At 70.3% G+C, this 110286-nt stretch carries 115 protein-coding genes and 2 tRNA genes (2 of these 117 only partly in view); 58 read left to right on the top strand and 59 right to left on the bottom strand.

What is annotated here, in order from left to right:
* From GN153_RS15280 to GN153_RS15270, 3 genes are all read left to right on the top strand, one after another.
* Window positions 1–764, top strand: partial view of an amidase gene (locus tag GN153_RS15280; RefSeq protein WP_159904315.1) — the 3' portion only. Its footprint begins 682 nt before the window's first position; only the last 764 of its 1446 coding nucleotides appear in the window; the start codon falls outside the window, past its left edge; it ends in the stop codon at window positions 762–764.
* A gap of 42 nt (window positions 765–806) precedes the next feature.
* Window positions 807–2120 (top strand): M28 family metallopeptidase, encoded by a 1314-nt coding sequence (locus tag GN153_RS15275; RefSeq protein ID WP_159904313.1) that lies wholly within the window; start codon window positions 807–809, stop codon window positions 2118–2120.
* Between the two features lie 61 nt (window positions 2121–2181).
* Complete coding sequence (locus GN153_RS15270; RefSeq protein WP_159904311.1) at window positions 2182–2451, top strand: hypothetical protein; 270 nt, start codon at window positions 2182–2184, stop codon at window positions 2449–2451.
* Here GN153_RS15270 and GN153_RS15265 read toward each other — a convergent pair whose 3' ends face one another.
* The 3 genes from GN153_RS15265 to gpmI form a co-directional block, all read right to left on the bottom strand.
* A complete protein-coding gene (locus tag GN153_RS15265; RefSeq protein WP_394350944.1) occupies window positions 2452–4341 on the bottom strand; it encodes a S9 family peptidase in 1890 nt (629 codons plus the stop codon). It lies immediately after the preceding gene.
* A gap of 82 nt (window positions 4342–4423) precedes the next feature.
* Window positions 4424–5278, bottom strand: coding sequence for a tRNA pseudouridine(38-40) synthase TruA (gene truA / locus GN153_RS15260; protein WP_159904307.1), 855 nt, complete (start codon window positions 5276–5278; stop codon window positions 4424–4426).
* A gap of 5 nt (window positions 5279–5283) precedes the next feature.
* The gene (gene gpmI / locus GN153_RS15255; RefSeq protein ID WP_159904305.1) at window positions 5284–6831 is read right to left on the bottom strand and encodes a 2,3-bisphosphoglycerate-independent phosphoglycerate mutase; all 1548 of its coding nucleotides are present in this window, start codon (window positions 6829–6831) and stop codon (window positions 5284–5286) included.
* Window positions 6832–7277: 446 nt separating this feature from the next.
* Between gpmI and GN153_RS15250 the strand changes: the two genes are divergently transcribed.
* Both GN153_RS15250 and GN153_RS15245 read left to right on the top strand, forming a co-directional pair.
* Window positions 7278–8465 carry a CaiB/BaiF CoA transferase family protein gene (locus tag GN153_RS15250; RefSeq protein WP_159904303.1) on the top strand — a complete coding sequence of 396 codons (1188 nt, stop codon included), beginning with the start codon at window positions 7278–7280 and terminating at the stop codon, window positions 8463–8465.
* Complete coding sequence (locus GN153_RS15245) at window positions 8462–9700, top strand: MFS transporter (protein ID WP_159904301.1); 1239 nt, start codon at window positions 8462–8464, stop codon at window positions 9698–9700. The genes GN153_RS15250 and GN153_RS15245 overlap by 4 nt, the downstream gene beginning before the upstream one ends.
* A 19-nt stretch (window positions 9701–9719) precedes the next feature.
* Here the strand turns inward: GN153_RS15245 and GN153_RS15240 are convergent, their stop codons facing one another.
* Complete coding sequence (locus GN153_RS15240) at window positions 9720–10220, bottom strand: gamma carbonic anhydrase family protein (protein ID WP_159904299.1); 501 nt, start codon at window positions 10218–10220, stop codon at window positions 9720–9722.
* A 118-nt stretch (window positions 10221–10338) separates the two neighbouring features.
* Between GN153_RS15240 and GN153_RS15235 the strand changes: the two genes are divergently transcribed.
* Window positions 10339–11580, top strand: coding sequence for a Zn-dependent hydrolase (locus GN153_RS15235; protein ID WP_159904297.1), 1242 nt, complete (start codon window positions 10339–10341; stop codon window positions 11578–11580).
* A 24-nt stretch (window positions 11581–11604) separates the two neighbouring features.
* Here GN153_RS15235 and GN153_RS15230 read toward each other — a convergent pair whose 3' ends face one another.
* From GN153_RS15230 to GN153_RS15220, 3 genes are all read right to left on the bottom strand, one after another.
* The gene (locus GN153_RS15230) at window positions 11605–12000 is read right to left on the bottom strand and encodes a PIN domain-containing protein (RefSeq protein WP_159904295.1); all 396 of its coding nucleotides are present in this window, start codon (window positions 11998–12000) and stop codon (window positions 11605–11607) included.
* Window positions 11997–12242 (bottom strand): antitoxin VapB family protein, encoded by a 246-nt coding sequence (locus GN153_RS15225; protein WP_159904293.1) that lies wholly within the window; start codon window positions 12240–12242, stop codon window positions 11997–11999. The genes GN153_RS15230 and GN153_RS15225 overlap by 4 nt, the downstream gene beginning before the upstream one ends.
* A gap of 96 nt (window positions 12243–12338) precedes the next feature.
* Window positions 12339–13085: an alpha/beta fold hydrolase gene (locus GN153_RS15220; protein ID WP_159904291.1), complete on the bottom strand. Its 747-nt coding sequence runs from the start codon at window positions 13083–13085 to the stop codon at window positions 12339–12341.
* Window positions 13086–13307: 222 nt separating this feature from the next.
* Between GN153_RS15220 and GN153_RS15215 the strand changes: the two genes are divergently transcribed.
* Both GN153_RS15215 and GN153_RS15210 read left to right on the top strand, forming a co-directional pair.
* Window positions 13308–13961 carry a TetR/AcrR family transcriptional regulator gene (locus tag GN153_RS15215; RefSeq protein WP_159904289.1) on the top strand — a complete coding sequence of 218 codons (654 nt, stop codon included), beginning with the start codon at window positions 13308–13310 and terminating at the stop codon, window positions 13959–13961.
* A complete protein-coding gene (locus tag GN153_RS15210; protein ID WP_159904287.1) occupies window positions 13958–15481 on the top strand; it encodes an MATE family efflux transporter in 1524 nt (507 codons plus the stop codon). The genes GN153_RS15215 and GN153_RS15210 overlap by 4 nt, the downstream gene beginning before the upstream one ends.
* Before the next feature lie 31 nt (window positions 15482–15512).
* Here the strand turns inward: GN153_RS15210 and GN153_RS15205 are convergent, their stop codons facing one another.
* The 5 genes from GN153_RS15205 to GN153_RS15185 all read right to left on the bottom strand — a co-directional run bounded on the left by GN153_RS15205 (window position 15513) and on the right by GN153_RS15185 (window position 20429).
* Window positions 15513–17051, bottom strand: coding sequence for a (R)-citramalate synthase (locus GN153_RS15205; protein WP_159904285.1), 1539 nt, complete (start codon window positions 17049–17051; stop codon window positions 15513–15515).
* 121 nt (window positions 17052–17172) lie between these two features.
* Entirely contained in the window at window positions 17173–18273 is a 1101-nt protein-coding gene (locus GN153_RS15200) for a hypothetical protein (protein ID WP_159904283.1), read from the bottom strand.
* A 107-nt stretch (window positions 18274–18380) separates the two neighbouring features.
* The gene (locus GN153_RS15195; protein ID WP_159904281.1) at window positions 18381–18794 is read right to left on the bottom strand and encodes a DUF192 domain-containing protein; all 414 of its coding nucleotides are present in this window, start codon (window positions 18792–18794) and stop codon (window positions 18381–18383) included.
* Between the two features lie 57 nt (window positions 18795–18851).
* Window positions 18852–19640 carry an enoyl-CoA hydratase/isomerase family protein gene (locus GN153_RS15190; RefSeq protein WP_159904279.1) on the bottom strand — a complete coding sequence of 263 codons (789 nt, stop codon included), beginning with the start codon at window positions 19638–19640 and terminating at the stop codon, window positions 18852–18854.
* Window positions 19641–20429, bottom strand: a complete 789-nt coding sequence (locus GN153_RS15185) for an enoyl-CoA hydratase/isomerase family protein (protein ID WP_159904277.1) — start codon at window positions 20427–20429, stop codon at window positions 19641–19643. It abuts the gene before it with no gap.
* A gap of 395 nt (window positions 20430–20824) precedes the next feature.
* Here GN153_RS15185 and GN153_RS15180 point away from each other — a divergent pair, with 395 nt between their 5' ends.
* Window positions 20825–21448: a DUF7097 family protein gene (locus GN153_RS15180; RefSeq protein ID WP_159904275.1), complete on the top strand. Its 624-nt coding sequence runs from the start codon at window positions 20825–20827 to the stop codon at window positions 21446–21448.
* 1 nt (window position 21449) lies between these two features.
* On the opposite strand, the gene GN153_RS15175 is transcribed toward GN153_RS15180, so the two are convergent.
* Window positions 21450–22415, bottom strand: coding sequence for an ornithine cyclodeaminase family protein (locus GN153_RS15175; RefSeq protein WP_159904274.1), 966 nt, complete (start codon window positions 22413–22415; stop codon window positions 21450–21452).
* A 57-nt stretch (window positions 22416–22472) separates the two neighbouring features.
* Here GN153_RS15175 and ggt point away from each other — a divergent pair, with 57 nt between their 5' ends.
* Window positions 22473–24116, top strand: coding sequence for a gamma-glutamyltransferase (gene ggt, locus GN153_RS15170; protein WP_159904273.1), 1644 nt, complete (start codon window positions 22473–22475; stop codon window positions 24114–24116).
* A 45-nt stretch (window positions 24117–24161) separates the two neighbouring features.
* Here the strand turns inward: ggt and GN153_RS15165 are convergent, their stop codons facing one another.
* Together GN153_RS15165 and GN153_RS15160 are read right to left on the bottom strand one after the other, a co-directional pair.
* Complete coding sequence (locus tag GN153_RS15165; protein ID WP_159904272.1) at window positions 24162–24677, bottom strand: GNAT family N-acetyltransferase; 516 nt, start codon at window positions 24675–24677, stop codon at window positions 24162–24164.
* Window positions 24678–24743: 66 nt separating this feature from the next.
* The gene (locus GN153_RS15160) at window positions 24744–26216 is read right to left on the bottom strand and encodes a CoA-acylating methylmalonate-semialdehyde dehydrogenase (protein ID WP_159904271.1); all 1473 of its coding nucleotides are present in this window, start codon (window positions 26214–26216) and stop codon (window positions 24744–24746) included.
* Window positions 26217–26396: 180 nt separating this feature from the next.
* On the opposite strand from GN153_RS15160, the gene GN153_RS15155 reads away from it, so the two are divergent.
* From GN153_RS15155 to GN153_RS15145, 3 genes are all read left to right on the top strand, one after another.
* Window positions 26397–27626, top strand: a complete 1230-nt coding sequence (locus tag GN153_RS15155) for an iron-containing alcohol dehydrogenase (RefSeq protein WP_159904270.1) — start codon at window positions 26397–26399, stop codon at window positions 27624–27626.
* Between the two features lie 91 nt (window positions 27627–27717).
* Entirely contained in the window at window positions 27718–28266 is a 549-nt protein-coding gene (locus tag GN153_RS15150) for a GMP synthase subunit A (RefSeq protein WP_159904269.1), read from the top strand.
* A 49-nt stretch (window positions 28267–28315) separates the two neighbouring features.
* Window positions 28316–30184: a DUF2070 family protein gene (locus GN153_RS15145; protein ID WP_159904268.1), complete on the top strand. Its 1869-nt coding sequence runs from the start codon at window positions 28316–28318 to the stop codon at window positions 30182–30184.
* Between the two features lie 20 nt (window positions 30185–30204).
* Here GN153_RS15145 and GN153_RS15140 read toward each other — a convergent pair whose 3' ends face one another.
* Both GN153_RS15140 and GN153_RS15135 read right to left on the bottom strand, forming a co-directional pair.
* Window positions 30205–30777, bottom strand: a complete 573-nt coding sequence (locus tag GN153_RS15140) for a DJ-1/PfpI family protein (RefSeq protein WP_159905049.1) — start codon at window positions 30775–30777, stop codon at window positions 30205–30207.
* A gap of 151 nt (window positions 30778–30928) precedes the next feature.
* Window positions 30929–31013, bottom strand: a tRNA-Ser gene (locus GN153_RS15135).
* Between the two features lie 203 nt (window positions 31014–31216).
* On the opposite strand from GN153_RS15135, the gene GN153_RS15130 reads away from it, so the two are divergent.
* Window positions 31217–31357: a hypothetical protein gene (locus tag GN153_RS15130; RefSeq protein WP_159904267.1), complete on the top strand. Its 141-nt coding sequence runs from the start codon at window positions 31217–31219 to the stop codon at window positions 31355–31357.
* On the opposite strand, the gene GN153_RS15125 is transcribed toward GN153_RS15130, so the two are convergent.
* Together GN153_RS15125 and GN153_RS15120 are read right to left on the bottom strand one after the other, a co-directional pair.
* Window positions 31358–32890, bottom strand: a complete 1533-nt coding sequence (locus tag GN153_RS15125) for a hydantoinase B/oxoprolinase family protein (protein WP_159904266.1) — start codon at window positions 32888–32890, stop codon at window positions 31358–31360.
* Window positions 32887–34872, bottom strand: coding sequence for a hydantoinase/oxoprolinase family protein (locus tag GN153_RS15120; RefSeq protein WP_159904264.1), 1986 nt, complete (start codon window positions 34870–34872; stop codon window positions 32887–32889). Before GN153_RS15120 ends, GN153_RS15125 begins: the two co-directional genes overlap by 4 nt.
* Window positions 34873–34961: 89 nt before the next feature.
* On the opposite strand from GN153_RS15120, the gene GN153_RS15115 reads away from it, so the two are divergent.
* From GN153_RS15115 to mtnA, 3 genes are all read left to right on the top strand, one after another.
* Window positions 34962–35594, top strand: coding sequence for a class II aldolase/adducin family protein (locus tag GN153_RS15115; RefSeq protein ID WP_159904262.1), 633 nt, complete (start codon window positions 34962–34964; stop codon window positions 35592–35594).
* A gap of 96 nt (window positions 35595–35690) precedes the next feature.
* On the top strand, window positions 35691–35909 hold the full coding sequence (locus GN153_RS15110; protein WP_159904260.1) for a hypothetical protein: 219 nt from the start codon (window positions 35691–35693) through the stop codon (window positions 35907–35909).
* 60 nt (window positions 35910–35969) lie between these two features.
* Window positions 35970–37034, top strand: a complete 1065-nt coding sequence (gene mtnA / locus GN153_RS15105) for an S-methyl-5-thioribose-1-phosphate isomerase (RefSeq protein WP_159904258.1) — start codon at window positions 35970–35972, stop codon at window positions 37032–37034.
* Window positions 37035–37122: 88 nt separating this feature from the next.
* On the opposite strand, the gene GN153_RS15100 is transcribed toward mtnA, so the two are convergent.
* Window positions 37123–37980, bottom strand: coding sequence for a hypothetical protein (locus GN153_RS15100; RefSeq protein ID WP_159904256.1), 858 nt, complete (start codon window positions 37978–37980; stop codon window positions 37123–37125).
* 104 nt (window positions 37981–38084) lie between these two features.
* On the opposite strand from GN153_RS15100, the gene GN153_RS15095 reads away from it, so the two are divergent.
* The 3 genes from GN153_RS15095 (at window position 38085) to GN153_RS15085 (ending at window position 39457) form a co-directional block, all read left to right on the top strand.
* A complete protein-coding gene (locus GN153_RS15095; RefSeq protein ID WP_159904254.1) occupies window positions 38085–38474 on the top strand; it encodes a CopG family ribbon-helix-helix protein in 390 nt (129 codons plus the stop codon).
* Between the two features lie 213 nt (window positions 38475–38687).
* Window positions 38688–39005: a toxin-antitoxin system TumE family protein gene (locus tag GN153_RS15090; protein ID WP_159904252.1), complete on the top strand. Its 318-nt coding sequence runs from the start codon at window positions 38688–38690 to the stop codon at window positions 39003–39005.
* A gap of 35 nt (window positions 39006–39040) precedes the next feature.
* The gene (locus GN153_RS15085) at window positions 39041–39457 is read left to right on the top strand and encodes an HVO_A0114 family putative DNA-binding protein (RefSeq protein ID WP_159904250.1); all 417 of its coding nucleotides are present in this window, start codon (window positions 39041–39043) and stop codon (window positions 39455–39457) included.
* Window positions 39458–39477: 20 nt separating this feature from the next.
* Here the strand turns inward: GN153_RS15085 and GN153_RS15080 are convergent, their stop codons facing one another.
* The 8 genes from GN153_RS15080 to GN153_RS15045 all read right to left on the bottom strand — a co-directional run bounded on the left by GN153_RS15080 (window position 39478) and on the right by GN153_RS15045 (window position 45869).
* Complete coding sequence (locus GN153_RS15080) at window positions 39478–40713, bottom strand: MFS transporter (protein WP_159904248.1); 1236 nt, start codon at window positions 40711–40713, stop codon at window positions 39478–39480.
* 76 nt (window positions 40714–40789) lie between these two features.
* Window positions 40790–41665: an energy-coupling factor ABC transporter ATP-binding protein gene (locus GN153_RS15075; RefSeq protein ID WP_159904246.1), complete on the bottom strand. Its 876-nt coding sequence runs from the start codon at window positions 41663–41665 to the stop codon at window positions 40790–40792.
* Window positions 41662–42474 (bottom strand): energy-coupling factor transporter transmembrane component T family protein, encoded by an 813-nt coding sequence (locus GN153_RS15070; protein WP_159904244.1) that lies wholly within the window; start codon window positions 42472–42474, stop codon window positions 41662–41664. Before GN153_RS15070 ends, GN153_RS15075 begins: the two co-directional genes overlap by 4 nt.
* 1 nt (window position 42475) lies before the next feature.
* Window positions 42476–42796, bottom strand: a complete 321-nt coding sequence (locus tag GN153_RS15065) for a cobalamin transport operon protein (protein WP_159904242.1) — start codon at window positions 42794–42796, stop codon at window positions 42476–42478.
* Window positions 42796–43476, bottom strand: a complete 681-nt coding sequence (locus tag GN153_RS15060; protein WP_159904239.1) for an energy-coupling factor ABC transporter permease — start codon at window positions 43474–43476, stop codon at window positions 42796–42798. Before GN153_RS15060 ends, GN153_RS15065 begins: the two co-directional genes overlap by 1 nt.
* A gap of 339 nt (window positions 43477–43815) precedes the next feature.
* Window positions 43816–44607: an enoyl-CoA hydratase/isomerase family protein gene (locus GN153_RS15055; protein WP_159904237.1), complete on the bottom strand. Its 792-nt coding sequence runs from the start codon at window positions 44605–44607 to the stop codon at window positions 43816–43818.
* A 94-nt stretch (window positions 44608–44701) separates the two neighbouring features.
* The gene (locus GN153_RS15050; RefSeq protein ID WP_159904235.1) at window positions 44702–45037 is read right to left on the bottom strand and encodes a VOC family protein; all 336 of its coding nucleotides are present in this window, start codon (window positions 45035–45037) and stop codon (window positions 44702–44704) included.
* A gap of 43 nt (window positions 45038–45080) precedes the next feature.
* A complete protein-coding gene (locus tag GN153_RS15045) occupies window positions 45081–45869 on the bottom strand; it encodes an FkbM family methyltransferase (protein ID WP_159904233.1) in 789 nt (262 codons plus the stop codon).
* Between the two features lie 76 nt (window positions 45870–45945).
* Between GN153_RS15045 and GN153_RS15040 the strand changes: the two genes are divergently transcribed.
* Together GN153_RS15040 and GN153_RS15035 are read left to right on the top strand one after the other, a co-directional pair.
* Window positions 45946–46713: a DUF7001 family protein gene (locus GN153_RS15040; RefSeq protein WP_159904231.1), complete on the top strand. Its 768-nt coding sequence runs from the start codon at window positions 45946–45948 to the stop codon at window positions 46711–46713.
* A gap of 100 nt (window positions 46714–46813) precedes the next feature.
* Entirely contained in the window at window positions 46814–47479 is a 666-nt protein-coding gene (locus tag GN153_RS15035; RefSeq protein ID WP_159904229.1) for an enoyl-CoA hydratase/isomerase family protein, read from the top strand.
* Here the strand turns inward: GN153_RS15035 and GN153_RS15030 are convergent.
* The 4 genes from GN153_RS15030 to GN153_RS15015 are packed head-to-tail and all read right to left on the bottom strand — an operon-like array spanning window position 47476 to window position 50366.
* Window positions 47476–48144 (bottom strand): class I SAM-dependent methyltransferase, encoded by a 669-nt coding sequence (locus GN153_RS15030; protein ID WP_159904227.1) that lies wholly within the window; start codon window positions 48142–48144, stop codon window positions 47476–47478. The genes GN153_RS15035 and GN153_RS15030 overlap by 4 nt on opposite strands.
* A 3-nt stretch (window positions 48145–48147) precedes the next feature.
* Window positions 48148–49041, bottom strand: coding sequence for a thiamine-phosphate synthase family protein (locus GN153_RS15025; protein WP_159904225.1), 894 nt, complete (start codon window positions 49039–49041; stop codon window positions 48148–48150).
* A 58-nt stretch (window positions 49042–49099) separates the two neighbouring features.
* Window positions 49100–49687, bottom strand: a complete 588-nt coding sequence (gene dcd / locus GN153_RS15020) for a dCTP deaminase (protein WP_159904223.1) — start codon at window positions 49685–49687, stop codon at window positions 49100–49102.
* Window positions 49688–49724: 37 nt separating this feature from the next.
* Window positions 49725–50366: a YIP1 family protein gene (locus GN153_RS15015; RefSeq protein WP_159904222.1), complete on the bottom strand. Its 642-nt coding sequence runs from the start codon at window positions 50364–50366 to the stop codon at window positions 49725–49727.
* 98 nt (window positions 50367–50464) lie between these two features.
* Between GN153_RS15015 and pth2 the strand changes: the two genes are divergently transcribed.
* From pth2 to GN153_RS14985, 6 genes are all read left to right on the top strand, one after another.
* Window positions 50465–50803: a peptidyl-tRNA hydrolase Pth2 gene (pth2, locus tag GN153_RS15010; RefSeq protein ID WP_159904221.1), complete on the top strand. Its 339-nt coding sequence runs from the start codon at window positions 50465–50467 to the stop codon at window positions 50801–50803.
* A gap of 67 nt (window positions 50804–50870) precedes the next feature.
* On the top strand, window positions 50871–51599 hold the full coding sequence (gene psmA / locus GN153_RS15005; protein ID WP_159904220.1) for an archaeal proteasome endopeptidase complex subunit alpha: 729 nt from the start codon (window positions 50871–50873) through the stop codon (window positions 51597–51599).
* Entirely contained in the window at window positions 51599–52279 is a 681-nt protein-coding gene (gene psmB / locus GN153_RS15000) for an archaeal proteasome endopeptidase complex subunit beta (RefSeq protein WP_159904219.1), read from the top strand. Before psmA ends, psmB begins: the two co-directional genes overlap by 1 nt.
* A gap of 106 nt (window positions 52280–52385) precedes the next feature.
* A complete protein-coding gene (locus GN153_RS14995) occupies window positions 52386–52586 on the top strand; it encodes a hypothetical protein (RefSeq protein WP_159904218.1) in 201 nt (66 codons plus the stop codon).
* A gap of 210 nt (window positions 52587–52796) precedes the next feature.
* Window positions 52797–54005 (top strand): acyl-CoA dehydrogenase family protein, encoded by a 1209-nt coding sequence (locus GN153_RS14990; RefSeq protein WP_159904217.1) that lies wholly within the window; start codon window positions 52797–52799, stop codon window positions 54003–54005.
* Window positions 54002–55138 (top strand): acyl-CoA dehydrogenase family protein, encoded by a 1137-nt coding sequence (locus GN153_RS14985; RefSeq protein ID WP_159904216.1) that lies wholly within the window; start codon window positions 54002–54004, stop codon window positions 55136–55138. The genes GN153_RS14990 and GN153_RS14985 overlap by 4 nt, the downstream gene beginning before the upstream one ends.
* A gap of 511 nt (window positions 55139–55649) precedes the next feature.
* Here GN153_RS14985 and GN153_RS14980 read toward each other — a convergent pair.
* The gene (locus tag GN153_RS14980) at window positions 55650–57161 is read right to left on the bottom strand and encodes a class I adenylate-forming enzyme family protein (protein WP_159904214.1); all 1512 of its coding nucleotides are present in this window, start codon (window positions 57159–57161) and stop codon (window positions 55650–55652) included.
* Between the two features lie 600 nt (window positions 57162–57761).
* On the opposite strand from GN153_RS14980, the gene GN153_RS14975 reads away from it, so the two are divergent.
* From GN153_RS14975 to GN153_RS14930, 10 genes are all read left to right on the top strand, one after another.
* Window positions 57762–58895: an acyl-CoA dehydrogenase family protein gene (locus tag GN153_RS14975; RefSeq protein WP_159904213.1), complete on the top strand. Its 1134-nt coding sequence runs from the start codon at window positions 57762–57764 to the stop codon at window positions 58893–58895.
* A 474-nt stretch (window positions 58896–59369) separates the two neighbouring features.
* A complete protein-coding gene (locus GN153_RS14970; protein WP_159904212.1) occupies window positions 59370–60377 on the top strand; it encodes an NAD-dependent epimerase/dehydratase family protein in 1008 nt (335 codons plus the stop codon).
* Between the two features lie 82 nt (window positions 60378–60459).
* Window positions 60460–61230: an SDR family NAD(P)-dependent oxidoreductase gene (locus GN153_RS14965; protein ID WP_159904211.1), complete on the top strand. Its 771-nt coding sequence runs from the start codon at window positions 60460–60462 to the stop codon at window positions 61228–61230.
* Between the two features lie 49 nt (window positions 61231–61279).
* Window positions 61280–61702 carry a nucleoside 2-deoxyribosyltransferase gene (locus GN153_RS14960; RefSeq protein WP_159904210.1) on the top strand — a complete coding sequence of 141 codons (423 nt, stop codon included), beginning with the start codon at window positions 61280–61282 and terminating at the stop codon, window positions 61700–61702.
* 94 nt (window positions 61703–61796) lie between these two features.
* Complete coding sequence (locus GN153_RS14955) at window positions 61797–63371, top strand: class I adenylate-forming enzyme family protein (RefSeq protein WP_159904209.1); 1575 nt, start codon at window positions 61797–61799, stop codon at window positions 63369–63371.
* Between the two features lie 43 nt (window positions 63372–63414).
* Window positions 63415–64110 (top strand): SDR family NAD(P)-dependent oxidoreductase, encoded by a 696-nt coding sequence (locus GN153_RS14950; protein ID WP_159904208.1) that lies wholly within the window; start codon window positions 63415–63417, stop codon window positions 64108–64110.
* An 83-nt stretch (window positions 64111–64193) separates the two neighbouring features.
* Complete coding sequence (locus tag GN153_RS14945) at window positions 64194–64928, top strand: enoyl-CoA hydratase/isomerase family protein (protein ID WP_159904207.1); 735 nt, start codon at window positions 64194–64196, stop codon at window positions 64926–64928.
* 70 nt (window positions 64929–64998) lie between these two features.
* A complete protein-coding gene (locus GN153_RS14940) occupies window positions 64999–65532 on the top strand; it encodes a GNAT family N-acetyltransferase (protein WP_159904206.1) in 534 nt (177 codons plus the stop codon).
* A gap of 202 nt (window positions 65533–65734) precedes the next feature.
* Complete coding sequence (locus tag GN153_RS14935; protein WP_201287927.1) at window positions 65735–66442, top strand: hypothetical protein; 708 nt, start codon at window positions 65735–65737, stop codon at window positions 66440–66442.
* Complete coding sequence (locus GN153_RS14930; protein ID WP_159904202.1) at window positions 66442–67614, top strand: inorganic phosphate transporter; 1173 nt, start codon at window positions 66442–66444, stop codon at window positions 67612–67614. The genes GN153_RS14935 and GN153_RS14930 overlap by 1 nt, the downstream gene beginning before the upstream one ends.
* A 4-nt stretch (window positions 67615–67618) precedes the next feature.
* On the opposite strand, the gene GN153_RS14925 is transcribed toward GN153_RS14930, so the two are convergent.
* Window positions 67619–68548, bottom strand: a complete 930-nt coding sequence (locus GN153_RS14925) for a hypothetical protein (protein ID WP_159904200.1) — start codon at window positions 68546–68548, stop codon at window positions 67619–67621.
* Window positions 68549–68977: 429 nt separating this feature from the next.
* On the opposite strand from GN153_RS14925, the gene GN153_RS14920 reads away from it, so the two are divergent.
* The 4 genes from GN153_RS14920 (at window position 68978) to GN153_RS14905 (ending at window position 71896) form a co-directional block, all read left to right on the top strand.
* Window positions 68978–70390, top strand: a complete 1413-nt coding sequence (locus GN153_RS14920) for a TrkA family potassium uptake protein (protein ID WP_368372797.1) — start codon at window positions 68978–68980, stop codon at window positions 70388–70390.
* A 182-nt stretch (window positions 70391–70572) separates the two neighbouring features.
* A complete protein-coding gene (locus GN153_RS14915; protein WP_159904198.1) occupies window positions 70573–70752 on the top strand; it encodes a DUF5786 family protein in 180 nt (59 codons plus the stop codon).
* Window positions 70749–71303 (top strand): endonuclease dU, encoded by a 555-nt coding sequence (locus tag GN153_RS14910; protein ID WP_159904196.1) that lies wholly within the window; start codon window positions 70749–70751, stop codon window positions 71301–71303. The genes GN153_RS14915 and GN153_RS14910 overlap by 4 nt, the downstream gene beginning before the upstream one ends.
* 23 nt (window positions 71304–71326) lie before the next feature.
* Window positions 71327–71896 carry a uracil-DNA glycosylase gene (locus GN153_RS14905; protein WP_159904194.1) on the top strand — a complete coding sequence of 190 codons (570 nt, stop codon included), beginning with the start codon at window positions 71327–71329 and terminating at the stop codon, window positions 71894–71896.
* On the opposite strand, the gene phnE is transcribed toward GN153_RS14905, so the two are convergent.
* From phnE to GN153_RS14890, 3 genes are read right to left on the bottom strand one after another with little or no spacing between them, the layout of a single operon-like run.
* Window positions 71893–72897 (bottom strand): phosphonate ABC transporter, permease protein PhnE, encoded by a 1005-nt coding sequence (gene phnE / locus GN153_RS14900; RefSeq protein ID WP_159904192.1) that lies wholly within the window; start codon window positions 72895–72897, stop codon window positions 71893–71895. The two genes, GN153_RS14905 and phnE, sit on opposite strands and share 4 nt — an antisense overlap.
* Window positions 72894–73778, bottom strand: coding sequence for a phosphonate ABC transporter ATP-binding protein (locus GN153_RS14895; protein ID WP_159904190.1), 885 nt, complete (start codon window positions 73776–73778; stop codon window positions 72894–72896). Before GN153_RS14895 ends, phnE begins: the two co-directional genes overlap by 4 nt.
* Before the next feature lie 30 nt (window positions 73779–73808).
* A complete protein-coding gene (locus GN153_RS14890) occupies window positions 73809–74891 on the bottom strand; it encodes a phosphate/phosphite/phosphonate ABC transporter substrate-binding protein (protein WP_159904188.1) in 1083 nt (360 codons plus the stop codon).
* A 220-nt stretch (window positions 74892–75111) separates the two neighbouring features.
* Between GN153_RS14890 and hisH the strand changes: the two genes are divergently transcribed.
* Together hisH and phaC are read left to right on the top strand one after the other, a co-directional pair.
* Entirely contained in the window at window positions 75112–75744 is a 633-nt protein-coding gene (hisH, locus tag GN153_RS14885; protein WP_159904186.1) for an imidazole glycerol phosphate synthase subunit HisH, read from the top strand.
* A gap of 140 nt (window positions 75745–75884) precedes the next feature.
* A complete protein-coding gene (gene phaC / locus GN153_RS14880; RefSeq protein WP_159904184.1) occupies window positions 75885–77306 on the top strand; it encodes a class III poly(R)-hydroxyalkanoic acid synthase subunit PhaC in 1422 nt (473 codons plus the stop codon).
* A gap of 22 nt (window positions 77307–77328) precedes the next feature.
* Here the strand turns inward: phaC and lpdA are convergent, their stop codons facing one another.
* On the bottom strand, window positions 77329–78729 hold the full coding sequence (gene lpdA, locus GN153_RS14875; protein ID WP_159904182.1) for a dihydrolipoyl dehydrogenase: 1401 nt from the start codon (window positions 78727–78729) through the stop codon (window positions 77329–77331).
* Window positions 78730–78795: 66 nt separating this feature from the next.
* Window positions 78796–79752: a succinylglutamate desuccinylase/aspartoacylase family protein gene (locus GN153_RS14870; RefSeq protein ID WP_159904180.1), complete on the bottom strand. Its 957-nt coding sequence runs from the start codon at window positions 79750–79752 to the stop codon at window positions 78796–78798.
* 140 nt (window positions 79753–79892) lie between these two features.
* On the opposite strand from GN153_RS14870, the gene GN153_RS14865 reads away from it, so the two are divergent.
* A complete protein-coding gene (locus tag GN153_RS14865; protein ID WP_159904178.1) occupies window positions 79893–80150 on the top strand; it encodes a DUF7536 family protein in 258 nt (85 codons plus the stop codon).
* Between the two features lie 61 nt (window positions 80151–80211).
* On the opposite strand, the gene GN153_RS14860 is transcribed toward GN153_RS14865, so the two are convergent.
* The gene (locus GN153_RS14860; RefSeq protein ID WP_159904176.1) at window positions 80212–81414 is read right to left on the bottom strand and encodes a potassium channel family protein; all 1203 of its coding nucleotides are present in this window, start codon (window positions 81412–81414) and stop codon (window positions 80212–80214) included.
* 176 nt (window positions 81415–81590) lie between these two features.
* On the opposite strand from GN153_RS14860, the gene citZ reads away from it, so the two are divergent.
* Window positions 81591–82742 (top strand): citrate synthase, encoded by a 1152-nt coding sequence (citZ, locus tag GN153_RS14855; protein ID WP_159904174.1) that lies wholly within the window; start codon window positions 81591–81593, stop codon window positions 82740–82742.
* Between the two features lie 47 nt (window positions 82743–82789).
* Here citZ and GN153_RS14850 read toward each other — a convergent pair whose 3' ends face one another.
* Complete coding sequence (locus GN153_RS14850) at window positions 82790–83248, bottom strand: DUF7529 family protein (protein WP_159904172.1); 459 nt, start codon at window positions 83246–83248, stop codon at window positions 82790–82792.
* Window positions 83249–83550: 302 nt separating this feature from the next.
* Between GN153_RS14850 and ilvA the strand changes: the two genes are divergently transcribed.
* Complete coding sequence (gene ilvA / locus GN153_RS14845; RefSeq protein ID WP_159904170.1) at window positions 83551–84762, top strand: threonine ammonia-lyase; 1212 nt, start codon at window positions 83551–83553, stop codon at window positions 84760–84762.
* A gap of 78 nt (window positions 84763–84840) precedes the next feature.
* Here ilvA and GN153_RS14840 read toward each other — a convergent pair whose 3' ends face one another.
* Window positions 84841–85314, bottom strand: coding sequence for a hypothetical protein (locus GN153_RS14840; RefSeq protein ID WP_159904168.1), 474 nt, complete (start codon window positions 85312–85314; stop codon window positions 84841–84843).
* 98 nt (window positions 85315–85412) lie between these two features.
* Between GN153_RS14840 and GN153_RS14835 the strand changes: the two genes are divergently transcribed.
* Window positions 85413–85835, top strand: a complete 423-nt coding sequence (locus GN153_RS14835) for an HIT family protein (RefSeq protein ID WP_159904166.1) — start codon at window positions 85413–85415, stop codon at window positions 85833–85835.
* A 40-nt stretch (window positions 85836–85875) separates the two neighbouring features.
* Entirely contained in the window at window positions 85876–86613 is a 738-nt protein-coding gene (locus tag GN153_RS14830) for a MinD/ParA family ATP-binding protein (RefSeq protein ID WP_159904164.1), read from the top strand.
* Window positions 86614–86692: 79 nt separating this feature from the next.
* Here the strand turns inward: GN153_RS14830 and GN153_RS14825 are convergent, their stop codons facing one another.
* Window positions 86693–87439 carry an SIMPL domain-containing protein gene (locus GN153_RS14825; protein ID WP_159904162.1) on the bottom strand — a complete coding sequence of 249 codons (747 nt, stop codon included), beginning with the start codon at window positions 87437–87439 and terminating at the stop codon, window positions 86693–86695.
* 68 nt (window positions 87440–87507) lie between these two features.
* Entirely contained in the window at window positions 87508–88002 is a 495-nt protein-coding gene (locus tag GN153_RS14820) for a DUF7858 family protein (RefSeq protein WP_159904160.1), read from the bottom strand.
* A gap of 174 nt (window positions 88003–88176) precedes the next feature.
* Here GN153_RS14820 and GN153_RS14815 point away from each other — a divergent pair, with 174 nt between their 5' ends.
* Window positions 88177–89043 carry a transcription initiation factor IIB gene (locus tag GN153_RS14815; RefSeq protein ID WP_159904158.1) on the top strand — a complete coding sequence of 289 codons (867 nt, stop codon included), beginning with the start codon at window positions 88177–88179 and terminating at the stop codon, window positions 89041–89043.
* On the opposite strand, the gene GN153_RS14810 is transcribed toward GN153_RS14815, so the two are convergent.
* The 6 genes from GN153_RS14810 to GN153_RS14785 all read right to left on the bottom strand — a co-directional run bounded on the left by GN153_RS14810 (window position 89019) and on the right by GN153_RS14785 (window position 94130).
* A complete protein-coding gene (locus GN153_RS14810; protein ID WP_159904156.1) occupies window positions 89019–89702 on the bottom strand; it encodes a nucleotide-binding protein in 684 nt (227 codons plus the stop codon). The genes GN153_RS14815 and GN153_RS14810 overlap by 25 nt on opposite strands.
* Entirely contained in the window at window positions 89699–90427 is a 729-nt protein-coding gene (locus GN153_RS14805; RefSeq protein WP_159904154.1) for a DUF7857 domain-containing protein, read from the bottom strand. Before GN153_RS14805 ends, GN153_RS14810 begins: the two co-directional genes overlap by 4 nt.
* Before the next feature lie 16 nt (window positions 90428–90443).
* Window positions 90444–91295 carry a DUF7856 family protein gene (locus GN153_RS14800; protein WP_159904152.1) on the bottom strand — a complete coding sequence of 284 codons (852 nt, stop codon included), beginning with the start codon at window positions 91293–91295 and terminating at the stop codon, window positions 90444–90446.
* Window positions 91292–91630, bottom strand: a complete 339-nt coding sequence (locus GN153_RS14795) for a DUF7855 family protein (protein WP_159904150.1) — start codon at window positions 91628–91630, stop codon at window positions 91292–91294. Before GN153_RS14795 ends, GN153_RS14800 begins: the two co-directional genes overlap by 4 nt.
* A gap of 101 nt (window positions 91631–91731) precedes the next feature.
* The gene (locus GN153_RS14790; RefSeq protein ID WP_159904148.1) at window positions 91732–92034 is read right to left on the bottom strand and encodes a DUF7854 family protein; all 303 of its coding nucleotides are present in this window, start codon (window positions 92032–92034) and stop codon (window positions 91732–91734) included.
* Window positions 92034–94130: a minichromosome maintenance protein MCM gene (locus GN153_RS14785; protein WP_159904146.1), complete on the bottom strand. Its 2097-nt coding sequence runs from the start codon at window positions 94128–94130 to the stop codon at window positions 92034–92036. Before GN153_RS14785 ends, GN153_RS14790 begins: the two co-directional genes overlap by 1 nt.
* A 519-nt stretch (window positions 94131–94649) precedes the next feature.
* Here GN153_RS14785 and GN153_RS14780 point away from each other — a divergent pair.
* From GN153_RS14780 to GN153_RS14760, 5 genes are all read left to right on the top strand, one after another.
* On the top strand, window positions 94650–96095 hold the full coding sequence (locus GN153_RS14780; RefSeq protein WP_159904144.1) for an ABC transporter substrate-binding protein: 1446 nt from the start codon (window positions 94650–94652) through the stop codon (window positions 96093–96095).
* A gap of 175 nt (window positions 96096–96270) precedes the next feature.
* On the top strand, window positions 96271–97725 hold the full coding sequence (locus tag GN153_RS14775) for an ABC transporter substrate-binding protein (RefSeq protein ID WP_159904142.1): 1455 nt from the start codon (window positions 96271–96273) through the stop codon (window positions 97723–97725).
* 212 nt (window positions 97726–97937) lie between these two features.
* On the top strand, window positions 97938–98897 hold the full coding sequence (locus tag GN153_RS14770) for a carbohydrate ABC transporter permease (RefSeq protein ID WP_159904140.1): 960 nt from the start codon (window positions 97938–97940) through the stop codon (window positions 98895–98897).
* On the top strand, window positions 98894–99775 hold the full coding sequence (locus GN153_RS14765) for a carbohydrate ABC transporter permease (RefSeq protein ID WP_159904138.1): 882 nt from the start codon (window positions 98894–98896) through the stop codon (window positions 99773–99775). Before GN153_RS14770 ends, GN153_RS14765 begins: the two co-directional genes overlap by 4 nt.
* A gap of 49 nt (window positions 99776–99824) precedes the next feature.
* Window positions 99825–100922, top strand: coding sequence for an ABC transporter ATP-binding protein (locus tag GN153_RS14760; protein WP_159904136.1), 1098 nt, complete (start codon window positions 99825–99827; stop codon window positions 100920–100922).
* A gap of 95 nt (window positions 100923–101017) precedes the next feature.
* On the opposite strand, the gene GN153_RS14755 is transcribed toward GN153_RS14760, so the two are convergent.
* From GN153_RS14755 to GN153_RS14745, 3 genes are all read right to left on the bottom strand, one after another.
* Entirely contained in the window at window positions 101018–101590 is a 573-nt protein-coding gene (locus tag GN153_RS14755) for an RDD family protein (protein WP_159904134.1), read from the bottom strand.
* 103 nt (window positions 101591–101693) lie between these two features.
* The gene (locus GN153_RS14750; RefSeq protein WP_159904132.1) at window positions 101694–101966 is read right to left on the bottom strand and encodes a hypothetical protein; all 273 of its coding nucleotides are present in this window, start codon (window positions 101964–101966) and stop codon (window positions 101694–101696) included.
* Window positions 101967–102118: 152 nt separating this feature from the next.
* Window positions 102119–102191, bottom strand: a tRNA-Pro gene (locus tag GN153_RS14745).
* A gap of 86 nt (window positions 102192–102277) precedes the next feature.
* Between GN153_RS14745 and GN153_RS14740 the strand changes: the two genes are divergently transcribed.
* Window positions 102278–103402, top strand: coding sequence for an AI-2E family transporter (locus tag GN153_RS14740; RefSeq protein ID WP_159904130.1), 1125 nt, complete (start codon window positions 102278–102280; stop codon window positions 103400–103402).
* Here GN153_RS14740 and GN153_RS14735 read toward each other — a convergent pair.
* On the bottom strand, window positions 103399–104226 hold the full coding sequence (locus GN153_RS14735) for a sulfurtransferase (protein ID WP_159904128.1): 828 nt from the start codon (window positions 104224–104226) through the stop codon (window positions 103399–103401). The genes GN153_RS14740 and GN153_RS14735 overlap by 4 nt on opposite strands.
* Window positions 104227–104489: 263 nt before the next feature.
* Here GN153_RS14735 and GN153_RS14730 point away from each other — a divergent pair, with 263 nt between their 5' ends.
* Window positions 104490–105359, top strand: a complete 870-nt coding sequence (locus GN153_RS14730; protein WP_159904126.1) for a sulfurtransferase — start codon at window positions 104490–104492, stop codon at window positions 105357–105359.
* 86 nt (window positions 105360–105445) lie between these two features.
* Here the strand turns inward: GN153_RS14730 and GN153_RS14725 are convergent, their stop codons facing one another.
* Window positions 105446–106537: a glutamate-cysteine ligase family protein gene (locus GN153_RS14725; protein ID WP_159904124.1), complete on the bottom strand. Its 1092-nt coding sequence runs from the start codon at window positions 106535–106537 to the stop codon at window positions 105446–105448.
* A gap of 274 nt (window positions 106538–106811) precedes the next feature.
* Between GN153_RS14725 and GN153_RS14720 the strand changes: the two genes are divergently transcribed.
* Entirely contained in the window at window positions 106812–107399 is a 588-nt protein-coding gene (locus GN153_RS14720; RefSeq protein ID WP_159904122.1) for a rubrerythrin family protein, read from the top strand.
* Between the two features lie 32 nt (window positions 107400–107431).
* Here GN153_RS14720 and GN153_RS14715 read toward each other — a convergent pair whose 3' ends face one another.
* The 4 genes from GN153_RS14715 to GN153_RS14700 form a co-directional block, all read right to left on the bottom strand.
* The gene (locus GN153_RS14715; protein ID WP_159904120.1) at window positions 107432–108217 is read right to left on the bottom strand and encodes an SDR family oxidoreductase; all 786 of its coding nucleotides are present in this window, start codon (window positions 108215–108217) and stop codon (window positions 107432–107434) included.
* Between the two features lie 105 nt (window positions 108218–108322).
* Complete coding sequence (locus tag GN153_RS14710; RefSeq protein ID WP_159904118.1) at window positions 108323–108778, bottom strand: TRAM domain-containing protein; 456 nt, start codon at window positions 108776–108778, stop codon at window positions 108323–108325.
* An 88-nt stretch (window positions 108779–108866) separates the two neighbouring features.
* A complete protein-coding gene (gene npdG, locus GN153_RS14705; protein ID WP_159904116.1) occupies window positions 108867–109529 on the bottom strand; it encodes an NADPH-dependent F420 reductase in 663 nt (220 codons plus the stop codon).
* A 46-nt stretch (window positions 109530–109575) separates the two neighbouring features.
* Window positions 109576–110286 carry the 3' portion of an MFS transporter gene (locus GN153_RS14700; protein ID WP_236544829.1) on the bottom strand. Its footprint extends 615 nt past the window's final position, so only the last 711 of its 1326 coding nucleotides appear in the window; its start codon lies beyond the right edge, outside the window — the gene reads right to left on this strand; it ends in the stop codon at window positions 109576–109578.

Raw genomic sequence — 110286 nt, 5'->3', positions numbered from 1 at the left:
CCGCACTCATGCTCGACGTCGTGGCCGGCCCCCACCCCGAGGACCCCTTTACACATCCCGACGAGGGGGTCGACTACCGCGGGGCGGTCGACAGGCCGGTCGACGACCTCGACGTCGCGTACAGCCCCGACCTGGGGGTCTTCCCGGTCGAACCCGCCGTCAGGGAGACTGTCGCCGACGCCTGCGGCGCCCTCGAGGCTTCGGGGGCGACCGTCCACGAGGTCGACGTGGAGTACGGCCGCGCCCGCGAGGAAATCGCGGACGCCTGGCGGACCTACTTCCAGACGCTGATGGCCGGCGTCGCGCTCCAGGTCGAGGAGGTCCACGGCGTCGACCTGCTGGACCGGGACGAGGTCGACCCGCTGTTCGTCCGCATCGTCGAGGCCGGCCGGGAGTACGCCGTCACCGACCGCCAGCGCGCCGACGTCGTCCGGACCGACGTCTACGACGCGATTCAGGATATCTTCGCCGAGTACGACCTCCTCGTGACGCCGACGCTCGGCGTGCTCCCCTTCGAGACGACCGAGCGCGGCCCGACGGAGGTCGACGGCGAACCCGCCGACCCCTACCTCGACTGGATCCTCTCGTGGGTGTTCAACATGACCGACCATCCGGCGGCGTCAGTCCCCGCGGGCTTCGTCGACGAGCTGCCGGTCGGCCTCCAGGTCGTCGGCCCCCGCCTGGGCGACGAGCGGGTGCTCGCGGCCAGCGCCGCCATCGAGCGCCACCGGCCCTGGGCCGACCGGTACCCCGGGCTGGCGTAGGCGGATGCCAGGCTTTTCGGTATTCCCGGCCCTGCGGAGCGCATGGACGACGCCACACTCGGGTGCGCCTGGCGCGACGACGCCCCCTGGGAGCTGCTGACCGACCTCGCCGCGATGGACCGCTTCGGCGGCCACCCCGGCGAGCGCCGCGCCGCCGAGCGGGTCCGGGCGGCGCTCGACGCCGCCGGCCTCGACGCCCGGGTCGACCCCTTCGAGATGCAGCGCTGGACCCGCGGGGGGACGACACTCTCGGTCGGAACCGACCCGGCCCGTTCCTTCGAGGCGGTCGCGCTGCCGTACTCGCCGCCGGCGGACGTGACCGCGCCGCTGGCGGATGCGGGGTACGGAACCCCCGCAGACTGCGAGGGGCTGGAGGGAGCGGTCGCCATCGTCAGCACCGCGACCCCGCCCGAGGCCGACCGGCACGTCCACCGCATGGAGAAGTGCGGCCACGCCGCCGACGCGGGGGCGCGGGCGGTCGTCTTCGCGAGCGACCGGCCCGGTCAGCTCCCGCCGACCGGGGCGCTCCGGTTCGGCGAGGAGGCCGACACGCCGGCGGTCGGCGTCTCCCACGAGACCGGCGAGTGGCTCCGGCGGTACGCCGACCGCGGGGCCGAAGCGGACCTCTCCGTCGAGGCCTCGACCGACGACGGCGAGAGTCAGAACGTCCGCGCGGCGCTGGGCCCCGACACCGACGAGGCGGTGCTCCTGCTGGCCCACTACGACACCCACGACGTCGGCGAAGGGGCGCTCGACAACGGCTGTGGCGTGGCGACGATGGTCGGGGCGGTCCGCGCGCTCGCCGACGCCGACCTCGACTGCCGGGTCGAGGTCGCCGCCACGGGCTGTGAGGAGGTCGGCCTGCTCGGCGCGGAAGCGCTCGCCGGGTCGGTCGACACCGACCGGCTGCGCGCGGTCGTCAACGTCGACGGCGCCGGCCGGTTCCGTGACCTCCGGGCGCTGGTCCACGGGAGCGACGACCTCGGGGAAACCGTCGAGGGGGTCGCCGCCGGAGTCCCGGACCCGGTCGCCGTCGAGGAGCAGCCCCACCCCTACAGCGACCACTGGCCGTTCCTCCGGCAGGGCGTCCCGGCGCTCCAGCTACACAGCAGCCGCCCAAGCGAGGACGGCGTCTGGGAGCGGGGCTGGACCCACACCCGGGCGGACACGCTGGACAAGGCCGACCCCCGGACGGTCCGGACCCACGCCGCCCTCGCCGCGCTGCTCGTCGAGCGCGTCGCGGGCGGGTCCTTCGAAGGCGTCGATCCCGTGAGGCTCCGCGGGCGGCTGCGCGAGGCGGGCGCCGAGCCCGGGATGCGCGCCGCCGGCGTCTGGCCGGAGGGCTGGGCCGAGTAGCCAGTCGCAGCGCCGCCACTGCTCCGCCAGCTATTTACTCGCGTCGCTGTGTCTCACGTCCGTGCCCTCGAGTGCCCTCCAGCGGACGGTCAGACGGGTCGGTGCCACCCTGACCGTCCTGCTCGCGTTCGCGGTGCTGTACCTCGACCGGCTCGTCAGCGACTACGACAACCCCGTCGTCCCGGATTTCGTCGCGATACTGTTCACGTGGACGGTCGCGCTGGTCGCGTTCGGCTACCTGACGGTGAGTCTGCTCGCCGGCGCCGCCCGCTGGTTCGAACCCACCGACGGCGAGACCACGAGTAGCGAGAGTCAGAACACCGGGGAGTAGTCAGTCGTCGGCCTCGGCGACCCTGGGGGTTCCGACCCGCCGTTGCAGGAAGTCGTCGAGCAGGCGGAACATCCGCAGCTTCTGTTCCTGGTCGGAGGAGGCGTGGCCCTCCTCGCCGAGTTCGCGGTACTCGAAGTCGCCGTCCTCGCCTTCCCGGTATCCGAGTTCCTCCAGCCGTTCCCGGAAGATGCGGGCCTGGGAGACGGGCACCCGGCGGTCGTTGACGCCGTGGACCATCAACAGCGGCGCCGCGAGGTTGTCGGCGTGGGTAACCGGCGAGCGCTCCTCGTAGAGGTCGGGGTGCTCCTCGGGCGTCCCGAGGTACTTCTCCATCAGCTCCGTCCGGTAGTGGGGCATCGTGTTCTCGAACTGGTCCGCGAGGTCGGTCAGCCCGATCCACGCCACGCCGGCGTCGTAGAGGTCGGGATACTGGACGAGCTGCCAGTACGCCGAGTAGCCACCGTAGGAGCCGCCGAAGACGGCGACGCGGTCCCCGTCGAGCCAGTCGTACTCCCCGAGGACGTGCTCGGCGGCGGCCGCCACGTCGCCCTGCTCGGCGCCGCCCCAGTCCTCGTCAAGCGCGCGGACGAACTCGCGTCCCCGTCCCGTCGACCCGCGGTAGTTCACCTGCAGCACCGAGAAGCCCCGCGCGGCGAGCACCTGGGTGTAGAGGTCAAAGCGCATCTCGTCGCGGGCCCGCGGGCCGCCGTGGGGGTTCACGACGAGCGGCGAGGGTCGCTCCCCGGAGTCATAGAGGAGGGCGCCGACCTCCAGCTCCTCGTAGGGGTCGTGCCCGACGGCCGCCTGCCGGGTCCCGGGCACGCCGTCGGAGGTGACAGTGAAGTACTCGGCGTCCGCGAAGTCGTCGGGCTCGAAGGGGCCGTACTCCGGCTCAAGGAGCGTCTCGGTCTCGTCGGACCTCAGGTCGTAGGCCAGGAGCGTCGGCCGGGTCGTCGGCGTCGTGTGGGTCAGGAGGACCCGGTCCGCGCCGAGGACGCTCTCGCCGGCCATCCCGAACTCCGCGACGCCCTCGGGGAGGTCGAACTCCCGACTCTCGCCGGTTTTCAGGTCGTAGACGACGGGGACGGTCAGCGCGTCGCGGGTCCGGGTGCCGACCACGCGGTCCCCGTCGGGCATGAACGCCTCGGGGGTCTCCTCGTACTCGCCGTCGCCGAGCCACCGGACAGACTCGCTCTCGAGGTCGTAGACCCCGATCCGCCCGAGGTCCGGGCTGTTGTCCGCGAGGAGGAGCCGGTCGCCCTCGGGGGACCAGTCGACGGGGCTGGTCTCCGCACCGAGGTCGCCGACGTCGAGGACGCGGGCGTTCGAGCCGTCGGCGTCGGCTACGTAGGTGTCGCGGTTGTCGAAGTCGTCGGTCTCGTTGGTCGCGTAGGCGACCCGGTCGCCCTCCGGCGAGAGCACGGCAGCCCATACCGCGCGTTCGTAGTCGGTGATCTTGGCGGTCTCGCCGCCGAGTTCGTGTCGGAAGAGGTTGAGCTGGCCGTCCCGATTCGAGCCCAGCAGCAGCGCGTCTTCGGCGGTGTCCACGACGTACGTCTGACCCTCCATCTCGACGACCGGCTCGACGCCCCCGTCGCGGTCGACGGCGTAGACGTCGTTTTGCTCGTCGCCGGCCTCGTCGAGGTGGAAGTACACCCGGTCGCCGCCCTCGTCCCAGTCGACGTGCCAGCGGGCGTTGCGGGGTACCTCGCCGTCGCTCCACTGCCCGAGTTCGCCCGTCTCGACGTCCAGCACGTGGAGCTCGTTGCGGCCCGTGATGTCGTAGTACAGCGCGACCTCGTCCCCGTCCGGCGAGGCGGTCGCGTGGACCATCGTCGGGAGGCTCGCGAGTTCCTCGAGTACGTCATCAACGTCGTCCATATCCCACATGTCGCTCGCATAACGGTTGAAGCTTTCCAGATACGTCGGAGCGGGGGCTGCTGCCGGGAGCGGGTCGTACTCTGCGGAGAGGTCACTCCGGCAGCGAGCTACCGATCGTCGCACTCACCCGCGCCAGCGTCGCCCCCTCCACGCGACGGGCCTCGAACCACTCCCGGGCCTCCGACAGCACGCGATTGTTTCCCTCGAAGGAAACAGAGTACGACACCTCCGTCAGCACGAGCGGCTCCGCGGGTGCGGGCGGCACGCCCTCCGGCCCAGACAGCGGCTCCGGGGAGAGGACCCGCTCCAGGCGGTCCCCGGAGGGCGTCCCGCGCCCGAATTCGGCGACCAGCGAGACGACCCGGCGGACGAGCTGGCGGGGAAAGCCACTCGCCCGGAGCCGCAGACGGAGGAATTCGCCCTCGCGCTCGAGGTCCGTCTCCAGGTCCCGGACGGTTCCCTCGTCGTCGGGCGTGAGGTTGTGGAAGTCGTGTTCGCCGGCGAGTTCCGCCAGCGTCCCGCGGGCGCGGGCGTCGTCGACCTCATCTGCGGGTGCGTGGAGGTGGTAGGTGTACGCCCGGCTCGTGGCGTCGTGGGTAGCGTGAAAGTCCGCGGGCGCCGCGGCGTCGGCCCAGACCCACACGTCCGCGGGCAGTTCGCTCGTGAACGCGGCGGGTGACAGCCACGCCGGGGCGTCGAAGGCCACGGTCTGTGCGAGCGCCGACACCCCGGCGTCGGTCCGGCCGGCCGCCGCCCACCCCGGTGGTGTTCCGTCTCCCGGGCAAACATCGAGCGCCCGGAGCGCATCGAGCAGCGCGTCCTCGACGGTCGGCACGTCCGGCTGGCGCTGGAAGCCGTGGTAGGCCCGGCCGTCGTAGGCGACGCGGTAGGCCCGTCTGTCGGTTTCGTCGCCGTCGTCGCGGCGCCGGCCGGTGGACTCCCCCACGGCACTCACTCCAGCAGCGACTCGCCGGTCATCGCCGGCGGCTTCGCGATCCCCAGCAGTTCCAGTACTGTGGGCGCGACATCCGCGAGCGTCCCGCCCTCGCGGATGCGGCGGCCGCCCGAGGTCCCGTCGGGAGCCAGGTAGACGACGGGGACGGGGTTCGTGGTGTGGGCGGTGTGTGGCGCTTCCGGGGTGCCCATCTCGTCGGCGTTGCCGTGGTCGGCCGTCACGATGACGTGTGCGCCGGCGGCCTGCATCGCGTCGACCAGCCGCGCCAGCTGCGCGTCGACGGCCTCGACGGCGGCGACCGCGGCCTCGAAGTCGCCGGTGTGGCCGACCATGTCGGCGTTGGCGTAGTTGATTATAGCGGCGTCGGGGTCCTCGCGCCCGATGACGTCGATAGCGGTGTCGGTCACCTCCGGCGCGCTCATCTCCGGCTGCCGGTCGTAGGTCGGGACGTCCGGACTCGCGACGATCCGCCGGACCTCGCCGGGGAACTCGACCTCCCGTCCCCCGTTCAGAAAGTAGGTGACGTGGGCGTACTTCTCGGTCTCGGCGAGCCGGAGCTGGCTGCGGCCGGCCTCGGCGAGCACCTCGCCCAGCGTGTCCTCGGGCGCGTTCGGCGGGAAGGCGACGGGGAGGTCGAAGGTCCGGTCGTACTCGGTCATCGTCACCAGCGCCACCGGGGGCGGGTCGGTCGGGAGCTCCCAGTCGGGCTCGATGTCCGCGAGCATCCGGGTGAGCTGGCGGGCCCGGTCGGCCCGGAAGTTGCAGAACACCGCGCCGTCGCCCTCGACGAGCGCGGGGCCGCTCTCCACGACTGTGGGCTCGACGAACTCGTCGGTCTCCCCGCGGTCGTAGGCGGCTTCGACGGCCGCCACGGCCGAGGGTGCCGCGTGGTCGGCCTCGCGGTCGACGACAGCCCGGTAGGCGCGGCCCGTGCGCTCCCAGTTCTCGTCTCTGTCCATCGCGTAGTACCGCCCCGTGACCGTCGCGACCCTCCCGCCCGCATCCTCGACGTGGCGCTCCAGGTCAGCGAGGAAGTCGACGCCGCTTTTCGGTGCAGTGTCCCGGCCGTCGGTGAAGGCGTGGACGACCGGTTCGAGGCCGGCGTCGCTCACCAGGTCGACCAGCGCGTGGACGTGGTCCTGGTAGGAGTGGACCCCGCCGTCGCTTATCAGCCCGAGGAGGTGGACCCGGCCGCCGCTGTCGGTCGCGTACTCGATGACCTCCCGGATGGCCGGGTTCTCGTCCAGCGGCGGGTCGCCCGCCTCCGTCTCGCCGCCCCCCTCGCGCCACACCCGGATGGCGTCCGTGACCCGGGCGGACTCCTGTGTGACGACGCGGCCGGCGCCGATCGTGAGGTGACCGACCTCGCTGTTGCCCATCTGTCCCTCGGGGAGTCCGACCCGGCGGCCATGCGTTTCGAGCGTGCCGTATGCTCCCTGCTCGCGGTAGCGGTCCATCGTGGGCGTGTCGGCGGCCGCCACCGCGTCCCGTTCGGGGTCGGGGTTCAGCCCCCACCCGTCCAGAATGACCAGCCCGACGTCCATACTCCACTCTCGCGGTCGGGGCCTACGACGCTTTCGAAACGCCGCGCTCTGAGTGACTTCGTGCGGTCCGGTTCAGTGGAACGGTTACGAACGAAAGGTGCAGAAAGCCCCTGCCCGCTCGGCGGCTGCGACTCGCTGCGCTCCTCGTTTCACTGCGGTGCTTGCGTCGTCTCGCTCGCCGATCGGGCAGCCCCTTTCAGTCCCACCCGGGGCCACATACCTCCCCAACCGATTCGTTCCCTCCCTACGGTCGGTCACTCATCCCTCGCACGCCGGCTGTCGCGGCAGCGCCGCCGCGACAGCGCGCGCCACATCCGTTTAGCCGTCTGCCTGTGCGGCGAGACTGCACCTTTCGGGGCTCTCGACCCCGACGTTCCGAGCCCGACTCAGACACTGCATCCACGCGCGTCGGAACCGTTTTGTGGGGGACGGGCGCATCCCGGCGCATGCAACCGTTCACCGACGTGGACGTCCTCGACCTGACACAGTCCATCGCCGGCCCGGCCTGCACGCAGCGGCTGGCCACGCTGGGCGCCAACGTCGTCAAGGTCGAACCGCCGGGCGGCGACGCCTTCCGGGACCTCATCGGCGGGTCGATGTTCGCCACGTTCAACACCGACGGCAAGCGCAGCCTCGCAGTCGACCTCAAAAGCGACGAGGGTCAGGAGCTCGTCCAGGAGCTTGCCCACAGCGCCGACGTCGTCGTCGAGTCCTTCCGGCCCGGCGTCACCGAGAAGTTCGGAATCGACTACGAGTCCGTCAAAGAGCACAACCCGGAGGTGGTCTACACCTCCGTCACCGGCTTCGGCCAGGACGGCCCCTACGCCGACTTCCCGGCCTACGACCCCGTGATCCAGGCGATGAGCGGGCTGATGTCCGTCATCGGCTACCCCGACCGCCCACCCGTCCGGATCGGCGCGAGCGTCATCGACTGCGCGACCGGCGCCAACGCCGCGTTCATGACCTCAGCGGCGTTGCACGAGGCCGCGCGCACCGGCGAGGGGGCCCACGTCGACATCTCGCTGTTCGACGTCGCCGCGGGCTGGATGGGCTACTGGGCCGCCAAGTACGCCGAGACCGGCGAGGTGGCCACCCGCCACGGCACCTCCTTCGGCGGCCTCTCGCCAAACGACATCTACCACGCCGCCGGCGACGAACCGTTCTATCTCTGTGCGGTCAACGACATGCTCTGGGAGCGGACCGCCCGGGCCATCGACCGCGAGGACCTGCTGGAAGACCCGCGCTTCGAGACCAACGCGAAACGCGACGACCACGGCGACGCACTGCGGGAGGAACTGGAGGCGACCTTCCGGGAGTACGAGCGCGACGACCTGGTCGACCTGCTGACCGAGGCGGGCGTGCCCGCGGGCCCGCGCCGGGACGTCGCCGAGCTGGTCGACGAGGACCCCCACGTCGAGGCCCGCGAGATGCTCGTCGACGTCTACAACCTCGAGACCGACGAGCCCGCACGGGCGGTCCGCCTTCCCGTCCGGACGACCGAGTGGGTCCCCGAGTTCGAGGGCCAAACACCAGAGCTCGGCGAGCACACCCGGGAGGTGCTCCGGGAGCGGGGCTACACCGAAGCGGAAGTCGAGGCGCTGGTCGAGGCGGGCGCGGTCGTCGCCGACGAGTGAGCCGGACCCCGGCTGCCGACGGACCGACGGCCCGGCTCCGCTCGCGGCTCGGCGGTCCCTGGGACGTCGTCCTCGGGCTCGGAGTGTTGATCGCCGCGGTCAACGCCTACTACATCGTCCCGGCGGGCGTGCTCCCCGTCATCCGCGAGCAGCTCGCGCTCGGCCCCGCGACCGCGGGCCTGCTCGTCAGCGTCATGTTCGGCGCACAGATGCTGCTGGGCGTGCCCGTGGGCATGCTGATCGACCGGGTCGACAACCGCCGGGCGGTCGTCGCCGCCACGCTCGCCATCCTCGCCCTCTACGCCTGGAGCTGGCGGGCGGCCGCGGACGGTAACTTCTGGACGCTGATGCTCTCGCGGGGGCTCGCCGCCCCCGTCACGGCGGCCATCTGGACGGCCGGCGTGAACATCATCGGCCGGGCGTTCGACCCCGCGCGACAGGCCACCGCCGTCGGCGTCTTCAGCGGCGGCCCCGCGGCCGGGTTCGCGGTCGGCCTGCTCACCGGCCCCCTCGTCGCCGAGCGCTTCGGCTGGGCGGCCATCTTCGCGGTCTACGCGGCCCCGGCGGCGGTCGGCTGCGCCCTGTTCTGGGTCACCAGCCGCCGGCTCGATATCTCCGTCGAGGACACCGCGACCGCCCGGCTGGCCGACTTCCGGGAGCTGTTCACCACGGCCACCGTCTGGACGGTCGCGCTGGTCGCCTTCGTCGGCTTCTCGCTGTACGCCTTCGTCACCAGCTGGGTCCCGACCTACCTCTCGGAGGTCGTCGGCGTCTCGCTGGCGGAGGGCGGGCTACTCGCGGCCTTCTTCCCGGCAGTCGGCGCGGTCGCGCGGGCAGGTAGCGGCGCGGTCTCCGACCGGCTGTTCGGCCACCGCCGCCGGCCGGTCGTCCTGCTCGCCTTCGCCGTCTCGGCCCCGGCAGTCTTCGTGGTCGTCCTCGCCGACACGGTCGCGGTTCTCCTGCTCGCCCTGCTGGTGGCCGGCCTCTTTCTCCAGCTCGGCCTCGGCCTGGCGTACCCGCTGGCCCGCGAGACCGCCGACCCCGCCGTCGCCGCCACGGGGGTCGCCTTTACTACCAGTATGGCCACCTTCGGCGGCTTCGTCGCGCCGCCGGTCGGCGGCCTCCTCATCGCGAGGGCGGGCTACTCCGTCGCGTTCGGCGCGGCGCTGGCGCTCGGACTCGCGGGGGCGGCGCTGGCGTTTTTCGTCCCCGAGCCCGACCTGGGCGGGAGCTGACTGCGACCGCTCTCTTCGTTCAATCCAGGCGCTCGGACGTCTCCTCGTAGCGCTTCGCGAGTTCGGCGTAGTGCTCGGCCGACTCCGCTCCCGGCGGGTCCTCCAGTTCGGTCTTGACGGTGGCGGGCGCACCGGTGACCAGCGTCTCCGGCGGAACGTCGGTCCCCTCGGTGACGACCGCGCCCGCGCCGACGACGGCACGCTCGCCGATGTGGGCGTCGTTCAGGACGACGGCGTTCATCCCCACCAGCGCCCCCTCGGCGACGTAGGCGGCGTGGACGATGGCGCTGTGGCCGACGGTGACGTCCGGGCCGAGCTCGCCGCCCTCGTGCATGACGGCGTTGTCCTGGAGGTTCGACCCCTCGCCGACGACGACCCGGCCGGCGTCCCCGCGGATGGTGGCGTTGGGCCAGACGCTCGCATCCTCCTCGACCACGACGTCGCCAGCGACGTACGCCGCCTCGTGGACGTGGGCCGACTCCGCGACCTGCGGTTCCGTTCCCTCGAAGCTCCGTATCACGTCCCCGTACTGCAGGAGCCGGGGCTTGAATCTACCCCTGCCAGCCGTCGTGCGCGCGGCGCCGTCCGCTCCCCCGGTGCGCACCAATCTCTTTGTGGGTGGCCACTGGACGGGAGCCATGGACTTCGCCATCGACCGCGAGCGGCTCGTCGATACCATGCGGGAGCAAGCGGAGATCGGCGCCACCGACGGCGGCGGCCTCCACCGCCTGGCGCTCTCCGAGGACGACCGCCGGGCCCGGGACTGGTTCGTCGAACAACTCGAGGAGCTCGGCCTCGACGTCCGCGTCGACGAGTTCGGCAATACCTTCGGCTACCGCGAGGGGTCAGACCCCGACGCCGGAACGGTCCTGCTCGGCTCCCACCTGGACTCCCAACCGTACGGCGGTATCTACGACGGCGCGCTGGGCGTCGTGGCCGCCCTGGAGTTCGTCCGCGAACTCGAGGACCGCGGGGTCGAGACCGCCCACCCGGTCGAGGTGGTCAACTGGACCAACGAGGAGGGGTCGCGCTTCCAGCCCGCGATGCAGGGGTCGGGGGTGTGGGTCAGCGACCACGACATCGAGGAGGAGTACGCCAAGACCGACAGCGAGGGCGCAGTGCTAGAGGAGGAACTGGAACGGGTCGGGTACAGGGGCGAGGTACCCGCAGAGCCACAGCGGGAGTACGAGGCTTACCTCGAACTCCACATCGAGCAGGGCCCCTACCTCGAGTCGGCCGGCGCGGACGTCGGCGTCGTCACCGGCATCGTCGGCTTCTCGTGGGGCGCAGTCACCTTCGAGGGGGAGGCCGACCACGCGGGGCCGACGCCGATGCACACCCGGTCGGACGCGCTGGTGGCCGCCAGCGACTTCGTGACCGGCGTCCGCCGGGTGCCGGGTGCGCTCGGCGAGCGGACCGTCGCCACCGTCGGCTCGGTCGACCTCGCGCCGGACTCGATCAACGTGATCCCCGAGGAGGTGACGGTCACCTGGGACCTCCGGGACCCCGACGACGCCACTATCGACGAGGGGCGCCAGCGCGTGCTGGCGGAGGCCGACGCGGCCGCCGCCCGCGAGGGCGTCGACTGGAGCTTCGAGGACCGGATGCGCGCCTCGCCCGTCGAGTTCGCCGACGGGTGTGTCGACGCGGTCCAGAACGCGGCGGACGCGGGCGGCTACGACAGCCTCCGGATGGTCAGCGGCGCCGGCCACGACGCCACCCACATGACAGCGGTCATGGACACGGGGATGGTCTTCGCCGTCTCCGAGGACGGCACGAGCCACAACGAGGACGAGTACACCAGTCGGGACGATTGCTACAGCGCCGCGGACACCTACGCGAAGGCGGCCTACCGGCTGGCGAGCGACGAGGGAGCGTAGTAAACCCGTCCGGGAGACGCCTGCTCAGTACTCTTCGACGTCGACGACCTTCTTCGTCTCCTCGTGGGTGAGGTCCCCGTCGGCGGAGACGACCGGCGCGTCCAGCTCGCGTCCGACGGCCGCGACGAGCGCGTCGAGACCGTCCAGGTACGGACCGTCCGGCCCGACCTCGTCCGCGACCGCACCCGCCGTCACTGCCGTCCGCTCGTCTACCGCGTACGTCTCCCCCCACGAGAGGGCGGCACGGGCGCCTGCGACATCGCCGTTCGGGAGAGTACCCTCGCCGACGAGTACCTCGGCGTAGGCCGGGACCGGCATCACCCAGCGCTCGTCTTCGGCCCCGTGCGCTTCGTAGAACTCTCGTGTCGCTTCGACGCCGTCCAGGTAGTCGATGAGATACGTCGCGTCGAGGACTCTCATGTGTCCCCTGCCCGCTCCCGCATCCGCTCTTTCCGCTGCTCTTTCGCCGTCCGGCGCCCCTCGCGGACCCGCTCGGCGTCCTCGTCGGACCACCGGCCGAACCCGTCGTGGAAGTCGCCGCCGCGCTCCTCGTCGAGAACCCGCTCCAGAACGTCGTTGTAGCTCTCCCCCTCCCGCCGGAGGCGGTCGAGCTCCCGCTTTACGCGGTTGCTGACCCGGATCTGCTCGTTTGCGGTCCCCATTACTGTGTCAACGTTGGCGTTGACGTGGTTTAGTCGTTGGGTAAGGGGCGGGGTAGACGGCAGAACCGGACGCTCCAAGGCTCGCGCCGGGCGGTCTCACCCGAGGTGGTCGTCGAGGAAGGATTCGACGGCGCTGTTGAACGCCTCGGGCTGCTCGAAGTACGCGGAGTGGCCGGCGTTCTCGATGACCGCCGTCTCGGCCCCGAGCCGGTCGCCCACGGCCTCGATCGCCGGCGCCGGCATGAACTCGTCGGCCTCGCCCGCCACGACCAGGGTGGGGATGTCGGCGTCGACGACCGTCCCGGCGTCGAGCGGCAGCTCGTCAAGCGGCGGTCGCGTCTCCTCCCAGGAGGGCGGTTTGTCGCGGTTCAGCCCGTCGATGGAGTCGGCGAGAAACGCCGCTTCGGGCGTGAGCGGGTCGACTTCGGGTGTCTCCCCCCGGGCCATGAGCTGCTCGTGACGTTCGGGAGCGATGAGCCCGCCGGGCGTCGCCGAGAGGACCAGCGCGCTCACCCGCCCGGGATACTGGGTGGCGAAGGAGCCGACCGTCCACCCACCCATCGAGTGGCCGACCAGAGCCGTCTCCTCGACCCCGAGGTGGTCCAGCAGGGCGGCGAGGTCGTCGGGAAAAGCCCTGACGCCGGCCCCGGCGGTGTCGACCGAGAGCCCGAACCGGCGCTGGTCGGGGACGACACACCGGTACTCGTCCCGGAACGTGGGCACCTGCTGGTACCACGACAGGTGGTTCGCGCTGAATCCGTGGACGAAGGTCACGGGTGGCCCGCTGCCGACATCCTGGTAGTAGTAGTCGATACCGCCCTCGCCGATGGTCGCTCGCTCCATCACCCGCGTGTGTCGCCACGCGCCCGGTTATAGCTGTCCCCGGTCGGTGGACCCGCCCGGACGCCGCTGGTCCGGCGCGCGTATTACGTTGTGAGATATCGTGTGACGGTCGCCGGTGCCGGCCGGTCGCGACCAGGGGAAGCCGGGCCGCGAGCGCGCCTCCCCTCCGGCGCCACGGGGAGTTCAGAAGACTCTTACTGACTGGTCAGTTAATAGGGATAGATGACCGACGAGGACGCCGACCCGGTGATGGAGGCGACCTACCGCGCCCTCTGCAGCCACGGGTACGCCTCGCTGACGATGCAGGACATCGCCGACGAGACCGACCTCTCCAAGGCTGCCCTCCACTACCACTACGACAGCAAACACGACCTGCTGGTCTCCTTTCTCGATTACCTCTACGCGGAGTTCACCGGCCGGGTGCGCGACCCCGGGGGCGACGGCCCGGCAGAGCGACTGGAGGCGTTCATCGACGACGTGCTCGTGCCGCCGGAACCGGACGAGGACGAGCGGGTGGCCTTCGGCACCGCCATGCTGGAGCTGAAGGCCCAGGCGCCCTACGACGAGGACGTCCGCGAGCGCATGGAGCGGTTCGACCGCTTTCTCCACGAACAGGCGCGCGCACTCGTCGCCGACGGCATCGCAGCCGGCGAGTTCCGCGCGGTCGACCCGGACGACACGGCCCGCTTTCTGGTGACCGCCCTGGACGGCGCCGGCACCAAGCGGGTGTCGGTCGGCCGGGACACCGACTGCACCCGGCGGATGCTCCACTCCTACGTCGAGACGTACCTGATGGCCGGCGAGGGAACCGACGGCGTGACGGCGAGCGGCGACGGTGACAGCGAGGCGGAGCCCCCGAGGGAGGTCACCGAATGAGCGGGCGGGCCCGGGCGCTGCTCGGCCGCGCCAGGCGGCGGGTGGGCTCGCTGTTCAAGAGCCAGGAGGAGCTCGACCTGACCGGCGGCCCCATCGGCAAGTCGCTGTTCTTTCTCTCCCTGCCGATCGTCATCACGAACCTCCTGCAGGTGGCGTACAACCTCGCCGACACGTTCTGGCTGGGTCAGTACAGCACGGAGGCGCTCGCGGCTGTCAGCCTGGGCTTCCCGCTGGTCTTCCTCTTCATCTCGATGGGGATGGGGCTGACCATCGCAGGGAGCGTCCTGGTCGCCCAGCACACCGGCGCCGAGGAGACCCGCGAGGCGCAGTACGCCGCCTCGCAGACGGTGGTGTTCTCGCTCATCGCCGCGACGCTGCTCGGCGCCGTCGGCTTCTACTTCGTCCGGGACCTGCTCGGCCTCTTCGCCGCCGAGCCGGTCGTGACGGGGCTGGCCGGCGACTACCTCGCCGTGATCACGCTCGGGCTCCCCTTCATGTTCGGCTTCTTCGTGTTCATCTCGCTGATGCGCGGGGCCGGGGACACGGTCACGCCGATGGTCGTCATGCTCGGCACAGTCGTCCTCAACATCGCGCTCGACCCCTTCCTCATCTTCGGGTGGGGGCCGTTCCCCCGGCTGGGCGTCGAGGGCGCGGCGGTCGCGACCGTCTTCGCCCGCGGGCTGGCGATGGTCGTCGGCATGGCGATCATGCTCCGGGGCTACCGGGGGATCCGGGTCCGGGTGGCCGACCTCCGGCCCGACCTCACCTACGCCCGCAAGCTGGTCCGGATCGGCGTCCCCGCCTCCATCGAGAACACCGGCCGGGCGGTCTCGGTCAACGCCGTGCTCTTCGTGGTGACGCTGTTTCCCACGGCCGTCGTCGCGGCCTTCGGGGTCGGCGTTCGGGTGTTCTCGCTCGTCTTCATGCCCGCCATCGCCATCGACCGCGGCGTCGAGACGATGACCGGGCAAAATATCGGCGCCGACAAACCCGACCGCGTCGCCGCGGTCAACCGCTTCGCCGCGAAGGTCGCCTTCCTCCTGCTGGCCGGGCTCGGGGTCGTGATCTTCGCGTTCGCTCCCGATATCATCGCGGTCTTCGACAGCGACCCCGAAGTGGTGGAGCAGGGCGCCACCTTCCTGCGGTGGGTCGCCCCCACCTTCGGGTTCGTCGGCATCCTCCGGGCCTACAGCGGCGGGCTGCGCGGCGCCGGCAAGACCCTGACCGCCGCCGCGATCGCGCTGGTCATGTTCGGGGTCATCCGCCTGCCCATCGCCTACGTCGCTTCCCAGGACATCCTCCCCGTCGACTTCTGGATCTTCGGGCAGAAGACACCCGAGGGGATCTGGCTCGGGTTCGCCCTCTCGAGTATCATCGCGGCGGTGATCGCCTTCGCGTGGTTCGAGCGGGGCACCTGGCGCGACGCCGACCTCACCGAGGACAAAGTCGGCGTCGGCGACGACCCCGCCGAGGGGACGGCGGGGACCGACTCCGCGGACGCCGACCTCACCGACGACTGAGGGCGCTGGTCGCAAAGAGTGAGGGGTGGGCTCAGTCGTCGGCGACGACTTCGGCGTCGCCGCGTTCGACCAGCCGGTCCATCGCGTCGACCATCGCCGTCACCGACGCCGACGTGATGTCGGAGTCGGAGGCGGTGACGGTGACGTGGTCGTCGTCTCTCGACATCTCCACCTCGACGGTGACGACGGCGTCGGTACCGCCGGTGATGGCGTCGACGTGGTAGGACTCGAGCGAGGCGTCGGCCTCGTGCGAGAGCGCTTCCTCGGCCGCGTTCATCGCCGCGTCGACCGGCCCGGAGCCGGTGGCGGCGTTCTCCCGCTTCTCTCCCTCGACGTCCAGCCGGACGCTCGCCGTCGGCGGCGTCACGCCCGAGACCGCCGTGAGGTCGAGCAGCTCGACGCGGCGCTCGCGGTCCCGGCCCTCGACCTCCTCGGCGATGGTCAGCAGGTCGGCATCCGTCACCCGCTTCCCGCGGTCGCCGATGGCCTTCACGCGGGTGACGACCTCGTCGATGCCCTCGTCGTCGAGGTCGAAGCCGTGCTCCGTGAGCGCGGCCTCGACGCCCGCGCGGCCGGCGTGTTTGCCAAGCGCCAGCCGGCGCTCCCGACCGACCTTCTCGGGCGGGTAGGGCTCGTACATCGTCTCGTCCTTGAGGGTGCCGTCGGTGTGGATGCCGGACTCGTGGGTGAAGGCGTTCTCCCCCACGACGGCCTTGTTCGGGGCCAGGGGGATCCCCGTCAGCTTCGCCACAAGCTGGGCGAGGTCGTACACCGCCGAGAGGTCCATCGGCTCGACCCCGTAGCCGTGGTCCAGGGCGATGGCCACCTCCTCGAGGGCGACGTTGCCCGCCCGCTCGCCGATACCATTGATGGTGCCGTGGACGAGGTCGGCGCCCGCCGCGACCGAGACCAGGGCGTTCGTGACCGCGAGCCCCAGGTCGTCGTGGGTGTGGGTACTCGTCGGCCCGAGGTCGGTCAGCCGCGAGACCGCCTCGAGGGTCTCGTCGGGCGTGGCGTGGCCGACGGTGTCGGCGTAGCAGACCCGGTCGGCGCCCGCGTCCAGGGCCGCCGACATCAACTGTTCGAGGTAGTCGAAGTCGGCCCGGGAGCCGTCCTCGCCGATGACCTCGACCCAGAGGCCGTGGTCCGTGGCGTACTCGACCAGCTCAGCCGTGGTCCGGACGTTCTCCTCGTGGGTGGTGCCGACCTTCCGCTGGACGTGCTTGTCGCTTGCCGGGACGACGATGTCGACCCCGTCGACGCCACACTCCAGCGCGAGGTCGATGTCGTTTTTGATGCCACGACAGAAGCTGGTGACCGTCGCGTCCAGGCCCAGGTCGGTCACCCGGGAGATGGTCTCGCGCTCGCCCGGGCCGGTGCAGGCGCTGCCGGCCTCGATGTAGTCGACCTCGGCCCGGTCGAGCCCGCGGGCGATCCGCGCTTTCTCCTCGGGAGTCAGTGACACACCCGGTGCCTGCTCCCCGTCACGCAGCGTGGTGTCGAGAAACTGTACGTCGCCGACGTCAGAGAGTGGGGTTGTTTCGGGGTGGCCCCCGAATAAATCGATCACCGGTCATGGTGTCCATGTGAGCGTGGGGCAATGGGGGCTATAAAGCTGTCTGTCTGCCGGCGTCACGTCGCCGTCCGGCCGCCGACTCCGCCGCCGGTCGGTCCGGCGGGCGGGCCCGACGTCAGCCGCCCATCCCGGGGCCGCCCATCGGAGCACCGCCCTCGCTGAGTTCGATCAGGTTGTCGACGGTGTCCGTGTAGCTGACCGAGACGGTGTTCCCGTCCCGCGAGACCTGGAGGTTGTTCAGCATCCGCTCGAGTTCCTCGCCGCCCTGCTGCATCTGGTTGGCCTGCTGGAGGTACTGCTGTTTGAACGTCCCGAGTAGCTGCTCCGTCTCCCTGGCGACGCTCTCGGAGGTCATGGTCCCGTTGAGTCGGAGCCCGACCTCGTCGCCGCTCTCGTAGAACATCGCCCCGGAAAGGACGTCGAGCTCGGAGGTGTACTGGGCCGCCCCCATCCCCCCGCCCGTGCCGCCGTCACCGGTGCTGAAGGTCCCGGTCGGCAGGTCGACGGCGAACCGGATGGGGGCGTCCGTGGTGTTCGCGAGCGCGTCGGTGACCGTCCCGCCGACGGCGTCCCCGTCGCCGGCGCCCACGTCGATGGCGTCCCTTACGACCTGCTCCGTTCCGACGGCGTAGACGCCCTCGCTGACCACGCCGAGGGCGCTGGTCCCGCTCTCGCCGAGCAGGACCGTCTGTCCGCTGTGGGTCTCCTCGGTCAGCTCCGCGTCGGACGCCGACTGGAGCCCGTCGGTCACCGTCGCCGGTTCGAGACCGGTCCAGACGACGGCACCAGCATACGAGCTGGCGCCGGCCATCGGGTCGTCCTCGGGGACCTCGGTGAAGACCATCATGTCATACACCTGTGCGGGGTCGATCCCCTCGAGGCCCTGGGATTCGAGCGCTCCCTGGACGCTGTCCGCGCCGGCGCCCGACTGGACGCCGGTGTCCAGCAGCCGTTGTAGGTCCTCGTCGGTCCGGAGCTGCTCGTAGTCCACGTAGACGAGCCCGTTCGCCCGGGCGGGGACGGCGGACATCCGTGAACTCGGGTCCGCGCTCCCCGTCGGCATCCCGCTCCCGCCGTCGCCGCCGTCGGTTCCGTTCCCGCCGCCCAGCCCGCTACAGCCGGCCACCAGGCCGGCGGCTGCCGTCCCCGCGGCTGCGAGGAGCCGACGCCGGGAAGTCGATACCTTCTGTCGAACGGCCCTTCCCTCAGGTGCCATGCGTCCCCACGAGGAGCCGGCACGCACATCAACGGCGGCGCTATGTGTCTAGTGAGCCCGGGTAGCGGGGGCCAGTCCCCGCTCCCGCCCCGGTAGTACTGCTGGAGTTACGCCCCGTCGTGCCGGCCGCGTTCGTCCACGACCTGGACCGTATCGCCGACGGCCACGTCCTCGGCTGTTCCCGCGGGCAGTTCGACGATGGTGTCTGCCTTCCCGGCGGCGACCCCGCGCCAGGGCCGGAGCCGGTCGACGCCGACGACCTCCTCCCCGACCAGCCAGACCACGTCCAGGGGGACCCGCACGAACAGCATGTCGACGACGGTCCGGCGCGCGCCGCCGAGTCCCGGGAGGCTGTTCGAACGGCCGACGTCCATCACGTACGCGTGACCCTCGGGGAACTCCGCCCGGAAGCGCAACCCCTTCGCGTTGGCCAACGCCGACTCCGGGCGTTCGACCTCGGTGGCGAGCACTCGGGACTCGGCGCCACGCCCGCCCCTGGCGGGCTCGTGGACGACGCGCATACCTGGGCTCTCGCGGCTCCCGGCAAAAGGCTGTGGGCGCCGGGCCCGTGTGGCCAGTCAGCGCCCCTCGAAGGTGGGTTCCTCGCCGGCCCGGAGCGCCTCGGCCGCGCGGTCGTAGTCGTCGGTGTCGGCGGCGACGACCTGGCTGGTCGCTTCGTCCAGAAGCACCTCGTCCAGCTCGCGGTCGTACCCCCGCCTGATCAGCCGCTTGATCTGTTTCTGGGCGACCGGCGCGCCCGTCGCCAGCTGCTCTATGAGGTCGTCGGCGCGCTCCTCGAACTCCTCGTCGGGGTAGACGTGGTTCACGAGGCCGAGTTCGTGGGCGCGCTCGCCGTCGATGATCTCCCCCGTCAGCGCGAGCTCCATGGCCACCCCGCGCCCGACCAGCCGCGGGAGGACGTACGAGCCCGCACAGTCCATGCTCAGCGCGAAGCGGGCGTGCGAGAAGCCGATCCGGGCCCGCTCACTCGCGAGGGGGATGTCACAGGCCAGCGCGAAGCAGGCACCGTCGCCGATGGCCGCGCCGTCGACCTTCGCGACCGACGGGAGGTCGTGCTCGATCAGTTCCCTCGCGAAGCGGTGTTCGTGGGTCTGGATCGTCTCGACGCGCTCCTCGAGGGTGGGCGGCTCGTCCTCGCTGCCGAGGCTCTCGATGTCCGCGCCCGTCGAGAAGGCGTCGCCGGCTCCCTCGAGCACGAGACACCGGGCGTCGGTCCCGTCTGCCTCCTCCAGGGCCCCACACAGCTCCCGGTAGGTCGCCCGCGAGAGGGGGTTGCCCCGGTCGGGCTCGTCCATCGTGATGGTGAACGCCCCCTCGGACAGGTCGGTGTGGATCTCCGCGGCCATCTATCGCCCCTCGAACTCGGGCTCGCGGTCCTCGGCGAAGGCCGCGACGCCCTCCTCGTGGTCCCGGGTCTGGGTTGCGAAACTCTGGGCCTGGGATTCGGCCTCGATGGCCTCCTCGACGGTCCGCCGGGCCGCGCGGTCGATGTTATTCAGCGAGTACTCCAGGGCGACCGTCGGCCCCTCGGCGACGGTCTCGACGAAAGCGTCGGCCTTGGCGTCGAACTCTCCTGGGGCGTAGGCGTGGTTGACCAGACCCAGCTCCTCGGCCTCCTCGCCGGAGAGCATCTCCGCGGTCAGCGCCAGCTCCTTGGCCTTGTAGGGGCCGACGGCCTGGGTCACGAAGTAGGAAGTGCCGTAGTCGAGGCTCAGACCGACGTTCCGGAACGCCAGCCCGAAGGTGGCGTCCTCGCTGGCGAGTACCACGTCACAGGACAGCGCCACGCCCATCCCGGCGCCGACGCAGTAGCCGTCGACCTTCGCGACCGTCGGCAGGTCGCAGTCGTAGAGCCCGCCGGCCACGCTGGTCGCGGACTCGATGACGCCCTGGGCGCGCTCGTGGCCGGAGACGTCCTCCCGCTCGCTCATCCCGCCGATGTCCCCGCCGGCACAGAACGCGTCGCCCGCGCCCTCGACCACGACACACCGCGCGTCGTCGTGTTCCTCGATCTCCCCGAGCGCGCGGTCGACACCCGCGACGATCCCCGGCGAGAGCGCGTTCATCTTCTCCGGATTGTCCAGTGTCAGCGTTGCGACCCCGTCCGTTACGTCGAGTGTGACATCGTCTGACATACGACCGGACCGACACGCGCGAGGGTCTTAAACTCCGTCGACTCCGCGGCGTCCGTCGGGGCAGACGAAGGCCCGGGCTAATAGGTCTCTGGCGCGCGCTGTCGCGGCTCCGGCCGCGACGACACTGTTCGAGGTCCTCGGGAGCGGCAGCGACCGAGTGAGTGAATCGGCTGGGGAGGCATGTGGTGTCGGGCGGGACTGAAAGGGGCGGGACGTTCGACTCGGGAGGCTCGCTGCGCTCCTCGCTTCGCTGCGGTGCTTGCGTCGCCTTCCTTCGTCGAACGTCCCGGGGCTTTCTCGCTGTCCCGAGGCTCAGTAAGCGGAGCAAGTCCGGCCAGGACAAACACCACAGCACTCACCGCCGGACTCAAGCCCGCGGCACCACACCCACGGGTATGGAGAAGACCGACGCCGGGACCTCGGTCGGCGTCGCGGACCCGTACGCCCACGTCGACCGGTGTGACCACCTCACCGACGAGGGTCGCTGCCGCTTCGCCGTCAAGCACGGCGACCGCGACCCCGCCTTCGCCGACGCCCGCAGCGCCGAGGAGTTCCGGTGTCCGGTCGTCGCCGACGGGGCCGACCGGACCCCGAAAGTCGCCGACGAGACCCCCGAGAGCGGCGACGGCTCGAACCTCCCCGGGCCCTGGGACTGGGCCGACTGCCCGCACTTCCGCTCGCGCCAGCACGACCGCGAGTGCGTCCGCTGTGGCCTCGCCGAAGTCCGACTCGCCCACGGCGACGAGCGCCCGCTGCTGGAGGAACACCACCTCTCCTACGCCGACGGGTCCGGCGGGGGCGGTCTCGGGGACGACGACGGGAACGACGACCGACCCGGCCACGAGATAACGGTCTATCTCTGTCGGTGGTGTCACTCCAAAGTTCACGACTCCTGGGCGCGGGTCGACGACGACGCCTCGCCGGACCCGGAGGCCATCGCCGCCCGCGAGGCACGGCGGAGCCGCGAGCAGGACGAGATGGGCTTCGAGTCCGCTGCCGACCGGTTCGACCGCGGGTAGTTCACTCCCACAGCCCGATGTCGGTCCCCAGCCCCGCCTCCTGCGCGCGCTCGTAGACGAACGCGCCGGCGGCCGCGTCGAGCACCGCCGAGCCGACGCTGTCGACGACGACCCGGCCCGCGGGCGGGTCGCGGTCGCCGTCCAGCCACGCGCCGAACTCGGCCAGGTCTCCCACCCCGAGGTCGGTCGCGAGCAGGTCGCCAGTCTCCGCGACCTCGCCCGGCACGTCAGCCAGGACCGTCTCGGCCTGCTCCAGAACAGCCGGGTCGAGTTCCTGCGTCTCCGCGGTGTAGGCCCCGACCGCGACCACGAGCGCGCCGGGCGCAAGTGCCTCCGGCGGGAAGACCGGCTCGGTCGCCGTGGTCGCCGTCACCACCGCATCGGCACCCTCGACGGCCGCCCTGGCCGACTCGACCGCCCGGGCGGGGACCCCCTCCCCGCGCAGGTCGGCCGCACACGCCGCCCGGGTGTTCGGGGAGTAGACCCGCACGTCCTCAAGGTCGGCGACGGTCGCGGCCGCGCGGGTCTGCCAGCGGGCCTGCGCGCCCGCGCCTATGACTCCCAGCGTCGCGGCGTCCGGCGCGAACGCCCGGACGGCGAGCGCGCCGATGCAGGCGGTGCGGGCGTTGGTCAGCGCGTTTCCCGCGAGCAGCGCCTCGGGCAGTCCGGTCCGGGCGTCGGTGAGCGCGACGACGGCGTTGACCGTCGGCAGGCCCCGGTCGGGGTTGGCCTCGTGGACGCCGACCAGCTTGGTCGCGTACCGCTCGGCGCCGTGGACGTAGGCCGGCATCGCGATCCCCATCCCCAGCGGCGCCTCGCCCTCCAGTCCCTGCCCGACCGGGAAGTGTGGCCGCTCCGGGCGTTCGACCTCGCCGCGGGCCTGCCGGACCAGCGCGTCCTCGACGGCGGGAACGAGCGCGGGCAGGTCGAGCGTCTCGCGGACCGCGGCCTCCGGACAGACGAGCATGGTCGAGCAAGCGCCCGCATCGGCAAGACGTTTGCACCTCGGGGCTGAACGGTGGGTATGGACACCCGGGACCCGGACCTGGACCGCTTCGACTCGCGGCGCCCGACGGTCTACGCCAGCGAGGGGGTCGTCGCCACCAGCCAGCCACTCGCCGCCGAGGCCGGCCGCGAACTGCTGCGCGAGGGGGGCAACGCCTTCGACGCCGCCGTCGCCACCGCCGCGGCCCTGAACGTCGTCGAGCCCACCTCGACCGGCCTGGGCGGGGACGTCTTCGCGATGTTTCGAACGGCCGACGGCGAGGTCGGCGCGATGCGCGCCTCCGGGGGTGCCCCCGAGGGCGCGACCCGCGAGCGCGTCCGCGAGGCCGTCGCCGACGGCGACGACTCCGTCGACCCCGCCGAGGCGGAGATGCCTGTCCACGGCCCCCACGCCGTCACCGTCCCCGGCACCGCGCGGGGCTGGGAGGCCACCGTCCAGGAGTACGGCCGCCGGACGCTCGCCGACGCCCTCCAGCCCGCCATCCGGTACGCCACCGACGGCTACCCCGTCACCGAGGTCGTCGCCGCGCAGTGGGAACACGGCGAGGACCTCTTTACCGACGACCACGCCCGCGAGGCCTACCTCTTCGGCGGCCACTCTCCCTCGGTCGGCCAGACGGTCCGGCTGCCCGCGCTGGGCGAGACGATGGAGCGGATCGCCGAAGAGGGCGCCGACGTCGTCTACGAGGGCGACATCGCGGAGGCCATCGCCGAGGAGGTACAGGCCAAGGGCGGGTTCATGACCGTCGACGACCTCGCGGGCTTCGAGGTGGAGTGGCCCGAGCCCCTGTCGACGACCTATAATGGCGTCGAGGTGTTCGAACTCGGCCCGCACAACCAGGGCCAGGTCGCCCTCGAGGCCCTGAACATCGCCGAGGAGACCGGCGCCGGCGACCACCCCTACGACACCCCCGAGCGGGTCCACGCCTTCGCCGAGGCGCTGAAGGTCGCCTTCCACGACGGGCACCACTACATCACCGACCCCGACTACGAGGACGTGATGGCCCTCCACGAGAAGTCCTACGCTCGCGAGCGCGCCGCCCTCGTCGGCGAGGAGGCGCTGACCGACGTCGACGTGGGGACGCCCGGCGCGGTCGGCGAGGACGCCGACACCGTCCTGCTGACCGTCGCCGACAGCGAGGGCAACGTCGTCTCCTACATCAACTCCCGCTATATGGGCTTTGGCAGCGGCCTCGTGGCTGGCGAGACGGGCATCGCGCTCCAGAACCGCGGGGCCTCCTTCTCGCTCAACCCCGAGGACCCGAACCGCCTGGAACCCGGCAAGCGCCCCTTCCACACGCTCGTTCCGGGCCTGGCCCACTTCGGCGCCGACGCCGGCCGCGCGGACTGGGCGGCCTTCGGCGTCATGGGCGGGTACATGCAGCCCCAGGGCCACCTCCAGACCCTCGCGAATATCATCGATTACGACATGCCGGTCCAGGCGGCGCTCGACGCGCCGCGGTGGCGCTACCGCGAGGACGGCGCGCTGGCCATCGAGGACCGCTTCCCCCGCGGGGTCGCACCGAAGCTCGCCCGGAAGGGCCACGAGGTCCGCGTGGAGCCGCCCCTGCAGTTCGGCGGCGCGCAGTTAGCCCGCTACGACGAAGGGAACCTCTCGGGAGCGACCGAACCCCGGAAGGACGGCCAGGTCGCGCCGTACTGACTTCCGGGCGCCGCGTCGGCGTGACGCTGGCGCCGCGCAAGCACCTCAGAGCTCTCTGGCGACCATCTCTCCCCAGGGCTCGAACCCCCACCGGTCGTAGAAGCCCCGCGCACGCTCGTTGTCCGGGTCGACATCCAGGACGACGCGCTCCAGCGGCGTGTCCTGCTCGCGAGCGACCGCCAGCGCGGCCTCCATCAGGCCGTCGGCCACGCCCGTCCCGCGGTGTGACTCGCGGACGAAGACCTCGTTGACCACGGCGGCGTCCCAGATGTAGCTCAGCGACGCAGGGAGGACGAAGACGTAGCCGGCGAGCGCGTCCGCGCCGTCGTTCCCGTCCCTGTTCCCGTGCTCGCCGCCCTCCACGACCTGCACTGCTCGTTCCTCCTCGTCGACACACCGCTCGACCCACCCGAGGTAACCGTCCCGGTAGCCGGTGTCGAGTTTCCCCTCGTAGCGGGCCGCCTTCTCGTCGCCGCCGGTCCCGCTCCCGAGCGCGGTCTCGAAGCCCCGCTTGAGTTCCCACAGCGCCGCCCGGTCGCGCTCGCGGTAGGGTCTGACCATGTTGGGGTCTCGGCGGGACGGCGGTTAGCCGTTTCCGTCCCAGGAGTCAGCGACAGACACGCTGGCTCAGGGCCAGCGCTCGATGTAGACGGTCTCGTCGGTGTAGAAGCGGACGACGTCCTCGGCCTGGGCGTGCAGGTCCCCGAAGAAGGAGTCTTTCTCGCCGCCGAAGTGGAAGAAGGCCATCGGCGCGGCGGTGCCGGCGTTGACCGCGAGATTACCGGCCTCGGCGTCGTGGCGGAACCGCTGGGCCTCCTTGCCGCTGCCGGTAAAGAGGCTCGCGGCGTTGCCGAAGTCGCTCTCGTTCATCGTCTCCAGCGCCTCATCGAAGTCGCTGGCGGACATGAGGTTGATCACGGGGCCGAAGATCTCCTCGCGGGCGATGGTCATGTCCGCCGTCACGTCGCGGAAGACACACGGCCCGAGGAAGTTGCCGTCCTCGTAGCCCTCGACGGTGATATCGCGGCCGTCGACGACCAGTTCGGCACCCTCCTGAACGCCGGTCTCGACGTAGTTGCGGACCGTCCGCTCGTGGTCGGGCGTGATCAGCGGGCCGATGGTGGTGTCGTCGTCGAGCCCGTAGCCGACCACCTGCCGTTCGGCCTCCTCGACCACGAGGTCCAGGAACTCCTCGTAGACCGATTCCTCGACGACGACGTTGTCGTTGGCGAGACAGCGCTCGCCCGAGCACGCGAAGGAGGAGCCGACGGCCTTCTCGGCGGCAAAGTCCAGGTCCGCGGACTCGGTGACGATGACGTGGTTTTTCGCGCCGCCCTGGGCCTGGACGCGCTTGCCGTTCGCGGCGGCCTTCTCGTAGATTGTGCGGGCGACGGGCGTGCTGCCCACGAAGGAGACGCCCTCGATGCCGTCGTGTTCGAGGATGGCGTTGACGGTGTCCACGCCCCCGTTGACGAGCTGGACGACGCCGTCGGGGAAGCCGGCCTCCTCGATGAGTTCGACCATCCGCTGGGGGACCAGCGGGTCCTGCTCGCTGGGTTTGAGCACGAAGGCGTTGCCCGTCGCGACCGCATAGGGGAGAAACCACAGCGGGATCATCCCGGGGAAATTGAAGGGGGTGATGGCGGCGAACACGCCCAGCGGCTGGCGGACGCCCGTCTCGTCGATCCCGGGGGCCGCGTGCTGGACGTGGCCGCCCCGCAGCAGCGTCGGGGCGCCACACGCGGCCTCCACGTTCTCGATCCCCCGCCGGAGTTCACCCTTCGCCTCGCCGAACGTCTTGCCGTGTTCCTCGACGAGCAGCTCCGCGAGTTCGTCCTGGTGCTCCTCCAGGAGCTGTTTGAACCGGAAGAGGGGCTGGACCCGCTCCTCGACGGCCCGGTCGCTCCAGGACTCGAAGGCCTTCTGTCCTGTGCGGACGGCCTCGTCCACGTCACCCGTCGAGCTGAACCCGACGTGTGCGATGGCCTCGCCGGTCGCCGGGTTCACCACATCCTGACCCGCGTCCCCGTCCGGCGCGACCCACTCGCCGTCGACGTAGTTGTGCACGTCGCCGTACGCTGTCGCTGTCTCCTGTGACATGCCCTGTCAATACACCACACGGCGTCTTATAGACGGGGATTCATATACGAGATTACACCACGGCGGGTTCCCGGCTGCCCCGGGCGGGCCGTCGTCTCCGACCGTTCGATGCCGGACGTGGCCCCACGCACACGTGATAGTTCAAAAATACTTTCACGGTACAGTGTGTTGGCACGACACATGGAACCGACACCGACCGAGGGAACACGGGTCGTCGTCTCGCCGGCCCAGACGGTCCTGGGCGTCGGCGCAGTCGAGGAGACGGGGACGTACGCGGGCCGTCACGGCACCAGGGCGCTTCTGGTCGCCAGCCAGCAGATCTACGACATCCACGGCGAGCGGGTCGTGGGGATCCTCGAGGACGCGGGCGTCGAGGTGGTGACTTACACCGACGTCCGCCCGGACCCGACCGTCGAGAACGTCGAGGCCGCCCACGAGGTGTGGGACCGCGAGGGCTGCGACGTCATCGTCACGCTGGGCGGGGGGTCCTCGATCGACGTGGGGAAGTCGGTGGGCATCCTGGCGACCAACGAGGGACCGGTCCGGGAGTTCGGCGTCGACCGCGCCGGCTACGAGGGCGTGCCCAACCCCGCGCCGCCGGTCATCGCGGTCAACACGACTGCCGGGACCGGCAGCGAGACCACCCGGACCGCGGTGCTGACCGACGAGTCGACGTCGACGAAGTTCATCATCGTCTCCGAGAACATCGTCCCCCGCGTCGCCATCGAGGACCCCGAACTGACGGTCTCGCTGCCCAAGAGCCACACCGCCTTCACGGGGATCGACGCCTTCACACACGCCGTCGAGGCGTTCACCTCCGTCAAGTCCTACGGCGTCACCGACGGGTACGCGCGGGACGCGATGCGACGGATCGTCGACAACCTCGTGGTCGCGTGGTCGAACGGCGACGACATCGAGGCTCGCACGGAGATGATGATAGGGCAGTTCAAGGCCGGCAAGGCCTTCGGCAACTCCTCGGTCGCGCTGGTCCACGGGATGGCCCGCCCGCTGGGCGCCCAGCTGCACATCCCCCACGGTCTCGCCAACGGACTCATCCTCCCCTACGTCGTCGAGTTCAACGCCATGGCCGCCCCCGCGAAGTACGCCGAGGTCGCGCGGCTGCTCGGGGCCGCCGACGCCGACGACCCCGACCGGGTCGCCGCCCGGCGGGCCGGCGAGGCCGTCGAGGGGCTGTGTGAGGACATCTCCCTGACCGGCTACCTCGACGACTTCGGCGAGGTGCCGGGCCGGGAGGCATATCTCGACGTGGTGCCGGAGATGACGGGGGACGCCTTCGACTCGGGGTCGCCGGACAACAACCCCCGCAAGCCCACCCGCGAGGAGCTGGAGAACCTCTTCGTTCGCGTCTACGACGACGCCCTCGCCCCCGACAGCCGCCGGCGGTCCTGATCCGGCTGTTCCCGCTCACGCCCCCACCGGTACCGCGCAAATTCCCGCCCGTTTCCGTGGATATATACCCGGCGTCGGCCTACAGCGCCCAATGACCCGGATCGACGTGGTTGACAACCACGGCCAGTTCACCCACCTGGAGCAGCGGGCGCTGCGCGATATGGGGGTCGACGTCGAGACCATCGACAACGAGACCCCGCCCGAGGAGGTCGACGCCGACGGGCTCGTGCTTTCCGGAGGGCCGGACATCGACCGCATCGGCAACTGTCCCGCCTACCTGGAACTGGACGTGCCCGTGCTCGGGATCTGCCTGGGGATGCAGGTCATCGCCGCCGAACTCGACGGCCGCGTCGGCTCCGGCGAGTACGGCGGCTACGCCGACGTCACCGTCGAGATCACCGAACCGGAGGACCCGCTGGTGGGCTCGCTGGCTCCGGAGACGCGGGTGTGGGCCAGCCACGCCGACGAGGTCAAGGAGGTGCCGACGGGCTTCGCGCGGACGGCACGGAGCGACGTCTGCGAGGTGGAGGCCATGAGCGACCCCGACCGGGAGCTGTACGGGGTTCAGTGGCACCCGGAGGTCGCACACACCGAGGAGGGCGAGGAAGTGTTCGCGAACTTCCTCGCTCGCTGTCAGTAACAGCCGGTAGATAGATACTTTTACACGGCACACTGGCCGTGGTGAAGGTATGACAGCCACACAGGGCGACCTCGCGGGGCTCTCGCGGCTCATCTTCCGCGTCCCCGACTGGTACGCCAGCCTCGCCGTCGCCCTGGTCGTGGCCGCGTTCACCGGCACGCTCGTCTTCGACTCGTCGTTTTTCCTGCAGGCCGCCTGGGAGGGGCTGTTCTTCCTGGGGATCCCGACGGTCGCCGCCGCCCTCGTCTCGACGGCCATCGACCGGCGCTTCGGCGGCCGGCTCACCCGTGACCGGTCGGCGCTGCTCGCGGTGGTCTGTGAGTTCATCGTCATCGCCGTGTTGCTGGTCGCGGGCGCCGTGGCGCTCATGACCGCCTTCGGTCAGCAGTTCGTCTTCGACGCCCTGCTCATCGCGCTCGCTGCGATCTTCGCCTTCCGGCTGCTCATCCTGATGGCCGTCTCGCGGCTGTCCACCCCCCGGAGTGTGGTCACCGCCAGCGTCCAGACCGTCGCCGCCGCAGTCATGCTCTTCGTCTACAGCGGGACGCTCTACTCGCTGCAGGTCGAGGGTCCGTTCCTCCAGTCGCTGTTCGCCCGGCCCGAGGTCGCCCCCGAAGCGGTCCAGTACAGCGTCTACCCCTTCGACTTCCTGTTGCTGGCGGTCATCTGCACCATCCACGTCGGCGCCGTCTACTTCTTCCTGCAGGTGATCGACGAGCCCTGGCAGCGCAGCCTCGGGGTCTCGGTGCTTGATTTCATCCAGGGCTTCATCGGCCACCTCGGCGAGGGCTCGAACGACCTCGAGGAGTTCTTCGAGGAGATCGGCGAGGAGGCGCTCGTCCCCGTCACTGTCCTCTCCTTTCGCCGGCCCGACGGGAGCGAAAAAGCGGCGTTCGTCCTGCCGATGATCCACCCCGGACCGATGGGCGACATCGGCGGCGGCAACCTCCCGATCCGGGTCGCAGAGGAGACAGAGGGGCTCGCCTTCCCGCCACACGCCACTGCCGGCCACGACTTCAACCTCGTCACCTCGGGCGAGGTCGAGACCATCTGCGAGACCGTCGAAGGGGCCTACGAGCGCATCGAGTACGGCGACACCGCCACCCAGGGAGCGCGCGTCCAGGAGGGTGACGCCACCCTGACCGGCCACGCCTTCGGCGACGACGCGCTGGTCGTCAACACCTTCTCGCCGACCTTCGCCGACGACGTGGAGTACGCGGTCGGCCTCTCGGCGGTCGCGGAGGGCCGGTCGGCCGACCTCGGCGACGTGTTGCTGGTCGACGCCCACAACTGCAACGACGGCCTGGAGGGCGAGGACCTGGGGCACATCGTCCCCGGCAGCCAGCGCTCCTTCGACCTGATCCACGGGACGGGCCGCCTGGCCGAGCGGCTCTCAGGGATGAAACAGCACTCCCTGCAACTCGGGACTGCGTGGGAGGAAACAGACTGGGAGCCCGAAGACGGCATCGGCCCGCTCGGCGTCCGGGTCGCCGTCGTCGAGGCCGGCGGCCACCGGACCGCCTACGTCCTCGTCGACGGCAACAACATGGAGCCGGGGCTCCGTGACCACATCGTCGCGCAGGTCGACGCCGTCGACTGTCTCGAGGTGATGACGAGCGACACCCACATCGTCAACACCGTCGAGGCCGAGAACCAGGTGGGTCAGGCCATCCCCGACGAGGACCTGGTCGCGGTCATCCAGGACCTGGTCGGGCGGGCCGTCGCCGACCTCGAACCCGTCGAGGCGGGGATGGCGAGCGAGCGCGCCGAGGTGACTGTCTTCGGCAACGACCGCACCGAGACCCTCGCCAGCCACGCCAACGCCATGGTCTCGATGGGCTTTGCGATGGCCGGCGTGTTCATCCTCGCGGTCGTCTCGGTCAGCGTCCTCCTCTTTCTCGCGGTCAACCTCGCCTGAGCGTGGCCGCTCCGTCCCTCTCAGTCGTCAGCCGCGGCGACCTCGCCGTGCTGGATCTCGGTCCCCAGCAGGTCCAGGAACTCCGCCAGCCACTCGTCGTGGTCCGGCCAGGCCTGCCCCGTCACGAGGTTCCGGTCGCGGGTGACCTCGTCGACCCACGAGCAGCCGGCGGCCTCGACCTCCGCGCGCACCGCCGGGTAGGCGGTCATCTCGTAGCCCTCCAGAACGCCGGCCGCCGCGAGGATCTGCGGGCCGTGACACAGCGCCGCCACCGGCTTGTCGGCCTCGAAGAAGTGCCGGACGGCGTCCAGCACCGCCTCGTAGGTCCGCAGGTACTCCGGCGCCCGTCCGCCCGGCACGACCAGGCCGTCGTAGTCCGTGGGGTCGACCTCGCTCATCGTCGCCGTCAGCTCGAAGTTGTGCCCGCGCTCCTCCAGATAGGTCTGGTCGCCCCGGAAGTCGTGGATCGCGGTCTTGACCGTCTCGCCGGCCTCCTTCTCCGGGCAGACGGCGTCCACCTCGTGGCCCACCATCTGCAGCGCCTGGAACGGTACCATTATCTCGTAATCCTCCCCGAAGTCGCCGACGATCATCAGAAGTTCTGCCATGGGTATCACGCGCACCGTGCGCGCTAGCCGGTAACGTGTCACTGGGAGATAATCCTGTCGCCCGGGGGCCCGCTGCGCTCCACTCCCTGATTCAAACTCACGACAGCGCTCCCGCTCGCGAGGTGCTCGCGGAGAGCGCCGAGGGAGAGATTTGAACTCTCGAGTCCTCTCGGACACCTGCTCTCGAGGCAGGCGCCTTGGCCAGGCTAGGCTACCTCGGCTCACCCACGGCTACCGCTGAAACGCGTTTATCCGTTTCGGTGTCGGGCGCGACACCCGGCCACGACGCCCGTCGCCACGCGCCGGTGGCCTGCCGGCACGCCGTCGCCCTGCGGGGGGTTGCCGGCAGCTGACTGAAGACGTTTGTTCGCTTTTGTCTCGGTACGCGAAACATATATTGACTATCTCACCATTACGGGACACGATGAGGCCTTCAGTCGACGTTGAGGGTTGTGGAACGTACGAATGCCTCGAGTGTGGGGCACGGTACGACGAGCCGGAGACGCGCTACTGCGAGGACTGCGAGGTCACGCTGCAGTGTCTGGACAACTCCCGGGACCTGTAGTCACCCCGCGCCGTCCTCGCTCCCGTACCCGCCACCGCCGGGCGTCTCCACCCTGACCGTCGTACCCGGACGCACGTCCGCCGTGACTTTCGCGGGGACCTCCTCGCCGTCGAGGAGGTTCCGCCCCTGGGTCCCGTCCCCGCCACCGGCGAGCCCCCTGGGCGCGTGCCGGCGCCGCTCGGTCAGCAGCGAGACGGTCGCATCGGCCTCAACGGTCAGCTCGCGGACGAGTCCGTCGCCCCCGCGGTTCCGGCCCGCGCCGCCGCTGCCGTCCCGGAGGGCGTACCGCTCGACCCGGAGGGGGTACTCCCGTTCCAGCGCCTCGACCGGCGTGTTGAGCGTGTTCGTCATCCCGACCTGGACCCCCGAAAGCCCGTCGGCCCGAGCGGTCGCGCCCGCGCCGCCGCCGACGGTCTCGTAGTAGGCAAAGTCCCCGGAGCCGATAGTGAGGTTGTTCATCGTTCCCTGCCCGCCCGCAGGGACCCGCTCGGGAGCGGCCTCCGCGAGCGCCGCGAAGACGACGTCGGTGACTCGCTGGCTGGTCTCGACGTTGCCGCCGACCACGGCCGCCGGCGGCTCGGGGTTCAACAGCGACCCCGCGGGTGCGCGGACGGTCACCGGCTCGTAACACCCGGCGTTGGGCGGGATGTCGGGGTCGGTGACACACCGCAACACGTAGTAGACCGCGCTCTTCGTGACCGCCAGCGGCGCGTTCACGTTGCCCGCAACCTGGTCGGCCGTGCCCGCGAAGTCGACGGTCAGCCGGCTCCCCTCGACGGTGACCGTCACCTCGACCGGGATCTCCGCCTCGGTCACGCCGTCCCCCTCCATGACGTCGCTGGCGGCGTACTCGCCGTCCGGGATCGCGGCCAGTTCGGCCTCGATGCGCTCTCGGGAGTACTCCCGGACGGCCTCGAAGGCCGCGAGCAGGCGGTCGCCATGTTCCTCGAGCAACTCGCGCACGCGCTCGGCCCCGCGGTCGTGGGCGGCCCGCTGGGCGCGCAGGTCCGCCCGCCGCTCGCGGGGGTTGCGGACGTTGGCAAACAGCAGCGCCTCGACGTCCTCGCGGGGCTCGCCGCCGGCCACCAGCCGCACCGGTGGCAGCCGCACCCCCTCCTGCTGGATGTCCCGCGCCCCGGCCGGCATGCTCCCCGGTGCCATCCCGCCCACGTCGGCGTGGTGGGCTCGCGAGACCGCGTACGCCACGACCCGTCCCTCGTGGGTGACCGGCGAGACGAGCGTCACGTCCGGGAGGTGGGTGCCGCCCTCGAACGGGTCGTTGAGGGCGAACAGGTCGCCGGGCTCCGGGTCCCGGTCCAGCACCGCATCGACGGCCGCCGGCATCGCGCCGAGGTGGACCGGGATGTGCTCGGCCTGGGCGACCAGCCGGCCCGCGGCGTCGAACAGGGCCGTCGAGCAATCCCGGCGCTCGGTGATGTTCGGCGAGTACGCGCCGTGGATCAGGACCCTCCCCATCTCCTCGGCGACGCTCTCGAGCTGGTTCCGCAACACCTCGAGGTCGACCGCGTTCATGCCTCTCCCTCCGCTCGCTCCAGCCGGAGCGTCCCGCGCTCGTCGACGCCGGCTCTCCAGTCCGGCGGAACGACGACGGTGCTCTCCGCCCCCTCGAAGACTGCCGGCCCGTCGACTGCCAGACCGGCCGCGACTGCCTCCCGGTCGTACACCGGCGTCTCGTGCGGTCCGTCGTCGGCGCGGACCGGTCGGCTGGTCCGTGGCTCCGAATCGCCCCCCTCGTGAGCGACGTCCGGCTCGTCGCCAGGAATCGTCGCCGTGACGCGGAGGGTGACGAGTTCGACCGGCTCGTCGAGCCGGTAGCCCCGCGCCCGCTCGTGGGCCGCGTGGAACGCCTCGGCCACGTCCGGCGGGTCGAACGCCGCGACGTCGACGGTGAGTTCGTGGCTCTGGCCCGCGTAGCGCAGGTCCGCGCCGCGGGTGAGGGCGGCCGCCTCGGGGTCGCTGGTCTCGGCCAGCACCCGCTCGCGGAGGTCGTCGTAGCGGGACTCGACCGTCTCCGGGTCGACCGCGTCGAGCCGCCCGCCGAGGGTCCGAACGGCGTCGTGTCGTTCGTCGGCGGCCAGCAGTCCGAGCGCCGAGAGCACGCCGTTGGCCCGCGGGACGAGCACCGTCTCGACGTCGAGGCGGTCGGCGAGCGCCGCGGCGTGCATCGGGCCGGCGCCGCCGAACGCGACCATCGCGAACCGCCGGGGGTCGTGGCCCCGCTCGACGGTCACCTCCCGGATGGTGCGGGCCATCGTCGCGTTCGCCACCCGGTAGACGCCCCGGGCGGCCGCGACCGGCCCCTCGAGGCCGGCCTCCTCCGCCAGGTCGGCCATGACGGCCTCGGCAGCGTCGGCGTCGAGCGCCAGCCCGTCGCCGAGTTCGGTGTCCGGCCCCAGGTAGCCCAACACGAGCGCCGCGTCGGTGACGGTCGGCGCCTCGCCGCCGCGGCCGTAGCAGGCCGGACCGGGCTCGGCGCCAGCGGACTGGGGCCCCACCCGCAAGGCCCCGCCGTCGTCGACCCACGCGACCGAGCCGCCGCCGGCACCGACGGTCTCGACGTCGACCATCGGCACCCGGACCGGGTGGCCGCCGACCGCCCCCTCGGTCGTCCGCTCCACCGCGCCGTCCCGGACCAGCCCCACGTCGCTGGAGGTGCCGCCCATGTCGAAGGTGACGACCCCGTCGTGGCTCTCGGGCTCGAACAGCGCCGCGCCGACGACCCCTGCGGCGGGCCCCGACAGCGCCGTGTGGACGCCGTGCTCGCGGACCGTCTCCCCGTCGGCGATGCCGCCGTTTGACTGCATCACCCGCGGGGCCGGCAGCCCGCGCTCGTCGGCCCGCGCTGCCAGCCGCCCGAGGTAGTCGGCGATCACCGGCGTGACGTAGGCGTCGGCGACCGTCGTCGCCGTCCGCTCGTACTCCCGGAAGGCCGCGAGCGTCTCGTGGGAGGCGACGACCGTCGCGTCCAGTTCCTCCCGGAGGGTCGCGGCGACCCGGCGCTCGTTGTCCGGGTGGGCGTAGGCGTGCAACAGCGAGACGGCCACGCTGTCGGCCGCGATCCCGGCCGCGAGGTCGCGTACTTCGGCCTCGTCGACCGCCCGTTCGACCCCCTCGACGGTCGCCCGCTCGTCGACCTCGTACCGGCGCTCGCGGGGCACCAGCGGGTCGGGCTTTCCGGCGTCGATGTCGTACAGTGCCGGCCGGTCCTGGCGGCCGATAGCGAGCACGTCCCGGAACCCTTCGGTCGTGACCAGCGCCGTCTCCGCGCCCTCGCCCTCGAGGAGGGCGTTGGTCGCGACGGTCATCCCGTGTCTGAACCCCTCGACATCGGGGGGGTCGACGCCGGCCGCCTCGCAGGCCGCCTCGAGGCCCGCGAGCACCCCCTCGCTCTGGTCGGCCGTCGTCGGCACCTTCGCCGTCGTCACCCCGTCGGCCAACAGAACGACGTCGGTGAAGGTTCCCCCGACATCGACGCCGAGCCGGATACCGTCCATACCCCTCCACGGACCGTCCGGGGCATAAACGGTGGCGCTCCAGTCAGCGGCTGCACGCCACCTATGTACCGCCGGCTGCAAGCGCCGGTATGCTCGACGCCGAACGCAGGGCGGTCGCGGACGAACTCGACCGGCTGGCCGCGCTCACACCGGGACGGACCGGCAACCTCAGCGTCCGGCGCGGCGACCGGTTCGCGGTCACCCCCTCGGGCGTCCCCTACGACGAGGTCGGCCACGGGGACGTGCCGGTCGTGACCCTCGAGGGGGAGGTGGTCGCGGGCGCGCTCGAGCCCTCGAGCGAGACGCCGATGCACCGCGCCATCTACGACCGCCTCGACGTGGGCGCGGTCGCGCACACCCACTCGCCGTGGGCGACGACGCTCGCGGTACTCGGGAAACCGGTCCGGCCGGTCCACTACATGCTCGCGCTCGCGGGCGGCGAGGTGCCGGTGGCCGACTACGCCACCTACGGCACCGAGGCGCTCGCGGCCAACGCCGTCGACGCAATGGCCGTGGCCGACAGCCGGGCCTGCCTGCTCGCCAACCACGGGCTGGTGGCGACCGGACCGGACGCCGCCGGGGCCGTCGAGGCCGCCGGGGCCGTCGAGGCCGTCGCGGGACTGGACTGTCGGGCGCGGGCGCTCGGAGGCGGCAAGGTCCTTCCGGAGGGCGAACTAGACCGGGTCGCCCAGCGCTTCGCGACGTACGGCCAGGAGGGCTGACCCGACCCCGTAGTCGGCCCCGCCGCCCGTCGGCCCGGATCCGGAGATTCAAGAGACCGGCCTCCAACGTTGGGATACCCGACCGACACGCAGCTCATGACGAACGACATCTACCGCCGGCAGCTCGAGACGGCGCTGAAGGACGCACAGAAACTCCGCCACGCCTACAACGACTGGCTCGCCGCCGAGTTCGAGGAGGTCCAGCCCCTGCCCCCGCAGGCCGTCGTCTCGCTCGCGCACACCCTCTACCGGTGGCGGCTGGCCAACGCCGGCGGACACACGGTCCCCCAGGACGACGGTCGCGGCGTGCAGTAGCAGGCCCCCGTTCCGGACCGCCGAGAAACGGTTATCAGGCTCGACCGCCGAGTGTGTGATATGCGAACAATTGACTGGGACGAGGACCGGGACTGCGTGGTCATGGTCGACCAGACGAAGCTCCCGGCCGAGTACACGACCTACCGCGCCGAAACCATCGGCGACCTGGTCGAGAGTATCGAAGTCCTCCGCGTGCGCGGCGCGCCGGCGCTCGGGGCCGCGGGCGCGTACGGGGTCGCGCTCGCAACCCGGACCAACGACGCAGACGGGTACGAGGAGTTCGCCGAGACCGTCCGCGCCGACGCCGAGCGGGTCGCGAACGCCCGTCCGACGGCGGTCAACCTCGCCCGGGAGGTCGACGCGCTCCTCGGGGTGCTCGCCGACTGCGACTCGATAGGGGAGGCCCGCGAGCGCACCCTCGATGCGGCCCAGGAGCTGGCCGACGAGGACGTCCGGCGCAACAAGCGCCTGGGGGAGCACGGCGCCGGCCTGCTCGCCGACGGGGCGACGGTGATGACCCACTGCAACGCCGGCGCGCTCGCGACCGTCGACTGGGGGACCGCCCTCGGGGTGGTCTACTCCGCCCGGGAGGCAGGCAAGGACGTCGACGTCGTGGCAAACGAGACCCGCCCACTCAATCAGGGCTCGCGGATCACCACCGTCGAACTGATGGAGCGCGACGTCGACGTGACCCTCATCCCCGACAACGCCGCCGGCCTCAGCCTGCAGGAAGGACGGGTCGACGCCGTCGTCGTCGGCGCCGACCGCGTGGTCCTGGAGGGTGGTGGTCCCGACGGCGACCAGGGCGTCGTCTTCAACAAGATAGGTACCTACAAACACGCCGTCGTCGCCGACCGCCACGACGTGCCCTTCGTCGTCGCCGCGCCACACGCCACCGTCGACACCGAACGGAGCGCCGACGAGGTGGAGATCGAGGAGCGCGACCCGACCGAACTCCGGGAGATATACGGCACCCAGAACGCGCCGGAAGACGTCCCCGTCTACAACCCCGCCTTCGACCGGACGCCGATGGAGCTGGTGGACTACCTCGTCACCGAGACCGGCGTCTACGAGCCGCCACTCGAGCGGGCCGACTTCGCCGAGCCGCCGACACCCGAGGCGTAGTCCGCCGCTGCCGCTTCGGGTCTCGACCCACTTCAGCGGCCACTGGTGCTCCGGGGAGTGGCACCGCCAGAGCGGACGGCCACCCGACTCAGAACAGCCCGACGATGAACCCCAGGCCCATGGTGACGAGGACAGCCGCCGAGACAGCGGGGAGGTACGGGGTGTACCGCTCGACCCGTTCCTCGTACCTGTGGTAGCCGGCGATCAGCAGCATCGTCAGCCCGACGATGCCGAGGATGACGGTGAGCGCGTACGCGCTCATCAGCTCGAGACAGTAGTTCGACCCCGCACAGAGCGCGATGATCTCGAACTCCTCCTCGTGAGCGAACCCCAGCAAGAAGGCGAACCACGCGATCCCGAACAGGCCGCGGTCGGCGGCGTCGTCGGCGCTGCCGTGGGTGTGCCCGCCCACGAACGGGATGAACTGCTTCAGCCGCGCACCGACTCCGCGGTCCTCGTGGTCGTGGTCGTGTGCGTGCCCGTCGTCGCGGTCGTGCGAGTGACTGTGTTCGTGGGCGTGCCCGTGTTCGTGACCGTCGCCGTACTCGTGTCCGTGACCGTCGTCGTGCTCCTGTCCGTGACCGTCCCCGTGCCCGTGGGAGTGGCCGTGCCGGTACTCCCGGATGCCGAGGAGAACGAGCAGGACGCCGGCGACGAGGCTGACCGGCCCGCCGACCTGGATGTCACCGACCACCGTGATCGGCTCGTTGACCTGCATGAGGTCGAAAAATCCCTTCGCGTAAAAGAACGCGCCGACCATCGCGAGGCTGCTGACGAGGTGGCCGACCCCGAGGATGAGGCTGGCGGCGAACCCGTACAGCCACTTGTTCGACTGGTCGAGCGCGTACGAGGCCGCGACGGGCCAGCCGTGACCCGGCTCGACCCCGTGGACGGCGTCGAGCGCAACCGCCCCGAGCAACAGCCCGAACGCCTCCCCCTGAACCATCGTCGTTGCCCATCTCCGCACAGGTGACCGATAACGGTTGTTAATACCGGACCGGCCGTGGCATCATACTCACCCTCTTGTGTGGGTGCGCCGAAGGACGGGTAATGCGAACGAGTTTCAACGTCCCCGACGAGCTGGTCGCGGAGTTCGACCGGGTCTGGCAGGAGGAAGGGCTGGACAACCGGTCGCGGGCGGTGCGGGAGGCGATGCAGGAGTACATCGAATCCCACTCCCGGCTCGAGGACCTGGCGGGCGAGGTGGTCGCACTCGTCGCCTTCGACTACCGCCACCACGACGTGATCGAGGACCTCCACGGCGTGCAACACCAGTACCAGGATGTCATCCTGAACACGAGCCACACCCACCAGGGGGAGTGGTGTCTCGAGTCGCTGTTCTGCCGCGGTGCCGTCGGCCGGGTCCGGGAACTGAGCTACCGGCTCCGCGACTTCGATGGGGTCCGCCGGGTGAAGGTCATGGTCATCCGCGACGACTGAGGAACCGACACGCTTCGCCCGTCGGCAGAAATTGTAACTCGGCAACAGGATACGAACAGTGTTATTTTCGTTCTGGCCGACTCAGATATTTTCGGTACCGAGGCGTTGTCGCACTCGTGTTCTCCCGTGTCCCATCGACGAGGTAGACCGGGAGTGTAGCCAGGAATCACCGCTGGTCTTATGATGTTGGGGGCTGTCCCAACATACGAGGGAATGGCTAAAGAGCCCGTCTTCCAATACACGCACGTTGAGGCAGGTCTCGTCGAGAATGTCGTGCTCCGACCGACGGAGGCCACCGAGAGCTACCCCTCAGGCTGGAAGTACACGCTCCACTTGGGCACCCTTGAAGACCTGACACTCGTCCGGTATGACAATGCCCACGAAGACACAAAAGGTCACGAATACCACACCGCCGCTGGTGACGTCGACGATGTCGAGTTTCCCGGGATGGAAGAATTACTCGTCGACTTCTGGGCGAATACAGACGAGTACTGGGACGCTGTCGGCGGCGACCCGCCGCGGCCCTACTGACTGTCTACTAACCGTACCACCGACATACCCTAAATATGACCACACTCCACATCACCGTTGGCGACCGAGAACCGCTCCGTGAGGACGCACTGCAGTTCGTTCGGACTGCCGGGACTGACAGTATCGACGACCAGGACGGGAAGGCGATACTCCAGTTCGGAACCTACGACGACCTCGTCGACAACCTCACACCGCTCCGCTTGGAACTCATTCAAGCGATCGCCGAACACGCACCCGAAAGTATGCGGGAGGCCGCGCGCCTCGTTGACCGTGACGTGTCAGACGTCCATTCGGATTTGAAGCAATTGGAGACGCTTGGCATTCTTGAATTTGAAGAAGGTGGCCCCGGCGGCGCAATGCAACCTGTCGTCCCGTTTGACCGGATCGAGATGCACATCGACTACCCGCTCGTCACTGATGTCGATGGCGACGAAACACCGATTAGCGCTTAGCAACTGCCCCAGGAAGTGCATTACCAGTCCGCCAGTTTTCGCGGGCCGTGCCGGACCGAGATGATCCCCCAGAAGGCGACCACGCCCGTCAGCGCCGTGACGCCGGCGACGACGAACACCCACTCCATCCCCACCGAGTCCATCAGGTAGCCGCCCAGAAGCGGCGCGAGCAGCGCACCCGGCCGCCAGACGAGCCCGCGGATCCCGAAGCTGCTGGTGATCCCGCTGTCTTTCCCCTCGTCGGCGAACAGCGCCATGCTCGCGGGCTCGCGGACGGCGTCCGCGACGCCCAGCAGCGCGTTCAGGAAGACGGCGACGAAGAAGGCGCCCGGCACCGTCCCGAGCACCGGGACGGTCACCGAGAGGTCCAGGACCGCACCGGCGGCGGGCACCAGCGGGAAGGCCAGCGCGAGGATGCCGTAGGCGGCCCCGCCGGCGCCGACGAACAGCCCCCGGCCGAAGCGGTCCGAGAGCCGGCCTGTGACCGGCTGACAGAGCATGTTGGTGAACTTCTCGGCGGCCACGACCACGCCCACCGCCGTCGCGGTGAGCGCGAGCCCCCCGCGAGCGACCGAGAGGCCGACGAAGATCGGAACCCAGTTGCGCACCAGCGTCACCGAGACGGCGTACTGCGCCCGGAAGCTGGTGATCGTCAGGATCCGCTCGTTGAACGCCAGGTCGAAGAAGGCGAAGCCGGTCCGGTCGCCGTCGTCCTCGACGAGCAGCCAGACGCCGACCAGCGCGAGCGCGAAGAGAACCACGAGCGCGGCGAAGATCGGCCGGAAGCCGTAGAGGTCAAAGAGTGCGCCCGCGGCGAGGGTTCCGGTGATCCCCGCCGCCATCCGCCAGGAGTTGTACTTGCCGATCTGGTTGGCGCGTTCGTCGCCGGCCGCCAGGTCCCCGACGAGTGCGAGGCTCACCATCCCCGTCCCGACGATCCCCAGCCCCTGCAGCGTCCGGGCGAGGATGAACCCCGTCGAGCTCTCGACGACGGTGAAGGAGGCGTACGCGGCTCCGCTGAGCGCCAGCGACCCCAGCAGGATCGCCCGCTTGCTGAAGCGGTCGGCGGCCCACCCCAGCGGCACGAGCGCGACCCCCCGCCCGACCCCCAGCGCGGTCACGAACAGCCCCGCCGTGACGCCGGTCGCGCCCAGCTGCTCGATGTAGGTCGGTAGCAGCGTCAGCAGCGTGATGTACCCCAGGCTGCCGACAAACCGCGTGAGGTAGAGGGGGTAGAACTGGCTACGACTCGACACGTCCGCCGGAACTGCCCTCTCTACAATAAGCCCGTCGTCTCGGGGTGGTGGCGGCAGTCGGCTGTCGGAGTCCCAGTCAGCCGTGCCCGCTGCTGTCGACCGACGCCGGCACGGTGTCCGGGTCGGAAGCCCCGTCGTTGAGAAGGGCGACGAGGTCCGCCCCCGTCACCGGCCGTGCGCTCGCATCCAGTCCTGCCTCACGAGCCACGCGGACCGCGCTCGGCGGGCGGAGGTTCGCCCGTCCCAGCAGGTCGTCGTCGTAGAACACCTCGTGGGGCGCCCCGCACCCGGCGACGTTGCCGTCGACCATCACGCAGACACGGTCGGCGATCCCGGCGGCGAACTCGAGGTCGTGGGTCGACAGGACGACGCTGAGGCCCTCCTCGTGGACCTGTTCGATGCGGTCGGCGACCAGGCGGGACCGCTCGGGGTCCAGTCCCGCCAGCGGCTCGTCCAGCACCACGACACTCGGTTCCAGCACGAGCACACCGGCGAGGCCGACGAGGCGTTTCTCGCCACCGCTCAGGTAGTGGGGGATACGGTCTTCGAGGTGAGCCGCGTCGACGGTTGCGAGCGCCTCGCGGGCGCGGTCTCTCGCCTCGTCGACAGGCACGCCGTAGTTCCGGAGGCCGAACATCACGTCATCGAGAACGGTAGGGGCGACCAGTTGCGTATCGGCGTCCTGGAAGACGAAGCCGACCTCCTTCCGGGCGTAAGCCTTGTTGTCGTCGGTAATCGGCGTACCGTCGACGAGGAGCTCGCCCTCGTCGGGAACGAGCGTCGCGTTCAGGTGTTCGAGCAGCGTCGACTTCCCGGCGCCGTTGCCACCGACGAGCGCGACGACTTCGTCGGGGTAGACCTCGAAATTCACGTCGTGCACCCCGACTGTCCCGTCAGCGTAGGTGTGAGACTGACACCGGAGGTCGACCAGCGGCGACCCGGACCGGCTCACAGTCCCACCCCGTAGACGACGGTCGCCGAGTAGCCGACGACGGCGACGTACGCCCCGGCGACGGCGAGGAGTTCTGCCGGCGGCGGCCGCGACACGTCGCCGTACACCGTGAGGTCGCCGTCGTAGCCGCGTGCCTCCATCGACTTCACCAGGCGCTCGGACTGCTCGATCGCCGACAGCATCGTCATCCCGAGGATCCGGGCGTAGAGCCGTTTGTTCGACCAGAACTCCGAGAAGTGCGCTCCGCGGGAGAGGCCACCTTTCACCAGGTCCTCCAGGGTCTCGACCATGACGAAGGTGAACCGGTAGGTGAGGAGCGCGACCTGGTCGAGGGGGCGCGGGAGTACACGGCCGAGCATGTACGCGATGTCGGTGTACTTCGTCGTCATGGACGCCGTCAGCGCGAACGTGACGACGGTCAGCGACCGGCAGGTCAGCTCCGCGAACAGGGCCGCGCCGGCCCACGTCACCGAGAGGTCACCGAGCGGGGTCGGGATGGCACCGCCGATGGGGACGCCGGGTTCGAGAAACGCCAGCGGGCCGGCGACGGAGACGACGAACAGCATCGGCAGCGTGTACCAGCGGACCAGCCGCCGGTACGGGAGCCCCGAGACCCCGTAGACGGCAAGGACAACTCCGTACAGCCCGGCCAGCACCGCGAGACGGTCGACGGTCGTGACCGCGAGCACGAGCGCGCCGACGATGCCGAGTTTCGTCCACGGGTTGACCCGATGAAGCGGCCCTTCGCGGTGCTCCGCATAGGCCGTGATGAGCCGCGGGTCGGGAACGTGATTCGAGAGGGTGGTCATGCTACGCGGTACGCTCTTGCTCGCCGATATCGCGGTACCGGTCGACGTAGACGTACAGAGCGACGCCGACGAGCAGGAGTGCGGCGACGACCACCGCGTACTCGAAGACCAGCCCTCCCTTCCGGATCGGGCCGGCGATGACGATACCCCGACCGAAGTCGACGAGGGCGCCGCCGCCGTCGGCGAGCCCGCGCTGGAGGGTCCGGGCGGAGCGTTTCGCCCACGGGAGTGCGCCGCCCGTGGCGCCGAAGGCCCACAGGCCGATGGCGGTCGCCACGGCAACCAGTCCCGCCAGCCCGGCGTACTGTTTCAGACGGTTCATCAGGCGGTCACCCCCGCCGGCTCGTCCCGGCCGGACCGGTCCCCGCCAGCGAGCAGGTCGGGCCGGACCGACGCCAGGAACTGGACGATAAAACCGGTGAGAAGTCCCTCGACGACCGCCACGCCGACGTTGATGCCGACGAGACCGGCGACGGCGACGGCGAGGTCGGCCCGGGGAAGTGCGCTCCCGTTGACGCCGCTGATGACGATGATCGCGCCCATCAGGACCGCCCCTGCCGAGAGGCCGGCGATGGCAGCGCTGGCCGTCGCGGGGAAGACATCCCAGTCCATCCGGACGAGCGTCCGGAAGATGTAGTACGCCGCGATCGCTTCGCCGGCGTTGATCATCACGTTCGCGCCCAGCAGGCCGACGGCCCCGTGCCCGAGCGCCGCCGAGAAGATGTTCACCACGAGCGCGATGAGCGCACCGAGCGCCGGTCCGGCGATGATCCCCACCAGCGCAGTGAGGTTCATGTGGACGCCACCCCAGACCGGGATGTTCAACTGGAAGATGGCGAAACTCGCGGCCGCACCGACCCCTGCGAGCGCGATCTGACTTGTCTGGATCTTTCCCCTCCGCACGCGGTACAGGACTGCAGCCATGAGGCCAGTTCCGAGCAACGTCCAGAGAGCCAGCGCCCACAGCGGGAACGACCCTTCGCCGAGGTGGATGTGTGCCATGTCTGTTTTATTAATTTGAGGTGATGTTATAATAATCTTACCATACTTCGACTTTTCAGATAATAACTCTGGAGCGGGGTCGCACCGTGCCCTGGCCATCCCCCCGGTGACGTCGCCAAGACTCCCCGGGGGCCGCAAACCGGCCGAGCCGGTCCAGTCGTGCTTCGTGCATCTGGACACTGGCGCCGCTCAAGCGTAGGCAGACCCGGATTAGGTACTGACGTGCCCGTCGGGCCGTCGTTTCATCGACGTACGGGCGACAACAGCCCTCGCCCCCCCGAGGCCGTGAGGCGGCCGGTCCGATAACGCCGCCGTCAGGGTGGGGTCAGCCGGTTCGGTTCAGGGTTTGTCGGTCCCGTGCATCCAGTCCAGCGCGGCCTGCAGCCCCTCCTCGTCGCGGATCTCCCGGAACCGTTCGGGAGCGTCGGTCTCCATGCTCAGCGTCCCGACGAGTTCCTCCACCCGACCGTAGCGGCGGTAGCCCTGGGTCTCCTGGACGTCGTTTATCATCGCCTTGACCATGGTGAGCGCCGTGCCCGGGGTCTTGCGGATGTGGTCGAGTTCCTCCTCGACTCTGGCCTGTAGCTCGCCCTCCGGGACGACGTCGTTGACCAGTCCCATCTCCGCGGCCGTGCGGGCGTCGACGTTCTTCCCGCTGTAGAGCAGCTCCCGGGCGTCTTTCAGGGAGTCGGTCACGAACGGGAGGACGAACTTCGGCGGGGGCTCGCCGAAGTGCATGTCCGGGTAGCCAAAGTCCGAACCCTCGGTGGCGAAGGTGAGGTCGCACACGATAGCGAGGTTACAGCCACCCGCGACGGCCGCGCCGTCGACCGCCGCGATGACCGGCAGCCGCGCGGAAAAGATGGCTTCCAGGTGGGTCCGCTGGTCGTGGACCTTCTCGTCGGTGGTCGCGTCGGGTTCGGCGTCGCTGATGTCGTAGCCCGAGGAGAAGGCGTCGCCGTTGCCCTCGATGACGACCGCGCGGACGCCCTCGGCGTCCTCGGCGCGGTAGACGGCGTGCTCCAGTTCGGTGAGCAGCTCGTCGTTCAGCGCGTTCAGCGCCGCCGGCCGGTCGAGGCTGATCCACGCTGTCGTCTCTCTCTGTTCGTACTCGATCGCGGCGTACTCCATGGGGCCGCCTCACACGGACCCCACATGAAACCACCGCCGGGCTGTTCGCATCGCGTCCCGGAGTCGGTGCGTAGTCTCCGCCCCATCACGGCGGCTACTCGTGTTCGAAGGTCTGGAACTCGACAGTCCGTCCCTCGGGGTCCTCGGCGAAAAACTGGTAGATCTCGTAGGTCCCGTTGTACCGCGGCGGGTCGTCGGCCAGGTCTTCGAGGCCCGCGTAGGCGTCGTCGACACCGTCGCGGTCCTCGAAGACGAACGTAACGATGCCGTCGGTGTCGGCGTTCTCGCGGGCACAGAACCCGAGTCGGAAGCCGCCGGCCTGGAGGATCGTGCAGTCGGGCTGTTCGAGCCACACCTCCGCGCCCAGGTCGCGGTAGAACTCGACCACCTCGTCGTGGCGCTCGGTGCCGAAGAAGACGATGCCATCCATACCCCTGCTGGGGCCGCCGGCCACCTGTATGCTCCCTTTCCCGTCAGCGTTCGGCGACGACGACGGGGGGAAACTCCTGGTGGTCTTCGGGAGTCACGCCGGGCGTCTCGCCGTCGAGCAGGGCCTCGAACTGTTCGCGGGAGATGCCGGCGCCGTCGTGGGTCAGCCACTCGACGGGCTCATAGCCTAGTCCGGAGAGCAGGTCCACCACCTCCCCCGGCGGGTGGCCGAGCTTGATGGGGTGGACCTCGACGGCGACGAGCCGCGGGAGGGAGTCGTCGGCCGCGGCGTCTCTCAGCCCCCGGAGGACCGCCCGCTCGGCACCCTCGCAGTCGAGTTCGAGCACGTCACACGGCAGGAGGTCGGCGGGCGCGACAGTCCGGACCGCGTCCGGGTCCAGCCCCTTCCCCTCGGCCTCGGCCTCCGCCAGCGTTCCGACGACGGCCTGCCGGAGCGTGACCTGCCCCGCGTCGACCGCGTTCAGCCGGAGCGTCTCCCGGAGTGCGGCGAGGCGGTCGGCGCTGGCCTCGTAGACCGTGACCCGGGCGCCGGCCTCGACCGCGGCCACGGTCGTGATGCCGAAGCCCCCGCCGACGACCGCGACGTCCTCGCCCGGACAGGTGTGCTCGCGGTGGACGGACGCGAGCCCGCCCTCGAAGGAGGAGTGTTCGGGGGTGTCCCGACCGAACAGCCGGTCGAGGGGTCTCCGCGCGCTGGCGGCCGCCGGCGGGACCCGGACGCCCGCACAGGTGCCGTACTCGACGGCCGGGAGCGAGTCCCGGACCTGCTCGTGGCAGCGGCGTACACGCTCCTCGCCCTCGCCGGTCGCCATACCCGTCCCTGGCAGCGCCCGGTCTAATGGGTACCGGACCGCAAGCAGTTTGCCGCGCCGGCGACGAGCACCGGTGATGGTCGAACGGGTCACGCTCTACCGCGCCCCGACGACCGAGGCCGACGCGGACGCTGTCGCCGAGTGGCTCCGTGGCCGGGTCGACGACGGGGTCGCGGTCGACGTGCGCGGGCGGTTCCTCTCGCTGTACGCCGACGAACGAATCGCCGAGGACTTCGCGCGGGCGCGGGTCCTCTCGCCGTACGAGCGGGAGACCGGCAACGAGATGCTCGGGATCGTCCGCTACGAGGAGCGCGCGCTCGAGAATCCCGAACGCGCCGGCGGCGTGGTCTACGACGGGCTCGCCGTCCAGGCGGCGCTGGGCGAGCGCCTCCCGGACGGGGAGTCGGGACTGGACCACCTGCACGTCCCGCTGCTGGACCGCGTCGTGGGGACCTGGGGCGACCACGACGGCCGGTGGCACAAGCGCGTGAACGTGCTGGGCCAGCCCGCCCCCGTCTCCGTTCCCGGGCTCTACGAGGCTCCCGCAAAGCCCGAGGCCTACTACAAGGAACAGCAGAAACGGGCGCTGCTCTCCGGCGGGCCGCCGCCCCGCGAGGTCCTAGAGAGCGAGGTGGAGGGCGACTTCCTCGTCGCCGACGACCCCCGGACGACCGACGCGCTCAAGGGCTATGTCCTCCAGGCGTACCACTACCTCGAGACCGGCGAGGCCTTCTGCGAGCGCGGGGCGTGCCGGCTGGCCAACCCCCACCGCCAGCCCGGCGTGGTCGAGGCGCAGCTGCGCGAACCGGAGTTCTGTGAGACACACGCCGGGCGGTACGGGTAGCAGGGCGACCGCTCGCTGTCGGCCGGGCCGACCACAGCCGCCGCTCGCGGTCACGCCGGCCAGGCGTGGGAGCTATGACGCCGCCGGGCGATGGGCGGGCATGGTCACCGTCGACACCGACATGCTCGCCATCGAGGAGTCACCCGACCTGGTCACGGTCGAACTCGCGCGCCCGGAGAAGCTGAACGCCCTCGCGCCGCCGATGGTCCGCGGGCTCGCCGACGTCTTCGGGCGGCTCGAAGACGACACTGGCCGGGGTGTCCTCCTGACCGGTCAGGGACGGGCGACGTGTGCCGGCATGGACGAGGACATCGTCAGCGACGACTACGCCGCGGAACACGGCGACCTCCACGAGACCCTCCAGGGGGTGTACCGCCAGGTCGAAGCCCACCCCGGCCCGGTCGCGCTCGCGGGCCACGGCGCGGTCATCGGCGCGGCGATGCTGGTCTCGCTGTCCTGCGAGTTCGTCGTCGTCGGGGAGGACACCACGCTTGCCATCCCCGAGGTCAGCTACGACATCGCCTCCGACCGGGCGGCGACGGTGCTGCCGGGCTACGTCGGCCGCCACGTCGCCAGCGAACTGGTCCTGACGGGCGAGCCACTCGCCCCCGAGCGGGCCCGGGAGGTGGGGCTGGTCAACGACGTCGTCGAGGAGGACGCCGACGCCGTCAGGGAGCGCGCCCGGGAACTGCTCGCGGACGTGACCCGCCACGACGGCGATGTCGTGGCCGACGTCATCGGGAAGATGCCGAGCGTCGAGCCCTAGACTCGGCCGCTGATGAGCCTGACGTAGCCCAGCCCCAGCCGCCGCTCCTCGTGGCTGCTCGCCCGGGCAGCAAGCGCGTCGCGGGCAGCGTCAACCCTGCCTTCGAGGGCACGGGCCGGCGACTCACTCGTCGTTCGGCCGCCGGGTGCGGCCGCGCGGACGAACAGGCGAAAGAGCAGATTCAGCGGCGCGGCCGCCGGGTGGGGGCTGCGCGAGGCGTTCAGCAGGACCAGCCGGCCGCCCGGCCGGAGAGCGTCGCACCACCCCTCGACCGCGGCCGCAGGGTCCTCGAGCATCCCGACCAGGAAGGTGGCGATAATAGCGTCGGCGGGCTCACAGAGTGGCGGCCGGGTCGCATCCCCGGCGAGGACCGCGACGCTGTCCCAGTCCGCCCCCGCGACGCGGTCGCGGGCGACCCCGAGCATCCCCGGCGTGAGGTCGACGCCCACCACCCGTCCGTCCGGACCGACCCGCTCGCACAGGTACGGGAAGTTCGCGCCCGTGCCACACCCCATCTCGACGACGGTGTCGCCCGCTTCGAGCGCCAGCGCGTCGGCGGCGCGGGCGCGCCACGACCGGACGCCCGGCGCGCGCGCGAGTACGTCGTACAGCCGCGCCCACCGGGTGTAGAACTGCTGGGCGGCCCCGGGGTCGCTGGCGGGCATCCCTCAGGCGACCGCCCGGACCCGCTCGGCGACCGTCGGGGCGTCCGGCCCGAGGACGTAGACGATGGGTTCGACCCCCATCGCGCCGGTCTGGTAGAGGACGCTCGCATCGGGCGTGCCGGACAGCGCCGCCGCGATAGCCTCGTCGACGTCGGCCTCGGGGTCGAATTCGGCGGCTGCGTGGCCCTCGCCTTCGAGGGCCGCGACGGTCGCGGGGTCGTAGCTGACGTTGACCGCCGCGCGGGCCTCGCTGCCCGCGGCCCGCGCCGCCAGCAGGATGCCGGCGACGTACTGGCTGACGCCGAACTCCGGGTCGCCGGGGATCGTCACCTCCCCCTGCACGTCGATGATCCGCCCGGGCACGGCGGCCACGTCGTCGATGGTCCCGGCGTCGGGGAGACACTCCACGAGGTTGGAGCCGACGGCGGGCACCATCGCCGCGAAGCCGGCGGTGTTCCGGAGCACGCGCAGCCCCCGCCGGACCGACGCCCGCACCTGGCCGGCCGCGCGGATCCGTCCATCGGGGTCGTGGATCGCGTTTCCCTCGTAGGCAGCGAGCCCGGGGACGGCCTCCTCGTGGAGTGTCGCGAGCACGCCGCCCCGCTCCAGTTCCCGGATTGCGACTTCCGCCTCGACGAGCGCCTCGACGGTGGTCATGTCGCCGGTCGCCAGCCCCTCGGCCAGCCGGTCGACCAGGTCGGTGACGGTCCCGTCCGCGGCCAGCCGCTCGTTGCGGTCGACCTCGCCGTGGACGTACTTCGAGACCGCGCTCTGACTGATGCCAAGCAGGTCCGCCACCTCACTCTGGGTCAGTCCCTCCTCGCGGAGCCGTTCGGCCAACAGCGACCGGAAAGTGGGGAGAAACTCCTCGACGACGACCTCCTCGATGAACTTCACGGCCGGCCACCCCGCCACGGAGGTGTCGCGGCCGCCACGCTCGCAGGGCTCGCGGTCCTCATTGGTCGCCTCCGAACTCGCGGTCCCCCTGGATCTTCGAGGCCTGGGGCCCGGACTGGCCCTGGTACTTCGAGCCCCGCTCCTCCCCGTAGGGGCGCTCGGCGGGGTTCTTGAGTTCTGTAAAGGTCAGCTGGGAGATGCGCATCCCCGGCGTGAGCGCGACCGGTGCGGTCCCGAGATTCGAGAGTTCGAGCGTGATCTGGCCCTGGTATCCGGGGTCGGCCAGGCCGGCAGTTGCGTGCACCACGACCGCCAGCCGGCCCAGGGAGGAGCGGCCCTCCACGTGGGCGATCAGGTCGTCCGGGATGGCGACGCGCTCGCGGGTCGTCCCCAGCACGAAGTCGCCGGGGTGGAGGATGAACTCCCCACCCTCGTCGACGACAGTCTCCTCGACGTACTCCTCGACCTCCTGCTCGCTCTCGGGGTGGATACAGGGGATGTTGGCGTGCTGGAACTCCAGGAACGTCCGGCCCAGCCGGAGGTCGACGCTCGCTGGCTGGACCTGCAGGTCCAGGTCCCCCAGGGGCTCGATGACCAGGTCGCCCTCCTCCAGGCGCCGGAGGATGTCCCCGTCGGAGAGTATCATACGCCACCCAACCGCCCGGCGGTCCTAAAGTCCCCGGTCACGCCCCGAGCGCGACCACCAGCCCGAGGAGGACGGTCACCGCCACGGCGGCGGTCGCCTGCCCGCCGTCCATGTCGTGTGTCCGCTCGAGGCCGGCCACCCAGATGACCCCCTGCCAGAGCAGGACGGCGACGACGGCGAGCGCGCTGGCGCCGCCGACGGCCCCCCGGAGCGAGCCGAGCTGTCGGGCGGCGGCCTCCGCCGACCCGGCCTCGCCCACGGCCAGCAGCGTCGCGGCGACCGTCGCCACCGGCACGAGCAGGGCGACCGGCGACGACCGGGCCACCACGAACAGCGTGTCGCCGAACGTCCCCCACCCGTGTGCCACCTTTGCCGGCACGTGCAGGACGGCGCTCACCAGCAGCCAGTTCACGAACACCAGCACGCCGAGGACGAGGCTCGCGCCGAGGACCTCCCCGGCGACTGCCGACACGGCCTGACCGACCCCGACGCCGTCGTCGAGTGTCGCGACCCGGACGCCGACCAGCAGGAGGCCGACGAACACGACGAGGACGTGGGCGACGGCGACCAGAGCGACCACGCCGAAGCCGACACCGGACCGCGGGGACCGGTCGGCGAAAAACGACCACGGGGAAAGCAGCGTCTGCCGGAGCGTCGCCGTCGAACTGTGGAGGGCCATGCGGGGGTCTGGTCCGCCCGGGAAAGTAATCCCTTCGGCCGCGTGGGGCGGCTACAGTCGATGGGCACGCATTTGTGCCCGGCGCACCCAGCGGAGGTATGAAACAGGCCATCGTCGCGCGGGCGGACCTGGGGATGGGCGAGGGAAAACTCGCCGCGCAGGTGGCCCACGCCGCCCTCCAGGCCGCCGAGGACGCCGACGCCGGTGCCCGCCGGGAGTGGAAAGGCGAGGGCCAGAAGAAGGTCGTCCTGCAGGCCGACGGCGAATCCCAGCTGTTCGAGCTGGCCGACGCCGCCGAGCGGGCGGGCCTCCCCCACGCCGTCGTCCGGGACGCCGGCCACACCCAGCTGGAACCCGGCACCGTCACGGCGCTGGCGGTCGGGCCGGCCCGCGACGAGGACGTCGACCGGGTCACCGGCGAACTCCCCCTCTACTGAAAGGCCTATATAGGTCTGTCCCTTACCGGAAGTAAGCACACCGCACGGTGTGTAACCGGTTTCGACAATGCAAGACAACCAACAGCAGGCGTACGACCGCGGGATCACGATCTTCTCGCCGGACGGGCGCCTCTACCAGGTCGAGTACGCCCGCGAGGCCGTCGAGCGCGGGAGCGCGACCGTCGGCGTGCGGACGCCGTCGGGTGTCGTGCTCGCGGCCGACCGCCGGGCGCGCTCGCCGCTGATCGAGCGGGACAGCATCGAGAAGATACACGCCGTCGACGACCACGTCGCGGTCGCCAGCGCCGGCCACGTCGCCGACGCCCGTCAGCTGGTCGACTTCGCGCGCCGCCAGGCGCAACTGGACCAGCTCCGGTACGACGAGGTCATCGGCGTCGAGACGCTCACCAAGCGCGTGACCGACCACATCCAGCAGTACACCCAGACCGGCGGCGCCCGCCCCTTCGGCGTGGCGCTTTTGGTCGCGGGCGTCGAGGACGGCCAGCCCCGGCTGTTCGAGACCGACCCCTCGGGCACCCCCTACGAGTGGCAGGCCGTCGCCATCGGCGGCGGGCGCGACGAGATGCAGTCGTTCCTCGAGGAGGAGTACCGCGAGGGGATGGACCTCTCGGGCGGGGTCGACCTCGCGCTGGAGGCGCTGGCGGCCGACGCCGAGGTCGACGCCGCGGGCGTCAACGTCGTCACCGTCGACGTCGAGAGCGGCAGCGTCGAGCCCCTCTCCGACGACGAGGTCGCGGCCCACGTCGAGGAGCTCGGCCTGGGAGGTGAGGAGTGATGCGCGAGTTCCCCGACGCCCACGAGCCCGAACTCGGCTCGCTGCCCGAGCAGGAGGGCGACCGCGACGAGGCGACGGTCAACAAGACCGGTACTACCACGGTCGGCCTGACGACCGCCGACGGCGTCGTGGTCGGGACGGACCGTCGGGCCTCGCTCGGCGGCCGTTTCGTCTCCAACAAAAACGTCGTGAAGGTCGAGCAGGTCCACCCGACGGCCGTGCTGACGCTGGTGGGCTCGGTGGGTGGCGCCCAGTCCTTTATCCGGACGCTGCGCTCGGAGGCCAACCTCTACGAATCCCGCCGGGGCGAGCCGATGTCGATCAACGCGCTGGCGACGCTGGCGGGTAACTTCGCCCGTGGCGGTCCCTTCCTCGCCATCAACCCCATCCTGGGCGGGGTGGACGACGAGGGCAGTCACGTCTACAGCATCGACCCCGCCGGCGGCGTGATGGAGGACGACTACACCGTCACCGGCAGCGGGATGCAACTCGCCTACGGTGTCCTCGAGGGACAGTACGACCCCGAGATGTCCATCGAGGAGGCCCGGACGCTGGCCGCACAGGCGATCAACGCCCCCACCGAGCGCGACACCGGCTCCGGCAACGGGCTCGCGCTCGCGACCGTCACCGGCGACGGCGTCGAGGTCGAGACCTTCGACTCCGTCGACGACGTCCTGTAGCCGGCCCTCGCTTTTTGCGGCGGGCTGCGTCCGTTCGCCGGACGGACCGTTCGTACCCGCTCACCGGGCAACCGCTTATGCCGCTGCAGCCCCGAGAGAGGGTAGCATGGGACTCGGCCCGATGAGCCCGCACCTGTGGCTCAAAGACGAGATCGCCCGCGAACTGCTCGAGGAAGCCGACGAGGACCGACGCGGCGAGCGCCGGCGACGGCTCCCCGACGGCCGCCGCGAAGCCGGTGACCCCTCCTTTCTGAGCGACAGCGAGACCGACCACGAGGTCCTGACCGGCGAAGCCCGCCGGGACTGAGCCGTTCGGGACCGGCGCTCTTCGGTCGCCGACGCGGCGGGTCCGACTCTCGGCGCGTCCGGGGCGTCCCGCTTTCGACGCCCCGGGGGGTACTCGTTCTCGATGCTCCGAGTCGACCGACCGGGGCGTCTGACGGCCGTCCCGGCCCCAACAGGTCGGCAGACCGAGAGAGGTAGAACTTTGTGGGACCGTTACGACGTATCATACCGCATGGACTTCGAGTACACAGCGGAACAGGAGCAGTTCCGGGAGGAGCTCCAGGAGTGGCTGGAGGAGAACCTCCCGGACGGCTGGACCGAGGGGGACCGCGACGTCCCCGACGACCAGGACGAACGAGAACAGTTCCTCCGGGACTGGCAGGCTCGCCTCTACGAGGGTAACTGGGCGGGGCTGCACTGGCCCTCCGAGTACGGTGGCCGGGACGCGTCCCTGATAGAGCAGACCGTCTACCGCGAGGAGACGGCGAAGTACCACACCCCACAGCAGATCAACGCCATCGGGATCAACTTCGTCGGTCCGACGCTGATGGAGGTCGGGACCGACGAACAGAAGGAGCGATACCTCTCGAACATCCTCAACGGCGAGGAGGTGTGGTGTCAGGGCTACTCCGAGCCCGGGGCGGGCTCGGACATCGCGAGCCTCACCACCCGCGCGGAACGGGACGGCGACGAGTTCCGGATCAACGGCCAGAAGATCTGGACCTCCTACGCCCACTACGCCGACTGGTGTTTCCTGGTCACCCGGACCGACGACTCCGGGCTGAAACACGAAGGGATCACGACCATCCTGGTGGACATGGACCAGGAGGGCGTGAGCACCTCGCCGATCCACCAGGCCAGCGACGAGGAGGGGTTCAACCAGATGTACTTCGACGACGCGGTCGCCCCCGTCGAGAACGTCGTCGGCGAGGTCGACGAGGGGTGGGACGTCGTGATGACCCTCTCGTCGTTCGAGCACGGCACGACTCGCATCTTCTCGATCGAACAGCGATACAAGGACATCCTGGAGTACTGCAAGAACAACACCCGCAACGGTCAGCCGCTGGTTCAGGACCCGGTCGTCCGCCAGGAACTGGCCGACCTCGACAGCCGGATCCAGGCCGCGAAGGTCAGCCACCTGCGCAACGTCTCCAAGCAGATGGAGACGGGCATGCCCGGCCCCGAGGGGTCGATGGACCTGGTGGTGGCCGACGAACTCGCCAACGACCTGGAGAACTTCGCGGTGAACATCCTCGGTCCCGAGGCGGCGCTGTGGGAGGACGGCCCCGAGGACGGCCAGTGGGTCCGTGACTACCTCCAGACCTACGGGTCGTGGATCGCCGCGGGCACCGGCGACATCCAGCGCAACATCATCGGCGAGCGCGTGCTGGGGATGCCCAAAGACGACAAGAGCCAGACCAGCCACAGGGAGGAATCATGAGAGCCAAACTCACCGACGAGCAGGAGCGCATCCAGGAGACCGCCGAGGACTTCCTCGAGTCGAACGGCGGCATCGAGTTCGCCCGCCGCGAGATGGAGGGCGAGGACGTCGTCGACGAGGTCTGGGCCGAGATCTCGGACCTCGACTACCCCGCGGTGACTGTCCCCATCGACCACGGCGGCCTCGGCGAGGGGATGGTCTACCTCTCGGCGCTCCTGGAGGCGACGGGCCGGTACGCGATGCCCGGCCCGCTTCCGGAGACCGCTGCAGTGGGCGCTCCGCTGATTGCGGACCTCGGCGACGAGGACCAGAAAGACGAGTACCTGCCCGCCGTCGCCGACGGGGACTGTCGGCTCTCCGTTGCGGTCTACAACGACCGCAACGAGTCGCTGCCGGCGGCCGTCGGCGCGGACGGCGAGGTCGCCGAGGACGGTTCGGTCACTATCTCGGGGACGAAGACGCTGGTTCCCTACGCCGACGCGGTCGACGAGGTGGTCGTCGCGACCCGGACCCGCGAGGCCGGCGGCTACGACGGGGTCACCCTCTGTCTGGTCGACCCCGAGAGCGAGGGCGTCTCGGTGGAGGCACTCGACAGCCTCGACCGGACCCGGCCGCTGTACGACCTGGAGCTTGACCTGACGGTTCCGCCCGAGCGCGTGCTCGGGCCCGCCCACGGCGGCGGCAGCGCCCTGGAGCGGGCGGCCGACCGCTTCACGGTCGCCAGCTGTGCGATGCTCGTGGGGGCCGCGGACCGCGCGGTCGACATGTCCGCGGAGTACAGCACCGAGCGCACCCAGTACGGCCAGCCCATCGGGAAGTTCCAGGCCGTCAAACACCGGACGGCGGACATGTGGATCGACATGCAGAGCGCCCGCTCGCTGACCTACTACGCGGCGTGGGCGCTGGACGCCGACGACCCCGACGCGACCCGCGCGGTGTCGGCCGCGAAGTCCTACGCCGCCGACCGGCTCCACCGCGTGTTCGGCGACGACATGTGGAACCACGGCGGCACCGGCTTCACCTGGGACCACGACGCCCACATCTACCTCAAGCAGGCCAAGGCCTGGCGGAACTTCCTGGGCACCCCCGAGGAACACCGCGACCGGCTCATCGAGGCCCGCCTCTCGGAGTAACGTCGGTCCGACGAGAGCGACCGCCATTTTTTCGGCTGTAACAGCTTCAGTCTGGCGCGCGCTGTCGCGGCTCCGGCCGCGACAGCCGCCGTGCGAGGGATGAGGAGCACAGGAGCGAACGGAGTGAGCGACGAGCACCGCAGTCGGTTGGGGAGGTGTGTGGCGTGCGTTGCGCGAGCGAAGCGAGCGCAACGGGACGCGAGCGGCGAAGCCGCGAGCACGGGCGGGACTGAAAGGGGCGGGCGCCTGGACGACGGCGGGCGTTCACGGCGGCGCAGCCGCCGTGAGCTCGGGAGAGCAAAGCTCTCCCGGTGACGCAAGGACCGCAACGAACGCAGTGAGTGAGGACCGCAGCGAGCGCGAGGTCGACCGAAGGGAGACCTCGGCCTGCTCGAACGGTGACCGCAGGGAACCGTGAGAGCCCCCCGAGTCCAGGCGTCCGGGGCTTTCTAGCTCTCAGGCTCGAACTCCGAGAATCAAACACCACAACCCGAGCAGAAGACGACGGACTCTAGGCGAACTCCTCGCGCAGCGACACCTTGTCGATCTTCCGCGTGGAGGTCTTGGGGAGTTCCTCGACGAACTCGACCTCGCGGGGGATCTTGTAGTCGGTCAGCCGCTCCCGGCAGTGGGCCTCGACCTCCCCGGCGGTGGGCCCGTCACCGGAGCGAACGATGATCGCCGTCACCGTCTCCCCAAGCCGGTCGTGGGGAATGCCGACGACGGCGGCCTCCGCGACCCCATCGAGTTCGTAGATGACCTCCTCGACCTCCCGGGGGTAGACGTTCTCGCCGCCGGTGATGATCATGTCGTCCCGGCGGTCTTCGACGAAGAGGTGGCCGTCCTCGTCCATCCGGCCGATGTCACCCGAGCGCAGCCACCGCTTGCCCTCGCGCTCGACGAAGGCCTCCTCGTTTTTCTCGGGCATCCGGAAGTAGCCCGGCGTGACCGTGTCGCCGTGCCAGAGGAACTCACCTTTCTCGTCGACCCCGACCTCCCGGCCGGTGCTTGGGTCCTCGATGCGGACGTCGACGACCTCCTCGGCGACCGGCCCGATGCTGCCGGCCTTTCGTACGTTCTGGTCGGGGGTGTTGATCGCCGCCAGCGGCGTCGTCTCGGTCATGCCGTACCCCTCAAGCAGCGTGCAGTCGAAGGTCTCCTCGGTGGTCTCGATGCGCTCTCTGGGCATCGGCGAGCCGCCGACGCCGATCACCTCCAGCGATGAGGTGTCGTACTCCTCGGCCAGCCCCGACTCCAGCAGGTCGATCAGCATCGTCGGTATCAGGAACGTGTAGGTGACGTCGCGGGCCTCGATGGTCTGCAGGGCAGTCTCGGGGTCCCACTCCGGCAGCAGGTGGTCGGTCGCCCGCATCACCACGAACGGCGTCACCGTGATGTTCAGCCCGGAGACGTGGAAACAGGGACAGACCGTCAGGCCGACCTCGTCCTCGCCCCAGCCCATGTACCGCACCAGGCCGCGGGCGTTGGTATCGAGGTTGCCGTGGGTGTGCTTGACACCCTTCGGCCGGCCGGTGGTCCCGCTGGTGTAGACCAGTTCGGCGAGTTCGTCGTTCTTCCGTGGGTGGACGTCGTAGTCGCCGGCCGCACTCGCCACGAGGTCGGCGTAGTCGTGCCCCCGCTCCCCGTTGGCGACGACCATCTCGAGGCCCTCGACGTCGAGGCCGGCGATGACGTCCTCGAACTGGCCGGCGGTGACGACCGCCACCGCCCCCGAGTCGTTCAGGACGTACTCGACCTCGTGGCCCTGGAAGCGCATGTTGATCGGGAACGGGACCGCACCGCGTTTCATCGCGCCGAAGTAGGCGGTCACGAAGGCCACGCTGTTCGGAAGGTAAAGCGCCACACGGTCGCCGGGCTCGACGCCCAATTCGGCGAGCGCGTTGGCGACGGCGTCGGTCTCGGCGGCCAGCTCCCCGAAGCTGGTCTCGCGGCGGTGGTCGGTCAGGGCGGTTCGGTCGGGGGCGTCTCGCGCCGCGACATCCACGTAGTTCGCGAAATTCATATCCCGCTATTCGGTAACATCCCACTTAATTGTAGGCCCGGCTTCGCGGTCGGGGGGGCCCGCGGGCCCGAGTGGCCGGCCGACGACCGCCGCTGGGTAGTGGTTAGTTACGGGGGATTCGGGAATGAGAGCCGCGAACAGCAAGAAAGCCCCCGCTCGCTCGGCTATTCCGACTCGCTGCGCTCCTCAGTCGCTTTCGCTCCTTGCGGTGCTTACGTCGTCTCAAGCGCCGAGCGAGCGGCCCCTTTCAGTCCCGCCCGGCCTGGAGAGCCAGAGTGGGCGGGACTGAAAGGGGCGCCCTGTTCGACGACGGTCGGAAATCGCGCTGCGATTTCCGAGCACATCAGAAATCGGAGATTTCTGAGGACGGCGGGTGACGCAAGGACCGCAACGAACGCAGTGAGTGAGGACCGCAGCGAGCGCGAGGTCGACCGAAGGGAGACCTCGGCCTGCTCGAACGGTGACCACAGGGAACCGTGAGAGCCCCCCGAGTCGAACAGGCCGGGGCTTTCTTGCTGGACTGAACCCCGAATCTGCTAAACCAAACACCACCCGCCGCTGGCTGCAAACAGTTAACACGCCCCTGTCCCACCACGGCGTATGGTCGATTTCTCGTTGACGGAGGAGCAGCGGGCGGTCAGAGACACGGTCCGGGAGTTCGCACGCGAGGAGGTCGAACCGGTCGCCCGCGAGCACGAGGAGAGCGGCGAGTGGCCCGAGGAGGTCTGGGAGAAGGCCATCGAGGCCGACCTCGTCGGGCTCGGGATCCCCGAGGAGTTCGGCGGCGCGGGGATGGGGCAGGTCGAGGCGGCCATCTTCGCCGACGAGGTCGCCTACGCCGACGCGGGGATCCTCGCGGCCATCGGGACCTCCTTCGGGACGCGGATGGTCACCGAGTACGGCACCCGCGAGCAGAAGGAGTGGATCCTCGAGGGCGTCGCAAGCGGGGACCTGGTCGGCGCACTGGGCAACACCGAGCCCGAACACGGCAGCGACGCCGCAAACATCGAAACCACCGCCGAACGGGACGGCGACGAGTACGTCATCGACGGCGTGAAGACGTTCATCACCCACGGCTCGATCGCCGACTACGTCCTCACGATGTGTCGGACCGGCGGCGAGGGCCACGGCGGGATCTCCGCGATCATCGTCGAGACCGACCGCGAGGGCTTCGAGGTCGAGCGGGAGATCGAGACGATGGGCTGGAACGCCTCGGACACCGCACAACTCAGATACGACCGGGTCCGGGTCCCCGCCGAGAATCTCGTCGGGCAGGAGAACCGGGGGTTCTACCAGCTGATGGAGTTCTTCGAGGAGGAGCGGGTGGGGATCGCCGCCCAGGCGCTCGGCATCGCCCGGCGGTGTCTCGACGAGGCAAAGGAGTACGTCGGGGAGCGCGAGCAGTTCGGCCAAACCATCGGCGAGTTCCAGGCCGTCCAGCACACCATCGCAGAGATGGCCGTCAAGGTGGAGAACGCGAAGCGACTCACCTACGACGCCGCCGCCCGCGTCGACCGCGACGAGAAGCCGACCAAACTGGCCAGTATGGCGAAGCTCTACGCCTCCGAGGTCGCGGAAGAGGTCGCCAGCGACGCCATCCAGCTGCACGGCGGCAACGGCTACACCCGCGAGTACCCCGTCGAGCGCCAGTACCGCCACGCGAAGATCTACCAGATCGGCGAGGGCACAAGCGAGATCCAGAAGAACATCATCGCCGGCGAGCTGCTTGACTGAGGCGGGGCGCGGTCAGTTGCGAGGTGACCGACGGGTGCCCGGGCGGGCAGTTCCACTGTGAGTCGAGAGACGGGTGCCGACCGATACAGAGGGCGAATACAGCATCTAATACCGTCCATTACGCGAGTCCCGAGGTACCCTTGACGTGGATACCCCCGCGTCTCCGAGGAAAGATTATACCAACGTGAGCTAAGAGAGTGTATGGCACCTGAATCACATGGGACGATTGCACTTGGACTAGGGCTCGGAAACGCACTCGGCGCCGGGACAGGGACTGCCATCGGCGCGGTCACTGGCGACCTTCCGTTCTGGTTGGGGATGGGAATCGGTCTCGGGTCAGCTGTGGGAGCGGCCATCGGTGTCTCCTTCACCCGTGATGGAGGCTCCGGCCGGACTGATACACCAGAGCGACCGGATTCCGTCTGACCGACTCGCGGGAAACACCTATCCGGGAGGGTGCCGTTGCCGGTGGTCGTGCACGCACTCCTCATCGGCGGCACGCGCTTCATCGGCCGCCACACGGTCGACGACCTGCTCGCCCACGGCTACGACGTGACGCTGTTCAACCGCGGGAACAGCGAGAACCCCTTCGCCGACCACGGCGACGTGACCCACGTCACCGGCGACCGACACGACCACGACGCGCTGAAAGCAGCTCGGGACGAGGCCGACCCCGACGTCGTCATCGACTTCGTGGCGATGGCGCCGGCCCACGCCGAGACGGCAACGGAAGTGTTCGCCGACGTGGACGCCTACGTGCTGGTCTCCTCGGCGGCCGCCTACGCCCGCACCGACGTCCCGATGCGCGAGGACGAGACTCCCCTCCACGAGTACACGGAGGAGCACGCCCCCGACGACCCCGCGGACGCGATGGACGTGTCGGTCTCGGAGTCCTACGGGCCCCGGAAGGCCGAGTGCGACCGGGTCTGTTTCGCCGCGGCCGAGGAGGGCGTGAACGCGCTCGTCGTCCGCCCGACCTACGTCTTCGGCCCGTACGACTACACCGAGCGCTACGACTACTGGGTCGACCGGGTGGCCAACCACGACCGCGTGCTCGTCCCCGGCGACGGCGACGCGCTCGCCCACCAAGCCTACGTCGAGGACGTCGCGAGCGCGCTCCGGGTCGTCGCCGAGGAGGGGACCCCGGGCGAGGCCTACAATGTCGCGACCCGCCGGGAACTCCCGGTCGACGAGCGCCTCCGGACCATCGCCGACGCGCTCGACACGGAGGTCGAGGTAGTCCACGCCAGCGAGCGCGAACTCGGCGCCAACGACCTCACGACCTTCGACTTCCCGCTCGTGCTCCCGGTCCCGGTGCTCGCCGCTACCGACAAACTGGCCGCGCTGGGCTGGGAAGCGACCGACAACGAGACGGCCATCGACCGGACCGTCGAGGAACACCTCGAGAGCGACCGGACGGGGCGGGCACACGGGCCGGACCGGACTGTCGAGGAACAAGCGATCGAGGCGCTCGAGGACTGACTGCCGGAGGGTCCGCCCCTTCAACCCCTCACCGATCCGTCATTTCGACAGGCCCAAGCGGGCCGGCCGCGACGTGGGGCGCATGCCAGGACGCGTCGACGGCGAGACGGCGGTCGTCACCGGAGCAGCACAGGGGATCGGCGAGGCCATCGCGCGCAAGCTCGGGGCGGAGGGCGCGGCCGTCGTCATCGCGGACCGCCAGGCCGAAAAGGCCGAGAGCGTGGCCGCAGACCTCCGAGACGAGGGCGTCGAGGCCCTCGTGGTCGACTGTGACGTGACCGACCGCGGGGACACCGAGCGCATGGCGGCCCGTGCCGAGGAGGAGTTCGGCGGGGTGGACATCCTCGTCAACAACGCGGGGGTCGGCTCGGCGGGCTCCTTCGAGGACCTCGAGCCCGACGCCTGGGACCTGGTGCTCGACGTCAATCTCACCGGCCCGTACAACTGCTCGCGGGCCGTGGTGCCGGGGATGGTCGAGCGCGGCCACGGGCGGATCATCAACATCTCCTCGATGGCCGGCCGGAACATCTCGTATCACGGCGCGGCAAACTACACGGCCTCGAAGTGGGGACTGGTCGGGCTCACGAAGCACATGGCCTGGGACCTGGGCGAGCACGGAGTCACGGTCAACGCGGTCTGTCCCGGCGCGACCGAGACCGACCTGACGCGGGAGGGGACCACCGAGGCCGAGCGCGCCGAGACGACCGAGAAGATCCCCCTTGGCCGGTGGGCCGACCCCGCCGACCAGGCCGAGGCCGTCCTCTATTTCGCGGCCGACTCGGGGGAGTTTACAACCGGCACCGTGCTGGAGGTCGACGGCGGCCAGCAGCTCGCCCAGCGCCACGAAATCTGAGGCAGTCCGGAAGCGAAGGGTACTCGGCCACGCCGCCGGGAGCGGGTCCATGGACATCTTCTTCAGCGGCTCGATCCGCGGCGGCCGGGACGACGCCGCGCTGTACCGGGAAGTCATCGACATGCTGGAAGGGCACGGCGATGTCCTCACGGAACACGTCGGCGCCGAGGACGTCGAGGCAAAGGAGGCGGCGGTCGGGCTCTCCGACGAGGACATCTACCAGCAGGACGTCGCGTGGCTCCGGCAGGCCGACGCCGTCGTCGCCGAGGTGACGACGCCGAGTCTGGGCGTCGGCTACGAACTCGGCCGCGCGGTCGCCTGGGGCAAGCCCGTGTTGTGTCTCTACCGGCCGACCGGCGACCACGAGCTCTCGGCCATGGTCCGGGGCAACGACGACGTGACCGTCGAGGAGTACGCCGAGCCCGACGAACTGAAGCCGGTGCTCGCGACGTTTTTCGACCGGCAGGCGTAGGCCGTGGCCGAGCCGTCCGTGACGGGCGCGTGGGGTCGACCCCGACCGCCCGCATGGTCAACTGTTATGTCCCCGCAGTTTGTGGGTTGGTAGCATGGATCCAGTCCCGGCTGACACGCTGTTCGAGGAGCCCTACGACGGGAGCGTCGCCAACCTGCTGACGCGCACGGTCGACCAGTTCGCCGACCGGGCCGCGGTCGTTCACGGCGAGGAGACACGCACCTACGAGGAGTTCGGCGAGCGGGTCCGCCGGGTCGCGGGTGGACTCCACGACATGGGTCTGGAGCCGGGCGACCGGGTCGTCGTCCACCTCCCCAACGGCCTGGCGTACTGCGAGACCGTCTGGGCCTGTGTCCACGCGGGCGTGGTCGCCTCGCCGAGCAACCCGCAGTACCGCCGCCGCGAACTCGAGTATCAGCTCGACCACTCCGACGCGAGGGCGGTCGTCACGAGCGGCGCGGGCGAGGAGCACGCCGCCCCCGTCGCCGAGGAACTGGGAGTCGAGGTCGTCAGCGCGGACCCCGACAGCGACCACCTCACCCTCGGTGAGCTGGCCGAGCGCGGCGAGCCGACGCTCGTCGCCCGCGAGGATGAGGACATCATGCTCCAGCCGTACACCTCGGGAACCACCGGGAAGCCAAAGGGCGTCCTGCATACCCACCGGAACTACCGGGTCCAGCTGGCCCACAGCATCGCGAGCTACACCGCCGGCCCGGTCCGCGGCGACGCGCTGGTCGTCCTGCCGATGTTCCACCTCACGGGGAACAACCAGATGCTCGCGGGGCTGACGACCGGGCGGACGCTCCGGCTGCTCCGGGCCGACCAGTGGGACCCCGAGCGGGCGCTCGACGTCATCGCAGAACACGACGTGCCCGCCTTCGGCGGCGTGGCGACGATGTTCGTCGACCTCCTGGAGACCTACAAGGCAGAGCCCGACCGGTGGGACCTCTCGACGTTCGTGCGCGCCGGCCAGGGCGGGACGAAACTTCCCGAGCCGGTCCACGAGGAGTTCGAGGAGGTTTTCGACGTGAGCGTCACGGAGGGGTACGGCCTCACCGAGACGACGGCCGCGACCCACACCGTCCCCGCATCGACGCTCGGGGACCGGGTCGGGAGCGTCGGCCAGCCGGTCGGCCACGTCCGCTCGAAGCTCGTCGACCCCGAAACCGGCGAGGAGGTCGACGGCACCGGCGAGGAAGGCGAGATCCTCGTCAAGGGACCACAGGTGATGGAGGGGTACTACAACGACCCCGAGGCCAACGAAGCGGCCTTTACCGACGAGGGCTGGTTCCGGACCGGCGATATCGCCGAACGCGACCGGGACAATTACTACTACATCAAGGGCCGGGAGAAGGACATGATCCTCACCGGCGGCTACAACGTCTACCCCGCCGAGGTCGAACAGACGCTGTACGACCACCCCCAGATCCACGAGGCGGCCGTCGTCGGCATCCCCGACGAGCGCAAGGGCGAGACCGTCGCGGCGGCCGTCTCGCTGGCCCCGGACAGCGACCTCGGGCCCGACGACATCCGGGAGTACGTCCTCGAGGAGCTCGCCCCGTACAAGCACCCGCGCGTGGTGGAGATACGCGACGGGCTCCCCAAGACCGGGAGCGGGAAGATACGGAAGGTCGACCTGCGGGAGCAACTCGCCGAGCACCGGGAGTGACGCCGCCCGGAGCTTTATACGGCGAGTCGACGAGATTCCGAACATGACATCGACAGCGGTCATCGCGGGGCTCGGCCCCGGCTTCTGCGAGGAGTTCGCCTGGACGCTCGCCCGCGAGGGACACCCCGTCGGGCTGTTCGCCCGCAGCGAAGACTACCTGGAGACGTTCGCGGCGGAGTTGCGCGAGGAAGGCCACGAGGCACACGCGGTCCCGGCGGACCTGACCGACCCCGAGGCGGTCGCCGAGGGGATCGAGGAGGTCCGCGCTGAACTCGGCCCCGTCGAGGTGCTCGCTCACACCGCGAGCGCGGCCACGAGCGCGCCCGACGACCCGCTCGACCCCGGCCGCGTCGAGAAGATGTGGCGCCTCTACGCCCACGCCGGCCTCCTCTGCTTCCGGGAGGTGGTCGATGACCTGCAGGACCGGGAGGGAACAGCCATGTTCTTCGGCGCCAGTCCCCGCGGCGGCGACGTCGCCTTCAAGAGCGGCAAGGACGCCACACGCGGGCTGGCGCGGGCGCTGGCCGACGAGTATCCGGCCGTCCACGTCGCCCACGTCGTCATCGACGGGGTCATGCTCAATCCCGACGTGCGCGAGAGCCTGGACGAGGTCACGGAGAGCGAGTACATCGACCCGGCGGCGGCCGCCGAGACCTGCTATCACCTCGTCGACCAGCCCGCCCGCGCGCAGACCTTCGAACTGGACCTGCACGCGACCGAGCGGACCGTCACGCACTGACGCGGCCGGGCAGCACAGGAAAGGTCCGGAGCGCGCCGGCCGCTGTCGGTAGTTATATCCACCCGGCAGAACCCACACCGGTCATGGCAACAGACGGCCCCAACGACCACGTCTCGCTGGAGGTGACCGAGGGCGTCGCGCACGTGCGCCTGGAGGACCCCGACAACTACAACGTCTTCTCGCTCCCGCTCGCGGAGGACCTGCTCACCCACCTGCTCGCTGTCGACGACCGGGAGGACGTCTCGGCAGTCGCGCTGACCGCCGAGGGCGACGCCTTCTGTGCCGGGCTGGACATCGACGTGCTGACCGGCGACGACCCCGGGGCACGCGAGCGGCTGCTCGGCTACCTCGACGCCGTCGGCAGCTGGCTGTACACCAGCGAGTACCCCGTGGTCGTGGGCGCCCGGGGTCCGGCCCCCGGCGCGGGCGCCATCCTCGTCTCGAAGGCCGACGTCCGGGTGCTCGGTGAGGGCGCCGAACTCTGGTGGCCCGAGATCCAGTTCGGGCTGAAAGCCTACGGCGAGGCCGCCGACCTCGTTGCTGCCGTCGGCGCGCCGAAGGCCACCGAGATCATGCTCATGGGCGAGGACGCGAAGGTCACAGCGGAGGAGGCCCGCCGGCTCGGCCTCGCGAACCGGGTCACCGCCCCCGACGAGGTCGACGGGACGGTCCGCGAGATGGCCGCAACCATCGCCGGCTACGACCAGGACGGGCTCGTGGGCGAGTACCTCGAGGTCATCCAGCACGCCCGCCGCGAGCTGAACGGGGCGAGTACGGTCCACGCCGAAGCGCTCGAGACCGATATCGACCACCCCTGAGCAGCCGGGGTGTGTGGGTCCTTGGAGGCCCGACCGGTGGCTTTTCACCGCGAGGCGCCGAGCCGCCGGCATGGTGACCGTTCGACCCGCCACGCCCGCGGACGCGCCGGGAGTCGCCCGGGTGCACGACGCCGCGCTCCGGGCCCAGGGGGCCGACCGCTACTCGGATGCCGAACTGGACGCCATGGCTCCCCCGGACCGCGACCCGGCGGCCGTCGACGGGGCGATACTGGCCCGCGAGGAGCGGTACGTCGCCGTCGCCGTCACCGAGGCTGACAGGAGTGATGGCGGCCAGGTCGTCGGCACCGGCGGCGTCCACCTCGCGGACGGCCGGCTGCTGGGGGTGTTCGTCCATCCCGACCGGGTTGGCGAGGGCATCGGGAGAGCGCTGTTCGAGGATGTCGAGGCGCGTGCCAAAGCGGCTGGGCTCGACGGCCTCACGATCCACAGCGCCCTCAACGCCGTCGGGTTCTACGAGGCCGTGGGCTTCGAGCAGGTAGAGGAGGCAAGCGGCAGAGCGTCGTCGGAGGCCGGCGGGCCGCTCGGGTCGTACGACACGGAGACGACGGACATCCGGGCACGCGTGCTCCGGAAGGAGCTGTGAGCGCAGGGGTCGACAGCGAGCGTCCCCGGTGTCGGTCCTGACTGCCCGTCCGCGGCCGGGTCAGGAGAGCGGGGCTCGGCCGCGCTTGCCAAGGTATTTGAGCCGAGGGCGGCTCTATCAACGTACACGTGTATTCTCTACCATCGAGCGGATGGCGAACCGGTCCCGGCACGGCGCGGTCCGGAGCTGCGCGGGAGGAGCTGTGAACCCGAACCGGGTTGACTCGCTCGTCGACCTCGGGTACGGACTGCTGATCGCGGTCTCGGTAGGCCTGATCCTGGTCGTCGGCGACGACGTCGGATTGGCCTTCGGCTTCGGCGTCCTGATCTCGTATGTCGTGCACGTCGTCTGGAAGATGGCGCGGTTCGACCCCGACTGGATGACCACCACAGTCAGGGAGACCGTCGAGGAGGCTGTCGACGACAGCGTCGAGCAGAAAGTCGGTGAGACGGTCGAACAGACCGTCGGCGACACCGTCGAGGAGACCGTTCAGGAGGCTGTCGGCGAAACGGTCGGCGAGAGTGTCGAAGAGGCCGTCGACGAAACGGTCGAGGAGAAGGTCGGCGAAACCGTGGAGCAGACGGTCGGCGAGACCGTGGAACAGACCGTCGACGAGAAAGTCGGGGAGACGGTGGAGGAAACCGTCGAGGAGAAAGTCGGCGAGACCGTCGAGGAGACTGTCGGCGAGACTGTCGAGGAAACCGTTGGCGAGACCGTCGAGGAGAAAGTCGGCGAGAGCGTCAAGGAGGCTGTCGACGAGACAGTCGAAGAAAAGGTCAGCGAGACGGTCGAAGAGACCGTCGAGGAGACTCTCGAAGAGCAGATCGACGGGGGAGACGGCGACGGGACCGACGAGGACGGTGGGACGGGCGACGAGGACGGCGGAGAGGACACGAGCGGGGGCAGGTGATGGTCGAGCCGCTGCTCGTCGTCGGCGTTCTCGTCGCGATGTTCGTCGCGTACAACATCGGTGGGGCGACGACGGGACCGGCCTTCGGGCCGGCCGTCGGCGCGGACGCGATCTCGAAGACGGTCGCCGCGGCGCTGATGGGCCTGTTTTTCTTCATCGGGGCGTGGACCGTCGGGCGAAACGTCGTGACGAAACTCGGGACGGAACTCGTCCTCGACCCCGGCGTGTTCACCCTCGAGTCGTCGATCGCGGTGCTGTTTTTCATCGGGATCGCCCTGCTCGTCGGGAACCTCTTCGGCGTGCCCGCCTCGACGTCGATGACCGCCGTCGGCGCCATCGCGGGGCTCGGGCTCGCCGGCGGGGTGCTGGACCTGGCCGTCATGGGGGAGATCGCCATCTGGTGGGTCGTCTCGCCGATCATCGGCTTCTGGGTGTCGCTGGTCATCGGACGGTACTTCTACGCCCGGCTCAACCGGATGGTGGCGATCGAGCGGAGCACGGGCCCGCTGCTGGAACTCGACCGGTCCGGCGCCCTCCCGGTCCCGCGGCTCCATCCGACGACCAATCGCCGGGAGCTCGTCGGGACGGTCACCGTCGTCGGGATCGGCTGTCTGATGGCCTTCTCTTCCGGCACTTCCAACATCGCAAACGCCGTCGCGCCGCTGGTTGGAAGCGGGGAGCTGGCGATGAACCCCGCGATCATCCTCGGGGGCGTCGCGGTCGCCGTCGGCGCCTTCACGATCGCCCGGCGGACCCTGGAGACGATGGGCAGCGACATCACGGAGCTGCCGCTGACGGCCGCGATCGTCGTCGCCTCCGTGAGTTCCGCGCTCGTCATCTTCCTCTCCGCACTCGGCATCCCCGCGAGCTTCGTCGTGATCGCGACGATGTCGATCATCGGGCTGGGCTGGGGCCGGGCGACGCGGCCGGTGACCGTTCCCGAGGCCGTCTCCGCCGAGAAGTCGACGCCGGTCACCGTCGACGCGCTGGCCGTCGACGAGGAGGGCGAACAGCTCCCGCCCATCGGCGAGGAAGACCCCGAGGAGGTCGCCGGGACTGCACAGCTGTTCAGCCCCGCCACGACCGCCCGGGTCGTCCTGATGCAGAACGTCGTCCCGGCGATCGCGACCGTCGGCGCCTACCTCACGTTCCGGTTCGTCCCGCTGTTCTGAGGCTTTACAGGTCGTCGACCGCCTCCAGGCGGTCGGCGTACTCCGGCATGCGGACGAAGTCGACGGTCACCCAGTAGTCCCCGCCCTCGTACGCGACGAGCCACTCGCCCTCCCGGCCCTCGACGAACAGCGCCGGCTCGGCGACGAGTCTGTCCGCCACCCCCTCGAACCCCTCCCGGGCCTCGTAGACCGACCCCTCGTCGCGGACGGACGCGAAGAAGTCGCGCTCGGTCCCGCCCAGCCCGGAGAGTGCGACCCGGTGGCGCGAGCGCAGGGCCGCGCCGAAGGCCGCCAGCGTCGCGGCCCGCTCGCGTGCGGTGTAGCGGAACACGGGAAGCGTCACGGTCTCCTCGCTGACCTCGATACTCGCGGGCCGGCCACCGACCCTGACCACGTCATACCGGGGCTCGGGAACCAGCGCCGACCGGTTTCGCTCGGCGGCCGTGTAGTGGTGCTGGACCGTCACCGCCGGCAGAGGGTGGTCATCCTCGACGGCCCGCTCGACGGCTCGCCGGACGTCCCCGAGGCGGTCGCGGTCGAGGTCGGGCAGCTCGTCGAAGGTGGCGTCGACCGCGCGGCCGTCGTCGTGGACAGTGACGGAGATGGCGTATTCGGTCCGGGTCTCCTCCCGGCCGGTCGCGGTCCATTCGAGGTCGTACACCGCCCCGTCGTGGACGACCGGCCGGTCCGGGTCGAAGGGCGGGTCGTCGCCGGACTCGGCCGGGCGGTCGGTGCCGCCGTCGACCGCCCCGGCGACCAGCGAGCGGTGACCGTGCCGGTCGGGCTGCAGCGTCGCCCGCTCGGCGACTGCGCGGTCTGTCGGGACCGGGTCCACGAACATCGCGACGTCGGGGTCGGCACACCCGGCGAGCGCACCCGCGACCCCGACGGCACAGGTGGCCAGGAACTCGCGTCTGGGGAGGGCAGTGTCCATACGTCCACCGCCAGCCGTACGCTATAAAATCCCGGACCGGTGTTTCAGCCCCGGAGAATCCGGGTCGAACGCGGGGGACGGCAGCGGCGGTGGCGGCGGAACGACCGCCGGGGGCGCGAAACGTCCGGCCGAGCGCCGGCGTATCGGCTCCAGACACCGGACTTATGCCTCGGCAGCGAGTTCGGTACGGGAGTGAGCGAGTTCGTCCCCGACTCCCTCAGGCTGCGGAACCTGACGAAACGCCAGCGTCTCCTCGGGGTGTTCGTGCTCGGGCTCGCAGTCATCGTCGGGACCTACACGGTCCTGTACAACCTCGGGATGCAGTTCTTCGAGGGGCGTCCGCAGTCGGTGTTCCGGTCGTTCCAGACGGTCACCGAGACGATGACGACCACGGGCTACGGTGCGGACTCGCCGTGGGAGACGCCGGTGATGAACGTCTTCGTCGTGGCGATGCAGCTGACGGGTATCGTCATCGGCTTCGTCACGCTGCGGGTGCTCGTGATCCCCCTCTTCGAGCGGGCCCCCCTGAACCTCGACGACCGCCTCTCCGCGAAAGACGACCACGTCGTCATCGCCGAGTACCAGCGCGACACCGGCGTCCTACTGGACGAACTCGAGGCCCTCGGGGTCAGCTACGTCCTCGTCGAATCCGAGTCGGAGGAGGCGAAGGCCCTCTCCGACGCCGGTTACCAGGCGATCCACGGTGACCCCGAGACCCGCGCTGACCTGGAGCGGGCCAGCATCGCGAAGGCGTCGACGCTTATCACCGACGCCGGCGACCGAACCGCGAGCATCGTCCTCACCGCCCTGGAGGCGAACGAGGACCTGCGGGTGATCTCCTTTACCCCCTCGCTGCGCCGGAAGGCCGCCCTCGCCGAGGTCGGCGTCGACCGCAGCGTCTCCCCGGACGCGCTGATCGGCCAGCGCCTCGCGGAGAAGGCCACCCTCTCGGTGGCCGTCGAGGAACCGACCGACGAGATCGTCATCCGGGAGGTGCTCATCCGGCGACACAGCCGGCTCCACGGCGTCCGGATCGCGGACTGCCCGGTCGTGACAAACCCCGACCTCACGCTGGTCGCGGGCTGGTTCGACGGGGAGTTCCACCTCCCGCCCGACCCCGACGACCGGATCACCCCCAACACCGTCCTCGTGGTCGCCGGCCCCGCGGGTGCCGTCGAGAGGGCCGCGAGCCAGGCCGCCGGCGTCCGCACGGCCCGCTCGGGGAGGCAGTCGAGCGTCGTCGTCGCCGGCTTCGGCGAGGGCGGCCGGGCGGCCGTCGAAGCACTCCCCGAGGACGTCAGCTACACGACGGTCGACCAGTCCCCGGACTCCGGGGCAGACGTCGTCGGCGACGTCACCGAACCGGAGACGCTCCGGGCGGCCGACATCGAGGACGCCTCGGCGCTGGTGGTCACCGTCGACGACGACGCGACCGCGCTCCTGACCGTCGCGATGGCCCGCGCACTCTCCGACGACGTCGAGGTCCTCGCCCGCGTGACCGACGCCGAGAAGGCGTCCCCGGCCTTCCGGGCGGGGGCGGACTACGTCCTCTCGGTCCAGCGGGTCTGTGCCCGCCTGGTCGCCGCCGAGGTCCACGGCGAGCGGGTGATGGACCCGGTCGGTCAGATCCGCCTGGTCCGGGCGTCCAGCGCGCCCTTCACCGGGCAGTCCCTCGCCGACATCCGCCGCCAGCGCGACCGCGGCTGGACGGTCGTCGCCACCCTCCGCGACGGTGGCGTCCTCACCGACGCCGCCACGACCGTCGAGGCCGGCGACGAGGTGTTCGTCGCCGGCAGCGACACGGCGATCGCGGAGTTCGAGCGGACCGTCGACGTCGACTGATACTGGTGGCTGTAACGCGTTCGAGAGAGTCGCCACCTCGGGGCGGGGACATTCGTCACAGGCGGACAGCCGACAGTACGAGCCGGGGCCGCTGTCGCGACTCCCGGTCACGTCGCCGTACTGTGAGATCTATTCACACATCCCGAGCGATTTTTGACCCTGACACACCAACGACACCGTGTATGGGGTTCGGGAGTTACGACGAATCCGAACAGGAAAACCAGGAGTACGACGCCGACTACGACGAGGACGACGGGGTGTCGGCCGAAGAGAACGCACACGACGGTGACGTCGAGTTCGAGTTCACCGCCTCGAACGACGAACTCCTCGACCGGCTCGAAGACATCAAGGACAACACGTGAAAGCCGGGGTCCGCGCCCTCGGCGTGGCGGAATCCTACACCGGCTCGCACAGCACGGTCGCGGGCGCAGTGGTCCGCGCCGACCGCGCCGTCGACGGTCTCGTCTTCGACCGGTGGACCGTCGGCGGTACCGACGCGACCGACACCGTGGTCGCTCTCCTCCGCCGCCTCGACCGACCCGACGTCCGGTACCTGTTCCTGTCGGGTATCGCCCCCGCCTGGTTCAACGTGCTCGACCTCCACCGGGTCCACGACGCGACGGGGCTCCCGACGCTGTCGGTCTCCTTCGAGGACAGCCCCGGGCTCGCCGACGCCATCCGCCGGGAGTTCGAGGGCCCCGCCCGCCGTCGCCGGCTGGCGACCTACTACGCTCAGCCCGACCGCCGCCGCGTCGCCCTCGACGGGACGGCCTGCTGGGTCCGGGCGGTCGGCTGCACCGAGCCTGCCCGGGTCGTCCGCGCGTTCACCCCGGAGGGCGGCCGCCCGGAGCCGCTCCGGGTCGCGCGCCTGGCGGCCCGCGCGGCCGACGCGGTGCCGTCCGGTGACTCTTAGTCGCGCCCGCCCCTCGCGGCGGTATGGACCCTGACGTGACCGACTGCGAGCGGTGTCCCGCGCTGGTGAAGTCGCGCTCGCGGATCGTCAACGGGACCGGGCCGGCGGACGCCGACCTGCTCTTTGTGGGCGAGGCCCCCGGCGAGCGCGAGGACGAGCGCGGCGAGCCCTTCGTCGGCCGGAGCGGGGAGGTCCTCGACGAGGGGCTTCGAAAGGCCGGGCTGGCCCGGGCGGACGTCCGGATCACCAACTGCGTGCGGTGCCGGCCGCCCGACAACCGGGACCCGCACATGTCCGAACTCGAGCACTGCCGGGAGCACCTCCAGGCCGAACTCGCGGCCGTCGACCCCGTTCTGGTGGTCGCGCTGGGAAAGGTGCCCGCCGAGCACCTGCTCGACCGGGACGTGGCGGTCACGAGCGAGGCGGGCACGGTCCACGAGGCCGACCTCGACACGGTCCGGCGGGTGCTCGTCTGCGTCCATCCGGCGGCGACGCTGTACGACCGGAGTCAAGCGGAGACGTTCGAGGGAGCGCTCGCGACGGCCGCCGACTACGCCGGCGACGGCGGCCAGTCGACCTTCGGGGACTTCTAGCTTTTCTCGCCCTTGTCGCGGTCCAGCCCGAGCCACTTGCCCGGCGAGGCGAGGTCGCGCAGGCTCTGGAGGAAGCCCTTGCCCTCGTGTTCGCTGGGGCGGAGCCGCGCGCGGATGCGCGAGGAGAGCAATTCGATGGAGAGGACGACGATGAAGATCATGATGATCCCCGCGGCGGTGTTCTGGAACTGGAACAGGTCCTGCTGGTTGCGGACGTACAGCCCGAGCCCGCCGGCCCCGACGACGCCCAGCGAGATGGCGATGCGGGTGTTGATCTCCAGGATGTACAGCGTCCAGGCGATGTAGGAGCGGGAGACCTGGCTCAGCATGCCGAAGCCGACAGTCTGGGCGCGGGAGGCGCCGGTCGACTGGATCGCCTCGATGGGTCCCTCCTCGATCTCCTCGAGTTCGTCGGTGAACAGCCGTCCGAGGTTGCCGACCGTGTCGGTCGCGATCGCGAGGACGGCCGTCGCCTGGCTGGGCGGGCCGAACGGAACGAACAGGAAGATCCAGACGATCGCGGGGATCGCCCGGATGGCGCTCATGATCCCCCGGAAGATGAAGTTGAAGGGGAAGGGGGTCACCTGCTCGCTGCCCAGCACGCCGAGAAGCAGCGCCGGCAGGAAGCCCAGCACCGTCCCCAGGAAGCCGAGCAGCAGCGTCACGACCGCGGCGCGGACGAGGCTCAGCCGGGGCGAGCCGAGGCTCTCGGCGACCCGGCCGGGGTCGGAGAAGCTCGCCCAGATGCCCTCGAGCCCCGTGATGCCGTTGTCGGTCGTGTAGATGGTCATCGCCTCGAAGTTCGGCGGGAAGAAGGCCGCGATGAAGTCGACGAAGTTCGGGAAGCCGTCGATAATCTCGTCGACCTCGAAGTTCACGAATCCGAGGCCGAAGTAGGTGACCACGAGGACGGCCACGAGCAGCCCGAGCGCCAGCCCCTGCTTGAGCCGGCGGGAGCGTTTGAGCTTCCCGAGCTGGGCGTCTACCTCGGGAATGCTCACGAGCCGTCACCCCCGACCGATTCCGGGGAGTCGGGCGCTTCGGCCGCCTCCGCAGTCGCGGGGGGGTCCGCCGACCCTGCCGGGGGCGTGTCGGCGGTCCCGCCGCGCTCGGCCGGGTCCGGCGGGACGTCCCCCGCCGTGGAGACCGCCTCTTCGTCGGCGCCCTCGCCGTAGTAGATCTCGTCGACGACGTCCATCGTCAGGTCCTCCCGGTCGCCGTCGAAGACGACCTCGCCGTCGCGGATGCCGAGAAAGCGGTCGCCGAACTCCCGGGCGATGTTCACCTGGTGGAGGCTGGTGATCGCCGTCAGGTCGCGCTCCTGGGCGGCCTGTTTCATGTAGCCCATCACGTCCCGGGCGGCCTTGGGGTCGAGGCTGGCGACCGGCTCGTCGGCCAGCAGGAGGCTGGGCTGCTGGACCAGTGCCCGGGCGATCCCGACCCGCTGTTTCTGCCCGCCGCTCATCGAGCCGGCGCGCTGGCCGGCCTCCCCGAGCAGCCCGACCGTCTCCAGCGCCTCGAGGGCCGCTCGCTTGTCGTCGGTGCGTTGCCAGGTGAGGATGCTCCGGAAGAACCCGTTGCGCGCGAGCGCCCCGGTGAGTGCGTTCTGAAAGGCGCTCATGCTCTCGACGAGGTAGTGTTCCTGGAACACCATGCCGACCTCCTTGCGGGCGCCGCTCGGCACCTCGCCGTTGATCTCCACGACCCCTTCGGTGGGCTGTGTCAGCCCGTTCAGCACCCGGAGGAGCGTCGACTTTCCCGCTCCGGACGGTCCGAGGAGGATGACGAACTCTCCCTCCCCGATCTCGATGTCGATATCGCGGAGCGCAACGGTGTCCTCACCGTAGACCTTGGTAACGTCGTCGAACGTGACGGCGGGCATAGTGAGTGCTTGGGGGAGACGAGACGCCGCTTACTCAAAGAAGGACGGATCGATACCCAGCGTCTCGGCCTTGTCGACGACGAGCTGGTAGTCGTCGATGGTGGCCTCGCGGACGTCGCCGAACCAGAGGTCGTCGTCGGTCCCCTCCTCGCCGTCGGCGCCGTAGTAGATGGTGTCGGGACCCTCGAGGAAGGCCTGCTGGATGGCGTCTTTGGACTCCTGTGGGAGCTGCGGACTCACGACGATGGGGGCCCGCGGGATCCCGGAGTCCTCGTGGAGCGTGGTCGCGACGTCCTGCCAGGCGTCGGGGGTGGGACCGGTGGAGGTGTCCCGGACGAACCCGCCCATCCCGGCGGCGTCGACCTGGCCCTGCTCCAGCAGGGTGTACGACTGGACGTGCCCGCCAGCGAAGCGGGGAGTGAAGGCGGCCTGCGAGCCGTTGCCCTCCGGGAGCTCGCCGATGTCGATGCCGGCCTCGGCCATCGCGGCGACCGGGAACAGGAAGCCACTCGTCGAGAGCGGGTCCGAGAAGGCGACGTCTTTGCCCTCCAGGTCCTCGACGGAACTGATGTCGCTGCCGTTGGGGACGGCGATGAGACTCTTGTAGGTCCACCCGCCGTAGCCAAAGCGCTGGAGGATGATCTCGGAGTTGCCGGTCTGGTTGCCGACGACGGCGGCCAGCGGCCCCGTCTCGGCGAGGTCGGCGGTCCCCTGGCCAAGTGCCTGGATGACCGCGCTGTAGTTGCTCCCGATGTTCATCGACGCTTCCAGCCCCGAGGGGGTGTCGTAGTTCTCGGTGACGTAGCTCTCGATGTGGTCACGCAGCGGCGCGTACTGGACCTGCAGCTGCTGTTGGGGGACGCTCGGGGAGATGTTGAAGTTGATCTCGCCGTCGCCGCCGAACGTCGCCGCCGGGCCGTCGTCGCCGCTCATGGTCTCCGTCGACCCGCCGCCGCTGTCGCCCCCGCTATCATCGCCACCGCTGTCGCCGTCGCCGCTGTCGCCCCCGCCGCCCTCGGTGTCAGTACCGTCGCCGCCACCGGTACACCCGGCGATCACTGCAGCAGTACCCAGCGCGCCCGCCCGTTTGAGGAAGGTTCTCCTGTCCCGCATATGGATACGCCTGAGTTTTCGGAATAAAACGGTTCATATGTTCAGTATATATCGGAAATGAATTCCTGAGATGTCTATATATCTATGTAGATTATGTAGGTTACTCGATTGACCTGTCGGGTATCCACGACGTCGCCCGCAGGCCGGTCGAGGGTCCGGCGGGGATGCGAGACGGGCCGGAAGCCGAAGCGACTTACCGCCCCTCCGCGTACGCCCGCCCATGACCGTCGAGGTGGCCGTCGTCGACTACGGGCTCGGGAACCTCCGCAGCGTCACCCGCGGGCTGGAGCGGGCCGACGCCGCCGTGACCGTCACCGACGAGCCGGCGGCCCTGGCGAGTGCCGACGGGGTCGTCCTCCCGGGTGTTGGCGCGTTCAGCGAGGGGATGGACAACGCCGGTCCGTTCCGGGACGTGCTGGTCGAGGAAGCGGCGGCCGGAACGCCGCTTTTCGGCATCTGCCTCGGCATGCAGATGCTTTTGACCACGAGCGAGGAGGCCGACCACGCCGGCGAGGGCGACGCGGAGGGGCTGGACCTGATCCCGGGGACGAACCTCCGCTTTCCGGACACCGTGAAGGTCCCCCAGATGGGCTGGAACGACCTCGCCGTCGAGCGCGACCACCCGCTCGTCGCGGGCGTCGACGGGGAGTACGCCTACTTCGTCCACTCCTACTACGCCGAACCCGACGACGAACGCGCAACCGTCGCCACCACGGACTACGGCGGCCCCTTCGCAAGCGTCGTCGCCAACGAGGCCGGCAACGTCTTCGGCACGCAGTTTCACCCCGAGAAGTCCGGCGAGACCGGGCTCCGGATCCTCCGGAACTTCGTCGGTATCTGCGCCGACCGGTAGCCGGCATCCCCGGCGCTCGCCATCCCCGACGGGGCTGCCACCGTCGACCGGCGGGCTCGGCGACCACCCACTACTATTGTCGTCCCCGGAGAACCGCCGTCCATGCACGGGCCTCGCGGCCGGCTCGGGGTGGTCGGGTCGTGACCCGCGACGCCGGCTGGGATGGCTGTCGGCGGGCTGCCGACGTGCTCCGCAAACTGGGGGTGGCTCCGGACCGCCTGAAGACGCTGCTGACCGCCGAGGTCGGCCACACCCCGAGTGAGGTCGTCTACGAGGAGAACACCCTCGAACTCCACCACTACGAGCCCGACGAGCGCCGCCACGAGGCCCCGGTCCTCGTCGTCTACGCGCTGGTCAACCGCCCGTACATCCTCGACTTACAGCCCGACCGCAGCGTCGTCCGCCGCCTGCTCGAAGGGGGGTTCGATGTCTATCTGCTGGACTGGGGCGAGCCCACGCGCCTGGACGCCACCCTCGACATGGGCGACTACGTCGGCCGCTATCTCGACAACGTACTCGACGCGACCTGCGAGCACGCCGGGGTCGGGGCGGTCCACCTGCTCGGCTACTGTATGGGCGGGACGATGGCGCTGATGCACACCGCGCTCGAGGGCGAGCGGGTCAGGACGCTCGGCCTGATGGCGACTCCAGTTGCCTTCGAGGGCACCGGCGGGATCCTGGAGCGGTGGGCGACCTACTTCGACCCGGAGGTGGCCGTCGAGACGCTGGGGAACATGCCCGCCGAACTGCTGTCGGTGGAGTTCTCGATGATGGACCCCGTCGACCAGTACATCACCAAGTACGTCCAGCTCTACGAGAACATCGAGGACGACGCCTTCGTGGAGAACTTCGCCCGGATGGAGCGGTGGATCTGGGACGGGGTCGACGTGGCCGGCGCCGCCTTCGCCGAGTTCGTCGGCGAGGTGTACAAGGACAACAATCTCGTCGCCGGCGAGTACGCCCTCGACGGCCGGCCGGTCCACCTCGAGGACGTCGAGGTGCCGCTGCTGACGGTCGTCGGCGAGTACGACCACATCGTCCCGGCCGACTCCTCCCGGCCGGTCGTCGACCTGGTCGGCAGCGAGGACACCCGCCTCGTCGAGTTCCCCCGGGGCCACATCGGCATCTCCGTCTCCGGGAAGGCCCACGAGGAGCTGTGGCCCGAGGTCTGCGAGTGGTACGCCGCCCGGGACGCGGCCGAACCCGATACCGGGGGGGTCGGCGCCGGCGGGACAGACGGCGACGGAACGGACGACGACGGGAGGAGCGGCGACGCGGCCGCGGCCCGCGCGGCCGTCCGCGCGGTCGCCGAGCGGGCACAGGCTGCCGCGAGCGGGCGCGGGGGTGAGTCCGACACCGGGGGCGGGACCGTCGACGGCGCTGTGGACGTCGAGACCGTCGAGGGGGTCGGCCCGACCTACGCCGGCCGGCTCCGGGAGGCAGGTATCGAGACGGTCGCGGACCTGGCCGAGTACGACGCCCGGCTGCTCGCGGCGGTGGCCGACGCCCCCGAGGGCCGCGCCCGGCGGTGGCTGGAGCGGGTGGGGGAAGCCAGTCAGTAGCGCCGGTCCGGTCCCGGCAGTGTCAGTAGTGGATGCTCCGGTCGAGCGCGCCCATCGCGGCCTCGTGGACGGCCTCGGAGAGGGTGGGGTGGACGTGGACCGTCGCGGCCAGGTCCTCGAGGGTCGCGCCCATCTCGATGGCCAGGGTCACTTCGGCCACCAGCTCCGACGCCTCGGGACCGACGACCTGCGCGCCCAGGACGAAGCCGTGTTCCGCGTCGGCCACGACGCGGACGAAGCCCTCCCGCTCGTTCAGCGTCAGCGCCCGGCCCGAGGCCCGCAGCGGCATCTCGCCGACCGCGGGGTCGAACCCCTCCTCGCGGGCCTCTTCCTCCGTCATGCCGACCGTCGCTATCTCCGGGTCGGTGAACACCGCTGCGGGGACGGCCTGGTTGTCCAGCGCGGCGGGCTGGCCGTCGATGGCCTCCGCGGCGACCTCCCCCTCCCGGAAGGCGGCGTGGGCGAGCATCGGCTCGCCGGCCGCGTCACCGACCGCGAAGACGCTGTCCCGGGTGGTCCGGCCCTGCTCGTCGGTGACCACGAACCCCTCGTCGTCGGTCTCGACGCCCGCGGCCGCGAGGCCGGCGGTGTCGGTGACCGGTTCGCGGCCGACCGCCACGAGACACCGCTCGGCTGTCACCGCGTCCCCGCCGGTCTCCAGCCGGACCTCGTGCCGGCGTTTCTCGCAGCCCTCGACGACCTCGCCGAAGCGGAAGTCGACGCCGACCTCTTCGGCCCGCTCGCGGACCACCTCGGCCAGGTCGTCCGCGTAGCCCGGCAGCGCGCCCTCCAGCTGTTCGAGCACCGTGACGTCGGCGCCGAGTTTCGCGTACACCGTCGCCAGCTCCATCCCGATGTAGCCGGCGCCCACGACCGCCAGCGAGTCGGGAACCGTCTCCAGCGCGAGCGCGCCCCGCGAGGAGAGCACGCGGTCCCCGTCGAAGGACACGGAGGGAAGCTCGACCGGCCGGCTCCCGGTCGCCACGACGGCGTGCTCGAAGGAGACGGTTTCCGAGCCCTGCCCCTCGCCGTCGTGGACGACCCGGACCTCCTCGCCGGAGTTGAACTCCGCGCGGCCCTCCACGACCGTGACGCCGGCCCGCTCGAGCAGCGACTCGACGCCCGCCGTGAGCCGGCCGACCAGCCGGTCCTTCCAGCCGACCATCGCCGCGAGGTCGACCGCCGGCTCGGCGTGGACGCCCAGCCGCTCGGCCGCGCCCGCCCGGTGGGCGATGTCGGTAGCGGAGATGAGCGCCTTCGACGGGATACACCCCTCGTTGAGGCAGGTGCCGCCGACCTCCGACGCCTCCACGAGGGTCACGTCGTGACCCAGCTGGCCGGCGCGGATGCCGGCGACGTACCCGCCCGGGCCGCCCCCGATGACTAACACCTCGGTCCCTGTCGTGACGTCTCCGACGACCATTGCCGGCACTCGTGGCGGCCGGGACTTCAGTCTGTCCCGCGCGCTCCGGGTTCGGTCCCGACCACCTCAGTACGTGTCCACGTCGGTCCCCACCGAGCAGACGTACTCGCCGGTGGCGACCTGGGGGAGCCGGCGGGTCCGCCAGAAGACCCCGCTGGAGTCGGCGGTCACCTCCGCCTTGACCGAACCGAAGACGTCGGTCACGGTAAAGAGCGTCTGCCCGCGGGAGACCCGTTCGCCGAGGTCGACCGCGACGTCCACGAGCCCGCCGGCGGGGGCGCCGTACTGCTCGAAACCGTTGGCCCGGGTCTGGCGCTCGGTGGCAGCCTGCCCCTCCAGAAAGCCGTAGTGCCGGAGGACGTTGAACACGCCGTCGACTCCCTTCCGGATGGCGCGCTCGTCCCAGCCGACCGACCCGCCGAGTTCGGGGTCGACCGTCGGCACGCCCTCGTCCGGGGCGGCCCGGGCGAGCTGGCCGTCCGGGCCCCGCTGGTCGAGGACGTAGCCACAGCCGAAGACCTTCGCGAGCTCGAGACACTCCTCGTGCAGCCGGTGTCGGGAGCCACACCGCACCCGGACCTCCTCGATCATCCGGGAGGTCGACCCCTGGTGGAGGTCGAGCACGATGTCCGCCCGCGTCGCGGCGTCGAAGGTGGCGGCGGCGACCCGCTCGGAGGAGGTGCCATCGCTGTCCCCGGGGTAGGCGCGGTTGAGCTTGGTGTCGTCGATGGGGTTGCGGTGCTCGGCCACCTGGAAGGCGTGGTAGTTGGCGACGCCGACCACGAGCACCGTCCCCGCGAGCTCAGCGGCGTCGAGCTGGGGGACCACGCGGCGGACGACCCCCACGCCGTTGAGCTCGTCGCCGTCGCTGCCGGCTTGCAGGTAGAGCGTCGGGCCCTCCCGGGCCCCGTTGACGACGGCGACGGGCAGGCCGACGGCCGTCCCGTCCCGGGTCTCGCCGACGGGGAGCCGGCCCGTGTCGACCTCCCCGGGGGCGGCCTGCGCCGAACCCAGACTCGTCATTACCGGCAAGGGGGCCCCCACGTTCTTTAGCGGTTCGATTGGCGCAATCCGCGCCTCGACGCCCCGGCTGCGAGCCCCCGGTCGCCCGCTCCGCGGCGCGCAACCGACGCGGCTTAGTGGCGGCCGCCCCTACCGGGCGTGTGAGCGACAACGAGACGGGCCCGGGTCGGCTGCTCGAGGCGCTTCACCTCCGCCGGAACGCGCTCGTGGGCTTTGCCGTCGGTATCGCCGTCACCGCCGCCGTCTTCACCTTCTTCGTCGTGTTGCCCGGCGCGACGACCCAGTCGCCGGTCTACTACGCGGCGCTGGCCTTCGTGCTGGCGATGGCCGTCGGCGGGCTGGCGACGGTCCTGCTTCTGGCCTACCGGGCCTACCGGCTCTCCCGCGAGCTATCGTAGGTCTCGAAGCTCAGCGTACACTCGACCGCACGACTGCGGTGGGGCCGATGTGTGAGTCGTTTCAGGACCTGGACGACAGTAACTCGGCCAGCCGGTCGACGCCTCCGCGGGGTCCCTTGGCGAGGACGACGTCCCCGGCGGCCAGGCGGGTCTCGGGTCCGGGCGAGAGCACCCACGGCTCGCCGGCCCCGGGGTCGGTCCGCCGGACCGCGATGACGCGCATGCCGGTCCGGGTCTTGACCGTCAGCTCCTCCAGCGTGGCGCCGTCGAGCTGCGCGCCGGCGCCGACCTCGCGGCGGACGATCACCTCGTCGCTCTCGCGGACGGCCTCCGCGACGACCGGGTGGGTCGCGATCCCCCGGAGCACCCCCTCGCTTATCTCCAGGGCCGCGTCGGAGACCACCTCGACCGCGCCCGCGAGCTGGACGAGTCCGCGCAGCGAGACCGGGTCCTCGACCCGCGCGGCGGCCCGGAGCGTCCAGGCCTCGAAGCGGGACTGGAGGGCGTCGACCTCCGCCTCCAGCTCGAACACCTCCTCGGCCAGGTCCGCCGAGTCGAAGAGGACGGCGCCGTAGGCCAGGTCGACCGCGAGCTCACCCATGTCCTTCATCAGGATGATCGAGTCGACCGCGCGGTCCAGGTCCGCGACCTCGGGCTCGACGGGCTCGCGGGGCTCGTAGGGCTCGCCCGTCGCGTCGGGGTAAACGGTCCGGATGCCGGTCTCCGGGCCGCGGATCAGGAGGACGTCGCCGGCCTCCAGGCGGGTGTCGGCGTCGGGGTTGAGCAGCCACTCCTCGGCGCGCCGGACCGCGAGCACGCGCACGCCCGTCTCCGCCTCCAGGGCCAGCCCGCCGAGCGTCTCTCCCGCCAGCGGGGAGTCGGCGACGAGCTCGGCCCGGACGAGCGTCTCGACGGCCTCCGGGAGCGCGCCCCGGAGCTCGGCGGGCAGGCCGACCTCCTCCAGGACGACTTTGGCGATGTCGCCGGCGGCGTCGCTTATCTTCTCGGCGGCCCCCACCACTCCCAGGACGGGGGCGAGCGACTCGGCGTCGTCGGGCGACCGGGCGGCCATCAGCAGGCTCATCCGCGCCCGCAACTGGAGCACGTCCATCTTCTCCTCGAGCTCGAGCACCTCGGCGGCGACCTCGGCGTTGTCGAGCAACACCGCCGAGTAGGAGAGGTCGATGAGAAGCTCGGCGGTGTCTTTCATCTCGGCCAGCACGGCCTTGACGCTGACCGGCTCGTAGCCGACCCCGTCGGACATACCCGCCAGTCGGCGGCCCCGGCTCAAAAGCGTTGCCTGCCCGCCGGCCCGTCGCTGGACGGGCGTCGACTGCGGCCCGGAAAAGTAGACACCCGTCCAGCACGGGGGCGCCGGGCGGCCCGGCGGCGGCGCACGAATGGTAATGTTTTTTCCCCGCAGGCGGAAAGGCAGGCGGTATGGCCGAACAACTCCACAAGGGACTGGAAGGTGTGTTGGTCGCGGAGTCGGAGATGAGCTACATCGACGGCGACGCGGGCAGGCTCGTCTACCGCGGGTACGACATCGAGGAACTCGCGCGCGGGGCCAGCTACGAGGAGGTGCTCTACCTGCTCTGGGAGGGCGAGCTCCCGACCGCCGACGAGCTCGCGGACTTCGCGGAGCCGATGGCCGCGGAGCGGGGCGTCACCGACAAGGTGCTCACGACGCTCGCGGACCTCGCGGAGGCCGACGAGGACCCGATGGCCGCGCTCCGGACCGGCGTCTCGATGCTCTCGGCCGACGAGCCCGAGGGCGACGCCGACCCGCAGAACAGCGACGCCGCCCGCCGAAAAGGGCGCCGGATCGTCGCCAAGATCCCCACCGTCCTCGCCAACTACGACCGCTTCCGCCGCGGGGAGGCCCACATCGAGCCCCGCGAGGACCTCTCGTATGCGGGCAACTTCCTCTACATGCTCACCGGCGAGGAGCCCAGCGAGGTCGCCGAGGAAACCTTCGACATGGCGCTCATCCTCCACGCCGACCACGGGCTCAACGCCTCGACGTTCACCTCGATGGTGATCGGCTCGACGCTCGCCGACGTCTACTCGGCGGTCACCGGCGGCATCGGCGCGCTGTCGGGCCCGCTGCACGGCGGCGCCAACCAGGACGTCATCGAGGCCTTGCTCGAGCTGGACGACAGTGACATGGACCCCGTCGAGTGGGTCAAGAGCAAATCGGAGGCCGGCGAGCGCGTCCCCGGCTGGGGCCACCGCGTCTACAACACCAAGGACCCCCGGGCGAACATCCTCCAGGCCAAACTCGAGGACCTCTCGGCGGCCGACGGCGAGACCAAGTGGCTCGAGTACACGACCGGCATCGAGGCCTATCTCACCGACGAGAAGGGCCTGCCCGAGCAGGGGATCGCCCCCAACGTCGACTTCTACTCCGGCGCCGTCTACTACAAGCTCGGCATCCCGGTGGACATGTACACGCCCATCTTCGCGATGTCCCGCGCGGGCGGCTGGCTCGGCCACGTCTTCGAGTACCAGTCCGACAACCGTCTCATCCGGCCCCGCGGCCGCTACACGGGCCCCGAGGACCGCGAGTTCGTCCCGATCGACGAGCGGTAGCTGCCGCCCGACCCAGTCCCTGTTCGGCTCCTTTCTCCGTCTCCCGCTCAGAGGAATAGCTCCGGGTCGTCGTGCTGGAGTGTCACCCGCGTGTCGGCCGCCAGCGTCCGGACGTGGGTGTACATGGCCCCCTCCTCTTCGGCGCGTCCCCGGAGTGTCGCCACGTCCTCGAGCGACAGGTAGGCCGGAACGAGCACGGCCTCCTCGGCGGCCGGCGCCTCGGCCACGACGACCAGCAGCCGCACGCCCTCCGCGTCCGTCCGGAAGGCGTGTGTCCGGTCGACGGCCCCGGTCTCCACCAGTCGCTCGAGGCGCTCGTACTCCTCGGCCGGTGCCAGGACGTCCAGCCCGAACGGCTCGCCGTCGAGGACGGCCACGTCGCGGGTGGTGACGACCAGCGCCGTCCACCCTTCGGCCCGGTAGCGCTCGGCCATCGCGTCGGCGTCCGCGACGAGCTCGTCCCACTGGTCGGCGACGCCCTCCGGCGCGGGTGACTCGCGTGACACGCCCACACTCCCGCGGGGCTCGGGCAAAAGGCTCCCGGTCAGCGCGGGACCGGCCGGGTGGAGCCGCCCGACCACTTTTATATTATGACGGCCGCGTGCCGCCCGTCTGACGGCCGTCAGATTCAGTCGCCGTCGTGTGGTTTTCTCGGTGACACGTGCCCCGTACGTTTAAGTACCGACGACCGCTCCGTGCGGATGCAGTCGCGACTGCGCGTCACACGCTCTTCCCGTGTCGCTCGGGGCCACCGTCCCGGCTGCCCGGCAGGCCCCGGAGTTTTGACTCGTGACGGAGTAGGTCCGGTATGCTCGACGCCGAGGAGGTCCACGCGGCCCGCGACCGGGTCGCGGAGACGGCACGACACACGCCCCTGGAGTACTCCCACACGTTCTCGGAGATGACCGGAGCGGACGTCCGTCTGAAACTGGAGACGTTCCAGCGCACCGGCGCGTTCAAGATCCGCGGCGCGACCAACCGGATCGCCACCCTCCCCGAGGCCGAGCGCGAGGCGGGCATCGTCACGGCGAGCGCGGGCAACCACGCACAGGGGGTGGCGCTGGCGGCCTCGCGGCTCGGGGTGGACTCGCTGGTCGTGATGCCCGAGAACGCCCCGGTCTCGAAGGTCAAGGCCACCCGCAGCTACGGCGCCAGGGTCGAACTCCACGGCGTCGACTACGACGCCGCCGCCGAGCGGGCCCGCGAGATCGAGGCCGAAGAGGGGCGGTACTACCTCCATGCCTTCGACGACGAGATGGTGATGGCCGGCCAGGGGACGCTGGGGCTGGAGGTCGTCGAGGACTGCCCCGGCGTCGAGACCGTGGTGGTGCCCGTCGGCGGCGGCGGCCTCATCAGCGGGATCGCCACCGCGGTCAAGGACCACGACCCCGGCATCCGGGTGGTGGGCGTCCAGGCGGAGGGCGCCGCCAGCCTCCCCCAGTCCCTGGAGCGTGGCGAGCGGGTCACGCTCGACTCCGTCGACACTATCGCCGACGGGATCGCCACCCGCAGCGTCGGCGAGAAGACCTTCGAGGTCATCCGGGAGCGCGTCGACGAGGTGGTGACCGTCGGGGAGGACGACATCGCCGTCGCGCTCACGACCCTGCTGGAGCGGGGCAAGACGCTGGTCGAGGGGGCGGGGGCGGTTCCCCTGGCGGCGCTGCTGGCCGGGGCGTTCGACTACGCCGAGGGTGAGACGGTCGTCCCGATGCTCTGTGGGGGCAACATCGACATGAACACGCTGACGACCGTCATCCTGCGGGGACTGGTCGAGACCGGCCGGTACCTCCGGCTCCGCACGACGCTCGAGGACCGCCCCGGAGCCCTGGAGAACCTGACCGACGTCATCTCCGCCCACCGCGCGAACATCTACGCCATCCAGCACGACCGCACGTCCCGAAACATCGCGATGAACGACGCGGAAGTCGAACTCGCCCTGGAGACCCGCGGGCCCGACCACGTCGACGAACTCACCAGCGCACTGGAGGACGCCGGCTACGAGGTGGAGATCCTGCTGTGAGAGACGGCCCCCAGTCAACCACCTGCCGGCCCCTGACACCCGGCCCACCGCCTGCCGGCCCCCGACACCTGGACGCGGCTACCGCTGCTGGTCGCGACCCCTGGACTCCCCGAGCGGGCCGCCGGTCCCCTGCTGGCCTCCCTGTCCCTGGTCTCCTGGCTCTCCGGCTAACGGCTGGTCCTGCGGGGCGGCCTGGCCCGACTGCTGTGGTTGCCTGCCGGCCCGCTGGCCGCGACCCCCTGCTCCGGGCGTCGGCCCCCCGGGCGCCCCGCCGGCCTGCGGTCCCGGCTGGCCGTCCCGGGAGCTGTCCCGTCGCACGTTCCAGAGGGCGTTCGCCAGGAGAGCGCCGACGAACCCGCCCACGGCCGCGACGCCGAGGATGAAAACCGGGTCCGGGGCGGCCGCCCGAACGGCCTCCCGGACCGCCTGTTCGACCGTCCTGTCCGGGGAGGTCCGCTGTGCCGCGGCCGGGGCGACGAGCGCCATCAGCGCCACCCCGCCCGCGAGCGCTCCCGCGACACTGCGCCGTCCCTGCCTCCAGCGTGGGTGCATACGCGAGTGGCCGAGCGGACCCACCCACTTCAGTCGTGTGGCTTCGGTCTTCCCTTCAGGTACCAACGCTTTTTGCGAACACACACGACCCGCCGGGTATGGACGGCTGCATCTTCTGTGCGATCGTCGACGGCGAGGCCCCCAGCCACCGGGTCTACGAGGACGAGGAGACCTGCGCCTTCCTGGACGCCAACCCGCTCGCGCGCGGGCACACGCTGGTGGTCCCGAAGGCCCACCACGAGCGGGTCAACGACATGCCCCCGGACGTGGCGGGGGCCGTGGGGCGGACCATCGCCAGGGTCGCGCCGGCGGTCGAGGCCGCCGTCGACGCCCCCGCGAGCACCATCGCGTACAACAACGGCCGGGCAGCCGGCCAGGAGGTGCCCCACGTCCACGCCCACATCGTCCCCCGCTTCGCCGACGACGGCGCCGGGCCGGTCCACGCCCTGTTCGGCGGACCCGGCACGGCCGACGACGGGGAGCTCGCGGCGGTCGCCGAGGACGTGGCGGGTCACCTGTAGCGGCGTAGCTTTTTCAACGGAAGCGCCGCCACCCCTCCCCATGACAGCCACAGTCGCGCTGGCCGGCGCGGCCGGCGGGGTGGGGACGACCCGGCTGACCGTCGAGTGCGGGGCGACGCTCGCGCGTGCGGGCCACGACGTCGCGGTGCTGGACGCCGCCTACGCCACGCAGGGGCTGGCCGCGTACGCGGACGGACAGCTCGGGACCGACGTCACCGAGGTCGTGACCGACGACCGCGAGCTGGAGGCGGCGCTGGTCGAGCACCCGGCCGACACCGCGGGTCGGCTGGCGCTCGCGCCGGCCCGGGCGCCCTTCGAGCGGCTGGCCCGCGCGAAGACCGCGGGCGCCGCCGAGCGCTTCGAGGACCGGATGGCCGCCGCCGCACTCTCACACGATGTCGTGCTGGTGGACACGCCGCCGGTCGCGACCAACCAGGCCGTCGCGGCCGCGACCGCCGCCGACCGGGTCGCGGTCGTCACGGTCGACTCCACGCGGGGCGCGGACGCGCTCGCCCGGACCCGCGGTCGCCTCCAGGACGTCGGGACCGCGGCCGACGCGGTACTGGCCAACCGCACACCGGAGCCGGAGGTCGTCACCGAGGCCGACGCGGCCGTGCCACCCTCGCCGGTCCGGCGTGCTGCGGACTGTCCGGCCGTGCTCCCGCCGGACGACGCGTTCGCGCCCGCGGTCGCGGCGGCGACCGAGCGCGCGGTCGGCGTCTCGCTGGACCTCGAGTTCCCCGAGGGCGGGCGGCTGGACGGGCTGCTCGACGGCTGAGGTTGGAACCCGAACGGCCGGGAGGCGCCCGGGCACCCGGGACGGGCGGCCCACCGCGGGCCGGAAAACCAGTCGGTCGCTACGCGGTCGTCGCGTTGTAGGTGACTTCGACGCGGTACGTGACGGACACTTCACCCTCGGAGATGACCGTCTGTGGGGCGGCCGCGTTGCCGCCCGCGTCGGCGGCCTCGTAGCGCACGGGCACGTACCGGCCCTGAGAGGCGTCGACCGTGGCGACGTTGGTGACCCGGAGGTCACCGGCCGCGGCGATCGTGTCCGCCTGCGAGCGTGCGTCGGTCATCGCTGCCCGGATGGCCTCCTCGCGGAGCTCGGTCCGTGTCTCCTCCGAGAGAGTGAGTTCGATGTCGGTCACTTCGGCTCCCGCTTCAGTCGCGGCATCGATGACCGCCCCGGCCCGGTCGGGCTCGTCCAGCGTCACCTGGTAGGCGTGGACGCCGCGGTACTCGGCCGACGGAGCCTCCTCGCGGGGCGGGCGCTCGCGCTCGTCGACGGAGTAGATGCGGTACTCGATAGTCTCGTAGTCGACGCCGAGTTCGTCGAGAGCGGTCCGGAGCGCCTCGGCGTCGGCCGCGAGCGCATCACGGACCTCCGCGGAGCTGTTGCCCTCGGCGGTGGCCGCGACGCGGACGACCGCCCGGTCGGGACTGGCGTCCGCGCTCCCGGTTGCGGCGACGGAGACCGTGCGGTCGGCTGGCTGTGCGGTCGACTGTGCCCCGGCAGTACCGAGTCCGCCGGCGACGGCCCCGGCCGTCGCGAGCACGAGGACGGCCGCGACGCCGGCGATGATGAGTGAATCGCGTGGCATGCACTCATAGCTTCGACGGACGAGGTAGTATAAGCGACGTAGAGTCAAACGGGCGTTTGAACGACCAGTCAGCGCGGCCCGCCAGCCGCTCCCACCGCGCCGTCGAGCCCGTCTCGCCCCTCCCGCATCAGGGCGCCCTCGACGGCCGCCCGGGCGCCGTCCAGGGGCTCGTGGGTCTCGATGTAGGCCGCGAGCGCGAACTCCGGGCCGGAGACCCGGGCGAGTTCCTCCGCCTCCGACCGGGGGAGTTCGCCCGCGACCCAGTCCCGGACCACCTCCCGGCCGACGGGTCCGACCGGCGAGACCGACTCCCCGAGCAGATGCAGGGCCTTGGCGGCCGTGACCGCCGGCACGCCCGCGGCCTCCGCCGCCGCGCCCACGCTCCCGCCGGCGGCGTACCGCTCGACGGCGACCGCCGCCTCCGCAGGACTGCAGGGCAGTTCGCCGGCGAACTCCGACAGCCGCTCCTCAAGGGTCGCGTCCGTGTCGTCGACGGTCGCGACGCCCCGCCGTTCCTGTTCGGCCGTGACCTCGATCCCGGCCGCGATCTCCGACAGTCCCATCGGGAGTGACTGGTTCCTCGTCCTACATAAAACTCTGGCTCCGGGTCCGGCAGACACAGCGGTCGCGGCTGATGTACCAACCGGTAACCGGTAGGTACGTTGGCGGTGGCTCTCCGGCCACCCCCGCGATCCGCTCCAGTTTAAAAGTGGATACCGCACCCAGGATCGGGTAGGATGGCAGCCACGACAACCCAGTCCTGTCCCGAGTGCAACGGCTCGCTCCGGTCCGGGGAGTGCGAGACGGTCTGTCAGGAGTGTGGGCTCGTCGTCGACGAGCACGCCATCGACCCGGGTCCGGAGTGGCGCTCGTTCGAGGACGACCGAACACAGCCCGAGCGGACCGGAGCGCCGCTGACACGGGCCCGCCACGACCGCGGGCTCTCGACGGAGATCGGCCACTCGACCCGCCTGAAGGGGCGCAAGCGCCGCCGGGTGGCACGGATGCGCCGCCAGCACAAGCGCGCCCAGATCGCCTCCAAGGCCGAGCGCAACCGCGTCTACGCGTTCACCGAGATCCGCCGGCTCGTGGGCGACCTCGACCTGCCCGAGCACGTCCGCGACCGGTCGTGTGTCCTCTTCGAGTCCGCCCAGGACGCCGGCCTCCTGCAGGGCCGGTCGATCGAGGGCTTCGCCGCCGCGGCCGTCTACGCCACCTGCCGGACGGCGTCGGTCTCGCGGACCGTCGAGGAGGTCGTGGCGGCAGCCACGGCGACGCGGGCGGAACTGGACGCCGCCTACGACGCGATGAACCGTGAACTCGGACTGCCGACCGGCCCGATCGACCCCGCGGAGTACCTGGCCCGCTTCGCCAGCCGGCTGGACCTCCCGACCGAGGTCGAGCGGCGTGCCCGCGAGTACGCCGCCCGCGCCCGCGAGGAGGGGATCGACAACGGGCGCAACCCAAGCGGCGTCGCGGCGGCCTGTCTCTACACCGCCGCGCGGGCGCTCGGCTGCGAGCTCACACAGGAAGCAGCGGCGGAGGTCGCGGACGTGACGCCGGTGACGCTGCGGGCGACCTACACCGAACTGCGCGAGGAGTGACGGTCGAGCAGCGGCCCGACGCTGTCCGCGAGTGCCCGGAACTGCGAGGCAGCCCGCGAGTCCGGTGCGACAGCTCCCACCGGCTGCCCGGCCCGCTGTGCCCGCGCGAGCGCGTCGCTCTCGGGAACGGTCGTCACCGGAGCGCCGAGCGCGTCGGCGACCGGGCGGGTGGCCGCCTCGCCGGCCCTGTTGAGGACGACCCGTGCCAGCGGCGTCCCGAGGACACGGGCCAGCTCGCGACTCTGGACCGCACCGGCCAGCGCCGGCTCGGTCGGCCGTGTCACCAGCAGGCAGGCCTCGGCCGCGAGCAGCGCCACGCCGGCATCGCTGCCCAGTCCTGCGGGACAGTCGACGACGACTTCGCCGTAGTGGCGACTCACGGTATCGAGCGTCCCGGCGAGGGCAGTGACGTCGGCTGCCCGGGCGCCCGCGAGCGACCGTCCGCAGGGGAGCAGCGCGACCGGCCCTCCCTCGTCGACGGCCTCGAGGGCGTCGGCCCGCCCGGCGAGCACGTCGTGCAGGTCCGGACCCCGCCGGGCCGGGAGGTCGGCCATCCCCAGGTCCGCGTCGACGACGACGGCGTCGAGTTCCGCACCCAGATTGTACGCGACGGTCGACTTGCCGACGCCGCCCTTCCCCGCGGTGACCGCCAGCGTCATGCCAGACGCGCCAGTGCCTCCACGGGCACGTCGACCGCCTCGGCGCGCTCCCGCGCCCGCGAGCACCGCCGGTCGAGGCGGGCGAGCACTGCGCGGTCCTCCTGCACCCGCTTCTGGAGCCGTCTGACCGCTTCGATGCCACCCGCCCGCTCGACTGCGGCCTCCGCGTCTTCGACGGAGGTGGCCGCGACCAGGTCCTCGGCGGCCTCAAGCCGGCCCTCCACCGCCGCGAACCAGGCGTCGACCGGGTTCCCGGCCGAGCCGCCACTCCCGCTCCCGGGGCCGGTATCCGGCCCCGGCCTCGGAGCGTCCGACTCGGTCTCCGGTCCGGGACGGGCCCCGTCGAAGTCAGTGGCGCTGTCGGCTCCATCCGCTCCGCCGGGCATCGCCGCCCGCGGCGGCTCGCGCCGTCCCAGGGCCTTCACGACGGCCTGCGGCGTCGGCTCCCGGTCGCCCGGCTCGCCCTCGTCGGCGATGCGCGCGGGCGGGTCGACGGGGTCGGCCGGGCTCGCGTAGCCGAGGACGAGCCGGTCGTCGGGTGCCACTCGACCCTCGAACCCCTCCCCGTCCCAGCCCGGTTCCGGGACGCCGTCGCTGCGGGGCGGCCAGACCGGTCCCTCCAGCCGGTTCTCGACGCGCACCCGCCGGGGCCGGGCGGCGGTCACGCACACCTCCACCAGCGTCACGCTGCCGGCGGTCCTGCAGTTGGCCTCGAGTGTCGCCATGGGCCGGGTGGCCCCGTCATGGGATATAAATCACCGGCGCGTCCAGCCACGCGGCCGCCGCGTCGGCGTCGGCGAACGCCCGCCCGACCCGGCCGCCGCCGTCGAGGACGACCGGGGCGTCGACGGCGGCCACCCGGACGACAGCCAGGGCGGCGACGGCCGGCGGGGCCTCGAAGGGGTCCTCGGTACCCGGATGTGCGTCTTCCAGACTCCGGACCGCACGGGCGTACTCCCCGCGGACCCGCTCGACCAGCGCCGCCCGGGCGTCCCGTTCGAGGTTCGCCGCGCGGTCCTGGAGCCGGCGCCGACGCTCCAGGCGGTCCCGGACCTCCCGCTCGCGCCCGCGGGCGGCCTCCAGGCGGTCGGTCGCTGCCGCCGCCCGCGTCTCGGCCTCCGAGAGCTCCCGGACGGCGGCCTCCAGCGCCTCGCTCGCCGCGGCGATGTCCCCGCCGGCCTCGCGGGCGGCCTGGAGCCGGCCCCGCGCCGCCGCGACCCGCTCGCGCAGGCGGCCGGTGTCCGTCGTCTCCGCCAGTTCCCGCCGCTCCTCTGCGCTCGTGGCCGCCTCGACTGTCAGCCCCGCCAGCCGCTCGCGGACTGCCGCGAGCTCCTCGTCGTGTGGCGTCCCCAGCCCGCGGCTCCGGGCCGCAACCGCGAGCGCCGTCCGGACGCGCAGCCCCATCCCCTCCCCGAGGGGGGAGACGTAGCCGTGAAGCGGGCCCGGCGCGGGGCAGTCGACGGTCACCGACGGCCCGTCCCCGGCCTCGACGGGCGCCTCGCGCTCGACGGCCGCAGCCAGCCGGTCGGCCTCGACCCCCGGCACCGTGACGGCCTCGCCGGTCCGGACGGCCGCCCCCACCCGACACCTCACAGCTCCCGGTCCCGCATCTCGGCTTCGCTCGGCAGGTCCCGGCCGGACGCGAAGGCGGTGTAGGGGGTGGCCGGCTCGTCGCGGGCCTCGTAGGCCCGGGCGGCCTCCCGGACGTCCTCGCGGACCGCCTCGAACTCGTTGAACGGCTCCGTCCGCTCGACCTGGATCTGTACCCCGTGTTTCGCCCGCAGCCGCAGCGCCTGGAACGCCCCGAACTCCGTCTCCGCGAGCAGCGCTACCCGCCCGGCCTGCCGGACGACCGTGTCCCCGTGGGCCCGGCAGACGTTGCGCAGCGTCTGTCGCGCCTCCCGCGAGTACGCGATGACCAGCAGCACACCGGGTGCTGTGGCCGACAGACGTGTAAATCTAACTGGTAACTATCCGGGACCGAAAGCGCAAAGACCGGCGTCCCGCGTCCGCCCCGAGCCGGCCGCAGTTACCCGCCCTCCGCCGTGTCGTCCGCGCCGGGCTCTTCGAGCGGGTCCACCTCGACAGTCACGGGGTCGTCGACGGTCGCCGCGGCCCGTTCGCGGGCCTCCGACCGCGAGGGAGCGACCACCACCAGCCCGTCGACGCGCTTGTCCCCGCGGGCACGCCAGGCACTCCCGTCGGTGTACTCCGTGGCGTAACTGCGCAACACGCCACGGACCTCCCGCTCCAGCTCCGGCAGCGTGCACTCGCCGGCCTCGTACTCCGCGAGCGCGCGCTCGACGTTTCGGAGCGCCGATATCCGGTCCATCAGGTGGTCCGGAGGTGTCCCTTCGTCGGGGTGTACACCTCGCCTTTCTGTTTGAGTTGCTCGATCTCGTGTTCGGCCTTCGAGGGCTCTATCCCCTGTTCCTCGGCGCGCTCGACGACGACGTCGACCGGCGCGCCCTCGTCGTACTCCTCCTCGATCTCCCCGACCAGGTCGAGGATGTTCTTCACGCGGTCGCGCTGGCTCTTCGAGGTGCCGGTCTCGACGACGTCGGCGTCGAACTCCCCGGTTTCGGGGTCCATTCCGATGTCCTCCATCGACGACCGGGCGATGTCGGTCGCCCGCTCGGCGTCCTCCTTCTCGACGGTATCGGAGAGGCGAACGCGGGCGCTGGCCTCCGCCAGCCGCACCAGCGCTTCCAGCTTCCGGGCCGTGACCGGGACGGGGGCGTCGTCGCCGGTTCCCTCCGCTCGCAGGTCGACGTAGAAGTCCTGGATCTCGGCTTTGGCCTCCTCGGTCATCGTCGGGAAGCAGTTGCGCTTGGCGTAGGCGACGTACTTGCGCAGCAGGTCGGGCTCGATGGTCGGCGCCACCTCCTCGGTCACCGTCTCGACCTCCTCCTCGGTGTAGTTCGAGGCCGTCGTCTCCGTCCGGTGGGTGTTGAGCTCGCCCGCGTAGTTCGTCTGGAGGATGTGCTCGGCGAGGCGCGCGTCTTCCTCCTGGTCCGGCTGGTCGGTGACTGTGAAGATCAGGTCGAAGCGGGAGATGAGCGCGGGCTCGAGGTCGATCTGCTCGCCGATGGGCTCGTACTGGTCGAACCGGCCGTACTTGGGGTTCGCGGCGCCCAGCAGGGAGCACCGACTTTTCAGCGTTGCGTTAATCCCTGCCTTACTTACGGAAATTGATTGTTGTTCGAGCGCTTCGTGCATGGCGCTGCGGTCGTCCGGGGCCATCTTGTCAAGTTCGTCGACGGCCGCGATCCCCTGGTCGGCCAAAACCAGCGCGCCGGCCTCTAAAGTCCACTGCTGGCCGTCGCCGAAGTCGTCGCGCACGGCCGCCGCAGTGAGCCCCGCAGCAGAGGATCCTTTCCCCGATGTGTACACTGATCTCGGGGCTATTTGTCGAATATATTGGAGTAGCATCGATTTGCCAGTTCCGGGGTCCCCGATCAGGAGCATGTGCAGGTCTCCGCGGAGCCGGGAGCCGTCGGGGAGGTGTTTGGTGACCCCCGAGAACAGTTGCAGCGCCATCGCGAGCTTCTCCATTTCGTAGCCGTAGATCGAGGGGGCGATGGCGCCGACCATCTTCTCGTAGACCTCGGGGTCGTTCGAGAGTTCGACGATCTCGGTCTTGTCGCTCTCGGAGATGTCCATCTCCTCGAACTGCTCGTCCTCGATCTCCACCGACAGGCCGGTCATGTAGGTGTCGAACATCGGCGACTTCTCGCGGTCCGAGCCCTGCTGGTCGAGTTTGAGGATGCCGGTGACGGTGACGTGGTCGCCGGCCGTGACCTCGCCGGTGATGTCGTCCTCGATGTTGACGTCGATCGCCTGGGGGGTCTCCCCGCCGCGCAGCCCCTCGGGGGACTCCTGGACCCGCAGCTTCTGTGCGTCGACGAACTCGGACTGGTCGAAGTTCACCCGGAAGGGCCCCTGCCGCTCACAGCCCTGGCACTCGTGGGGCTCCTGGAAGTCGCCGTCCGACTGGGGGATGCGGGTGAGGGTGCCACACCGCTGGCACTCGAAGGCGGCGTTTGTCACCTTCGGGCGGACCTCCGTCACCTTGCGGACGATCCCCTGGACCGAGAGCAGGGCTCCACGGTTGTCGGCCCTGATGTCGCGGATCTCCGTCGACTCGGGGAGTCCGCGCACGCGGACGTGTGCCTGCCCGAGCGAGACGTCGACGGGGAGGTCATAGAGGCGAAGCGCCTCCTCGGCGTACTCCCGCAGCTGGTCGGGCTTGGTGCGGAAGTCGTCGGCCAGGTCGGGGTCGAACCGGTACAGGTCACCCCAGTCGATGTACAGCGACTTCTGTTCGGTGGGGTACTTCTGGGCGAGCTCCCCGATCTCGTTGCGGTAGTAGCTCCGGTAGAACTCCTCGAAGACGTCGATGAGTTCCGTGTCCTCCGCTCGGGCCATTGACTGGGGAATCCTTAGACCCCCTCCGTTCAAGAACTTTCGCACGCTGGGTGGCGGCCGCCGCCGGTCGCCGGACCCTGACCGGAGTGAACGTGATTATCGCGGTCCGAAACCGACAGGCAGCGACCGGAGTGGTGGGGAAACGAAGGGGTACCGCAACGAGGACGGAGTCCCGCGACACGAGCGCGCGGTGACGACACAGCGCCCGGCCGCTCCTGCCGGCCTACCGTGGCGGGCGAGGCCACACCGGCCGCTCGCCAGGCGGTGGGGTGACACGACAACAACTACAGCAACGTTTTTTCTCAGGTCCGCTTCCCCCAATAATAACATACTTCTTATATTTGTTTGGTGTTCCCACAAAACACGGCACACAATGCCTACCGCTATGGCGCCGTAGTGTGTGGAAAACTAGAACACGATTCCTTAGTTTATACATTATATACGACATGAACGCGTCGTGGTGAGAATGAAGATTTATCTACGTTCCCCGATTGCCGTTACACGTCACACAGTGACACCATGACCAGGAAACAGCTCAGCGGTACGAGTCGGCGGCGGGTGTTGCAGGGAACAGGTGCAGGACTGGCAGCGATGATGGCCGGCTGTCTCGGCGGCGGTGGCAACGGGGGCGGCAACGGTAACGGCGGCGGGGGCGACCCCGCAGACATGCCCGATGTCTTCATGCTGACGGACTACAACAACGAGCCGTGGCAGTCCCAGTGGGAGGACCTGTCCGGCTCGTTCACGGAGGAGACGGACATCGGGATGAACATCGAGTACTCGGGGATGTCCGGGCAACAGGAAAACCGGCTGGCGACGCTGATCCAGTCCGGCAACCCCCCGGACATTAACACGTCGACGTTCGACCAGGTGGCCGACGTCTGGTCGACCGACGGGCTCACCACCACCAACGAGGTGGTGGAGGCCGCCGAGTCGGTCAACGGCGAGCTGATCGCCAGCCCGCTCACTGTCGACGACGACATCTGGCAGGTGCCCCACGGCTACTACACCTCGACGTTCAACTACCGGGAGGACGTCTACGAGGAACTCGGCCTGAGCGTTCCGACGTCCTTCCAGGGACTCATCGACAACGCGCGGGCGATCGACAACTCGAACATCGAGATCCGGGGGTACGGGCTGGCGGGCCAGAAGACCGGCAAGAGCCAGGACGAGTTCCAGTCCTACCTGGGTCAGATGGGTGTCTCCACCATCGGCCTGCGGTGGAAAGACCCCGACGCACGCAACGAACTCGAGGTCTGGTGGCCCGAGGAGGAGATCACCACGCTGCTTGAGTTCTTCAACCAGCTCTCGGAGTACTCACCGGACCCGACGTCGCTGGGCTGGTCGTCGTCGATCTCGAACTACCTCGGCGGGCAGTTCGCCCAGCAGTACCACCTGAACACGTGGCCGGCGGGCATCGCCGCCGCCTCCGACATCCCGGAGGTCGCCTACAACACCGGTATCGCGCCCCTGCCCTACTGGGAAGAGGGTGGCGCCAGCCAGGGCGACTCCTGGCTGTTCGACCCGACGGTCGACGGCCACCACATCTTCGCGGGCGGGGACAACACCCCCGGCGCACGGGAGTGGCTCGAGTACGTCTACGGCGACAGCCTCGAACGGACCGCGGGCATCTACCAGGCCGAGCCCACCCGGTTCCTCCCCATCTACGAGGACATCCTCACCAGCGATACCTTCACCGGCTACGACTTCTGGCAGCAGGGCGAGAACCAGAAGCTCCTGGAGCAGCTGCAGTACACCCAGGAGACCATCATCGGTGACCACTACGGCCAGGTGCCCGAGTCGGACCTCAACGACCCGGTGGCGCTGTACGTCACCCGGCAGTGGTTCTACGGCGAGCTGATCAACCGCGTCATCACGGGTACGGACTCGGTGCAGGAGGCCTACGAGTGGGGTCGCGACCGCCTCGAGACCCGGCTCGAAGAGGGTCGCAACCGCTTCCGCTAACCCCAGTTCGCGGTATCTTCCTCGCGTTTCGTCCCCGAACAGCCGCCGCTGGCGCACTCGTCTGTCCCTGGGATGACCGGCCGCACACCCAATCATGTAAAATCAGCACAAATCGGACGAAGATTTATTAACGACCCCACTCACTGGCAACACGTCACACAGTGACGTGACCGATATGACCAGGAAACAGCTCAGCGATACCAGCCGACGGCGGGTGCTGCAAGGGACGGGCGCGGGAGTAGCGGCGATGATGGCCGGCTGTCTCGGTGGCGGTGGCAACGGGGGCGGCAACGGTAACGGCGGCAACGGCGGCGGGGGCGACCCGACGCAGTTGCCTGACGTGTTCATGCTGACGGACTACAACAACGAACCGTGGCAGGCCAAGTGGGACAGCCTGTCTTCCTCGTTCACCGACGAGACGGACATCGGCGTGAACATCGAGTACTCGGGGATGTCCGGGCAACAGGAAAACCGGCTGGCGACACTGATCCAGTCCGGCAACCCCCCGGACATCAACACGTCGACGTTCGACCAGGTGGCCGACGTCTGGTCGACCGACGGGCTCGCGACGACCAACGGGGTCGTCGAGGCTGCCGAATCGACCAACGGTGAACTCCTCTCGACCCCGCTGACGGTGGACGACGACATCTGGCAGGTGCCCCACGGCTACTACGTGTCGAACTTCCACTACCGGGAGGACGTCTACGAGGAACTCGGGCTTGACGTACCCACCTCGTTCGCGCAACTGCTGGAGAACGCGCGGGTGATCGACGAGTCCGACCTGGACATCCGGGGGTACGGGCTGGCCGGCAAGAAGGTCGGCAAAAGCCAGGACGAGTTCCAGGTCTACCTGTCCCAGATGGGCGTCCCTGGGGTCGGCGTGCGCTGGAAGGACCCCGACGCCCGCAACGAAGTCGAGGCCTACTTCCCGGAGGAAGAGGTCACGACGCTGCTGCAGTTCTTCAAGGACATCTCCCAGTACTCGCCGGACCCGACATCGCTGGGCTGGTCGTCGTCGATCTCGAACTGGCTCGGCGGGCAGTTCGCCCAGCAGTACCACCTCAACCACTGGCCCGCAGGCATCGCCGCCGCCTCCGACATCCCGGAGATCGCCTACAACACCAAGACCGCGTTCAACCCCTACTGGGAAGAGGGCGGGGTCAGCAAGGGCGATTCCTGGCTGTACGAGCCGACGCCGGACGGCCACCACATCTTCGCGGGCGGGGACAACACCCCCGGCGCCCGCCAGTGGATGGAGTACTGCTACGGCAGCAGCCTCGAACGGTCGGCGAACATGTACCAGCAGGAGCCCACCCGGTTCCTCCCCATCTACGCCGACATCCTCGAAAGCGACACCTTCCAGGGCTTTGGCTTCTGGGACCAAGGCGAGAACCAGCAGCTCCTCGACGAATTGGTGAAAATCCAGAACGTCCACTTCGGGGAGCACTACGGCCAGGTGCCCGAGTCGAACGTCAACGACCCGGTGTTCCTGTACGTGCAGCGTCAGTGGTTCCACGGCGAGATGGTCAACCGCGTCGTCACCGGCTCGGACTCGGTGCAGGAGGCCTACGAGTGGGGTCGTGACCGCCTCATGACCCGGCTCGAAGAGGGCCGCAACCGCTTCCGCTGAACCCCGATCGCGCACGGCACTTTCTGTTTTTCTCCCGGGAGGAGCGGCGGCGCTGGCGCCACACAACGGGCGCGCACTGCGCACCTCGTGGCTGACGACAGACAGGCGAATCCGGGGACGGCGCGGCTGTCTTGTGGCTCGTTGACACTCGTCGGTCCGACAGTCGTGAGTTTAATATATCTTCACGGTGAGGCACTGGTAGGTGGCAATACGTGGCTGGTGAAACACTCGAACCAACGCAGACTGACGAACCGACCATTCCGTGGCACCGGTTACCGGTCAGCAAGGAGACGCTCATCGGGTACGCGTCGGTCCTTCCTGTCCTGATCCTGTATTTCATTATCGCGATCGGCCCGGTCGCGTACGCGGTGAACGCTTCCTTCCACGAGGTGTTCCTGCTGAACCCGCAGTGGGAGTGGGCCGGACTCCAGAACTACTACGAAGTGTTCGAACTCGAGACGTTCTGGGGCTCGCTGTGGCGCGGGATCATCTACATGGTGGGGAGCACGCTGATCCAGCTCGGCGTCGGGCTGTGGCTCGCGCTCGCGCTGAACAAGATCGCACGTGGGCAGAAATTCCTGACCGCGGTCGTCTTCACCGCCTACCTCATCCCGACGATCATTCTGGCGTTCGTCGCCGGCTACATGTTCACCCCGAACATCGGGCTCGGTGTGCTCCAGTCGCTGGGAAGTGACTTCGGCCTGTGGGCCGGGAACACGGCGCCGATGACCTTCAGCCAGACGTGGGCGATGCCGCTTTTGATCCTCGTCGGGACCTGGAAGTTCGGTGTCTTCATCACCATCTTCGCGCTCGCCCAGCTGCGGGCCATTCCCGACCGGTTCTATGAAGCCGCACAGATCTGCGGGGCCAACCGGCTGCAGATGTTCCGGGACATCACGCTCCCGCGGATCCAGGGGGTCATCCTCGTCGCGGTCCTCCTGCGCTCGATCTTCATGTTCAACAAGTTCGACATCATCTGGGTGCTCACGCAGGGCGGCCCGGGCAGCGCGACGACGACCCTGCCCATCCTGGCCTACGAGACGGCCTTCACCGGCGGGAACTACGGGCTCGCGAACGCGCTCGCGGTCGTCATGTTCCTGTTCCTGGGCATCGGCGCCGTCGCGTACTTCATCCTGTTCAACCCGAGTGAGGAGGTGGAGACGTCGACATGAGCACCGACACACCATCCGACACGGACGGCATCTTCGGGCTCGGCTACCGGGCCGAGGAGAAGCTGTTCTCCCGTCTCAAGCAGATCAGCGCAGCCGTCTTCGTCGTCGTCGGGGTCTTCCCGATCTACTGGATGCTCCAGGCGTCGCTGACGACCCGGGCGCGAGCCAGCAGCAGCGGTATCTCCTGGTTCCCGACCCCGGAGACGTTCACCCTCGAGAACTACGAGGTGCTCACGAACCCCGACGTCGCGCTGTACGTCATCAACTCTGTCGTCGTCACGCTCGGGACGATCATCCTCGTGGTGCTGATCTCGCTGATCGCGGGCTACGGGCTGGCCCGGTTCAACATGCCCCAGAAGGAGAACTTCGCACGGTTTCTCCTGCTGGGGTACCTGTTCAGCCCGATCGTCCTCGGGGTGCCGCTGTACCTCATCTGGCAGAACCTCGGGCTGCTGAACACCCGGCTGGGACTGATCATCGCGCTGACGGCGATATCGATGCCCTTCGCGGTGTGGTTGATGTGGAAGTACATCCAGACAATTCCGGAGGCGATGGAGGAGAGCGCCTGGGTCGCGGGCGCCTCGCGCTGGCAGGGCTTCCGGGACATCATCATCCCGCAGACCCAGCCGGCGATCATCGCCGCCGCGCTGTTTGCCTTCGCGCTGGCCTGGAACGACTTCACGTTCGCCCAGATCCTGTTGCCGGCAAACGAGGCGTCGACGTTCGCGCCGGGCGTGTTCCGGCTCATCCAGCGCGGCTACGACATCGCGCGGGTCGACGTCATGGCCGTCTCGATGGCGATGACGCTCCCACCCCTGATCTTCGCGTACTTCATGCAGAGCTACCTGCTGAAGGGGTTCCAGATCCGCTCGCTGTGAAACCAGAACATTAATCACCGATTCCCGAAACCCAACACTCAATCCACTCATGTCAGACGTCAAAATCAGAGACCTGACGAAGATCTACCAGGACGGCGACGACGAGATCGTGGCGGTCGACGGCATCGACCTCACGATCGACGACGGCGAGTTCGTGACCCTGGTCGGCCCGTCGGGCTGTGGCAAGACCACGACGCTGCGGTGTGTCGCCGGCCTCAACAAGCCCACCAGCGGGACGATCACCTTCGGCGACCGCGAGGTCACGAACCTCCCGGTCCAGGAGCGCGACATCGCCCTGCTCTTCCAGGACATCGCGCTGTACCCGCACATGAGCGTGCGGGACAACATGGCCTACGGGCTGAAGATCCGCGGGTTCTCCCGCGAGGAGCGGTACGCCCGCGTCGAGGAGGCCGCCAAGCTGTTGCAGATCAGCGACCAGCTCGACAAGAGCCCCGCAGAGCTCTCCGGCGGCCAGCAACAGCGCGTCGCGCTGGGGCGGTCGCTGGTCCGGGACCCCGAAGTGTTCCTGTTCGACGAGCCGATGTCGGACCTGGACGCCAAGCTCAAGGCCGAACTCCGGCCGGTCATCGAGCAGGTCACCGACGAGATCGGCTGTCCGACGCTGTATGTCACTCACGACCAGGAGGAGGCGATGACGATGTCCGACCGCGTGGCGATCATCAACGACGGCAACCTCGAGCAGGTCGACCCGCCGAAGGTGGTCTACGAGGACCCCGACTCGGAGTTCGTCAGCAGCTTCATCGGGCAGCCCTCGACGCAGTTCTTCGACGGCCGGCTGGCCGCACAGAACGGCTCGACGTCGCTGACCATCTCGGATATGGAGTTCGACCTCTCGATGAGTTCCGCCGACCTCAACGGCTACGGCGAGGGCGAACACGACATCCGGGTGGGGATCCGCCCCCAGCACATCCGGGTCAGCGACGACCCCAACGAGGGGATCAACGCGACCCACATCCTCGACGAACCGCTCGGCGACGAGACCCACAGCTTCTTCGACACCGAGTTCGGCGAGGTCATCGTCGTCACGGACCCCGACTTCGAGGGCCGGGAGGGCGAGTACGGGCTGGTGATCGACGAGAACTACGTCCGGCTGTTCGACCCCGTCTCCGGCGACCGCGTCGCCTGAGGCCCACACGGCAGCACCTTTTCGAGCATCGCCGCTCCCTGCGCGTAGCACGCGCCCTCGCATCCGCGCGACCGGCGGAGCCGCGGAGCGGCCAGTCAGCTACTCTGGCTGTCGCGTCTCGCGGCGGCGTCGGTCTCGAGGTCGGCCCGGGCGGCCTGGTCTGCCGGGTCCTCGACGCGGGTGCGGACGACGACGGTGTCGGCGGCCAGGTCCCCGGTCCGGCGGCCGTCGGTCACGACCGCGGCGGCGACCCCGACAGCGTAGGGCAACACGACCGGCAACAGGTCGATATAGCGGAGGATGTTCCGCACGGCGCTGGCCCGGCCCGTGCAGTGGCTCCCGTCCTCCATAGTGACGACCAGCCCGCGGTTGACTTTCCCGGGGGTCCGGCCGTACCGCCACTCGAAGCCGAAGGAGTAGGTGATATACAGCGGGAACAGGAGCAGCACCGAGACGAGGACGACCCCGCCCAGCTGGTCGACGCGGGTCCGAAAGAGGAAGTCGACGACGTACAGTATCGGCGTCTCGATGAGGAAATAGCAGATCACGAGGTCGATCGCCGCCGCGGCGCCGCGCTGTCCGATGATGCCGCGGTCGCCGACCGTATCCATGGCTGGCGTCGGCCGCTTTTTCGTCGGCTGGAACCGGTCGAGGATGCTGTCGATCACGGTGTCTCTGCCCTGCCCGCTGTGGCCGCGCTCGGATGTCTGTCTCGCGGTGTCGGGTCCGGTCCCGGGTGTGCCCGGGCCGGCTCCGGTCCGGTCGCCGGGCTCACTCGAGTTCGAGGTCCGACCGGATCATCACGCCGGTATACAGCAGCGCCCCGACGGCCAGGACGCCGAAGACGATGACGTCGAGGGTGACCGCGTTTTCGACCCAGTAGACGGCGTAGGACGTCAGTGCCATCGCGAGTATCAGCAGAAACGCCTTCCACCGGCGCTTGAGCTGCTGGACGTTGTACTGCAGCGGACTGTCGATCTCGACATCGTCGACGCGGATGTCCTCGAGCGACCCGCCGCGAGTCTCGTCGTGTTCCGAACTCATTGACCACACCTCTCGCGTGCAACCACTTATTTGCTGTCGTGTGGCGCCCGCCCCGTCTTCCGCCGCGGCGACGACGGCACTACCTCGCCGGCCGTCGCCGGAGTCTGCTCGCAGACAGGTCGCTCCTCGCGTCCGTTCGTCGCAAAACACGATGGGCTCGCGCGGATTTGAACCGCGGTCACGGGCACCCAAGGCCCGAAGTATACCAGGCTAACCCACGAGCCCGCACACACACGTCGGCCGAACACGGAGGAAAAGCTTTCGTTGCGCTCGCCGCAACTGTTTAGACAGTGGCCGGTGACCTGCGGGACGTGCCGGACCGTCGCCGCCTCACCGTGCTCGTGGGCGTGTTCGCAGCCGTCGTCCTCGCCGCAGGGTACGTCCTCCAGAGCGTGTTCGCGACGGTCTTTTTCGCCATCACGGTCGCCTACGTCCTCTACCCCGTCCGGCAGTTTCTCGTCGGCCGCGGCCTCGGCCCGCGGACCGCCGCGGCGGTCAGTACCACCGTCGCCTTCGTCGCCGTCCTCGTTCTCGTCGTCCCGCTGGCTTCCGCGCTGTACTTCCGGCGGGACACGCTGTTTGCGTTTCTCGGACAGATCCCCGAAGAGCTGACCCTGACGGTCGGCGGGTTCTCCTACACCGTCGAGTTCGCCACGCTGCTCCAGGCCCTCCAGGACGCGGCGGGCGGGCTCGCGTTCGGCCTCGCACAGCAACTGCCGGCACTCGCGTTCAAGCTGTTTCTGTTCACGCTCGTGGTGTACGCCCTGCTCATCCGGCCCGGCCGGCTCGGCGAGGCGCTGCTGCGTCCGGTTCCCCGGGAGTACCACGACGTCGTCTTCGCCTTCCACGAGCGGACGAGGTCGATGCTGTATGGCATCTACGTCCTCCAGGCGGCGGTCGCCGCTGCCACCTTCGCCGTCGCGCTCGTCGTCTTCTTCCTGCTCGGCTACGACTCGTGGTTCACCCTCTCGGTGCTCTCGGGACTCCTCCAGTTCATCCCGATCCTCGGCCCGAGCGTCCTGATCATCGTCGTCGGCACGACCGAGGTGGTCGCGGGCAACGTGAACCAGGCCGTCGCCGTCGTCTCGGTCGGACTCGTCGTCATCGGCTTCCTGCCCGACGCGCTCCTCCGGCCTCGTCTGGCCCACATCGCGACTGACGTCCCCGCGAGCCTCTACTTCATCGGCTTCACCGGCGGCACCCTCTCCGTCGGGCTGGTCGGGATCGTCGCCGGCCCGGTCGCGGTCGCGTGGCTGGCCGAGGCCGTCGCGCTGCTCTCGGCCGAGACCAGCGCGGAGGGTCGGCGGACCACGGTCGACGACTGGGCCGGCGGGCCAGCAGAGACCCCGGATGCCGGGGACGGACCCGCCCCGCCGCCCGGGGACGTCGAGGGGACGGAGGATGCCGCGCCAAGCGACGTCGAAGAACTCGACTAGGCGTCCGTCCCCGCGCCCGGGTTCTCCTCCCCCTCCGCCTCGGCACCTCCGGTCTCCACGGGCCGCCCCTCCCTCTCCCACTCGGTGAGGCTCCCCTCGTAGAAGGCCAGGTCGGGGTAGCCGAGGTGGCGCAACACGGTGTAGGTGTGGCTGATACGGCGGGCCGTGTTGCAGTACAGCAGGATGCGCTTCCCGGGACCGATCCCCCGTGCTTCGAGCAGCGACCGGACGTCGGCCTCGGGTTTCAGCCCGCGGCTCCCGTCGTCGACGACCGCCCGCCAGTCCAGCCGAACCGCGCCGGGGATGTGCCCCTCCGCGAACTCCCAGTCCTCGCGGGTGTCGACGACGACGGTGTCGGGGTCCTCAACCGCCGCGGCGACCGCCTCGGCGTCGACCAGCGGCGTCTCGGCCGGGCGCTCGACCTCGTAGGTCGTCGCCTCGACATCGGGGGCGTCGGTCGTGGTCTCGCGCTCGCGCTGCCAGGCGGTGAAGTCGCCGTCGAGCAGGTGGAGTCGGTCCCGCGGGTGGCCGTACAGTTCGGCGGTCACGAGCAGCCGGGCGGCGAAGACGCCGTGGTGGTCGTCGTAGGCGACGAGGTGGTCGCCGCGCTCGACCCCGGCCTCGCCCATCAGGCCGGCGAAGACGTCCGCCCCGGGGAGCATCCCCTCGTCGCCGCTCTCGCCGGCGCGAAACGAGTCGAAGGGAACGTTCACCGCCCCGGGGACGTGTCCGATGCCGTCGTACTCCCAGGCGTCGCGGACGTCGACCACCCGGACCTCCCCGAGCCGGTCGGCCAGCCACGGCCGCGAGACGATCGCGCTCATCGTCGGCCATTGCCCGCGAACCCGCTTGAAGATGTCTCTCCGCCCCTCGCGTTGTCACTCGAAGCTCCAGGCAACAATTTCCGCCGGATCGTGGGAGATGGTGCCTGGCCGAGCCGATCCCCCGACGCCGTCCCGGCCGACAGCAGGTCACGGGCCGGGTTTCGCCTCCGAACCAGATATTTTTGCCGGGAGTCGGGAGGAGTGGCGGGGCCTGCCGGGACGTGTAGCCATATATGTGCAGTAGACGAATAGTTCAACGCACCATGACTGACGACGGATACGCCAAGGACGTGCTCGTATCGGCCGACTGGGTGGAGGAGCGACTCGACGAGTTCGGGAGCGACGACCCGGCCCACCGGCTGGTGGAGGTCGACGTGGACACGGAGCTGTACGAGGAGAGCCACGCGCCCGGTGCCATCGGCTTCAACTGGGAGACCCAGCTCCAGGACCAGACCCAGCGCGACCTCCTGAGCAAGGAGGACTTCGAGGACCTGCTGGGCAGCCACGGGATCAGCGAGGACTCGACGGTGGTGCTGTACGGCGACAACTCGAACTGGTTTGCGGCCTACACCTACTGGCAGTTCAAGTACTACGGCCACGACGACGTCCGTCTCCTGGACGGCGGCCGGGACTACTGGGTCGAGAACGACTACCCGCTGACCGACGAGGTGCCGGACTTTTCCGCCGTGGAGTACAACGCCTCCGGGCCCCGCGAGAGCATCCGCGCCTACCGCGACGATGTCGAGAACGCCATCGAGCGGGGGCTGCCGCTGGTCGACGTCCGCTCGCCCGAGGAGTACTCCGGGGAGATCCTCGCCCCGCCGGGCCTGCAGGAGACCGCCCAGCGCGGCGGTCACATCCCCGGCGCGAAGAACATCTCGTGGGCAGCCGTCACCAACGACGACGGCCGGTTCAAGAGCCCCGAGGAGATCAGGGAGCTGTACGCCGAGGAAGGGATCGACGGCGACTCGACCACCATCGCCTACTGCCGGATCGCCGAGCGCTCCTCGGTCGCGTGGTTCGCCCTGCACGAGCTGCTCGGATACGACGACACCGCCAACTACGACGGCTCCTGGACGGAGTGGGGCAACCTCGTCGGCGCCGAGATCGAGAAAGGCGAGGCTGGCGACTAAGCGCAGCGCAGGAGCCAGCCTCGGGTCGGAGCGGGGAGTCGGAGCCGACCCGACCCTCAGTTTTTTGCGTCCGAGCGACAGGGCGGTCAGTCGTCGCCGACGGCCACCTGCTGGAGGTCACGTTTGAGGCGCGCGGCGTGGTCGAGCCGGAGTTCGCGCGCCTCCGCCCGCGTGACCGTCCCCCGGGTGCCGAGGTCGTGTGTCACGGGCGCGTAGGCGTCCGTGTCGAATCCCATGCGGTCGAGATACGCCCGTAGCGAGTCCGACTCGAGGCCCTCCTCGATGGCGGCGTCGACGTGGTCGAGGACGGTCTCGAAACCGGGGACGACGACGGCATCTTCCGTCAGTCCCGGGGTCCCGCCGACCCGGAGGTCGGTGTCCGCGAGATGCTCGACGACCCCCGCCAGGTCGTCGGCCAGCCTGACGGCCCGGCTGGGGAGCGTCGTGTCGGGGGACCGGTACTCGACCGTGCCGAAGGTTTCGCGGAGCTGGACGGGCGTCCAGACGGCGGTCTCGGGGGTGAAGTGGGCCGCGACCGCCCGCCGGTCGGCCCCGGCCTCGAGGGCTGCGGCGAGGAATTCCTCGTAGCGCCGCTCCAGCCGGCGGGTCCACTCGTCGGCGTCGGTCGCGTACCGCCACAGCCGTCCCTGGTGGGGGACGTCGCCGTAGGCCATCCGGCGGTAGAGCTTCGACCGGGCGCCGGCGGCGAGGTGCTCGCCCCCGAAATACGGCGAGGAGTTGACGAGCGCGAGCGCGGGGTCGAGCGCGATGAACGCGTTGAGCTGGTCGACCGCCCGACCCGGGAGCTGCTCGACGTGGACGTGGGTCCCGGCGCAGTGGCGGACGTACTCGAAGTCCTCGCCGACGACCCGCTCTTGGACCCGCGTGCGCTCGCTCGGCAGGTCCCGGACCTCCCCCGCGTTGACCGGCGTCGCCAGCGGGACGAGCCCCCTGTCGAGTTCCGCGGCCCGCTCCAGTACCCGCCCGACACGTTCGAACAGCTCCCTGCGGAGCTGTGCGGTCGTCTCACACGGCGTGGTCTTGACCTCCAGAAGCGGCTCGACGAACTCGCGTTCGACCCCCGGCGCGGCGTCCACGAGCTCCCCCGGCTCGGTCAGCCGGCCCTCGCCGTCGACGACCCAGTACTCGACCTCGACGCTCCGCCGGATGTCTACCACCGTACTCCCTCCCCGCCGTCGCTCTCCGCCGGAGTTTCGATACGTGATCGTTCACTCATACGCTCATTCAGACCAAGCTCGAATTCGGATATACAATAAATTTGTGTAAATAGCAATTTCAAGGGCCGAATACGTTACGATGGTCGTATTGCTTTTCTCCGGCTGTCGCGGTCCGGTGGCCCGGCAGGAAGACGGACCGGCAGTCAGCGCCGCTTGGCCGTCGAGGTGCCCCCGCGGCGACGCATACAAGCCGCCGGCTGCCGACCCTTTCGGTATGGACCCGACCGACCTCGTCGACCGCGTTCGTTCGGAGAACAACACCGAACTCTCCCGGCTGGGCTCCTCGAAGTCGCTGTACGCCGACACGGAGGGGGAGATGGAGGGCGACGCCGTCCTCGCGGCGCTCGCCGACACCACCCACCACGCCGCCGAGGTCTTCGAGGGGTGGGGCGAGCCATTCGGGGACGCCGCCGACCGCGAGCGCGACCACTACGCCGACATCGCGGGCGAACTCGACGCCCACGAGCCCGGCGACCGGCCGGCTCTCGTCGAGTCGTTCAGCGGGCTCGAGACGGAGGTCGACCGGCTCGGGGCCGCGGTGGGGTACACGCTCGTCGCCGAGGCGAAGGCGAGCCAGGCGACCGGCTTCTTCACCGGACAGGCCGACCCGCAAACGGCGAGCCTCTTCCGGGAGATATCGGACGGATACGAGACGCTCCGGGGGGAGTTGCTCGACGCGCTGGAACCCCACGACGACCTCGAGGGCGCCGCGGCGGCCGCCACGGCGGTCGTGGGCGCCGCCTACGAGGAGTACGTCGACCGCCTGGAGTCGATGGGGATCAACCCCAAGCCGGTCTGCTGAGTCGGCGGTCGCTCGGGCCGCCGTCGGGCCGGCTAGCTGCGCATCGAGCCGCCGTCGATGGCCAGCGTCGCGCCGTTGATGTAGCTCGCGCGCTCGCTGGCGAGGAAGGTCACGGCGTCGCCGAGTTCGCCGGGCTCGCCGATCCGCTCGAGGGGGACGTCGGCGGCCCACGAGTCGTAGGCATCCTCGTAGCTGTCGGCGTCGCCGCGCTCGACGGCGTCCTCGATGAGGTGCTCGATCCGGGCGGTCTCGTGGGCTCCCGGGAGGACGGCGTTGGCACGCACCTCGGGGGCGAACTCCCGGGCGACGGTCTTGACCAGGCCGATGACGCCCCGGCGGACGGCGTTCGACAGGAGCAGGCCGTCGCTGACCTCCTGTACCGTCCGGGAGGTGATGGCGACGATGCTCCCCGCGTCGGACTCCACCAGCTGCGGCCGGGCTTCCCGGAGCGTCCAGACGGCGCTCATCACCAGCATGTCGTAGGCGCCGTACCAGTCCCGGTCCTCCATCGACGTGAAGGGGCCACTCGGTGGGCCGCCGGCGCTCGTGACGACGTGGTCCAGCCCGCCGAACTCCTCGACGGTCTCCTCGACGAACGCCTCGACGTGGTCGGGGTCGGTGATGTCAGCCTCCACGGCGAGGACGCCCCCCTCGCCCGCGGCCTCCAGCTCCTCGCGCGTCTCCTCGACGTGCTCGGGGGTGGTGCCACAGATAGCCACGTTGGCGCCCTCGCGAGCGAGCGCGAGCGCGCTCGCCCGGCCGAGACCGCTGCTGGCTGCCGTACACAGTGCCGTGTTCCCCGCAAGTCCGAGGTCCATATCCGCGCCGACGGGTGCGGGCGTAAAAAGTGGGCCGCCCGCCGTTCCGGGCTGTCCGCCTGCCGTCCACTCGCCGTTCGCCGCGGGCGCTCGGGACCCGCAGCCTCAGCTGCCCCAGAAGTCGTCCCGGCTGCCGAGGCTCGGACGGCCCTCTCCCTCGTCCGCGCCGCCCTCCTCGGCTGCCTCGGCGTCTTCGTCCTCGCCGTCTTCGTCTTCCTCCTCCGCTTCCATCGGGAGGCGCTCGACCTCGTCCGCACGGGCGTGGTTGGAGTGAACCTCCGTCACCTCGACGCGGGCGCGGGCCGGCGGCAGGACGCCGTCGACCATGATGATGAAGCCGTCCTCGGTCCGGCCGACACCCGCGCCGCTCTCGTGGATGTCCTCGACCGTGACCACGACCTCCTCGCCGCGCTTGACCGGCTGGGTCTTGAGGTCCTCGATGGGCTGTTCGTAGTGGTTGCACCACTCCTTGCCCCCCCGGTCGCCGTAGTGGGTACACCCCATCCCCTCGATCCGCTCGGAGAAGCTGGGGCACTCGTCGGCGAGTGGACAGTCGGGCATACCGCCCTTAAATCGGCACCGGATTAGAACTTTGCGCTCTCCCTCGCCGTGTTCCGGCCCGCGTCTCCGCGCCTTCCCCCCCGGCGACTCACCAGAACTTGGTACCCAGGTCGTGCATCCCCTCGTTGTTGGCAGCCAGGTTGATCAGGAGGGGGGTCAGCGACTCTACCTCGGTGGCGTTGGCCAGCGGGCCGGCATCCAGCGCCCGCAGCCCCGCCAGCTCGTCGGTCAGGTCGGCGACCGTCGCCTTGGCGTCCGCGTCGTCGGCGACGACCGGTACGTCCCAGTCCAGGTCCGCATCGAGGTCCGCCAGCCGGCCCGCCGCGAGGTTGTGGTAAGCGCCGACGACGGGGGTCTCCTCCGGGGCAGCCTGGGCCGCGAGGGCGGTCACGCTGCCGACGCCGGGGGGGTTGTAGTGGAGCCCCGCCTCGTCGCGCTGGAGGCCCACGGCCGGGGAGACCAGGATCCCCGAGAGGTCGTCTGCGACCGACTCGACGGTGTCCGCGAGGTGGTAGGCCGGGACCGAGAGGACGACCACGTCCGCGCCCGCCGCGGCCTCGGGGTTCTCCGCGGCCCCGACCGCCGCCTCCACGCCGTGGTCGGCGAGTGCCTCCTCGTACTCCGTGGCCGCGTTCTCGGCCTTCTCGGCCTTCCGCGAGCCGACGACGACCTCGTGGTCGGTGTCCCGTGCGAGCCGCAGCGCCAGTCCCTCGCCGATGTCTCCGGTGCCGCCGAGAAGTGCAACCTGCATACGGGTCCGGTCGGCCAGCGGCGACTAAGCGTTTGTGTTCCTGACCTCAGTCCGACGCGTCCGCCTCCGCCCCTGGACCCTCGCTTCCGAGGTTTCGTGCGGGCAAAAACAGGTAGATGACGCCCGCCAGCGCGGTGAGCGCCGCCAGCAGGAGGAAGGCCTCGGTGAACAGGTCGTAGTCGGCCATCGCCCCGACGGCCGTCGAGCCGAAGGCCCCGACCATGAAGAAGGCGGTCCGGACCGCCCCCCAGGCGGTCCCCCGGACCCCCGGCGGGAGAAGCGAGACGATGTAGGCGTTGGAGATGGGGCCGACCGACAGGCGCATCCCGAGGAAGGCCGCAACCAGCCCGAGTCCGAGGGTGCCACCGGTGTAGGGCAGCGCCACGAGCGGGAGGACGCCGACGAAGGCCACGACCGCGAGCACGCGCCCGTGGCCGTAGCGGTCCGCGAGCACCCCGCCGACGGACTGGAAGACCGCGCCGCTGAGAAAGAGCACGCCGAAGAGGACGCCCGCAGTCGCCTCCGTCAGTCCCTTCGCAGTCACCAGATAGGTGGTGAAGAAGGCGGTCAGCCCCTGGAAGACGAAAAGCATCAGCGTCGCACCGAGCACCGCCAGCGCCACCTTCCGGGAGGAGACGGCCCGCCGGACCGCGGCGGTCCGCGCCCGGAGGCTCGCCGCCCCGCCGTCGGTACGAGTGTCCGCGTCGGAGTCATCGCCGGCAGCCCCGCCCTCGGTACCGCCGCTCTCGACGGCGCT

Source organism: Salinirussus salinus, from assembly GCF_009831455.1.
Lineage (GTDB): Archaea > Halobacteriota > Halobacteria > Halobacteriales > Haloarculaceae > Salinirussus > Salinirussus salinus.
The sequence above is the reverse complement of the archived record's forward strand: the minus strand, read 5'-3'. Positions and strand labels throughout refer to the sequence as shown.

Bases quoted from the DNA above. Each gene is read 5' to 3' on its own strand.
- ggt (WP_159904273.1), top strand. From the start codon at position 22,473: ATGGACACCCGGGACCCGGACCTGGACCGCTTCGACTCGCGGCGCCCG.
- GN153_RS15100 (WP_159904256.1), bottom strand. From the start codon at position 37,980: ATGGTTCAGGGGGAGGCGTTCGGGCTGTTGCTCGGGGCGGTTGCGCTC.
- GN153_RS15185 (WP_159904277.1), bottom strand. From the start codon at position 20,429: ATGTCAGACGATGTCACACTCGACGTAACGGACGGGGTCGCAACGCTG.
- GN153_RS15085 (WP_159904250.1), top strand. From the start codon at position 39,041: ATGACCACACTCCACATCACCGTTGGCGACCGAGAACCGCTCCGTGAG.
- GN153_RS14765 (WP_159904138.1), top strand. From the start codon at position 98,894: ATGAGCACCGACACACCATCCGACACGGACGGCATCTTCGGGCTCGGC.
- psmA (WP_159904220.1), top strand. From the start codon at position 50,871: ATGCAAGACAACCAACAGCAGGCGTACGACCGCGGGATCACGATCTTC.
- GN153_RS15180 (WP_159904275.1), top strand. From the start codon at position 20,825: ATGGAGAAGACCGACGCCGGGACCTCGGTCGGCGTCGCGGACCCGTAC.
- GN153_RS15275 (WP_159904313.1), top strand. From the start codon at position 807: ATGGACGACGCCACACTCGGGTGCGCCTGGCGCGACGACGCCCCCTGG.
- GN153_RS14960 (WP_159904210.1), top strand. From the start codon at position 61,280: ATGGACATCTTCTTCAGCGGCTCGATCCGCGGCGGCCGGGACGACGCC.
- GN153_RS14820 (WP_159904160.1), bottom strand. From the start codon at position 88,002: ATGGGACTGTCGGAGATCGCGGCCGGGATCGAGGTCACGGCCGAACAG.
- GN153_RS15155 (WP_159904270.1), top strand. From the start codon at position 26,397: ATGGAACCGACACCGACCGAGGGAACACGGGTCGTCGTCTCGCCGGCC.
- GN153_RS15140 (WP_159905049.1), bottom strand. From the start codon at position 30,777: ATGATCGTCGGCGACTTCGGGGAGGATTACGAGATAATGGTACCGTTC.
- GN153_RS14940 (WP_159904206.1), top strand. From the start codon at position 64,999: ATGGTGACCGTTCGACCCGCCACGCCCGCGGACGCGCCGGGAGTCGCC.
- GN153_RS15115 (WP_159904262.1), top strand. From the start codon at position 34,962: ATGCTCGACGCCGAACGCAGGGCGGTCGCGGACGAACTCGACCGGCTG.
- dcd (WP_159904223.1), bottom strand. From the start codon at position 49,687: ATGATACTCTCCGACGGGGACATCCTCCGGCGCCTGGAGGAGGGCGAC.
- GN153_RS14965 (WP_159904211.1), top strand. From the start codon at position 60,460: ATGCCAGGACGCGTCGACGGCGAGACGGCGGTCGTCACCGGAGCAGCA.
- GN153_RS15070 (WP_159904244.1), bottom strand. From the start codon at position 42,474: ATGACCACCCTCTCGAATCACGTTCCCGACCCGCGGCTCATCACGGCC.
- GN153_RS15160 (WP_159904271.1), bottom strand. From the start codon at position 26,216: ATGTCACAGGAGACAGCGACAGCGTACGGCGACGTGCACAACTACGTC.
- GN153_RS14750 (WP_159904132.1), bottom strand. From the start codon at position 101,966: ATGAGTTCGGAACACGACGAGACTCGCGGCGGGTCGCTCGAGGACATC.
- GN153_RS14715 (WP_159904120.1), bottom strand. From the start codon at position 108,217: ATGGACCTCGGACTTGCGGGGAACACGGCACTGTGTACGGCAGCCAGC.
- GN153_RS14945 (WP_159904207.1), top strand. From the start codon at position 64,194: ATGGCAACAGACGGCCCCAACGACCACGTCTCGCTGGAGGTGACCGAG.
- GN153_RS15015 (WP_159904222.1), bottom strand. From the start codon at position 50,366: ATGGCCCTCCACAGTTCGACGGCGACGCTCCGGCAGACGCTGCTTTCC.
- GN153_RS14810 (WP_159904156.1), bottom strand. From the start codon at position 89,702: ATGACGCTGGCGGTCACCGCGGGGAAGGGCGGCGTCGGCAAGTCGACC.
- GN153_RS14985 (WP_159904216.1), top strand. From the start codon at position 54,002: ATGAGAGCCAAACTCACCGACGAGCAGGAGCGCATCCAGGAGACCGCC.
- GN153_RS14835 (WP_159904166.1), top strand. From the start codon at position 85,413: ATGGACGGCTGCATCTTCTGTGCGATCGTCGACGGCGAGGCCCCCAGC.
- GN153_RS14950 (WP_159904208.1), top strand. From the start codon at position 63,415: ATGACATCGACAGCGGTCATCGCGGGGCTCGGCCCCGGCTTCTGCGAG.
- GN153_RS14895 (WP_159904190.1), bottom strand. From the start codon at position 73,778: ATGCCCGCCGTCACGTTCGACGACGTTACCAAGGTCTACGGTGAGGAC.
- GN153_RS15265 (WP_394350944.1), bottom strand. From the start codon at position 4,341: ATGTGGGATATGGACGACGTTGATGACGTACTCGAGGAACTCGCGAGC.
- GN153_RS14905 (WP_159904194.1), top strand. From the start codon at position 71,327: ATGGACCCTGACGTGACCGACTGCGAGCGGTGTCCCGCGCTGGTGAAG.
- GN153_RS15225 (WP_159904293.1), bottom strand. From the start codon at position 12,242: ATGGGGACCGCAAACGAGCAGATCCGGGTCAGCAACCGCGTAAAGCGG.
- GN153_RS14975 (WP_159904213.1), top strand. From the start codon at position 57,762: ATGGTCGATTTCTCGTTGACGGAGGAGCAGCGGGCGGTCAGAGACACG.
- GN153_RS14760 (WP_159904136.1), top strand. From the start codon at position 99,825: ATGTCAGACGTCAAAATCAGAGACCTGACGAAGATCTACCAGGACGGC.
- GN153_RS14890 (WP_159904188.1), bottom strand. From the start codon at position 74,891: ATGCGGGACAGGAGAACCTTCCTCAAACGGGCGGGCGCGCTGGGTACT.
- GN153_RS14995 (WP_159904218.1), top strand. From the start codon at position 52,386: ATGGGACTCGGCCCGATGAGCCCGCACCTGTGGCTCAAAGACGAGATC.
- psmB (WP_159904219.1), top strand. From the start codon at position 51,599: ATGCGCGAGTTCCCCGACGCCCACGAGCCCGAACTCGGCTCGCTGCCC.
- GN153_RS14790 (WP_159904148.1), bottom strand. From the start codon at position 92,034: ATGGACCGGATATCGGCGCTCCGAAACGTCGAGCGCGCGCTCGCGGAG.
- GN153_RS14925 (WP_159904200.1), bottom strand. From the start codon at position 68,548: ATGGACACTGCCCTCCCCAGACGCGAGTTCCTGGCCACCTGTGCCGTC.
- GN153_RS15175 (WP_159904274.1), bottom strand. From the start codon at position 22,415: ATGCTCGTCTGTCCGGAGGCCGCGGTCCGCGAGACGCTCGACCTGCCC.
- GN153_RS15235 (WP_159904297.1), top strand. From the start codon at position 10,339: ATGGACTTCGCCATCGACCGCGAGCGGCTCGTCGATACCATGCGGGAG.
- GN153_RS14840 (WP_159904168.1), bottom strand. From the start codon at position 85,314: ATGCACCCACGCTGGAGGCAGGGACGGCGCAGTGTCGCGGGAGCGCTC.
- GN153_RS15045 (WP_159904233.1), bottom strand. From the start codon at position 45,869: ATGGCGACCGGCGAGGGCGAGGAGCGTGTACGCCGCTGCCACGAGCAG.
- GN153_RS15035 (WP_159904229.1), top strand. From the start codon at position 46,814: ATGGTCACCGTCGACACCGACATGCTCGCCATCGAGGAGTCACCCGAC.
- GN153_RS14930 (WP_159904202.1), top strand. From the start codon at position 66,442: ATGGTCGAGCCGCTGCTCGTCGTCGGCGTTCTCGTCGCGATGTTCGTC.
- GN153_RS14815 (WP_159904158.1), top strand. From the start codon at position 88,177: ATGGCAGCCACGACAACCCAGTCCTGTCCCGAGTGCAACGGCTCGCTC.
- GN153_RS14955 (WP_159904209.1), top strand. From the start codon at position 61,797: ATGGATCCAGTCCCGGCTGACACGCTGTTCGAGGAGCCCTACGACGGG.
- GN153_RS15040 (WP_159904231.1), top strand. From the start codon at position 45,946: ATGGTCGAACGGGTCACGCTCTACCGCGCCCCGACGACCGAGGCCGAC.
- GN153_RS15060 (WP_159904239.1), bottom strand. From the start codon at position 43,476: ATGGCACACATCCACCTCGGCGAAGGGTCGTTCCCGCTGTGGGCGCTG.
- GN153_RS15130 (WP_159904267.1), top strand. From the start codon at position 31,217: ATGAGGCCTTCAGTCGACGTTGAGGGTTGTGGAACGTACGAATGCCTC.
- npdG (WP_159904116.1), bottom strand. From the start codon at position 109,529: ATGCAGGTTGCACTTCTCGGCGGCACCGGAGACATCGGCGAGGGACTG.
- GN153_RS15055 (WP_159904237.1), bottom strand. From the start codon at position 44,607: ATGGAGTACGCCGCGATCGAGTACGAACAGAGAGAGACGACAGCGTGG.
- GN153_RS15125 (WP_159904266.1), bottom strand. From the start codon at position 32,890: ATGAACGCGGTCGACCTCGAGGTGTTGCGGAACCAGCTCGAGAGCGTC.
- GN153_RS14915 (WP_159904198.1), top strand. From the start codon at position 70,573: ATGGGGTTCGGGAGTTACGACGAATCCGAACAGGAAAACCAGGAGTAC.
- GN153_RS14860 (WP_159904176.1), bottom strand. From the start codon at position 81,414: ATGTCCGACGGGGTCGGCTACGAGCCGGTCAGCGTCAAGGCCGTGCTG.
- GN153_RS14775 (WP_159904142.1), top strand. From the start codon at position 96,271: ATGACCAGGAAACAGCTCAGCGATACCAGCCGACGGCGGGTGCTGCAA.
- GN153_RS15195 (WP_159904281.1), bottom strand. From the start codon at position 18,794: ATGCGCGTCGTCCACGAGCCCGCCAGGGGCGGGCGTGGCGCCGAGTCC.
- GN153_RS14870 (WP_159904180.1), bottom strand. From the start codon at position 79,752: ATGACGAGTCTGGGTTCGGCGCAGGCCGCCCCCGGGGAGGTCGACACG.
- GN153_RS15215 (WP_159904289.1), top strand. From the start codon at position 13,308: ATGACCGACGAGGACGCCGACCCGGTGATGGAGGCGACCTACCGCGCC.
- GN153_RS15145 (WP_159904268.1), top strand. From the start codon at position 28,316: ATGACAGCCACACAGGGCGACCTCGCGGGGCTCTCGCGGCTCATCTTC.
- gpmI (WP_159904305.1), bottom strand. From the start codon at position 6,831: ATGGACGTCGGGCTGGTCATTCTGGACGGGTGGGGGCTGAACCCCGAC.
- GN153_RS14990 (WP_159904217.1), top strand. From the start codon at position 52,797: ATGGACTTCGAGTACACAGCGGAACAGGAGCAGTTCCGGGAGGAGCTC.
- hisH (WP_159904186.1), top strand. From the start codon at position 75,112: ATGACCGTCGAGGTGGCCGTCGTCGACTACGGGCTCGGGAACCTCCGC.
- GN153_RS14830 (WP_159904164.1), top strand. From the start codon at position 85,876: ATGACAGCCACAGTCGCGCTGGCCGGCGCGGCCGGCGGGGTGGGGACG.
- GN153_RS14805 (WP_159904154.1), bottom strand. From the start codon at position 90,427: ATGGCGACACTCGAGGCCAACTGCAGGACCGCCGGCAGCGTGACGCTG.
- GN153_RS15230 (WP_159904295.1), bottom strand. From the start codon at position 12,000: ATGAGAGTCCTCGACGCGACGTATCTCATCGACTACCTGGACGGCGTC.
- ilvA (WP_159904170.1), top strand. From the start codon at position 83,551: ATGCTCGACGCCGAGGAGGTCCACGCGGCCCGCGACCGGGTCGCGGAG.
- GN153_RS15250 (WP_159904303.1), top strand. From the start codon at position 7,278: ATGCAACCGTTCACCGACGTGGACGTCCTCGACCTGACACAGTCCATC.
- GN153_RS14730 (WP_159904126.1), top strand. From the start codon at position 104,490: ATGACTGACGACGGATACGCCAAGGACGTGCTCGTATCGGCCGACTGG.
- GN153_RS15220 (WP_159904291.1), bottom strand. From the start codon at position 13,085: ATGGAGCGAGCGACCATCGGCGAGGGCGGTATCGACTACTACTACCAG.
- GN153_RS15200 (WP_159904283.1), bottom strand. From the start codon at position 18,273: ATGGCACCTGAGGGAAGGGCCGTTCGACAGAAGGTATCGACTTCCCGG.
- GN153_RS15210 (WP_159904287.1), top strand. From the start codon at position 13,958: ATGAGCGGGCGGGCCCGGGCGCTGCTCGGCCGCGCCAGGCGGCGGGTG.
- GN153_RS14710 (WP_159904118.1), bottom strand. From the start codon at position 108,778: ATGCCCGACTGTCCACTCGCCGACGAGTGCCCCAGCTTCTCCGAGCGG.
- GN153_RS15065 (WP_159904242.1), bottom strand. From the start codon at position 42,796: ATGAACCGTCTGAAACAGTACGCCGGGCTGGCGGGACTGGTTGCCGTG.
- GN153_RS14920 (WP_368372797.1), top strand. From the start codon at position 68,978: ATGAACGTCTTCGTCGTGGCGATGCAGCTGACGGGTATCGTCATCGGC.
- GN153_RS14980 (WP_159904214.1), bottom strand. From the start codon at position 57,161: ATGAATTTCGCGAACTACGTGGATGTCGCGGCGCGAGACGCCCCCGAC.
- mtnA (WP_159904258.1), top strand. From the start codon at position 35,970: ATGCGAACAATTGACTGGGACGAGGACCGGGACTGCGTGGTCATGGTC.
- GN153_RS15190 (WP_159904279.1), bottom strand. From the start codon at position 19,640: ATGGCCGCGGAGATCCACACCGACCTGTCCGAGGGGGCGTTCACCATC.
- pth2 (WP_159904221.1), top strand. From the start codon at position 50,465: ATGAAACAGGCCATCGTCGCGCGGGCGGACCTGGGGATGGGCGAGGGA.
- citZ (WP_159904174.1), top strand. From the start codon at position 81,591: ATGGCCGAACAACTCCACAAGGGACTGGAAGGTGTGTTGGTCGCGGAG.
- GN153_RS15050 (WP_159904235.1), bottom strand. From the start codon at position 45,037: ATGGATGGCATCGTCTTCTTCGGCACCGAGCGCCACGACGAGGTGGTC.
- GN153_RS14785 (WP_159904146.1), bottom strand. From the start codon at position 94,130: ATGGCCCGAGCGGAGGACACGGAACTCATCGACGTCTTCGAGGAGTTC.
- GN153_RS15090 (WP_159904252.1), top strand. From the start codon at position 38,688: ATGGCTAAAGAGCCCGTCTTCCAATACACGCACGTTGAGGCAGGTCTC.
- GN153_RS15095 (WP_159904254.1), top strand. From the start codon at position 38,085: ATGCGAACGAGTTTCAACGTCCCCGACGAGCTGGTCGCGGAGTTCGAC.
- GN153_RS15120 (WP_159904264.1), bottom strand. From the start codon at position 34,872: ATGGACGGTATCCGGCTCGGCGTCGATGTCGGGGGAACCTTCACCGAC.
- GN153_RS15110 (WP_159904260.1), top strand. From the start codon at position 35,691: ATGACGAACGACATCTACCGCCGGCAGCTCGAGACGGCGCTGAAGGAC.
- GN153_RS15150 (WP_159904269.1), top strand. From the start codon at position 27,718: ATGACCCGGATCGACGTGGTTGACAACCACGGCCAGTTCACCCACCTG.
- lpdA (WP_159904182.1), bottom strand. From the start codon at position 78,729: ATGGTCGTCGGAGACGTCACGACAGGGACCGAGGTGTTAGTCATCGGG.
- GN153_RS14720 (WP_159904122.1), top strand. From the start codon at position 106,812: ATGGACCCGACCGACCTCGTCGACCGCGTTCGTTCGGAGAACAACACC.
- GN153_RS14825 (WP_159904162.1), bottom strand. From the start codon at position 87,439: ATGCCACGCGATTCACTCATCATCGCCGGCGTCGCGGCCGTCCTCGTG.
- GN153_RS15165 (WP_159904272.1), bottom strand. From the start codon at position 24,677: ATGGTCAGACCCTACCGCGAGCGCGACCGGGCGGCGCTGTGGGAACTC.
- GN153_RS14735 (WP_159904128.1), bottom strand. From the start codon at position 104,226: ATGAGCGCGATCGTCTCGCGGCCGTGGCTGGCCGACCGGCTCGGGGAG.
- GN153_RS15030 (WP_159904227.1), bottom strand. From the start codon at position 48,144: ATGCCCGCCAGCGACCCCGGGGCCGCCCAGCAGTTCTACACCCGGTGG.
- GN153_RS14780 (WP_159904144.1), top strand. From the start codon at position 94,650: ATGACCAGGAAACAGCTCAGCGGTACGAGTCGGCGGCGGGTGTTGCAG.